Here is an 82,235-nt window from a genome sequence, read left to right on the forward strand (position 1 = left end):
AAGCTGCCCGCCGCGGTGGTGACCGGGCCGCTTCTGGTCAGCGGCGCGGCGCATCTGGCCGGCCTGACCGACGCGGTGCCGCCGCAATGGATGATCGGGCTGACCCAGCTGTTCGTCGGCACCGCGCTCGGGGCGCGTTTCGCCGGCATGGGGCGAAGCATGTTCGGCAGGGCGCTCGTGCTGGCCGCCCTCAACGTCTGCGCGACGCTGCTTCTGGGCCTCGGCACCGCCTATGCCCTGCATTTCTGGGTGACCGAGCCGACCGACGCGATCTTCCTCGCCCTCGCCCCCGGCGGCGTGGCCGAGATGTCGCTGGTCGCCGTGTCGCTGCAGGTGAGCGTGGTCTACGTCAGCGCCCATCACGTGCTGCGGATCGTGCTGTCGGTGACCCTGGCGCGGATCTTCGCACAACGGATCACCGCGGCGACCGAGGCCTTCGCCCACAGTGCGGCGCCGGCCCCGGGGGAATAGCCGCCGGTCGGGGACATCCGGGCGGGGACACCGGGCGGGCGCGTTCGGACGACGAGCGCGCGGAAGCGCGTCGAGGAGCGGCGCCCTCAGATCTCCTCCCTCAGATCTCCTCGACCATCACCACACCTTCGAGCGACTTCAGCGCCGAGCGGATCCGGGGCGAAACGGGCAGTTCCTTGCCCACCTCGATTTCCACCTCCTGCCCGTCCGGGGCCGACAGGCAGAACCGGATCGGCCCGCGCCCGCGCGCGCCCTCACCGCCGCCCATCCGGTCTAGGACCGCCTTGACCGAAACCGCCGCCTCCGGCGCGCCGATATGCACCAGAAGGCCCGCGCCGCCCGCATCCGCGATCGCCGCCTCCATCGGCGCGACCGACCGTCCACGCGGATCGAACTGGCCCTCGTTGAACTGCGCCTCCAGCGTCATGATCACCATGTCCGTCTGGTCGAAGACGCGTCGCGCCGCGTCGAAATCCTCGGGGAACATCACCATCCCCGACACCTGCCCCGTCGGATCGGAAATGTTCAGCCGGAAGAACCGCGTGCCCTTGGCCGATTTCCTTTCCTGCAACCCCGAAACCTTGACGCCCACGCGGCCCACCGCGCCGCCCTTCACCTCGGCATCCGCCTGCAGGGCCGCCAGCGTCGGGTGGCCCTTGCGCTTCAGTGCGCCCGCGAATTCATCCAGCGGGTGGCCCGACAGGTAGAAGCCGATCGCCTGGAATTCCTGCGCCAGCCGATCCTCGGCCATCCAGTCGTCGACCTTGGGCAGGCGCGGTTCCGGCAGGTCCTCGCCCGCCTCGCCGAACAGCGACACCTGATCCGACGCCTTCTGTTCGTGGATCGCCGCCGAATAGGCCATCAGCGCCTCCAGCCCCTCGAACACCCGCCGCCGGTTGCGGTCGAGCTGATCGAAGGCGCCCGCGCGCGCCATCATCTCCAGGGGGCGCTTGCCCACCCGCTTCATGTCCACCCGGCGGGCGAAATCGTAGAGCGTCGAGAACGGCTTTTCCCGCCCGTCCACATTCCGCGCCTCGACGACCATGCGCATCGCGTCGGAGCCCACGTTCTTCAACGCACCCAGCGCATAGACCAGCCTCTGGTCCACCACGTCGAACGACGCGAGCGACCGGTTCACGCAGGGCGGCACGATCTCGATCTTCAGGCCGCGGCGGACCTCCTCGGCATAGATCGCAAGCTTGTCGGTCAGGTGGATATCGCAGTTCATGACGCCTGCCATGAACTCCACCGGATGGTTCGCCTTCAGCCATGCGGTCTGGTAGCTGACCACCGCGTAGGCGGCGGCGTGGGACTTGTTGAAGCCGTAGTTGGCGAACTTCTCCAGAAGGTCGAAGACCTCCTTGGCCTTCTTGTCGTCGACCCCGTTCTTCTTGGCGCCAGCCACGAACTTCGGCCGCTCGGCGTCCATCGCCTCCTTGATCTTCTTGCCCATGGCCCGGCGCAGAAGGTCGGCGCCGCCAAGCGAATACCCCGCCATCACCTGGGCAATCTGCATCACCTGTTCCTGGTAGACGATGATGCCCTGCGTTTCTTCGAGGATGTAGTCGATCGAAGGGTGGATCGAGGTGATTTCCTTCAGCCCGTTCTTGACCTCGCAATAGGTCGGGATGTTCTCCATGGGCCCAGGACGATAAAGCGCCACGAGGGCCACGATATCCTCGATGCAGGTGGGCTTCATGCGCCGGAGCGCATCCATCATGCCCGAGCTTTCGACCTGGAACACCGCGACCGTCTTGGCGCTGGAATAGAGGTCGTAGGTCGGTTCGTCGTCCAAGGGGATCAGGTTGATCTGATCCACCGCGCCCTCGGGCGGCTCGTAAAGCTCGGTCCCGTCCGGCCCGATGTGCAGGTGGCGGCCGTTCTTCAGGATCAGGTCGACGGCGTTCTGGATCACCGTCAGGGTCTTGAGGCCGAGGAAGTCGAACTTCACCAGACCCGCCTGCTCGACCCATTTCATGTTGAACTGCGTGGCTGGCATGTCCGACCGCGGATCCTGGTAGAGCGGCACCAGCCGGTCCAGCGGCCGGTCGCCGATCACCACCCCCGCCGCGTGGGTCGAGGCGTTGCGCAACAGCCCCTCGACCTGCTGGCCGTAATCCAGCAAGCGCTTCACCACCTCCTCGGTTCGGGCGGCCTCGCGCAGGCGCTCCTCCTGCGCCAGCGCCTCGGTGATCGAGACGGGTTTCACCCCCTCGACCGGGATCAGCTTGGACAGCCGGTCCACCTGGCCATAGGGCATCTGCAACACGCGGCCCACGTCGCGCACCGCCGCCTTGGACAGTAGCGCGCCAAAGGTGATGATCTGCCCCACCTTGTCGCGACCGTACTTCTCCTGCACGTAGCGGATCGTTTCCTCGCGCCGGTCCATGCAAAAGTCGATATCGAAGTCCGGCATCGACACCCGTTCGGGGTTGAGGAAGCGTTCGAACAGCAGCGAATAGCGCAGCGGGTCGAGGTCGGTGATGGTCAGCGCATAGGCGACAAGGCTGCCCGCGCCCGAGCCCCGCCCCGGCCCCACGGGGATGTTGTGTTCCTTCGACCACTTGATGAAGTCGGCAACGATCAGGAAATAGCCCGGGAACCCCATCTGCTCGATGATCCCAAGCTCGAACTTCAGCCGTTCCTCGTACTCGGCCACCGGCACGGCATGGGGGATGACCTTGAGGCGCGCCTCCAGCCCCTCCCATGCCTGGCGGCGCAGTTCCTCGACCTCGTCATCGGCGAAGCGCGGCAGGATCGGGTCGCGCTTGGGCACCTTGTAGGCGCAGCGGCGGGCGATCTCGACAGTGTTCTGCACGGCCTCCGGCAGGTCGGCGAAGAGCGCCACCATCTCGGATTCCGACTTCAGGTAATGCTGCGGCGTCAGGCGGCGGCGGGGTTCCTGCTGGTCGACGTAAGCCCCTTCCTTGATGCACAGAAGCGCGTCATGCGCCTCGTAGATCTCGGGCTTGGGGAAGTAGACGTCGTTCGTGGCCACCAGCGGCAGGTTCAGCGCATAGGCCATCTCGACATGGCCCTTCTCGGTCGCGCGCTCGGCCTCCGTGGGCTGGCCGCCCTCGCCGGGGTGGCGCTGCAACTCGATGTAAAGCCGGTCCGGGTAGATCTCCGCCAGTCGCTTCACCAGCGCCTCGGCCTTCGCCTCCTGCCCCGATTGCAACAGCTTGCCGACCGCGCCCTCGGGCCCGCCGGACAGACAGATCAGCCCCTCGGAAAACTCGGCCAGCTCGTCCACCGTCACCTCGGGCAGCGCGCCGTGCTTGTCGAGGTAGAGGCAGGAGTTCAGCCGCATCAGGTTCTCGTAGCCGCGCTCGGTCTGCGCCAGCAGCACGACGGGCGCGGGCAGGCGCGGTTTCTCGCCGGGCTGGGCCGGATCGTAGGCCACGTCGACCTGACAGCCGATGATCGGCTGAAGGCCGGCGCCCGAGGCGATGGTCGAGAATTCCAGCGCACAGAACATGTCGTTCGTGTCGGTCACGGCGACCGCGGGAATTCCCTGATCGCCGCACAGCTTGACGAGTTTCTTCACCGGCACCGCCCCTTCGAGAAGCGAATATTCGGTGTGCACGCGGAGATGGATGAATCGGGGAGAGGTCGTCATCCCCCGATGCTATCCAGCGCGGCGGCGAAGGGAAAGCGGGGATGACCCGAAGAGCGCGTTTCACCGCCCCCACTTCACGGATGCGCGATGCCTCCGTCCGCGCTACGCTGCCACACGGAGGAGACATGACACAGCCCGAGATCCGCGCGCGCGGCCCGACCCGCCGCGCCACACTCCTGATGCTGGGCGCGACGGCGCTGGCCGCCTGCCGCCACGGCAAGCCGTTCCATTCGGTCGACGTGACGGGCGCCCTGCCCGCGCTCGACTTTACCCTGACCCGCGCCTCCGACGGCCGCACGGTCACGCAGGCCGATTACCGCGGCGCCCTTGTCATGCTGTTCTTCGGCTACACCCATTGCCCCGACGTCTGCCCCCTGACCATGGGCAACCTTGCACAGGTCCTCGACCGGATGGGCGACGGCGCGCGCGACATCCGCGTCCTATTCGTCACCGTCGACCCCAACCGCGACACGCCCGGGGTCCTCGCCCGCTACTCCGCCCAGTTCGGCCCCGGGGTCGAGGCGCTGCGCGGCACCGACAACCAGCTTGCCGACGTGACCCGCCGCTACCGCGTCACCTACAAGGTCACCCCGCCCCACGGCAGCCAGCCCTACAGGGTAATCCACGGCCCCTCGGTCTACGTCTTTGGCCCCCGGGGCCGCGCCCGCCTGCTGATCCCGCGGCTCTACGACGCCGGCGCCGACGTCGCCGGCGTGACCGAGGACATGACCCGCCTCGTCAAGGGCGCCTAGTCCTGCCCCGCGCCCTGAACCTGCCCCTCGGCCCGCCGCATGTTCCCCAGAACGACGAGCAGCCCCACCACGCTCATCATCGCCGGCGGGATCCAGATCACGATGCCGCCGATCTGCTGGTCGGTCACCGCGTCGATCCCGGGAAAGTACCGCCCGCAATAGGCGTAATACGGGAACAGGTCGCCCCGCGCGAAGGTGATCAGCGCGCCCAGCAGGATCTGCGGGAACATCACCGCCACCGACAGCACGGCGCGCAGTCCGAAGCTGACCCGGGCCCCGGAACGGGCCCCCGAACTGCCCCCCGAGCCGGCCCGCCCGCGCGGCCTCGTGTCCAGCACCATCGCCCAGAACAGGATCCCGTCCACCGCCATGGTCCAGTTCATCAGCTGGTAGAGCCACGGATCCAGCATCGCGGTGAAATGCACTGACGGGATCAGCCAGAACCAGAACGTGCCCACGAACAGGACGGTGGCAACTCCAGGCCGCTGCACCACCGCCATCACGCGCCGTGCAGCCACGGTCGCCGCCAGCGCGCGCAGCCACGCGGGCCCGCCCGCAAGGATCACCGGCCCGGCCATGCTCAGCCCCAGAAGCACCGGCCCCACGTGATGCAGCCCGACATGCTGCACCCGGTTGAGAAAGAACATCCGCTGGGCGAGATATTCGAACCCGGTCTGGGTGGCGATCCACAGAAGCGCCAGCCCCGCCACGAAAGCCGCCCTCCGCCACAGGGGCGGTGCCTCCCGCCCCAGCCGGGAAAGCCCGCGCAGGTACCATAGCAGCGCCAGCGCGACCGCCGCATAGATCGGCGGCTGGAACGCGTAGGGCCCGACCGCCGGCATCTCGGCCGGCCAGCGCACCGAGACAAGCCACAGCACCGCCCCCACCGCCGCGATCAGGCCATAGACCGACCCGCCCCGCACCAGCGGGCGCCCACCCTCGCCGATCGTCACCGCGTCACGCATCCGGCCCTCCCCGCCGGCGGCCGGGGCTTGCCCCGCCGTCCCGGGAAGCCTAGCCTGCAAACACCCGGCGCGATAGCCCGGCAGGATGGGCGGTGGAACACACGGCCCGGGCCAGGGGTTGCACAGGAACTTCGGGCGCACGATCCTGACGCAGCACCGCCGGGCGGAACCGGTTCCGCCGCCGCCCGCCGCGCCGCGAAACCGCCCCCGCACTGCCCGATTGTTCGGCATCGGGCGAAACAGCTTCTTGCCGAACCTGATGCGGCGCGCTTGCCAACTGGCAAAGTGTCGCGCTTCATGATTGAAAGGACAGGACAAAGGGCGCGCAGGTCGTTCTACGCCGCATCGGACAGCCGCGCATCAGCCCCCGGGACAAGGTACCGCGGCAGGTTTATCGACATGACGGAGATCGCGTTTCTCCTCAACGGAACGCCGGTCCGGGTGGCTGATCAGCCCCCCACCCGCAGCCTGCTGGACTGGCTGCGAGAGACCCGCGGCCTGACCGGCACCAAGGAAGGCTGCAACGAGGGCGATTGCGGCGCCTGCACGGTGATGGTGACCGACGCCGCGGGCAGCCGCGCGCTGAACGCCTGCCTCCTCTTCCTGCCGCAACTCCACGGCAAGGCGGTGCGCACGGTCGAGGGCCTGGCCGCGCCCGATGGTACCCTGCACCCGGTGCAGGAGGCGATGATCGCCCATCATGGAAGCCAGTGCGGCTTCTGCACCCCCGGCATCATGGTGGCGCTCGCCATCGCCCATGCCCAGGGTCGCGCCGATACCGACGACGTGCTGGCCGGCAACCTCTGCCGCTGCACGGGCTACGCCCCGATCCTGCGTGCAGCCAGGGCCGCCGCCGAACTGCCGGCGCCGCCGCAGATGGCGGCCGATGCAAGCGCGCTTTCCTCTTTCATTGTTCCCCAAATACGCCCCCCCGAAACACGCGCCTCCGACGCCGCTGCGGACACCGCGCCCCCGGTCTTCCGCCCCACCAACAGCGACGACCTCGCCGAGTGGTACGCGGCCCATCCGGAGGCCACGCTGATCGCCGGGGCCACCGATGTGGGCCTGTGGGTGACCAAGCAGCTGCGCGACCTCGGGCCGGTCGCCTTCCTGTCGGGCGTCGCGGACCTCACCCATGTCGAGACCCGCGGCAAGGTGATCGGGATCGGCGCCTGCGTCACGATCGAGGCGCTGCGCCGCGCGATGCGCGACGTCCACCCCGCCTTCGCCGCGATGCTGCGACGCTTCGCCTCCGTCCAGGTGCGCGAGGCCGCCACGATCGGTGGCAACATCGCCAATGGCTCTCCCATCGGCGACGGCCCGCCCGCGCTGATCGCGCTCGGCGCCACGCTGCACCTGCGCCAGGGCGACGAGATGCGGGCGATGCCACTGGAGGATTTCTTCCTCGACTACGGCAGCCAGGACCGGAAGCCCGGCGAATTCGTCGCCGCCGTCACCCTGCCCTCCGAGGCCCCCGCGCTGCGCTGCTACAAGCTGTCGAAGCGCTTCGATCAGGACATCTCGGCGGTCTGCGGCTGCTTCAACGTCACGGTCGAGGACGGCCGTGTCACCGATGCGCGCATCGCCTTCGGCGGCATGGCGGGCGTGCCGAAACGCGCCACCGCGGTCGAGGCCGCCCTCGCGGGCGGGCGCTGGGACGAAGAGGCGATCCGCACGGCACTCCCCGCCTTTGCCGAGGATTTCGCGCCGATGAGTGACATGCGCGCCTCCGCCGACTACCGGCTGGACACCGCGCGCAACATGCTCCTGCGCTACTTCCACGACCTTGCGGGCAGGCCTGTCTCGGTGCTGGAGGTGTCGCCGTGAGCGTCGCAAAGCCCCTGCCGCACGATGCCGCGCCGCTCCATGTCACCGGACAGGCGCGCTACATCGACGATATTCCGGTGCCCGCGAACACGCTGCACCTTGCCTTCGGCCTGTCGGAACGGGCGCATGCGAAGGTGACGGTGCTCGACCTCGGCCCGGTGCGCGCGGCGCCGGGCGTCGTTGCCGTGATCGGGCCGGACGATCTGTCGCCGATGCCCGACTGCTCCCCCTCGATCCATGACGAGCCCCTGCTGGCAATGGGAGAGGTGCACTACGCCGGCCACCCGATGTTCATCGTCGTGGCCGAGAGCCACCTTGCCGCGCGCCGCGCCGCCCGGCTGGCCATGGTCACCTACGAGGACCTGCCTGCGCTGATCACCATCGAGCAGGCCCTCGCGGCGAACAGCCATTTCGAGGGCGGCCCGGTCACCTGGCAGATCGGCGACGCGGCGGCCGCGATCGCCGGGGCGCCGCGGGTGCTGAAGGGTTCCATCGAGATCGGCGGGCAGGAACATTTCTACCTCGAGGGCCAGGCGGCCCTCGTGCTGCCGCAGGAGGGCGGCGACATGGTCGTGCATTCCTCGACCCAGCACCCGACCGAGATCCAGCACAAGGTCTCTGAAGCCCTGGGCCTGCCGATGAACGCGGTACGGGTCGAGGTACGGCGCATGGGCGGCGGCTTCGGCGGCAAGGAGAGCCAGGGCAACCACCTGGCCGTGGCCTGCGCGGTGGCGGCCCGGGCCACCGGGCGGCCGTGCAAGATGCGCTACGACCGCGACGACGACATGATGATCACCGGCAAGCGCCATGCCTTCCGGATCGATTACCACGTGGGACACGACGACCGGGGCCGGATCCTGGGGGTGGAGTTCCTGCAGCTGGCGCAATGCGGCTGGTCGGCGGACCTGTCGCTGCCGGTCTGCGACCGGGCGATGCTGCATGCCGACAACGCCTATCTGATCGAGAACATGCGGATCGAGAGCCACCGGCTGCGCACCAACACCCAGTCGGCCACGGCCTACCGGGGCTTTGGCGGACCGCAGGGGATGCTGGGGATCGAGCGGGTTCTCGATCACGTGGCCTTCGCGGTGGGCCGGGAGCCACTGGAAGTGCGGCGCGCGAATTTCTACGGCGAGGCCGGGGGCCAGCCCCCGGACCCCCGGGATATTTCCGCTCAGAAGAAGCAACAGGTCACGCCCTACCGGATGCCGGTGGAGGATTTCATCCTGCACGGGCTGACCGCGCGGCTGGAGGAGAGTTCCGCCTATCTTGCGCGCAAGGCCGAGGTGGCGCGCTGGAACGCGGCGAATGACGTGCTGAAGAAGGGAATCGCGCTGACGCCGGTGAAGTTCGGCATCTCCTTCACGCTGACCTGGCTGAACCAGGCCGGCGCGCTGGTGCATGTCTATCAGGACGGGTCGGTGCATCTGAACCACGGCGGGACCGAGATGGGACAGGGGTTGTTCCAGAAGGTGGCGCAGGTGGCGGCCTCGGGCTTCGGGATCGGGGTGGAGCGGGTGAAGATCACCGCGACCGATACCGGGAAGGTGCCCAACACCTCGGCCACCGCGGCGTCCTCGGGGTCGGATCTGAACGGGATGGCGGTGAAGGCCGCCTGCGACACCCTTCGCGGGCGGTTGGCGGAATTCCTTGCCGAGCGCCACCAGGTGAGCCCGGCGGAGGTTCTGTTCGAGGGCGGACGGGTCGCCGTCGGCGGGGCGGAATATGGCTTCGACGAGGTGATCGCGATGGCCTACCAGGCGCGGATCTCGCTTTCGGCCACGGGATTCTATGCCACACCCAAGATCACCTGGGACCGGGTGAAGGGCCAGGGGCGGCCGTTCTTCTACTTCGCCTATGGCGCGGCGGTGAGCGAGGTCGTGATCGACCGGCTTACCGGCGAGAACCGGATCCTGCGCTGCGACATCCTGCACGATGCCGGGGCCTCGCTGAATCCCGCGATCGACATGGGCCAGATCGAGGGCGGCTACGTGCAAGGCGCGGGCTGGCTGACGACGGAGGAGCTGGTCTGGGACGACAGGGGGCGCCTCAGGACCCATGCGCCTTCGACCTACAAGATCCCGGCCTGTTCGGACCGGCCGCGGGTGTTCAACGTGGCCTTGTGGGAGGGCGCAAACCGGGAGGAGACGGTGTACCGTTCCAAGGCCGTGGGGGAGCCGCCGTTCATGCTGGGGATCTCGGCGCTGATGGCGTTGTCGGATGCCGTGGCGGCCTGCGGCGACGGGACGGTCTATCCCGACCTGCAGGCCCCCGCGACGCCGGAGCGGATCCTGGCGGCGGTGAAGCGGGTGCGCGGTGATTGAGGCGGGCGCCCTTCGGGCCAGGGTGGCCGAGGCGGGGCGCGTGGTGCGTATCGTCGTCGCCGGCACCGAGGGCTCGGCCCCGCGCGAGGCAGGGGCCGCGATGCTGATCTGGGACGGCGGGACCGAGGGCACCATCGGCGGCGGCGCGCTGGAATGGCAGGCGATCGCGCGGGCACGGGCGATGACGGGCGGCGCGGCGATCGACCGGGTGCCGCTGGGCCCCGGGATCGGGCAGTGCTGCGGCGGCGCGGTCGTGCTGGTATCGGAGGTCTGGACCGCGGCGAAGCTGGCCACGCTGGAAGGCGAGGTCAGCGCCCGGCGCATCGACGGGCCGGAGGAGATGCCGCTGGCGGTACGGCGCTTGATCGTCCGGGCGCGGGCGGAGGGCACCCGCCCGGCAACCCGGCTGATCGACGGCTGGCTGGTGGAGCCGGTGGCACGGCCTGCGCGCGATCTGTGGATCTGGGGCGCGGGGCACGTGGGGCGTGCGCTGGTCTCGGTGCTCTCCCCCCTGCCCGAGCTGGCGATCACCTGGGTCGACAGCGGGCGCGACAGGTTTCCGGGGGCGATCCCGGGGGGGATCACGCCGCTATGGGCCGCCAATCCCGCCGACCTCGTGGCGCATGCGCCACGGCGGGCGGAACATCTGGTGCTGACCTATTCCCATGCCCTCGATCTCGAGCTCTGCCATCGTATCCTGTTGCGCGGGCATGGCGGCCTCGGGCTGATCGGTTCGGCCACCAAGGCCGCGCGGTTCCGGTCGCGCCTGGGCACACTGGGGCACGGGGCGGAGGCGATCGCGGGGATCGCCTGCCCGATCGGCGATCCGCGGCTGGGCAAGCACCCGCAGGCGATCGCGGTGGGGGTGGCCGCAGCACTGCTGGCGCCGGGCCGGGTGTCGGGCAGGGTGTCAGATCGGGTGTCGCGCAGCGCGACGGCGAACGAAACGAAGAAGGCGCGCGACAGCGCCGGCTGAGACAGACGAGACGGGGACGGTATTAAGGATGCAGGTATGCTTCTGACCATCGAGGGGCTGACCAAGGCCTATCCGGGGGTGGTGGCCAACGACGACGTATCGTTCAGCGTGGCCGAGGGCGAGGTACACGCCCTTCTGGGCGAGAACGGGGCAGGCAAGTCGACGCTGGTCAAGATGATCTACGGGCTGGTGAAGCCTGACGCCGGGCACATGACGCTGCGCGGTGCGGCCTACGAACCGGCGGAGCCTCGGGCGGCGCGGGCGGCAGGCGTGGCCATGGTGTTCCAGCATTTCAGCCTGTTCGAGGCGCTCGACGTGGCCGAGAACGTGGCGCTGGGGATGGAGAAACCGCCCCGCCCGCGCGAACTGGCCCAGCGCATCCGCGCGGTGAGCGAGGAATACGGACTGCCGCTGGATCCTTCGCGCCTGGTGGGCGACCTCTCCGCCGGGGAACGCCAGCGGGTGGAGATCATCCGCTGCCTGCTGCAGGACCCGAAGCTTCTGATCATGGATGAACCCACCAGCGTGCTGACGCCGCAGGAGGTGGAGATCCTGTTCGAGACGCTGCGCAAGCTGTCGGCCGAGGGCACCGCGATCCTCTACATCTCGCACAAGCTCGAGGAGATACGGGCGCTCTGCGACGGGGCGACGATCCTGCGTCGGGGCAAGGTGGTGGCGACCTGCACCCCGCGCGAGAAATCGGCGCGCGAACTGGCCGAGATGATGGTGGGCCAGACACTGACGCCCCCCGAACGCGGCACGCGGGCGCCGGGCGAGGTGGTTCTCGGCGTCGCCGGCCTGTCGGTAGCCTCGCCCAACCCCTTCGGGACTTCGCTCAAGAACGTCGGGTTCGACGTGCGCGCGGGCGAGGTGCTGGGGATCGCAGGCGTTGCCGGCAACGGGCAGGACGAATTGCTGCTGGCCCTGTCGGGCGAACTCCGCAGCGACGCCGGGGCGGTGGTGCTGAAGGGCAAGCCGGTCGGCACGTTGGGCCCGGAGGGGCGGCGCGCGGCGGGGCTGGTGTCGGGCCCCGAGGAACGGCTTGGCCATGCCGCCGCGCCGGAGATGAGCCTGACCGAGAACGCGCTTCTGTCCGGCCGGGTGCGCCGCGCCCTGGTGAAATCGGGCTTCATCGACTGGAAGAAAACGAAGGGGTTCGCCGAAGAGATCGTGAAGGATTTCGACGTGCGCACGCCGGGTGTCGACGTGGCCGCAAGGGCGCTGTCGGGCGGCAACCTGCAGAAATTCGTCATCGGGCGCGAGATCCTGCAGGATCCGGCGGTGATCGTGGTGAACCAACCGACCTGGGGCGTCGATGCCGCGGCCGCGGCTGCGATCCGGCAGGCGCTGATCGACCTTGCCGCCAAGGGCGCGGCGGTGGTCGTCATAAGCCAGGACCTCGACGAGCTGCTGGAGGTGGCCGACCGCTTCGCCGCGCTGAACGAGGGGCGGCTGAGCGCGCCCCGGCCGGTGCAGGGGCTGACGGTGGAAGAGATCGGCCTGATGATGGGCGGCGCGCACGACATGGAGGTGGCCCATGTTGAGGCTTGAGAAACGGCCCATGCCCTCGCGGTTCTGGACCGCGGTGACCCCGGTGCTGGCGGTGATCCTGACGATGGTGGCGGGCGGCATCCTGTTCGCCCTGCTCGGCAAGCCGCCGGTCGAGGCGATCAGGGTGATCTTCTGGGATCCGCTCTTTGGCGCGAACAACTTCTACACTCTGCCGCAGATGCTGGTGAAGGCCGGGCCGCTGATCCTGATCGCGATCGGGCTCAGCCTCGGGTTCCGGGCGGGGATCTGGAACATCGGCGCCGAGGGACAGTACATCATGGGCGCGATCTGCGGCGCCGCGGTGGCGCTGGCGTTCTACCCGGCGGAACATTGGTACATCTTTCCGCTGATGGTGATCGCCGGGGCGCTGGGGGGCTGGATCTGGGCGATGATCCCCGCCGTGCTGAAGATCAAGTTCGGCACCAACGAGATCCTCGTGTCGCTGATGCTGGTCTACGTGGCCGAGAACATCCTCTCGTGGGTCAGCTTCGGCCCGCTGCGCAACCCGCAGGGCTATGGCTTTCCGGGCAGCCGCAACCTGCAGCAATACCCCTCGGCGCATAATGCCGACCTGATCCCGAACACCGGCCTGCACTGGGGCGTCGTGGCCGCCTTCCTGGCGGTGATCGGGGCCTATGTCCTTCTCAACCGCCATATCCTCGGCTACCAGATCCGGGTCGCAGGCCAGGCACCCAGGGCCGCGCGATTTGCCGGCGTCTCGCCCTCGCGGCTGTTCGCCTTCTGCCTGGGGACCTCCGGCGCGCTGGCCGGGCTGGCCGGCCTGTTCGAGGTGGCGGGCCCCAGCGGCCAGCTCAGCCCCGATTTCAACGTGGGCTACGGCTTCACCGCGATCATCGTGGCCTTCCTCGGACGGCTGCACCCGGTGGGGATCCTGCTGGCGGGTTTCCTGATGGCGCTGACCTACATCGGCGGCGAACTGGCGCAGCTGTCGCTCAACCTGCCGTCGGCGGCGATCCAGGCCTTCCAGGGGATGCTGCTGTTCTTCCTCCTCGCCTTCGACCTGCTTTCGAACTACCGCGTCCGCTGGAAGGAACATGCCGCGAAGGAGATTGCGAAATGATGATTGGCGGCATCGACATCGTCGTCCTGATCGCGACGCTCATGGTGGCCTCGACGCCGATCCTCCTTGCCGCGACGGGGGAGTTGGTGGCCGAGAAATCGGGCGTGCTGAACCTCGGCGTCGAGGGGATGATGATCATGGGCGCGATCTGCGGCTTCATCGCGGCGGTCCATACCGACAGCCCGGCGCTCGGCTTCCTCGCGGCGGCGGCGGGCGGCATCGCCATGTCGCTGATCTTCGCGCTGCTGACACAGCTCCTGCTGTCGAACCAGGTGGCGACCGGGCTGGCGCTGACGCTGTTCGGCCTCGGCCTCTCGTCGCTGGTGGGACAGGGCTACAACGGCGTCAAACCTCCGCCGAGCCCCGACGTGAACCTGGGGCCGCTGGAACAGATTCCGGTGATCGGCGACATCCTTTTTCGTCACGACTGGATGGTCTACGTCTCGCTCGGCCTCGTCGCCGCGACCTGGGCCGTGCTGCGCTATACCCGCGCGGGCCTGATCCTGCGCGCGGTGGGCGAGAACCACGACGCGGCCCACGCGCTGGGATACCGGGTGCGGCTGGTGCGGACGCTGGCGCTGGCCTATGGCGGGGCCTGCGCGGGGCTGGGCGGCGCCTACATCAGCCTCGTGCGGGTGCCGCAATGGTCGGACGGGATGACCGCCGGGTCGGGCTGGATCGCGCTGGCGATCGTCGTCTTCGCCTCGTGGCGGCCGTGGCGGGTGCTGCTGGGCGCCTATATTTTCGGCGGTGTCACCGTGCTGCAACTGCGCCTGCAGGCCGCGGGCATAGCGATCCCGGTGCAACTGTTGTCGATGGCCCCCTATCTGGTAACGATACTCGTGCTCGTCATCATGTCGGCCCGCCGGGGCCGTGCCGCGATGGGGGCGCCGGCGTCGCTGGGCCGTATTTTCCACGCCTCGAGCTGAGGCTCGGGCTATCGTAGCTGCCCCCTGTCGGGGCCAACAAACCCGGGCCGAACGGCCCAACTCTGGGGAGACCACCATGAAACGCAGAACCTTCCTTGCCCAGTCGGCCGCGGCCGGCACGGTGCTTGCCTCGGGCCTTGCGACCCGCGCGATGGCCGCCGACCCGTTCAAGGTGGGCTACATCTACGTCGGCGCGGTCGGCGACGGCGGCTGGAACTACCAGCACGACCAAGCCCGGCTGGCGATGGAAAAGCACTTCGACGGCAAGGTGAAGACCTCGATCATCGAGAACGTCCCCGAAGGCGCGGATGCCGAGCGCGCGCTGACCCAGCTGGCGCTGGCCGGCAACAAGCTGATCTACGCCACCTCCTTCGGCTTCATGGATGCGGTGATCGCCACCGCAAAGAAGTTCCCGCAGGTCAAGTTCGAGCACGCCACCGGCTACAAGCTGGCGCCGAACGTCTCGACCTACTCGGCGCGTTTCTACCAGGGCCGCTATGTCATCGGCACGATCGCCGGGCGCATGACCAAGACCAACAAGATCGGCTACATCGGCGCCTTCCCGATCCCCGAGGTCATCCGCGGCATCAACGCGGCCTACATCGCGGCGAAGAAGGTCAACCCGGATGTCGAGATGAAGATCGTCTGGGCCTACACCTGGGGGGACCCGGGCAAGGAAGCCGACGCCGCGCAGGCGCTGATCGACGCGGGCGTCGACGTTCTGATGCAGCACACCGATTCCACCGCGCCGATGGCCAAGGCCAAGGCTGCCGGCATCGTTGCCTTCGGGCAGGCCTCGGACATGGCGCAGTACAAGCCCACGCCGCGGATCTCGGCGATCATCGACAACTGGACGCCCTACTACATCGACCGCACCAAGGCGGCGATGGACGGAAGCTGGAAATCCGAGGCCGTCTGGTACGGGATCGGCGAGGGCATGGTGAAGATCGGCGAGATCACCGATGCCGTTCCCGCCGACGTCAAGGCCGAGGCGCTGAAGATCAAGGACGAGATCGCGAAGGGCACCCTCAAGCCCTTCACCGGACCGCTGAACAAGCAAGACGGCAGCGTCTGGCTGAAGGACGGCGAAAGCGCCGATGACGGCACGCTGGCGGGCATGAACTTCTACGTCGAAGGCATCAAGAGCGACATCCCGAAGTAAGCCCTGCATCGCACGGACAGGAAGGCCCGGCCCCGCGCCGGGCCTTCTTGTTTTTTCACCCGACTCGGGCATCATCATAGGGGCTGCCGGTATTCTGACAGACAAATAAACATATCTTGTTTTGTTAATTTGTTCATCATATGTGTTACGCCAAGCGATATGCCGAGAGGAGGGTAAGCGGATGGCTCACATCGTCGTGCTCGGGGCCGGGCTGGGAGGCTCCATCATGGCCTACGAGATGAAGGACCAGCTCCGGCCGGAAGACAGGATCACCGTCGTCACGAAGGATCCGAAATATCACTTCGTGCCCTCGAACCCCTGGGTCGCGGTGGGCTGGCGCACGCCGGACGACATCTCCATCGACCTCACCAAGACGCTGCAGCGCAAGGGCATCGCCTTCAAGCCGGTCGCGGCCGAGAAGCTGCACCCCGAGGAGAACCGGCTTGAACTGGTCGATGGCACGTCGATCGACTACGACTATCTGATCATCGCGACGGGGCCGGAACTGGCCTTCGACGAGATCGAGGGCTTCGGCCCGCACGGCGGCTACACCCAGTCGGTGTGCCATGTCGACCACGCCGCCAAGGCCCACGAGGCGTTCGAGGCGTTCTGCAAGACCCCCGGCCCGGTCATCGTCGGGGCAGTCCAGGGCGCCTCATGCTTCGGGCCGGCCTACGAATTCACCTTCATCCTGGAGACCGAGCTGCGGCGCCGCAGGATCCGTGACAAGGTGCCGATGACCTACATCACCTCGGAACCCTATGTCGGCCACCTCGGCCTCGACGGGGTGGGCGATACCAACGGCCTGCTCGAGAGCGAGATGCGCGACCACCACATCAAGTGGATGACCTCGACCCGCGTGAAGAAGGTCGAGAAGGGCAAGATGATCGTCGAACAGATCAACGAGGACGGGACGGTCAAGGCCGAGAAGGAGATGCCCTTCGGCTATGCCATGATGCTGCCGGCGTTCCGGGGCATCAAGCCGCTGATGGGGATCGAGGGGCTGGTGAACCCGCGCGGCTTCGTCATCGTCGACCAGCACCAGCAGAACCCGAAATACCGCAACATCTTCGCCATCGGCGTCTGCATCGCGATTCCCCCGATGGGGCCCACGCCGGTGCCCTGCGGCGTGCCGAAGACCGGGTTCATGATCGAATCGATGGTGACGGCGACCGCGCACAACCTGGGCAACATCCTGCGCGGGAAGGAGCCCGACGAGGTGGGGACATGGAACGCCGTCTGCCTGGCCGATTTCGGCGATTCGGGCGTGGCTTTCGTGGCCCAGCCGCAGCTGCCGCCGCGCAACGTGAATTGGGCCTCGTCGGGCAAATGGGTCCACCTCGCCAAGATCGGGTTCGAGAAATACTTCATGCGCAAGGTGAAAAGGGGCACGTCCGAGCCGTTCTACGAGAAGGCGACGATGAAGATGCTGGGCATCGACAAGCTGAAGAGCGTGCAGAAGGGCTGATCGCCGGAAGGTCACAGGATCGAGAGGAATGGAGGGAGGGAGGCGGCCACTCGCCGTCCCCGGGGATGGCGCGGCTTGGCCCGCGGGGGAGGCGGGGGCGCTGCCCCCTGCACCCCCCGGGATATTTTCGCTCAGAAGAAGGAAGGGCGGCGTTCCGGTGGGAGGATGGGAGAGCGCGGCCGCATCGGGGGCGACGCCTCCCCTTGCGTCCGCCCGCGGTTCTGCCACTCTCCGCGGCATGACACATGACATCCTGATCATCGGCGGCGGCATCGCCGGCATCGCGGCGGCGGCAAGGCTGTCGCCGCTCGGCAAGGTCCTGCTGCTGGAGGCCGAGGGCCAGTTCGCCCACCATGCCTCGGGCCGGTCCGCCGCGCTCTATGAGCCGGGCTATGGCTCTTCCGTCGTCAAGGCGCTGAATGCGGCGAGCGAGCATCACCTCTTCCATGCCGATGGCGGCGTGCTCTCTCCCCGCGGGCTGATGATCGTCGGCGGCCCGGGGGAGGAGGCGGGCTTCGAGGAGGATTGCGCCGACATGGGCCTGACCCCGATCCCGGTCGAGGAGGCGCAGGCCCGCGTGCCGATCCTGAACCCGGAGACCGTGACCCATACCGCCGTCGCGGACCATGGCTGGGACATAGATACCGACCTGCTGATCCAGAACTTCTTGCGCGCGGCGCGGGCGAACGGGGCCGAGACGCTGACCGCCACCCCCGTCACCGCGATCATGCGGCAGGGTGGCGCCTGGCAGGTGACGACGCCGAAGGGGAATTTCGCCGCGCGGATCCTGGTGAATGCTGCCGGCCCCTGGGCCGACACGGTGTCGGCAATGGCGGGCGGGCGCAAGCTGGGGCTGCAGCCCTACCGCCGGTCGATGGCGCGGATCGCGGCGCCCGAAGGCCACGAGGTGGCCAGCTGGCCGATGATCTTCGGCGCGGGCGAGACGTGGTACGCCAAGCCCGATGCCGGGGCGCTGATCGTTTCGCCCTCCGAGGCGCATCCGATGGATCCGCACGACGCCTGGGCCGACGACATGGTCCTGGCCGAGGGGCTTGCGCGCTACGAGGAACGGGTGACGGCGCCGGTCACGCGGATGCTGGCGAACTGGGCTGGCCTGCGGACCTTCGCGCCCGACCGCGCGCTGGTGATCGGGCCGGACAGTGTGCTGCCGGATTTCTTCTGGACCGCGGGACAGGGCGGGTACGGGTTCCAGACATCGGCGGGGGCAGCCGATCTGCTGGCCGCCCATGTCGGGGGCACCGCGCCCGCGCTGGAAACCGACATCGTGGCGGCGCTGCACCCCGCGCGGTTCGACGGATGAGCGCCCTCGTCCTGCCCGACACCGCGGCGCGGGCGCGGCAGCACGGGCCCTGCCGCCTTGCCCCGTCGGCGCTGCGCAACATCGACCCGATCCTCGCGCAAGTCGAGGCGCACGCGCCGAAAACGGGCCGGGCGCTGGAGATCGCCAGCGGCTCGGGCCAGCACGTCGTGCGCTTCGCCGGCGTCAGGCCCTATGTCAGCTGGCAGCCGACGGATCTGTCGTCCGCCAACCTGGCCGCGATCGAGGGCTGGCGCGCGGCCTCGGGCGCCGCGAACATCCTGCCGCCAGTGACACTCGACGCAGGTGCCGCGGGTTGGGGCACGCGGCTGGGGCCGTTCGACCTGATCGTGCTGGCGAACCTTCTGCACCTGATCCCGGACCAGGCCGCCGATACCCTGCTGGGCGAGCTTGGTCCCGCCCTGGCCCCCGGCGGCACGGCGTTGATCTACGGCCCGTTCCTGCGCGACGGCCAGCCCACCAGCCCCGGTGACCGGCGGTTCCACGAAAGCCTGCGTGCGCAGGACTCCCGGCTGGGGTACAAGGACGCGGACCATGTCGCGGCGTGTATCGCCGCCGGCGGGCCGGAGGTTGCCGCCCGCATCGAGATGCCCGCGAACAACCTGATGTTCATCGCCCGGGCGCCGCGACAGACCCCGTAGGGGGCGTTTCAACGCACCCTGCCCTGCCCTCAGATGGCAAGGTATTCTGCACGCAGCTCGGCGTTGTCGAGAACCTCCTTCGCCGTGCCGTCGAACACGACCGACCCGGTGTCGAGGATGACCGCGCGGTCGGCCAGCTTCAGCGCCCGCACCGCGTTCTGTTCCACGATCACCGTGGTGATGCCCTGCTCCTTGATGATGTTCAGCGTCTTCTCGATCTCGTCGACGATCACCGGGGCAAGCCCCTCGTAGGGCTCGTCCAGCAGCAGCACCTTGATGTCGCGTGCCAGCGCCCGGGCAATCGCCAGCATCTGCTGCTCACCGCCCGAAAGGGTCACCCCCTCCTGCCTGCGCCGCTCTCCCAGACGGGGAAAGAGCGTGTAGATCCGGTCCAGCGACCAGCCGATGGGCGGCGCGATCTGCGCGAGCTGCAGGTTCTCCTCAACCGTCAGGCCCGGGATGATCCGCCGGTCCTCGGGCACCAGCGCCATGCCGTGGGCCGAGGCCTGGTGCGCCGCCATCTTGTGCAGGGGCTTGTGATCCAGCCAGACCTCGCCATGGGTCAGACGCGGATTGTCGAGCCGCGCGATGGTGCGCAGGGTCGAGGTCTTGCCCGCCCCGTTACGGCCCAGAAGCGCCAGGATCTCGCCCTCGTGCACGTTGAAGCTGACGCCCTGCACGATGTAGCTTTCGCCGTAATAGGCGTGCAGATCCCAGACCGAGAGGAAGGCGGGCGCCGTCTCGGCATGGTTGGCGTGGCGCGAGAAATCGGGGCGCTCGGGCCGCGACGTCCTGGTTTCTTCGATCATGCTCATCTGCCCTGCTCCCTCATTCCGCGTCCTGGGTTTCGCCGAGGTAGGCCTCGCGCACCTTGGGGTTGCCCTTGATGTTTTCCGGCACGTCCTCGACCAGCGGAGTGCCCTGCGCCAGCACCGTGATCCGGTCGGCGAGAGAAAAGACCACGTGCATGTCGTGCTCGATGATCGCCATGGTGATCGGCCGGGTCGCCTTGATCTCCTTCAGCAGGTCGATCGTGTTGTTGGTGTCGGCCCGCGCCATCCCGGCGGTGGGTTCGTCCAGCAGCAGGAGCTTGGGTTCCTGCACCAGGCACATCGCCATCTCCAGCCGGCGCTTGTCGCCGCGCGAAAGCGTACCCGCGTGAAGATGCGCCTTTTCCAGCATGCGCAGGTCCGAGAGCATCTTTTCGGCCTGTTCGAGGATCCCGGCCTCGGCCTTCACCCTCTCGAACGCATGCATCCGGAAGGCGCCGTCGCGCCGGGCGAAGCAGGGGATCATCACGTTTTCCAGCACCGTCAGGTCACCGAAGATCTCGGGCGTCTGGAACACGCGCGAAATCCCCATCTGGTTGATCTCGTGCGGTTTTCGGCCCAGCACCGACTTGCCGTCGAACAGCACCGACCCGGTGTCGGGGATCAGCTTGCCGACAAGGCAGTTGAGCAGCGTCGACTTGCCCGCCCCGTTCGGCCCGATGATCGCATGCACCGTGTTCTCGGCCACCGAGAGGTTCACCTCGCTCAGCGCCTGGAGACCGCCGAACCGCTTGCCCACGTTCTTGACTTCGAGAATGCCCATCTCTGTCTCCTCACTCGGCCACGTGCGGGGCGCGTTTCGGGTGATGTTCGGGGTCGTCGGTCTTGCGGCGGCGGAACAGCCCGCCGATGCGCTGCCCCCCTTCGACCAGCCCGCCGGGCAGGAAGATCACCACCAGCATGAACAGAACCCCCAGCGTCAGGTGCCAGCCCTCGCCGGTGAAACGCGCGGCCAGCCAGACGAGCGGATCCTGGATCGCGTGCGGCAGCGCGCTGAACCAGCCGTGCAGGACCGTTTCGTTGATCTTCGAGAAGATGTTCTCGAAATACTTGATGAAGCCCGCGCCCAGCACCGGGCCGAGCATGGTGCCCGCGCCGCCGAGGATGGTCATCAAGACGACCTCTCCGCTCGCCGTCCACTGCATCCGCTCGGCCCCCGCCAGCGGGTCCATCGAGGCCATGAGGCCGCCCGCAAGGCCCGCGTACATCCCCGAGATGACGAAGGCCGCAAGGGTGTAGGGACGCGGCGACAGGCCGGTGTAATTCATCCGGTTCTGGTTCGACTTCACCGCGCGCAGCATCATGCCGAAGGGCGACCGGAAGATGCGCAGCGCGACGTAGAACATGAGGACCGAGATGAGGCCGCAGACGTAGTAGCCGACGTTGAACTGGAACACCCTTCCCAGCATCTCGACCTTGGTGGTGGAGTTCATGGCAAGACCGAAGAGCGCGGTATCGGGCAGAGAGCCAGAGTTGTTCGCCGCGTCCAGCACCCGCGGATCGGTCAGCGCCAGCTGCAGCCCGGTCTCGCCGTTTGTCAGGGGCGTCAGCACCGAATAGGCCAGGTTGAAGGACATCTGCGCAAAGGCCAGCGTCAGGATCGAGAAGTAGATCCCCGAGCGGCGCAGGCTGACATAGCCGATCAGCAGCGAGAACAGCCCACCGATCAGCACGCTGAGCACGATCGCGGGGAGGATGTTCATGCTCAGCAGCTTGAACATCCACATCGCGGCGTAGCTGCCGGCCCCCAGAAAGGCCGCGTGCCCGAAGGACAGGTAACCCGTCAGGCCGAAAAGGATGTTGAAGCCCACCGCGAAGATCGCAAAGATCGCGATGCGCTGCATCAGGTCAGGGTAGCCCGCGTTGAACTGCGCCAGCGCGCTGTTTTCCGGGAAGGGGTTCAGGAGGATCGGCGCCGCCAGCGTCAGGGCCAGCACAACGATCAGGAAGACGAAATCCTTGCGTTCCAAACCGAGCATGTCTGCTTACTCCTCCATCACGCCCTTGCGCCCCATCAGGCCGCGCGGACGGGTCAGCAGGACCGCGATGGCGATGAGGTAGATGATGATCTGGTCGATGCCCGGCACCAGATCCTTGACCGCGTTGAGCGAGGCATAGGCCTCGAGGATCCCCAGCAGGAACCCGGCGGCCACCGCGCCCGGCAGGCTGCCCATGCCGCCCACGACGACGACGACGAAGCTGATCACGAGGAAATCCATCCCCATGTGGTAGTTGGGCGAGTTGATCGGCGTGTACATCGCCCCCGCCAGCCCCGCGACCGCGGCGGCGATGCCGAACATCAGGGTGAACCGGCGGTCGATGTTGATGCCCAGAAGGCCCACCGTCTCGCGGTCGGCCATGCCCGCGCGGACGACCATGCCGAAGGTGGTGAATTGCAGGAAGGCGAAGACCGCGCCAATGATGCCCAGCGAGAACAGGAAATAGACCAGCCGCCACAGCGGGTAGACGATGGTGTTCGCCGGAAACCCGATCAGCAGACCGAAATCCAGCGATCCGGCCAGCTGCGAGGGCGCAGGCGTCGGGATCGGGTTGGCGCCGTAGATCTGCTTGATGATCTCCTGCAGCACGATCGCCAGGCCGAAGGTCACCAGGATCTGGTCGGCATGGGGACGCTTGTAGAAATGCTTGATCAGGCCGCGTTCCATCGCGAAGCCGATCAACAACATCACCGGCACCGCCAGCAAGATCGCCAGCGGCACCGACCAGTTGATGATCGCGGCCCCCGCGTCATGGCCGAACCAGTGTTCGACATAGGGCATCTGCACCTTCAGCGGATTGCCAAGGAAATCCTTCTTCGACGGGTCCACCACGGTGTAGGACAGGTTCAGGATCCGCTGCATCGTGACCGCGCAGAAGGCGCCGATCATGAACAGCGCGCCATGGGCGAAGTTCACCACACCCAGCGTCCCGAAGATGAGTGTCAGCCCCAGGGCGATCAGGGCATAGGCGCTGCCCTTGTCCAGCCCGTTCAGCGTTTGCAGGATGATCGCGTCCATCTTGCCCCCTCAGAGCAATCGACCACCCGCCCCGGTCACACCGTGGCCGGGCAGTCCTTGAGAAACGGTAAAGTCCGGTACCGGCCGCGCTGATCCTCCGCGCGCGGCCGGTCCGGTATCAGGCGCGCGTCAGGCGGCGCCGTTGTTGCACTTGCCGAGTTCGCCACCCTTGAAGAACTCGTTGTCCGGCTCGTACATGACCTTGTCGACCGGGGTGATCTCGGCCACGTTCAGCAGGTCATACTCGTTCTCGGGCTTCTCGTTGCCCTGCACCACCAGCACGTCCTTGAAGCACTGGTGGTCGGCGGCGCGGTACAGCGTCGGGCCATTGCCCAGACCGTCAAACTTGAAGCCTTCGAGCTCCTTGCCCACGGCGCAGGGATCGAAGCTTCCCGCCCGTTCCGCCGCATCCGCGTACAGCAGGGTCTGCACATAGCAGGTCTGCGCGGCCTGGCTCGGCGGCACGCCGTACTCGGTGCCGTAGGATTTGACGAAAGCCTTGGTGCCCTCGTCCTGCAACTTCCAGTTCCAGTTCGACGAGCCCAGGATGCCCTGGATGTTCTTGCCGGCGCCCTTGGCCATCAGCTCGGAAATCAGCGGAACGACGATCTCGAACTGCTTGCCGTTCACCTGCTTGTCGCGCATCCCGAACTGCACGGCCTGGGTCAGCGAGTTGACCATGTTGCCGCCGTAGTGGTTCAGGATCAGCACATCGGCGCCCGACGACAGAACCGGCGCGAGGTAGGACGAGAAGTCGGTCGAGGCGAGCGGCGTGCGCACGTCCTGCACCATCTTCCAGCCCTCTTTCTCCATGAAGTCCTTCATCGACGCGGCCTGGGTCCAGCCCCAGGTGTAGTCGGCAGTCAGCATGTAGAACTTGCGGTCCTTGCCGTATTGCTTGGCCAGCACCGGGGCCAGCGCGGCGGCCGACATGTAGGCATCGAAGAAGTGGCGGAAGCCGTTGGCCTTCTTGTCCTTGCCCGTGGTGTCGTTCGAATGGGTCAGACCGGCCATGAAGATGATGCCGGCCTCCTGGCAGAGCGACTGCACCGCCACCGCCACGCCCGAGGACGAGCCGCCCGAGATCATCACGACCCCGTCCTTCTCGATCATCGACTTGGCCGAAGCGCGCGCCGCGTCCGATTTGGTCTGGGTGTCGCCGGTGACGAATTCCACCTTCTTGCCCAGCACGCCGCTGCCCTTCAGCGCCTTGGACGAGAAGGTGCCCAGCATGCCGCCGTCGCCCTCGCCATTCAGGTGCTTCACGGCCAGTTTGAACGCCTTCAGCTCATCCGCGCCCTCGTCGGCATAGGGGCCGGTCTGCGGCACGTTGAACCCGAAGGTGACCGAGCCGCCCTTGGGCTCGTTGACGTAGGCATTGGCGCGCGAGGTAAAGATCGTGGGCATCGCGAGCCCGGCCCCGGCGATCATGCCGGTGCGCAGAAGCCCACGACGCGTAAGGTCGTATCTGGACATCAAAATTCCTCCCGTTGGTGGTGCGGGGGCGCGCCTCCTCAAACGCGGGTCCCCTCCTCCTGCCCTGAAGAACAGGGACGGGATCATCATGTGTCGAGTTGGAAAATTTTGCAACAAGCACTTAAAAATTAATGACTTTTCTGTAAATATGTAGACAGATCGACGGTCAATTTTGTCAATTGCTTTGCGCGGCGGTGCAGCGAAGCGACAGCCTCCACCTTCACGCCTGCGCGAGTTTCCCGTGATAGGCCAAGTGCTTGCCGCAGTGCGGCACACCCCCATCGTCCGCCCGCACTTCATGCCCCCGAGACGGCAGCTGCGGCGGGCACCGCACGGTATGCGACGGTAGACAGGACCGGCAGCCGGGGAATCAGCCCTCGCCGGTGACGCCCAGGGGCTGGAACACCGGGCCGTCGGCGGTGTGGGCGTGATGCGCGCGGACGTGGAACACGGCGGACAGGTTGGCAGGGCTGAGCACCTCTGCCGGCGTCCCGTCCGCGACCACCCGGCCACGATTCATCATCACCAGGCGAGAGCAATGGCGCGCCGCGAGGCCGAGATCGTGGAGCGAGACGATCACGGCATGCCCCTCGCCCGCCAGCGCAGCGAAGACCTCCATCGTGCGGATCTGGCCCGCGGGATCAAGGCCGGCGATCGGCTCGTCCGCCATCAGAAGCGGCGTCTCCTGTGCCAGCGCCCGCGCGATCAGCGCCCGCGCCTGTTCGCCCCCCGACAGCTCGGTCGCGATACGGTCCCGCAAGGGGCCAAGGCCCATCCGGTGCAACGCCCGCTCCACCGCCGCGCGGTCGGCCGCGCCGGGGCCACGCAGCCCGAGGTGCGGCGTGCGCCCCAGCGTCACCAGCGTCTCGACGGTGACCGGCCAGGCCACCTCGCGCGCCTGCGGCATCCAGGCGGCGGCCCTGGCCCGGGCGCGCGGCGTCATCTCGGCCAGCGAGGCCCGCCCCTCGTGCGGCAGGATCCCCAATGCGCCGCGCATGAGAGAGGTCTTGCCCGCCCCGTTCGGGCCGATCAGCCCGACGCATTCGCCCCCCGCCACAGACAGCGTGACCCGGTCGACCACCGGGAGATCCCCGCGCCGCACGCTGAACTCCCGCAGGGCCAGCACCTCCGCGCCCTCGGTCATCGCCCCGCCCTCCGGGTCTGCCAGATCAGCCGCAGGAAGAACGGTGCACCCACCAGCGCCGTCAGCACCCCCAGCTTCAGGTCGCGGTCCGGGGCGATCAGCCGCACGGCCACGTCCGCCGCCAGCACCATCGCAGCCCCCCCCAGCGCCGAGGCCGGCATCAACCGCGAGGGGCGCCCGCCGGTATAGGGCCGCAGGACATGCGGCACCACGAGGCCGACGAAACCGATCGCCCCGGCCACTGCCGTGCCCGCCCCCACCACGGCCGCGGTGCCCAGCACCAGCACCAGCCGGAGGCGCGCCAGGTTCACCCCCATCGCCTCGGCCGCATCCTCGCCCAGCGTCAGCGCGTCGAGGCCCCGCCCCAGCGACAGCAGCATGACGCTTCCCGTCAGCATGAACGGCAGCGCCAGCCAGACCTGCACCATCGACCGGTCGGCAAGCGACCCCATCATCCAGAACACGATATCGGCGGCGGCATAGGGGTTGGGCGAGAGGTTCAGCACCAGCGCCGTCAGCGCGCCTGCAAAGGCCGAGACCGCGATCCCGGCCAGGATCAGCGTCAGCGCCGTGCCCCGCGGCCCCGCCAGCGCCATCAGCACCGCCACCGCGATCACCGCGCCGGCCAGCGCCGCCAGCGGCAACGCCAGCAGAAAGGCCGCCGCAAGCCCGGTCTGCAGCGCGATCACCGCCCCCAGCGCGGCCGAGCCGGAGATCCCGATCAGCCCCGGCTCGGCCAGCGGGTTGCGCAGAAACCCCTGCAGCGCGGCGCCCGACAGCCCCAGCGTCGCCCCGATCATCAGCCCCAGAAGCGCCCGTGGCAGCCGGATCTCGCGCATCACCGCAACGATCGGGCCGCCCTCGCCGGTGAAAAGCGCCCGCATCGACGCCCCGAACCCCTCGCCCGCCGGGCCGATCGCCAGAGACGCCACGAAAAGGACGAGGAGGAGCGCCCCAAGCGCTCCGAGGAGGCGTCTATCGCTCATCTGACCGCCGCCATCTGTGCCACCGCCTTCACCACCTCCGGCGTACCGCAGACCCAGGACGGCCCGGAATAGACGACCTTCGCCGTCTTCTCGACTTCGCGCAGCGCCGGGTGGCGCAGGATCGCCTCGGCCCGCGAAGCGCCGGGATAGGGATGAGAGGTGACGATCACCGACGGAGCCGCCATCACCAGCCGCTCCAGCGGCAGCGTTCCCGCCCCGGTCCGCCCGGTCCGGGCGGCTAGGTTGCGAAACCCGGCGGCGGCAAGGATCGCATTTGCCAGCGTCCCGCCCCCCGGGCTGTAGCCGTTCGGGTAATAAAGCGCCGCCGTCTTCTCCGGCAGGCCCTTCGGCGGTGTGAGGCGGGCCAGCGCCACGTCCATCTTCTCCACTTCCGCCCGGGCCGCGCCCTCGCGGCCCAGCAGCCGCCCCATCCGCAGGACCGCCGCGCGCACGCCCCGAAGCGAGGTGACGGGCGCGAAGGTCTCGACCCTGAGGCCCAGCCGCCGCAGCAACGCCAGCGCGGCAGGGTCCGAGAACGTCCCCGCCAGCACGAGGTCCGGCCGCATCAGGTAGACCTCCTCGGCCTGCCGCCGGTTCAACCGGTAGCGCCCCGCCTCGGCCGCCATGGCCGACGACCTGGGATCCGCCGCCAGCCACGACACCGACAAAAGCTGCCCCGGCGCCGCCAGCCCCATCGCCAGTTGATCGGTGCACAGGTTGATCGACACGACGCGGGCAGGCGCGGGCACACCGCCCCCGGTGTCGGAACGCACCGCTCCGCCTCCCGTGTCGGCAAGCGACACCCTGACCCCAGCGTCGGCAAGCGACACCCTGAGCCCGGCATCGCCAAGCGCCACCCTGCCCGCCGGATCGCCAAGCGCCGCGCCCCCCACCGGGGACAGCGCGGCCAGGACCGCCACGGCGATCAGGTCAGAAGCTCTTGCGAAGCCCCACATACAGCGTCCGCCCCGGTTGCGCGTAATCCTCGACCAGCTGGTAGCTGGTATCGGTCAGGTGCTCCACCCGCAGGTAGGCCTCGGTCCGCGCGTCGATCGCATAACTCAGCCGCGCATCCAGCGTGGCGAAATTCGGCAGCGTCTTGCGGTCGGCCCCGCCGGTCAGCGTCAGCCCCCCGGTCAGCTTGGCCGTGAGCGGCGCGGAAAGATCCAGCGACACCATGTGCCGCGGCGGGATCGCCCAGGATTCCGAGGTGATCGAGCTGTCGGTATAGGTATAGCTGCCCGTCAGCGTGGCGCGACCGATCTCCGCGGCGCCCTCCAGCTCCACCCCCTGGCGCACCGACCGCCCCGGCACCTGCGCGTAGCAGCCATAGCCGCTGCCGCAGGCGGTCGAGCTGTAGTCGTAGCCGATCAGGTTATCCGCGCTCAGGTGGAAATAGGTCGCGCGGAGATAGCTCTTGCCGGCGAACCGCTTCTCGATGCCCAGGTCGAGGCTGCGGCTCTTTTCGGGCTGCAGCCCGGTGTTGCCGTAGGGCGAGAACAGCTCGTAATTCGACGGCGCCCGGTAGCCGGTGCCGAGGGAGGCGCGCACCGTCACGTCCGACCGCGGGTTCCAGGCCGCCGACAGCCGCCAGGTGTTCTCGCCACCGAAGCGCGAATCGTGGTCGCGCCGGGCCGCGCCGGTCACCGTCAGCTCGTCGGTCAGGGCATAGGCCAGATCGGCATAGACCCCGCTGATCCGGCGGTTCGAATGCTGGGCGCCGTAGCTGCCCTTCTGGTCGTAGGTCTCAAGCGTCGTATCCGCGCCGAACACGAGCCGCGCCTTGTCGCCCAGCGTCGCCTCGCCCTTGTAGGCCAGCTTGTTGCGCTTGCCGGTATAGGTGTAGTCGGCGCCCACGCCGGCAGGGGTGACCACGTAGTGCCGCTGGATCCGGAAGGTCTGCGCAGAAAGCGTGTTCTTCAGTGCGCCGGTCTCGAATTCGCCGTAGACCCGCAGACCGCCGGTATCAGACTTGTAGCTCGCCTCCGCATTCGGCGCGTACATCACGGTGTAGGTGCCCGGGTAATAGGTGCCGTGATCGGCCTGCGCGAAGGCGGCGAAGCCAAGCTTCACCCCGTTGGCGAAGGTATGCGCGGCATTGGCCGAAATCCGGTTGGCGTAATAGCCGTTGTCCTTGCCGGTGGCGTAATCGCCGACCCAGACCGGGTAGCCAGAGGTGCCCATGTGGCTCAGCGTCAGGGCATAATCGGTGGCGTCGTCCTTGTAGGTCAGCGTGTAGGAGCCGTTCAGCGTCTTGCGCGTGCCGGCCTCGATCCAGCTGTATTGATGCAGGCCCGGCTCGGTCGCGTGGCGGGTCTGGATGGCGACCACGCCGCCCACCGCGGAGGAGCCGTAGAGCGCGGATTGAGAGCCCTTGAGCACCTCGATCCGGCTGACGCTCGCGGTGCCGAGGTGGCCGAAATCGTAGGCCACCTGGGTGCCCGAGGGATCGGTCACGTCGATGCCGTCGACCAGCACGTCGACATAGTTCTGGCTGGCGCCCCGGATCGAGAAGCTGGCCTGCTGCCCCATTCCCCCGCGGGAGCGAAGCGAGAAGCCCGGCACCGAGCGCAGCGCCGCCGCGACCGTGGAATTCGCCGCATCGGCCAGCTGGCGGCTGTCGATCACGTCGACGGTGGCGCCGACTTTGGTGGCATCCGTCGGCACGGTGTCGGCCGAGACCACGATGGTGCCCAGGGCAAACGGTTCGGCCCCGGCGGACTGGCCGCTCAGTGCGGATCCGGTGGCGGCAAGGCCGGCGGCGGCAAGGGTGAGGAAGCGTCGGGTCATGGATGTCTGGCCTTCAGGGGCGCCCCCGGATCGGCGGGGAGGCGGGGATCGCAACGGATGTCCTTGCAAAGGCCGCGGGCCCCTCGCAGACGGTGAAACGTCACCTCTGCGGTCTGGCCGCTTCCCGGACGCGCCCCGCGCCCCGGAGAGGGTGATCCCTTCGGCAGGTCTCCTGACTTGCGGGTCACCGCTCCGGCCGGCCTTCCCGGGGCGCGCGCCCCAGTGGCATCCTCGTCCGTCGCTCGCCGCCTACAGTTGCGGGGGCAGTCGCGGCATTGGTCCACCCGGAGACACCGGAAAGAACCGCACCGCATTCCCTTTTCACCCGGGAGATCCCCGGGAACCGAAGCTGCCCCCTCTTGCGCATCGCGGGGGCGCGAGTCAAGCGCCGCCATGCCCCGCGCCCCCACCCACCCCGCGACACCGGACCTGACGCAGGAGATTTGCGTATTTGGAGAACAATGAAAGCAGGGTCTGACCTTTCATTGTTCTCCAAATACGCACGCGACCCTAGGGCCCGTGCCACGCCGCCCGCGGAGTGCGCAATTTCCGGGCGCCGGGCACGGTTCTTCAGGCTGCGGCTTGCCCCGGCCGGAAACACCCGGCAACACTGCGCCGGACCGCAGACGAAGGAACCGCGCATGACCGACCTCACCGACCTTGGCGCCAGCGCGCTGGCCCGCATGATCGCGGCGGGAGAGACCTCCGCCGCCGAGGTGATGCAGGCCCATCTCGACCGCATCGGGGCAGTGAACGGGCAGGTCAACGCGATCGTATCGCTGGGCGACCCCGACACGTTGATGGCCGAGGCGCGGGCCGCCGACCAAGCGCCGCGCAAGGGCTGGCTGCACGGCCTTCCGCTGGCGGTGAAGGACCTGCAGCTGACCGCAGGGATCCGTTCGACCATGGGTTCGCCGATCTTCGCCGACCACGTGCCGGAGAAGGACGGCATGCTGTCGCACCGGCTGCGGGCCGAGGGGGCGATCCTGATCGGCAAGACCAACGTGCCGGAGTACGGCCTCGGGTCGCAATCCTCGAACCCGGTGTTCGGCGCGACCGCCACGCCCTACGACCTGTCGCGCACCTCGGGCGGCTCCTCCGGCGGGGCGGCCTCGGCGCTGGCCGCGCGGATGCTGCCGGTCGCCGACGGCTCGGACATGATGGGGTCACTGCGCAACCCCGCCGCCTTCTGCAACGTCTACGGCATGCGGCCGAGCTACGGCCTCGTCCCCAAGGATCCCGAGGGCGACAGCTTCCTTCACCAGCTGTCGACCGACGGGCCGATGGCGCGCAATGTCGAGGATCTGGCCCGGCTGCTGGAAACCCTCGCCCGGCCCGATCCGCGTCTGCCCCACGGCCGCGCATGGGAGCCTTTCGCAGAGGATCTCGACCGCGACCCTCGGGGGCTGCGCATCGGCTGGCTGGGCGACTGGGGCGGGGCCTTCCCGATGGAGCCGGGCATCCTGGAAACCTGCCGGTCGGCGCTGGAGATCATGGCCGACCTGGGCTGCATCGTCGAGGAGGTGGCGCCCCCCTTCGACGCCTCCGCGCTGTGGCAGAGCTGGATCACGCTGCGCAGCTGGGCCGTCGCCACGAACCTGTCGGTGCACCATGCCGATCCCCGCCGCCGCGACCTCCTCAAGCCCGAGGCGGTGTGGGAGACAGAGCGCGGCCTCGCCCTCTCGGCGATGGAGGTGCACCGCGCCAGCGTCACCCGCTCGGCCTGGTTTTCCCGCGCGGCGGAGCTGTTCGGCAGCTACGACGTGCTGGTGCTGCCCACGGCACAGATCTGGCCGTTCGACAAGAATGTGCTCTGGCCGAAGGCGATCGGCGCGGCGGAGATGGACACCTACCACCGCTGGATGGAGGTGGTGGTGCCGGCGAGCCTGATCGGCCTGCCCGCGATCTCGGTCCCCGCCGGCTTCGGGACCGATGGCCCCGGGGCGGGCCTGCCGATGGGGATGCAGCTTATCGGGCCGCGCGGGGCCGATCGGGCGCTTCTGCGCCTCGCCCAGGCCTGGCACCACGCCACCGACTGGCCGGCGGTCCGCCCGCCCGCGCTCTGACTCCCCGGAGGGAGGAAGTCGACGGGAGAGGGACGCCTAGCCTTTCATCTCGTTCACCACCGGGGTCACCCGGCGGCGCTTGATCACCGCCTCGCGCCAGGTGATGAAGCTGACCGCCGTGATGATGATGCCGCCGCCGAGGATCACCCAGCCGTCGACCGGCTCGGCGAAGAACAGCGCGCCGGTCGCCGTGGCCCAGACCAGTTGCAAGAAGGTCACCGGCTGGGTCACAGTCACCGGCGCCAGCTTGAAGGCATGGGTCATCATCAGGTGCCCGGCAGTGGCGAACCCGGCGGTGAGGAACAGCCAGAACACCTCGTGCAGCGTGGGCGTGACCCAGACGGCAGCGGCGAAGGGGGCCAGGGCGATCGTCACCCCGATCGACAGCATGGCGACGATCACCGCGGGCGAGGCCTCGTCCGACAGCCGCTTTGCGATGAGGTAGGAGGCCGCGAAGAACACCGCCACCGCCAGCATCGCCATCTGCCCGTGCGAGATCTCCTGCACCCCCGGCCGCAGGATCACCACGACGCCGAAGAGCGCGGCGAAGACCGCAATGAGGCGCCTCAGAGCCAGCGTCTCGCCAAGGAAAAGCGCCGCCCCGATGGTGACATAGACCGGCGAGAGGTAGTTCATCGCCGTGACCTCGGCCATCGGGATCCGCGCCATGGCATAGAACCACAGCATCACCCCCAGCGCATGCACGAGGCCGCGCACCGCAAACAGGCCCACGCCCCGCGGCGTGTAGCGGTTGCGCAGGATGGGCCCCAGCATCGGGATCAGGAAGACGAGGCCGAGCGCGTAGCGCAGGAACGCTGCCTCGGTCGAGGGCAGCGACTGGCCCAGGCACTTGACGATCGCATTGACCCCGACGAAGGCAAAGCCCGATCCGAGCATCCACAGGATCCCGGCGGTCGGCCGGTGCACGGCCATGCCGTTAACAGGTGAAGCAGTTGTCGCCATGGCCGGACCTCACCCGAAAGTGTGCGCGATGGCAAGGGCCCGCGTACCAGGATCGCGCGGGATCGGGGAGCAGCGGCCAGGGGCGGAACGTGGCCGTCCAGGGCCGAACGGGGTGTCGGCACGGGCCGGAGGACCGGCCGCCCCTCAGTTCCGCCCCTCTCAGTTCCGCCCCTCTCAGCTCCGGTCGTCCTCCGCCCCGCGGGCCAGAGCCATCGTGCGGCTGACGGCCTCGGCGATCGCGGCGTTGGGATCGGCCGGCCCGGGCCGCGCCTGCGCGCCCGTCTCCGGCTCCACCTGCACCGAACCGTCGGGGAGGCCCGCATCGCCCCACGCAGCGGTCGGCATCTCACCCTTCGCCCCGGCGGGTGCGGGCACCATGCCCTCCGGTTCGGCAACGGTCGCGGGGGGCACGTAGCCTTGCCAGCGGCGGGCGCGCTTGTCCATCATCCGGTGCCAGAGCGGCGGGTAAAGCGCGATCGCCCCCATCACCGGCAGCGAATGGGGAAGGATCGGCGCGGAGCCCCCCGCGGGCATCGCCAGCGCCGGATAGGGCGTCGCGGGCCGGGCATGATGCGCCGAATGCCGTGGCGCGTTCAGCATCAGCGCCGCCGAATACCAGTGCCCGGCGTTCCACGAATGCGCCGCCCCCACCGGCTCCGACCGCCCCCCGGGCAGCACCCGCCGCTCCAGCCCGTAGTGCTGCACGTAATCCGACACCAGAAGCTGCATCTGCGCATAGGCCGCCAGCAGCAGGTAGGCCAGCACCCCACCCGCCCCGAACAGCAGCGCGGCCACCGCCAGGCAGGCCAGCGATCCGCCGGCATAGGTGACGTAGGGATGCCAGCCCTTCGCCTTGCGCGCCCGCCCACGCATGGCCGTCTCGATCTCGGCCCCGGCGCGAAAGCTGCCCCACCAGGCGCGCGGCGCAAAGGCCCAGAAGCCCTCACCCAGCTCGGCGGTATTGGGATCCTCCGCCGTGGCCACGTAACGGTGATGGATATGCCGGTGCGCCGAGGTGTGGTGCCCGAAGAGCAGGCTGATGTAGACCCACATCCCCAGCCGGAACAGGCTGCGGTCCGCGCGGTGGATCAGTTCGTGCGCGTTGGAATTGCTCACCTGCCCGAAGAACAGCCCGAAGCCCAGGAACAGCGCGATGCGCGCGCCCCAGCCCAGCCCCGTCGCGCCCGAGACCGCCGCAACCGCCAGCAGCAGAAGCCAGAAATGCGCCCCGGCCAGCACGACCGACAGGCGATCCGCGGCGGGAAACTCGGTCCCCTCCGGCGCCTCCGACGCGGCCCGCGCGACAACTTCGTCCAGAAGAAAGACGAACAGCGTGACATAGGCGAATGCGGCCAGCGCCCAGGGCCCGCCCAGGACGCTCCCCATCACGAGAAGCGGCAGGGGGATCAACGTGGCAATCGTGAAAAGCAACATGGCGGTCTTTCGGTCCGGTCCGGAACGGGTCTAAAGGGGCGGGGCCGAGCGAAGCAGCAAATGATGGCGCGAGCAAGGCGCATGCGTGCCCCGGATATGCCGCCCGGACCGGACCGAAAGACCGCCCGCCGGCGCGCCCCTCGCGCCACCGGGCGCGCCGCAACCAAAGGAGCCCTGCGATGCACGACCAGACCCTTGCCGGCAACCTCGTGACGGCGCTCCTGTCGCTGGGGGTCGGCTTCGCGGCGGTGTACCTGCTGCAATGGTGCACCCGTCCCGTCTCGTGGCCCCGCAGCGGGGTCAAGACGCTGGCCACGCTGTGCCTCGCAGGCGCCGCCGCCACGCTGGGCGCGCCGTTGCTGGTGACCCTCGGGCTGGCCCTGGGCGCGGCGGGCGATTTCGCGCTGTCCCGGCCCGGGCGGCGCGCCTTTCTCGCCGGGATGGCGCTTTTCGCGCTGGGGCACCTCGCCTATGCCGCGGCCTTCCTGCGGGCCGGGCTGGGCGACATCTTGCTGCTGCCCGCCGTCGCGGTGGCAGCGCTCGCGCTGTCCACCGAGATCTGGCTGCGCCCCCGCACCGGCGCGCTGAAATGGCCGGTGCGCGGCTATGTCGTGGCGATCACGGCGATGATGCTGGCGGCCCTCACCCTGCCCGACCGCGCCCTTGCCGTGATCCTCGGCGCCGCGCTGTTCCTCGGCTCCGACCTGTTGCTGTCGACCGTCCTCTTCCCGCGCCCGGGGGCGTCCCGCGCGCCCTCCACCCGGCTCTCGCGCCTGGCGTCGCGCATGGCATGGGTCGGCTACTGGGCCGGCCAGGCGCTGATCGCGCTCGGCGCGGCCGCCGCGCTGGGGATGCGGCCCTAGGCGGCCAACCCCCTTCCCCTCGGGCCGCCAAGGGATTAGGTCAGGAAGACCCCACGCAAAGACGGACCGCCGCATGTCGTTCTTCAAGAAACTCAAGGACCGGATGTTCAAGTCCTCCTCGAAACTCGGGGACGGGCTGGAAAGCCTCGTCGAGGACGGCGCGAGCGAGGAGGTGGCCGAGGCCGAGCTGGCCGAGGAACGGCGCGACGAACGTCACTCCGACGGGAGCACCGCCGAAACGGCTGCCCCGCCGGCCAAGGATTCCCCCGTCCCAAAGCCTGAGGGCAGCGCGCCCCGAACCGCGCCCCGAACTGCCTCCCCGGCCGCGCCCCCACCCACGCCGGCCGCTCCGGCTCAGGTTGCCCCCACTCCCGCGCCCCCCACTCCGGCGCCCCCCGCTCCGAAACCTCCGGCCCCGGCCGCGCCCACCCCGGTCTCCGAGGCCACGCCCCAGAAGCCCGGCTTCATCGGCCGCGCCCTCGGCCGGACCGAGGCGCGCCGCGTCCTCGACGACGAGATGCTGGAAAGCCTCGAGGAGCTGCTGATCCAGTCCGACATGGGCGTCGACACGGCGGTCCGCGTCACCGCCAACCTCGCCGAGGGTCGCTACGGCCGCCGCCTATCGGTCCCCGAGATCAAGCGCGCCCTGGCGGACGAGATTGCCCGGATCATGGACCCGGTGGCGAAACCGCTCCCGCTCTACCCCTCCAAGCCGCAGGTGGTGCTGGTCGTGGGCGTCAACGGCTCGGGCAAGACCACGACGATCGGCAAGCTCGCCGCGCAATTCCGCGCCGCGGGCAAGAAGGTGGTAATCGCCGCGGGCGACACCTTCCGCGCCGCCGCGGTCGAACAGCTCCAGGTCTGGGGCGAACGCGCGGGCGTCCCGGTGATGACCGCGCCCGAGGGCTCCGATCCCGCCAGCCTCGCCTTCGAGGCGATGACGAAGGCCCAGGCCGAGGGCGCCGACCTTCTGATGATCGACACCGCGGGGCGGCTTCAGAACCGCGCCGACCTGATGGAGGAGCTGGCCAAGATCGTCCGCGTGATCCGCAAGAAGGATCCGGACGCGCCGCACAACACGCTCCTCGTACTCGATGCCACCACCGGCCAGAACGCGCTGAGCCAGGTCGAGACGTTCCGCAAGCTCGCCGACGTCTCCGGCCTCGTGATGACGAAACTCGACGGCACCGCCCGCGGCGGCGTCCTCGTGGCGCTGGCCGATCGCTTCGGCCTGCCGATCCACGCGATCGGCGTGGGCGAGCAGATCGACGACCTCGCCCCCTTCGACCCCGAGGATTTCGCCCGCGCCCTGACCGGGGCCGAGGGATGATCCGGTCCGGTCCGCCCCGCGAGACCTCCCTTCCCCGTCTTCTGAGCGGAAATATCCTCGGGGGGCGTGGGGGGCAGACGGCCCCCCACCGTCGCAAGGCTTGAGCCAGCTCATCACCTCGATCGAGGGCACCGAGACCGGCCACCACGTGGCGCTCGCCCTCGCCCTTCTCGCCGCCGTCCTGCACGCCTGCTTCGGCGCTCTCCAGAAAGGCCGGCACGACCCCTGGCTCAGCCGCGCTTCCATCGACGGGTGCTATGGCCTGATGGCGGCGCCCGTCGCGCTTCTCGTCGTGCCCTGGCCCGCGCCGCAGATGTGGCCGATCTTCGCGACCGCGATCGTGATCCAGACCTGCTACAAGCTGTTGCAGGCCTCCGCCTACCAGCGCGGCGCCTATACCGTGGTCTACCCGGTGGTGCGCGGCACCGCCCCGCTCTTCGCAGTGATCGGCGCGACGATCTTCTTCGCCGAGCATTTCACCATGGGCCAGTGGGCAGGCGTCGCGCTGCTGGTCTCGGGGATCTTCGGCCTCGCGCTCTACAACCTGCGCCACGTGGACGTCGGGCGCGAGACGCTGGTGCCCGCGCTCGGCCTCGCGGTGGCGACGGGTGCCTTCGTCGCGCTCTACACCACCTACGACGCCTACGGCATCCGCACCGCCGCCGATCCGTTCACCTTCCTCGCCTGGTTCTTCATGTTCGACGGCATCTTCATGCCGCTCTACACCCGGCGCCGCTGGGCCGCGCTGCCCTCGTCCGACCTCTTGCCGCTCCTGCGGCGCGGGGTGGTCGGCGGCCTTGTCGCCTTCGCCAGCTTCGGCTCGATCATGATGGCCACCCGTCTCGACAAGGTCGGCGAGGCCGCCGTGCTGCGCGAGACATCGACGGTCTTCGCCGCCCTCATCGGCTGGCTTTTCCTGCGCGAGACGGTGGGACCGCGGCGCACCCTGCTGATGGCGCTGATCGCCACCGGCGCCGTGGTGGTCGAACTCGCCGGCTGACGTCCTTCCCCTGAGCCCCCCGCCCAGCCCGCGCCACCCGACCCGCGCCGTCAGATCTGCGCCCCCAGACCCGCTCCGCCGGTCGCCCGCCTTCAGTCGCCGGAGCCCGCCCCCTCCGCCACCGGCCAGGGCGATCCGTCGATCCCGCGCGCCGCGAGTTCGCCTTCGAAATCGCGGGCGACGGCCTCCACGGTAACCGCCTCGAACTCGGCGATGAGGCGCGCCTCGGCCTCGCGCAGGGTCGCCGCGATCCGGGCATCCACCGCCTGCTCGACCAGGCACTCCGCCGACTCTGCCCCCGGCCCGATGTTGAACAGCGGCAGGCGCCCCATCGTATCGTAGACGTCGCCGAGGGTGATCCGGTCCAGCGGCCGCGCCAGTTGCCAGCCGCCGCCATACCCCTTCTCGCGCGGCGCGCCACCCTCCGCCGCCCCATGACCACGCTGGCCGCGGCGGGCGTCATGGCGGGGGGCGTCATGGCGGGGGGCGATGTACAGGTCGCTGATCTTCGACCCTGCCCCGGCGCCCGAACCCGACTGATCCCGAACCTGCCCGGCACACCGCGCGCCAGTGCGGCAACCCTGTGGCTTCCCCAGGCCGCAGCGATCGGCTACGGCTGGCGGCATGGAGCTTCGCGTCACCGATCTTGCCTGCGCCCGTGGCGGCCTTCCCGTGCTGGAAGGTGTCAGCTTTGCGTTGACCGGGGGCCGGGCACTGGTTCTTCGCGGGCCGAACGGCATCGGCAAGACCACGCTTCTGCGCACCCTCGCGGGGCTGCAACCGGCCGCGGCGGGCAGCGTTTCGGTCCCCGCCGAGGCGATGGCCTACGCCGCCCATGCCGACGGGTTGAAGGCGACGCTGAGCGTGACCGAGAACCTTGCCTTCTGGGCCCGGGTCTTCGGCACCGGCGGGATCGCGGCCGCGCTGGCGCGGATGAACCTTGCCCATCTTGCCGACCGGCCGGCGCAGAACCTTTCGGCCGGGCAGAAGCGGCGGCTTGGGCTGGCGCGGCTTCTGGTCACCGGGCGGCCGATCTGGGTGCTGGACGAACCGACCGTGTCGCTCGACACCGCCTCGGTCGCGCTTTTCGCCGATGTGGTGCGCGATCACCTCGCCGGCGGCGGCATGGCACTGATCGCGACCCATATCGACCTTGGCCTCGACGAGGCGGAGGTCCTCGACCTCGGGCCGTTCCGTGCCGACCCGGCGCGCGCCGCCGATGCCTTCGACCGCGATTTCGAAAGCGCCGGAGACGACGATGCGGAGGCCTTCCTGTGATCGGCCTCCTGCTGCGTGACCTCAAGCTCGCCATCCGCGCGGGCGGCGGATTCGGCCTGGGCCTTGCCTTCTTCCTGATCGTCGTGGTGCTGGTGCCCCTCGGCGTCGGGCCCAAGACCGAACTGCTGGCCGCAATCGCGCCGGGTATCCTGTGGGTCGCGGCGCTGCTGGCGTGCCTCCTGTCGCTCGACCGGATCTTCGCGCTGGATTACGAGGACGGCTCGCTCGACCTGCTGGCCACCGCGCCGATGCCGCTGGAAGGGGCCGTCGCGATGAAATCGCTGGCGCACTGGCTGACCACCGGGCTGCCGCTGACGCTGGCCTCGCCGCTGTTCGGTCTGCTGATGCAGCTGCCCGACGCGGCCTATGGCTGGCTGATGCTGTCGCTGGCGCTGGGGACGCCCGCGCTTTCCGTGATCGGCACCTTCGGCGCGGCGCTGACCGTGGGGCTGAAGCGCGGCGGCCTTCTGCTGTCGCTTCTGGTGCTGCCGCTCTACGTGCCGACGCTGATCTTCGGGGCCGAGGCGGTGCGGCGCGGCGCCGAGGGAATGGACAACGCCACCCCGATGATCCTGGTCGCCGCGATCACCCTGGGGTCGGTCGCGCTCCTGCCCTTCGCATCGGCTGCCGCGATCCGGATCAACCTTCGCTGAGGTGCGGCGAGAGGACCCGCCCCACCCGGCGTTCTTGAGTTGAGAAATCCCGCACGAGGACCTAAGAGCTAAGGCCATGGCCACCTTCTCGATGAACCTGATCTGGCAATACGCCAACCCCAAGAAGTTCATGCAGACTTCGGGGATGGTGCTGCCATGGGTGATCGGGCTGGCCGCGATCGGGATGGTCGGCGGGCTGATCTGGGGCTTCTTCTTCACGCCGAACGACTACAAACAAGGCTCGACCGTCAAGATCATCTACCTGCACGTCCCCTCGGCCATGATCGCGATCAACGGATGGGCGGTGATGCTGATCGCCTCGCTGATCTGGCTGATCCGGCGCCACCACGTCAGCGCGCTGGTCGCCAGGGCGGCGGCGCCGGTGGGCATGACCATGACGCTGATCGCGCTGATCACCGGCGCGATCTGGGGCGAGCCGATGTGGGGCACCTGGTGGGCCTGGGATCCGCGCCTCACCTCGTTCCTGATCCTGTTCCTGTTCTACCTCGGCTATATCGCGCTCTGGGAGGCGATCGAGGACCCGGACACCGCGGCAGACCTGACTTCTGTCCTGTGCCTCGTGGGATCGGTCTTCGCTTTCCTTTCGCGCTTTGCCGTCGACTTCTGGCACCAGGGCCTGCACCAGGGCGCCAGCCTGTCGCTCGACGGGCGCGACGAGGTGGCAGACATCTTTCTCTTTCCGCTGCTCACCTGCATGGGCGGCTTCATCCTGTTCTTCATCGCCATGGTGCTGCTGCGGACCCGGACCGAGATCCGCGCGCGCCGCCTCAAGGCGCTGATCGCGCGCGAGAGGATGGGCTGAGATGCCGAACCTCGGGAAATACGAAATCACCGTCCTGTCGGCTTACGGCGCCGGCATCGTGCTGATCCTGGCGCTGATCGCCTGGACCCTTTGGCGCGGCGCCCGGGTGCGCCGCCAGTTGCGCGAGGCCGAGGAGAGGAGAACACGCACCCATGGCTAGGATCTCCCCCCTCGCGATCCTGCCGCCCGTCATCTTTGCCGGGCTGGCCGTGATGTTCTACATCTCGATGCACCACGATCAGGAAACCCTGCCCTCGATGATGGTCGGCAAGGAGGCGCCGCCGGTCGTCCTTACCCAGCTGGGCGACGGACAGCCCTTCACCGACGCCACGCTGCGCGATGGCAAGGTCAAGCTTGTGAACTACTGGGCAAGCTGGTGCGCCCCCTGCCGGGTCGAGGCGCCCACCCTCGACAAGATCGCCGCCTCGGGCGTGTCGATCTACGGCGTCAACTACAAGGACAAGGCGCAGGACGCGCTGGGATTCCTCGCCAAGGTGGGTGATCCCTACAAGGCGCTCGGCGCCGACACGCAGGGGCAGATGGCGCTCAACTGGGGGGTCTACGGCGTGCCGGAGACCTACGTGATCGACGGCGCGGGCAAGGTGCTCCTGCGCTTCCCCGGGCCGGTGACCAACAGCATCTGGCAAAACACCATCAAGCCGGCGCTGGCCAGGGCCGCGGCGGACGACGCGGCGAAAACCCCGACGAACTGACCCTCCGCGACGGTCCGCACAGGCTTGCGGCGGGCGCGCGGCCGCACACCACTCCCGGCACCGTCAGGCGCGGCGCAACCGGGCGCTTGCGAAATAGGCCAGCGACAGGAGCGGCACGACGATGCCGATCGCCGCCACGCGGGGCCAGCCGCCCGTCGCCCAGGCCCAGCCCCCCACACCCGAGGCAAGCGCCCCGGCCATGAAGAACGTCGCCATGAAGATTCCGTTGATCCGCGCCCGAAGCTCCGGGTGCAGGAGGAACAGCGCGCGCTGGCCGAACAGCAGGTTGGCCGAGGTGCAGAAGTCGACCAGGATCGCCACCACCACCAACAGCCCGACCCCCAGCGCGCTGTGCGCAGGCGCGGCAAGGCTGGCTACGAAGGCAAGGCTTGCGAACAGCATCGCCAGAACGGTGCCAAGGTCGCCATGCCCGCGGTCGGCCAGCCGCCCGGCGATCGGGGCCGACACCGCCCCCGCCGCGCCCGCCAGCGCGAAAAGCGCGATCTGCCCCTGCCCGAGGCCATAGGCCGGCGACAGAAGCAGCAGCGGCACGCAGGTCCAGAACAGCGAGAACACCCCGAACAGCGCAGATTGATAAAGCGCGCGGCGGCGCAGCACCGGCTCGGTCACGAACAACCGGGCCATGGAGGCCAGAAGCTCGCCGTAGCGCGGGTTCGATGTGGGCTGGCGCGGCGGCAGCTTGACCCGCAGGACCGCGCCGAGTGCGACCATCAGGATCGCCGACAGCACGAAGATCGCGTGCCACGACAGGACCTCGGTGACGAAGCTGGCCAGCGGCCGGGCCAGCATGATGCCGAACATCAGCCCGCTCATCACGTTGCCGACCACCCGGCCCCGCACCGCCTCGGGCGCCATGTGCGAGGCATAGGGTACCAGCACCTGCACCGCGACCGACCCCAGCCCCACCGCCAGCGCGGCAGGCAGGAACACCGCGGCACTCGGCGCCAGCGCCGAGACGATCAGCCCCAGCGTGGCCAGAACCACAAGCCCCAGCACCAGCCTGCGGTTCTCCACCTTGTCGGCCAGCGGCACGACCAGCAGAAGCCCCAGCCCATAGCCCACCTGGGTCAGTGTGACCACCAGACCCGCCGCCCCGGGCGAGATCCCCAGCGCCTGCCGGATCGGCTGAATCAGCGGCTGCGCATAGTAAAGGTTCGCCGCGATGGCACCGCAGGCGAAGGCGATCAGCAGGGTCAGCCCCGGGCTTATGCCGTGCGGATGCGCCCCCCCGGACGATGTGGGGCGCGCATCTCGCGGCATGCCGCCGGACTGGCTGGCAGACGTGTCTTTGGGCATTCGGCGCTCCTGTCGGTCGGGCGCCGTATCGCGCCGCCGCCTAGAATAGTGCTGCATCGCAGCAAGACCAGCCTCCGCCCGATATGGGCCCGATACGGGAAGGAGCCTTGCGCTGTACGCAAGGCTCCCCGCTCCGTTCAAAGGTCATCTGGCCAGAGGCCATTTGGCCAGAACTGGTCCGGCCAAACGTTGTCCGGCCAAACGTTGTCCGGCCGGTCAGCCCAGGAAGCCGTTTTCCTTGGCCCAGGCCTCGGCGCGGTCGATGATGACGCCCATCAGGCGCACGATCTCGTCCACGTCGGCCTCGGTCACGATCAGCGGCGGGCAGACGGCGATAGAATCGCCGAGGTTGCGGAAGATGATGCCCTCTTCGTGGCCGAAGGCGAAGGCCGCACCGCCGACCTTGCCGACCGGATCGAAGGGCTTCTTCGTCGCCTTGTCCGCGACCAGTTCCACCGCCGCGATCAGGCCGGTGCCGCGCACCTCGCCCACCAGCGGGTGGCTTTCGAGCTTTTTCAGACCGGCCTGCAGACGCTCGCCCATCCGGGCGGCGTTGCCCATCAGGTCCTGCTCCTCGATGATGGCGAGGTTTTCCAGACCCACGGCACAGGCCACCGGGTGGCCGGTCGCGGTATAACCATGACCGAAGCCGCCCAGCTTGTGGGTATGGTCGGCCACCACGTCATAGATCGCCTCGGAGAAGACGAGCGCCGCAAGCGGCATGTAGGACGAGGTCAGCTGCTTCGAGGTGACGAGGATGTCCGGCGTGAAGCCCATCTTCTCGCAGCCCCAGCGCGCGCCGGTGCGGCCGAACCCGTTGATCACCTCGTCCGAGACCAGCAGGATGTCGTATTTCTTGCACAGCGCCTCGATGCCCGGCCAGTAGCCCTCGGGCGGGACCATGACGCCGCCCGCGCCCATCACCGGCTCGCCGATGAAGGCCGCGATGGTCTCGGGGCCCTCGGCGAGGATGGTGTCCTCGGCCTCCTTCAGAAGACGCGCGCAGAAATCGGCCTCGGTCTCCCCCTCGGCGCCGAAGCGGTAGAAATGCGGCGTCGTCAGGTGCACCACGGGGATCGCCGGAAGGTCGAAATCCTTGTGGTTGCCCGGCAGGCCCGTCAGGCTTCCCGATGCGATGGTGATGCCGTGATAGGCCTTGTTGCGGGCAAGGAACTTCTTCTTCTGCGGCCGACCCAGGGCGTTGTTGTAGTACCAGACCAGCTTGATCACCGTATCGTTCGCCTCGGACCCCGACGAGGTGTAGAACACCCGGGTCAGGTTCTCGGGCGTCATCTCGACCAGCTTCTCGGCAAGCCGCACCGACGGCTCGTGCGATTTCGACGCGAAGGTGTGGTAGTAGGGCAGCTTCTCCATCTGCTTCGCCGCGGCTTTAACCAGACGGTCCTGCGAAAAGCCGACGGCGACCGACCAGAGGCCGGCCATCGCCTCCAGATACTTCTTGCCGGTCTGGTCGACGACATGCACGCCCTCGCCCCGGTCGATGACGATCGGGCCCTTCTGTTCGTGCACGCGGGCATCGGTGTAGGGATGCAGGATCGTGGTGATGTCGCCATGGGCGACCGAATTCGACAGCTCGTTCATCGTTTCATCCTTCGCTTCTGGACCGGCCGGGCCGCCCGCGGGGACGGGGCCGAGTCGCCTTCGGGTTGGTCACGGGGCCGGTATCGCGGGGGCCAGTACTGGTACGGTGTCGCCGATCAGGCCGCCGGCTTCCAGCAGAAGATCCTCGCGGAACTGGTCTGCGACGATCTGCACGCCGACCGGGCTGGGGCCCAGCGGCGTCTCCACTCGGCCGGTTGTCACGGTCAGCCCGGGCAGCCCCATGAAAGGCAGGCTGATCATCGGCATCTGCGCTTCGACCACGGCGTCGAAATCGGCCTCGGAGGCGACATCGCGCTGGTCGGCGAAGGGAAGCTCTCCCGACACCGGCAGAAGGGCCACAGGGAACCGCTCGAAGAACGCCCGCCAGGCGCGCACCGCGCCGGCGCGGGTCTGGAGAATGTCCATGAAGGCGTTCAGATCCCCCGCCGGCACGCGGCGGCACAGGTTGTCGTAGACGAAGGTCGCATCCGGATCGTCTTCGGCCCGGATCGCCGCGCCGCCGGTGCGGCGGAAATCGGCAAGCCAGAGCGCGATCTGCAGGTCCATCACCTCGCGCAGCGGCGGCAGCGCGGTTTCCTCCACTTCCCAGCCCGCGTCGGCCAGCCGGGCAGCGGCGGCTTTCAGCGCGTCGCGGATCTCGGGTGCCACGGCCATTCCGTCGGGCGCGAGGCAGAGTGCCGCACGCTTCGGCACCGCGGGGCCGGTCAGGGGCGCGGGCATCCACCAGGGATCGCGCATGTCACGCCCCGACATGACCTCCAGCGCCAGCCTCAGATCGTCGATCGAGCGGGCCAGCGGCCCCTGCACCGACATCAGCTGCGCCCCGATATGACGGTCGCCGGCGCTTGCGTTGAAGCTCGACACCCGGCCCATCGAGGGGCGCAACCCGTGCAGGCCGCAGGCATAGGCCGGGTAGCGCACCGATCCTGCGATGTCGTTGCCATGGGCGATAGGCGCCATCCCGGCCGCCACCGAAGACGCCGCCCCGCCCGACGACCCGCCCGGGGTCAGCGCGGGGTTGAACGGGTTTCTGGTGTGGCCGTGCAGCGAATTGCGGGTGAACCAGCGCATCGAGAAGGCGGGCGTGTTCGTCCGCCCGACGATCACAGCGCCTGCCTTGCGGAAGTTCGCGACCACCGGGTTGTCCTCGGTCGCGATCATCCCGGACTGGATCCGGAGGCCGTTGGTGTTGGCCTGGCCCTTCTGGTCGATGTTGACCTTGATCGTCACCGGCACGCCCGCCATCGGCCCGGGATCCTCGCCCCGTGCCAGCGCCGCGTCGACCGCATCCGCCGCCGCCAGTGCCTCGGCATCGAAGCGCTGCACCACGGCGGTCAGATCGGGGTTGGTGGCGTCGATCCGGGCCAGTGCCGCCTCGGCCAGCGCCCGGGCCGTCACCGTGCCGGCCCTGATCCCGGCCACCATCTCGCCCGCCGTCAGCTTCCAAAGATCCGCCATGCGCATGCCCTTTCCACTTTGGGCCGAGCTTCCCTCTCGGCACCGAGGAAGGCCAGAGCCCGCCCCCGGGCGATCACGCCCTTGTGACAGACGCTCGGGCGGCCCCGATGCGCGCCGGTCAGCGTCGCGCCTCCGCGCCCCCGGCCGGGCGGGCGCCTTGCCAGCCGCCATCGGCCACCATGTCGCGCATCACCTCGCGGCAGAGTTCGGCCACCGCGGTCACCTCGCGCGGCAGGGGGCGGTCGGTCTGGCGCACGAGGTGGACCTCGCGCTCGGCCACCGGGTTGGCGATCTGCCAGCGGTTCAGGCGGCCTGCCGCGACCTCCTCGGCGATCGCGTGCAGGGGCAGGATGGAATAGCCCAGCCCCCGCGCCACGAGGTCCTTGATCGCGGCGTAGCTGTCGACGTCGAACCCGGTGTTCAGCGCCACCCGCCGCTTCGCCGCCAGCCGCTCCAGCATCTCGCGCAGGCCATGTGCCGCGCCGGGCAGGATCAGCGGCAGCCGCGCGACTTCGGCAAACGCCACGGCCCCGTCGGATGACCGCACCGGGGGCCCCGCCACCCCTTCGACCCCGCCGGACGGGCCGAAAAGGGTGAGTTCCTCGGTGAACAGGTGCTCCGACGCCAGCCCCCGGTCGGGCGCGGGCAGGTAGAGGATCGCCAGATCCACCCGGCCCCCGCGCAGCCAGTCGAGGACGAAACCGCTCATCGCCTCGGCAAGGCGCAGCCGCACCCCGGGATAGCGCGCCCGGACCGCAAGGATCAGCGGCACCGCAAGCTTGAGACTGATCGTGCCGGGAATGCCGATCCTGACCTCGCCCGAGATCACCGCCGCATGGCCGCGCACCTCGGCCTCGGCCTCGGCCAGCTGACCCAGGATGATCCGGGCGTTGCGCAGCAGCGTGGTGCCCGCCTCGGTCGCCTGCACCCCCTGCGGCGAGCGGTGCAGCAGCTCCGCGCCAAGGTCGGCCTCCATGTTTCGGACATGGGCGCTCAGCGCCGGCTGGGCGACGTTCAGCACCTGCGCGGCGCGCGAGAAGGAGCCCTGCTCGGCGATCGCCACGAAATAGCGAAGCTGCCTCAGATCCATTCGCTTTCCCTCCCCCGGTGGCGTTGCCCGCAGAAGGTAGGGCGAAGCAGGGCCATAGGAAAGCGCTCTGGCGGGGGTCGCAATTCGCTATTTCCCTTATGGCCGCGGGATCGCGATGCTGCGCGCCGACGCACACAGCGCGAGGAGGCGGGCGGAGAGGACCATGACCGAGAGCACCGAAATCACGATCGCCGAGAGCCGAGGCCCCGAAACCCGGACCGCCGAAACTCGGACCGCCGAAACCCGAACCGTCGAAACGATGTGCCTGCCCCTGTTCGTGCCCGGCGACCGGCCGGACCGCTTTGTCAAGGCAGCGGCGGCGGGGGCCGACGCGGTGATCGTCGACCTCGAGGATGCGGTTGCCCCGGCGGCCAAGGACGCGGCGCGCGACGGGCTGGCCACGGCGTTGGCAGGCTGGAACGGGGGGCTTCTCCTTCTGCGGGTCAACGCGGTCGGCACCCCCTGGCATGCGGCCGACCTTGCCGCCGCCGCCGCGCTGCCGCTGGCCGCCGTGGTGCTTCCCAAGGCCGAAAGCGCCGATGAGGTCCGCGCGGTCGCCCATGCCACCGGCCACAAGGTGATCGCGCTGGTGGAAAGTGCGCTCGGCATCGCCCGCGCGCCCGAGATCGCCGCAGCCGCCGCGCGGATGGCCTTCGGTTCGATCGACTATGCCGCCGACATCGCCGCCGATCACCGCCGCGAGACGCTGCTCTACCCGCGCTCGGCCCTCGTCGTCGCCGCCCGCGTGGCGGGGCGGCCCGCGCCGCTCGACGGGGTCACCCCCTCCATCGCCGACCTCGCGGCGGTCGAGGCCGACGGGCGCCTCGCCCTTGCGCTGGGGCTGAGTGGCAAGCTCCTGATCCACCCCGCGCAGGTCGACCCGGCGCGCCGCGGCTTCCTGCCCACCCGGGACGAGGTCGACTGGGCCACCCGCGTGACCGAGGCGGCGGGCACGGGCGCGGCGGTGCAGGTCGACGGCAAGATGGTCGACGCGCCGGTGGTGGAGCGCGCCGCGCAGATCCTGCGCCGCGCCCGAGCCGGTGCCGAACGGGCGGCGTGAGGCCCGCGAGGCCATAACATTTCCAGATACCCAAACCAGGGGATCTGTATTTCAAACTATAGCCCCGCCGCCCTAGAGTGGCAGCGACATCCGGGGCCGCCACGGTCCCGCTCTGTGAACTGGAGAAAGCCGTGAAGGATCTGAAGGACCTCAGCGGGGAGGACTACCCCGAGATCCGCGACGAGATCGCCAAGCTCTGCGCCGAGTTCCCCGGCACCTATTGGCAGAAGCTCGACCGCACGATGGAATACCCGGCCGAATTCGTCTCGGCCCTTACCGAGGCGGGCTATCTCGCCGCGCTGATCCCCGAGGAATATGGCGGCGTCGGCCTGCCGCTCTCGGGCGCGGCCGCGATCCTCGAGGAGATCCAGCGCGCCGGCGGCAACGGCGGCGCCTGTCACGCGCAGATGTACATCATGGGCGCGATCCTGCGCCACGGATCGGAGGCGCAGAAGGCCGCGTACCTACCCAAGATCGCCACCGGCGAACTGCGCCTGCAGGCCTTCGGTGTGACCGAACCCACCAGCGGCACCGATACGACGTCGCTGCGCACCACGGCAAGGCGCGAGGGCGACCATTACGTCGTCAACGGCCAGAAGATCTGGACCTCGCGCGCGGAATATTCCGATCTGATGCTGCTTCTGGCGCGCACCACCCCGCGCGACCAGGTGGCGAAGAAGACCGATGGCCTGTCGGTCTTCATCCTCGACATGAACGAGGCAAAGCAGGCGGGGATGTCGATCCGCCCGATCCGCACCATGATGAACCACTCGACGACCGAGATCTTTTTCGACAACGTGAAGGTCCCGGCCGAGAACCTGGTGGGCGAGGAAGGCAAGGGCTTTCGCTACATCCTCTCGGGCATGAACGCCGAACGCATCCTGATCGCCGCGGAATGCATCGGCGACGCCAAGTGGTTCATCGAGAAGGCCGCCCGCTATGCCGGCGACCGCAGCGTCTTCGGTCGCCCGATCGGCCAGAACCAGGGCATCCAGTTCCCGATCGCCCGGGCCTATGCCCAGATGCGCGCGGCGGAACTGATGGTGAAGGAGGCCTGCCGCCTGTACGAGCAGGGCGAGAATTGCGGCGAGCAGGCGAACATCGCCAAGATGCTGGCGGCCGAGGCCAGCTGGGCCGCGGCGGAGGCCTGCGTCCAGACCCATGGCGGCTTTGGCTTCGCCGAGGAATACGACGTGGAACGCAAGTTTCGCGAGACCCGGCTCTACCAAGTGGCGCCGATCTCGACCAACCTGATCCTGAGCTACATCGCCGAGCACGTGCTGGGCATGCCCCGGTCCTACTAGAACCACGGGCAGCGGCACGGCCACGCCACCACTTGGGGGGAAAGACATGAGCGACATCGACATCGACCACCTGCGCGGCTGGATCGGGCAGGACCGCGCGGTTTCCGACGTGATCACCCCGCGCCTGGCCGCCAGCCTTGCCGCGATCCTCGACCAGGATCCTGACATCGGCGAAGGCGCGCCGGCGCCCACCGCGATCCACTGGTGCCTCGCGCCCGACATCGCGCCCATGTCGGGCCTCGGGCCCGACGGCCACCCGGCGCGGGGCGGTTTCCTGCCGCCGGTGCCGTTCCCCCGGCGGATGTGGGCGGGGGGCGAGTTGCGCCACCTCGACACGCTCCGGGTCGGCGACGCGGTGACACGGCATTCGACGATCCGCGATGTCCAGTTGAAGGAGGGGCGCACCGGCCGGCTGTGCTTCGTCACCGTCGACCACAGCTACCGTACCCCGCGCGGCGTGGCGATCGAGGAACGCCAGGACATCGTCTACCGAGAGCTTGAGGGCAGCGGCGGCGGCGCCCGCCCCGCCCCGGCCGCGCCCGAGGCACCCGCGGCCGAGGAAAGCCGGAGCATCGACGCGACCCCGGTCCTGCTTGCGCGCTATTCCGCGGTCACATTCAACGGCCATCGCATCCACTACGACAACCCCTATTGCCGGAGCGAAGAGGGGTACCCCGGCCTGATCGTCCACGGTCCGCTGCAGGCGACCTACATGCTCGACATGGCCCGGCGGCGCGCTGGCGGGACGCTGCCGGACGTCTTCTCGTTCCGGGGCGTGTCGCCGCTCTTCGACGGCGCGGCCTTCACGGTGAACGCGGCCGGCACGGATCTGTGGATCGCCAATGCCGAGGGCCGCAAGACCATGGCGGCCGAGGTCAGCTGACCCCCTGACGCCATCCTGGCGACCGGTCCCGCGCCCCTTTCGCCGACACCGAGGGAGCGGGGCCAAAGGCGTGCCGAACGGTACGGGCGCGCACATCAGGGACGAGACAAGAGGCGGAAACGCGACGGCAGCGGCATGGGTTCCATCTGAACCGTATTTTTACTTGACCCATGGCAGGATTTCGGGCGACCTCAGAACCTCATCCACGAAACGCCTGATCTTACAGATATGCTTGCCGATACCTATCCCTCGCAAACCCTGTTCCTGTCCTTTGCCGCCGGCATCCTGACCTTTGGCCTTCTGCTTGACGTGCTGCGCCTGCCGGTGCGCGCCGGTGCGTCCGAACGCACCGCACCGTCGCTGATGTCCGATCTTCGCGTGCTCGAGGTCTCGGTCCTGTCGATCGCGCTGAGCTGGTTCTGGACCGGCCAGGTGATCCAGTCTGTGGGGGCGGGGTCGCTGGCGGGGCCGGGCGTCGCACCGGGCGCGGTGGCGCTTCTGCTGCTGATTACGCTGGCGGCGACCGCGGGGCTTGGTGGCGTCGCCATGCAGGTGCTTCACATGGCGCAGCTTGCGGGCCCCGACCTGCGCCGCGACATCGCCCGGATCGAAGGCGCGGCGATGCAGGACGCACGCGCCTGGCCCGGGGTCTTCCTTGCCATGTTCCCCTACGGCGCCGCGACTGTCGCCATGCTGGCACCGGTCGCTCTGATGCTCTCGTCCCACGTCTGAAGGCCACGTCTGAAGGCCACGCCTGAGGCCAACGGCCCACCGGGCCCTCGCCCCCCTCAGATGTGGATCTTCGCCCCCGTCACCGCCTGCACGGCCTCCAGCGTGTTGCCCGGCGCCAGTTCCACCAGCCGGAACCCTTCGGGCGCCACGTCCAGCACGCACAGATCGGTATAGACCCGGCTGACGACGCCCAGCCCGGTCAGCGGATAGGTGCAGCGCTCCATCAGCTTGACCGCGTCGTCTCGCCCGGTGTGGCGCATGATCACGTAGATCGTGGGCACCCCGACCACCAGATCCATCGCCCCGCCCACCGCGGGCGGGTGCTTCTCGTCCAGCGTGGCCCAGTTCGCGAGATCGCCGTTCTCGGCCACCTGGTAGGCACCCAGTACCGCGATGTCGATATGCCCGCCGCGCATCATCGCGAAGCTCATGGAATGTTCGAAGAACGAGGCCCCGGGGATCGTCGTCACCAGCTGCTTCGAGGCGTCGATCAGCTCCGGGTCCTCGGTGCCCGGCGCAGGCGTCGGCCCAACGCCGAGAAGGCCGTTCTCCGTCTGATACATCACCTCGCGCCCTGCGGGAACAAAGCCCGCCACCTTGTTCGGCATCCCGATCCCGAGGTTGACATAGGCGCCGTCGGGAATGTCCTGCGCCAGCCTGCGGGCAAGATCGTTGTCAGACAGGCGGTGAAGCGCACTCATCTTCTGGCTCATGGCCGCACCCCGTATTCGGTGACCGATCCGACGAAGATCCCCGGGCAGACCACCGCGCCGGGATCCATCGGACCCTCCAGCACGTGGCGCGCCTCGACGATCGTGTGTTTCGCGGCCATCGCCATCACCGGGTTGAAGTTGCGCGCCGTGGCGTGGAACGACAGGTTGCCCCAGCGGTCGGCCTCTTCCGCCCGGATCAGCGCGATGTCGGCATGCAGCGCCATCTCCAGCACCTGACCCCGGCCGTCGATCTGCCGCGTCTCCTTGCCCTCGGCCAGCCTGGTGCCATAGCCGGTGGGGGTGAAGAAGCCGCCAAGCCCCGCCCCCGCCGCGCGGATGCGTTCGGCCAGCGTGCCCTGCGGCACCACCTCAAGCTCCACCTCGCCTGCCTCGTAGCGGCGCTCGAACCAGATCGAGCCGGGGGTGCGGGGGTAGGAGCAGATCACCCGCGCCACCTGCCCGTTCCTGAGAAGGATCGAGATCCCCTCCTCTCCCGCGCCCGCGTTGTTCGAGACGATGGTCAGGCCGCCCACCCCGCTTTTGGCCAGCGCGTCGATCAGGCCGAAGGGAATGCCGGACGTGCCGAACCCCCCGATCATCACCACGGCGCCTTCCCTGACCGGGGCGATCGCCTCGGCCAGTGTCGCCACCCTCTTGTCGATCATGCGCGGGCCCCCTCCCGGCCGGTTTCCCGCAAGGCATAGGCGATGGCGGCCACTGCGACCATCAGCACGAACCCCGCGATATCGGTGTAGCCCCCGGGCACGAGGACCATCAAGCCCGCCACCCCCATCAGCACCCGTAACACTGGCGTGAGCTTGCCCACACCGTAAAGCCAGCCCTCCATCGCCGTGGTCATCGCCCAGATCGCCAGCGCGCTGAGGATCAGCCGCGTCAGGATCTCGCCCCAGCCGCCGACCATGATCAGCGCCGGGTCGTAGACGAAGATGAACGGCAGGATGAAGAGGATGCCGCCAAGCCGCATGGCATAGACCCCGGTCTTCATCGGCGGCGACTTGGCGATCGACGAGGCGGTGATCGCGGCAAGCGCCACCGGCGGGGTGATGTAGCTCAGCATCCCCCAGTAGAGGATGAAGAGGTGGCTTGCGAGAGGGTTGAGCCCCGCCTGGATCAGCGCAGGCGCCAGCAGGATCGACAGGAAGATGTAGCACGCGCTCACCGTCATCCCCATGCCGAGGACGAAGCTGGTGATCGCGCCGGCGATCAGCATCAGGGGTACGCTGCCGTCGGCATAAAGCAGCAGCTCGCGCGAGAAGGCGCCGGCGACGCCGGAATAGCTCAATCCCCCCACGATCAGCCCGATCCCCGCCAGCACGGCGACCAGACCCGCGATGTTCTTGACGATGTCGAACAGCAGCGCGACCGCCTTCCACGGCGTGATCCGGGTGTCGCTGCGGAAGGCCGTGGCGACCAGCAGCACGGCCGAGGCGGCATAGGGCGAATAGGTCTCCTGCCGGAGGCCCATCAGCACGTAGACCAGCACGAGGAGGCCCAGAAGATAGGGCCAGCCGCGGATCAGCGTGGGCAGCAGCGGCGGGATCTCCTCGGGCGGGGATCCCTTGAGGCCGCGGCGCGCGGCGAACATGTCGACCTGAAAAAGGAGCGCGGCATAGAACAGCACGGCCGGGATGAAGGCCGCGGCGGCCACATCGGCATAGGGCACGCCCAGGAACGAGGCCATGATGAAGGCGACCGTCCCCATCACCGGCGGCATCAGGGTGGCCCCGGTCGAGGCGCAGCTTTCAATCGCACCGGCATAGACCGCCGGGTAGCCGATCTTCTTCATCGTCGGAATCGAGAACGGCCCGATCGTCAGGATGTTCGAGATCACCGACCCGGACAGAGAGCCCAGGATGCCGCTGCCCAGCACCGCCACCTTGGCCGGCCCGCCGCGCGAGCGGCCCAGAAGGGCGGCGGCGAGGTCCATGAAGAACTCGGCCCCCTTGGTCACGGTCAGGACCGAGCCGAAGATGACGAAGCCGATGACCAGCTCGGCCACCACCTGCATCGGGATGCCGATGATGCTCTCCACCCCCAGCACATGGGCCTGGATCGCCTCGAGCGGGCCATAGGCCGTGCCCCACAGGAACCCGGGCATGTGGTCGGCGAAAAGCGGGTAGGACCCGAAGAAGAGCGCGGTCGCCAGCAGGATCCAGCCCGCCGCGCGCCGCACCCCCTCCAGCGCCGCGACGATGACGACGCCCGAGGCCAGCTGCGCCGGCAGGGGCGCCGCATATTCCCAGCCCTGCTGGATGATGTCGAGGCCATGCGCGCCCAGATAGGCGACCGAGACCAGCAACGCCGCGCTCAGCGCCCAGTCGTACCAGCGCGGGCCGTCCACGTCGGCGCGGCGCGCGGGCACCGACAGGAAGGCGCAGCTGAGGAAGATACCGATCAGGTAATAGAGGTAGCTGTTGCCCAGTGGCTGGAACCCGAACAGGTTCAGCAGGAACACCTGGTTCAGCGCCAGCACGACGCCGAAGCCGCCCAGTACCAGCACCACGATCCGGGTGAGGCCGGCGGGCCGGACATTGGGTGGCGGCATCAGCTCGGTCATGCCAGCATGACTGGAACCCTTGGCCACGGCGCCTTCCGCGGCGGAGGGTGCATCGGGCGGGGTCACGGGATCGCTCATCGCAAGACTCCTGCGGATAGGTGAGACGCGGGACGCAGGCGGGGGTGCCGCCTGCGTCCGCAAGATCGGGGGCCCCGGAGGGCGCGGATCAGGTCAGTCGCCGAGACCGGCGACGACCTCCTGCCGCTTCGCCATCCAGGCCTTCTCGAAGTCTTCCTTCGAATCGCCCTTGTGCGCCGGGGCGAATTCCTTCCACGCGGCCATCAGCGCATCGAGACGCTTGATACGCTTGTTGTTCCAGGCGTCGTCCTCGGCGGTCCAGACGCCCTTTTCCTTCAGGTAGCGGATCGCACCCGGGTGGAACGGCACGTCGATCGGCGGCTCGCCCGCCTCCTGGATCTTCCACCGCTTCATCGTGGCGGTGCCGTCCTTGTACATGTCGTAGGTCTCGTCCAGCGCCTTGATGAAGGCGTAGACCTCGTCATCCGACTTGTCGGCGGTCGTGGCGATCACCGGGTAGCGGTAGGCGGCCATCGGCACGCTCTCGCCCTTCTTCAGGCCCGCGGCGATGTCCTCGTTGAAGGGCTTCATGATCGGCAGCACCTTCTCGAGCGCGGCCCAGCCCTTCTTGTTGTCCGCCGGCAGCGGCACCCAGTAGATTCCGCGCGGGCTTTCGGCCAGTTCGTAAAGCTGGCTGGTGGTCGGCGTGGTGCAGGTGAAATCGGCCTGGTTCTTGGTCATCGACGACATCGCCGCCGAATAGGTCGGGAAGGTGATCGGGTCGACATCCTTCACGGTCAGGCCGCCAAAGGCGAGGATGGCCTCGCATTTCACGTTGACCGAAGGGTTGCCCGCGACCAGCGCCATGCGCTTGCCCTTGGCATCGGCGACGGTGCGGATGTTGGCATCCTTCGCCGTGACCATCGAGATCGAGGCCGGACGTCCCAGCACCGCGCGCAGGTTCTTGGGCCCCCATTGCGGCGCGGCGAAATCATAGGCCCCGTCCGAGATGAAGAAGGTCTCGGTCGCGAGATAGCCGTAATCGGCCTTGCCCATCAGCAGGGGCTGCAACCGCCCGATACCGCTGCCCGAGGGCAGGATCCGCACCTTGGTGCCGAACTTCTGGCCAAGCGCGTCGGCGATGGCCGAGGCTTCGGCATAGCCGGCGGAGCCGACGTCATAGCTGGTCCAGATCATCGTCTTGGGCAGCTCCTGCGCCACCGCAGCCCCGGCCAGCAACGCAAGCGCGCCGGCCATCGCCGCCGGACGCACCAGTTTCGTGATCGTGAAGTGCATGTCTCTCCTCCCTGGATTCCCTGCCGCCCCTGTGCGCCCGTGGCTTTTTGAGCACAGGCCACGTTCCTCCTCGCGGCCTCGTGCGCCTCCGTGCGCGCGCAGCTTCTTGACACAGGCTGTCGCCCCGGAACTCATGTTGCAAGAGCATTGTAGGGCATATCAGCCATAAGGATACGGCATCTTGGATTTCCGCCAGTTGCGCAGCTTCGTTCAGATCGTCGAACTTGGCAGCATCACCGCCGCGGCCGAGCGCCTGCAGATCGCGCAGCCCGCGCTTTCGCGCCAGATCCAAGCGCTGGAAGAGGAGCTTGGCGTGACACTGCTGCGCCGCCACGGCCGCGGCGTCGTGCCGACCGATGAGGGGCGCACGCTGGCCGACCGGGCGCGTCAGGTGCTGGACGACGTCGCCAGCATGGCGCGCGACGTCGCGGCCCGCGACCACCGGCTGCGCGGCACTGTCACGCTGGGCCTGCCGCCGACGGTCGCCGAGGTGCTGGCGACGCCACTGGTGGCCGAGACGCTGCGCCTGCATCCCGAAGTGAAGCTGCGCATCGTATCGGGGTTCTCGGGGCATGTGCAGGACTGGCTGCAGCGCGGCACGATCGACATCGGGGTCACCTACCAGACCGGGAAGGTGCCGCTGGTACGCAGCCATCCGCTTCTTCTGGAACGGCTTTTCCTGATCGAGCCGGCGGGATCGCCGGAAGGGCCGGTGACCCTTGCCGAGGCGCTGGGACGCAACCTGATCCTGCCCAGTCCCGACCACGGGCTGCGCCGCCTCGTCGACCGTGCCGCACGCGAGCAGGGCGTGACACCGCATGTTGGCCTGGAGATCGACATCCTGCCGACGCTGGTGGCCTTCGTGCTGCGCGGTGCGGGCAGCACCATCCTGCCGCTGGTCAGCGTCTTCTCGCAGGTCAACGAGGGCAAGCTGGTCGCCCGCCCGATCCGCAGCCCTGCGCTTGACCGCACGCTGGTGATCTGGACCCCGCTGACCCGCCAGGCCACCCGCCTCACCGGCCCGTTCATGGAGATGCTGAACGCAACCGTGAGGCGCCTCGTGACCGGCGGAGAGTGGCCCGGAACCGAGCTTTGAGAGCGATCGGAGGGGGAGCGGGCGGGGCCCGGACAGGCGCCCGAACAGGGGTATCGGCCCGCCCTGCACCCCGGGCATGCCCCGAGCAGTGAAATGCATTTGCGGCATTCCTGAAATTCGTAATCGGCTTTTGTCCGTCCCGGGCGGCCGCGCTAGGCTCCCCCGCATGGTGAGCGGAGGAGGCCCGGATGGTTGATGCACCCCTCGAGGGCCTTCTGGTCGTGTCGATAGAACAGGCCGTCGCAGCGCCGTTCTGCACCGCGCGGTTGGCCGATGCCGGCGCAAGGGTGATCAAGGTCGAGCGCCCGGAAGGCGATTTTGCCCGCGGCTACGACGCCGCGGCGCAGGGGCTGTCGAGCTATTTCGTCTGGCTCAACCGCGGCAAGGAATCGCTCGCGCTCGACCTCAAGACCCCGGCCGACCGTGCGCTCTTCGAACGGATCGTCGCCGGGGCGGACGTGCTGGTGCAGAACCTCAAGCCCGGCGCCTTGGACCGGATGGGCCTTGGCCCGGCAGAGCTTCGGGCGCGCCACCCGCGGCTGATCACCTGCTCGATCAGCGGCTACGGCGACACCGGCCCCTATGCCACGCGCAAGGCCTACGACCTGTTGATCCAGGCCGACAGCGGGCTGTGTTCCATCACCGGCGGGCCGGGCGAACCCGCCCGCGTCGGCATCTCCATCGTCGACATCGCGACCGGCGCCACCGCGCATGCCGCGATCCTCGAGGCACTGATCGGCCGCAGCATCCACGGCCGCGGCGCCGACATCCGGATCTCGATGTTCGATGTCATCGCGGACTGGCTCGCAGTGCCCTATTTCCACGCCAAGTCGGGCAAGCCGCCGAAGCGGATCGGCCTCGCCCATCCGTCGATCTGCCCCTACGGCGTGTTCACCACGCGCGACGGCGCCGACCTGCTGATCGCGGTGCAGAACGAACGTGAATTCAAGATCTTCGCCGATCAGGTCATGGGGCAGCCCGGGCTGGCGGCCGATCCGGTCTTCGGCACCAACAACGCCCGCGTCGCCAACCGCGAGGCAGTGGATGCCGCCATCGCCGCACGGCTGGCCACGATGGACCGGACCGAGGTGGTGGACGCACTGCTGAAGGCCGACATCGCCTTTGCCGACGTGAACGAGCTTCAGGGGCTGATCGACCACCCGCACCTGACACTTGCCCGGGTCGAGACGGGCGTGGGCACGCAATCCCTCCCCGCCCCGGCCGCCACGGTGGACGGCGTGCGCCGGATCGGCGCACGGGTGCCCGATCTCGGTGCGGACACGGCAGCCATCCGGGTGGAGTTCGGCGGGGGCTGACCCCCGCCGCCCGGCGCCCGGATCAGACCGGATCCCAGCTGAAGACGTCGCCCGAGCGTTCCATCGGAACGAAGCTTCCCCTGAAGGCGGGCATCGCGCGCTCGGCGATCAGCTCGGGCGTCCAGCCCTCGGCCGCCTGGACCGAGCGGATCGGGCGGGTCTGGCTGAACAGGAACACCTCGTTCATCCGCGCGGCAAAGATCTGGCCGCTCACCCCTTCCGCCGCGGGCGAGGCAAGGAAGACGACGATCGGCGCGTTGGTCTCGGGCGTCATCTTCTTCATGCGCTCGACGCGCGCCTGCTCCTCGGGTGTCTTGGCGGGGATGGAATCCGTCATCCGGCTCCAGGCAAAGGGCGCCACGCAGTTCGACCGCACCCCGAACCGCGCCATGTCCAGCGCGATCGACTTCGACAGCCCGACGATCCCCAGCTTGGCCGCGGAATAGTTCGCCTGGCCGAAGTTGCCGATCAGCCCCGAGGTGGAGGTCATGTGCACGTAGGCGCCGGAGTTCTGCAGCCGGAACACCTCGGCCACTGCGCGGCTCATGTAGAAGCTGCCGTTCAGGTGAACGCCGATCACGGCTTCCCAGTCGGCGGGGTCCATCTTGTGAAAGATCACGTCGCGCAGGATGCCTGCGTTGTTCACCAGCGCGTCGATCTGGCCCCATGTGTCCATCGCGATCTCGACCGTGCGTTTCGCGCCGGCCCAGTCCGAGACGCTCTCGGACGAGATCACCGCCTCGCCTCCCAGCGCCTCGATCATCGCCTTGGTCTCTTCCGCCGGGGCGGAGGAGCGTTCGCCCGTGCCGCCCAGCGAGACGCCGATGTCGTTGATCACCACCCGTGCGCCCGCCTTGGCAAACTCCAGCGCGATGCCGCGCCCGATGCCGCCACCGGCACCGGTGACGACCGCAACCTTGCCCTGAAGGCCCAGATCAATGGCCATGTCTTTCTCCTTTTCCGTTTGGTCACTTGCCCTTGAAGGCAGGCTTGCGTTTCTCGAAGAAGGCCGCGCGCCCCTCGGCCGCGTCCTCGCTGAACATCAGGAAGGGCTGCAATTCGCGCTCGTAATCCAGCGCGCGGTCGATCTCGGCGGCGAACCAGTCCTTCACCAGCATCCGCGGCAGGGGCGCCACGGCGGCCGCCTCGCGCGCGACCTGCGTCGCGCGGGACAGCGCCCCGCCCGGTGGCGCGATCTCGTCGATCGCGCCGAGGCGCAGCGCCTCGGCCGCGTCCAGTCGACCGGAGGACAGAAAGATCCGCTGCGCCCGCCCCGCCCCGATCCGCGCCGAGAGCGTGGCCAGAAGCCCCATGTCCGGGATCAGCCCGACCCCGCCGAAGCTGGCGGCGAAGCGTGCGTCCTCGGCCGCCACCACCGTCTCGCAGACCGCGGCGAGCGAAAAGCCGCCCCCCGCCGCCCAGCCTTCGACCGCCGCCACCAGCGGCTTGGAGAACCGCGCCATCCGTCCCATCAGCTCGCGCGCGACGGTAAAGCGTTCGCGCGCAATGTGGATGTCGGTCACCCCCTGCTGGTCGCGGATATCGCCCCCTGCCGAGAATTGCCCCCCTGCCCCGGTGATCACCACGCCGGCGACGCCCGGGTCGCGCTCGGCCTCGGCCAGCGCGTCGCGCAGCGCCAGGCGCACGCCATGCCCCGCCGGATTGCGCCGGGCCGGCTCGTCCAGCGTCAGGATGCGGATACCATCGTCGTTCGTGATCGTCAGTCCCATGCCATTCCCCCTCAGCCGACCGCCGCCAGCCCGTTGCCGATCACCACGCGTCCGCTCTCCGCCTCGACGGTGCGGAAGGATCCGTCGTGCCAGACCTGGGTGCGCAGCCGCTCCCCCGGCGTGACGGTGGCGGTAAAGCGCGCCTGAAGCCCCCGGAACCGCGCCGGATCGCCCTCGCAGAGCGTCCGCACCAGCCCGTGCGCCGCGATCCCCAGCGTGCAGAGCCCGTGAAGGACCGGACGTGCGAACCCCGCCTTGGCCGCCACCTCGGGCGACAGGTGCAGCGGGTTCTGATCGCCGTTCCAGCGGTACCACAGCGCCTGTTCGGGCCGGGTCTGCGTCTCGAATTCGGCATCGGGCGCGCGCTCGGGCAGGGTATGGGCTTTGGTCGTGGGCGTCTCGCCGAAGCGCGACCCCGGGGCGCCGCTGAACCCGCCGTCGCCGCGCAGGAAGATCGTCGCCTGGGTGGTGGCGTAAAGCGTGCCGGTCCCCGCGTCGCGCAGCTCCTTTTCCGAATAGAGCAGCGCGCCCTTGCCCTCGCCCTTGTCGACGAGGCCGATGACGCGGGTCTTGCCGATCACCTCGCCCTCGGGCGGAAGGGGGGCGTGGATCGCGATCCCCTGCTCGCCATGCACCAGCCGCACCGCATCCACCCCGGTATCGGCATTGCCCAGCCAGAAGCCGGGATGGCCCAGCACCAGCGGCAGCGTCGGAAAGGGCTCCGGCGTGCCGGCCCCGACGAAGCGCAGGTCGCCCGCATCCATCGGGTCGTGCCCTACGCCGATGGACAGCGCATAGAACGCGGTGTCGCGCGGGCCATAGACCTGGCGCACCTCGGGGATGTCGTAGCTCAGCAGGTGGTCGGGGTCGATCATGTGTCCGCCTCCGGGTCGATGTCGATGACAGCGTCAAGCGCATAGGCCCCCTCGGGCAGCGCCAGCACCGGGTTCAGGTCGATTGCGCGCAGCCTCGGGCCGGCGGCCAGCGCAAAGGCCGAAAGACGAGAGAGCATCTCCGCCAGCGCCTCCAGATCCGCAGGCGGGCGGCCCCGCGCGCCCTGCAGGATCGCCGCGCCGCCGATCGACAGGATCATCTCGCGCGCCTCGGCCTCGGACACCGGACAAGGCCGGATCGCCACGTCCTTGAGGATCTCGACGAAGATCCCGCCAAGACCGAAGACCACGACCGGCCCGAACACGGGATCGCGCGAGATGCCCATCAGGCACTCCGTCCCGCCGGAGAGCTGCTTGGCGACCAGCAGCCCCTCGACCTTCGCCTCGGGGGCGTTGGCCGCGACCGCCGAAAGGATCTGCGCATGCGCCGCCTCTGCCGCCTCGGGTGTGTCGATGTTCAGGACCACGCCGCCAATGTCGGACTTGTGGGTGATGTCGGCCGAGACGACCTTCATCACCACCGGGAACCCCAGCGCCTTCGCCGCGGCGGCGGCCTCCGCCGGGGTGCGCACGACATGCTCGGGCGCGGCATGGATCCCGGCCTCGGCCAACAGGCGCTTGGCCCCGGCCTCGTCGGGCGTCGTGGCGGGCAGCGTCACCTCGGGCAGCGGCGGGCGGATCGGCGCGGGGGCGGCAAGGTGATCGCCCACCCGCCCCATCGCCGCCAGCGCCCGGACCGCGCGCGACGGGTCCGAGAAGACGAGGAACCCGGCCTCCTCGTAGGCGCGCACGATGTCCTCTCCCGCGATGATGCAGAGCGCAAGCAGACGGTCGGGATAATCGGCCCGGATCGCCTTCAACGCCGCGATCAGCTTCGGCGCCAGCGTGGCGCCCCCCGCGACATAGGTCAGGAAGCACAGGATCGAGCGGTAGCCGCCATCCTTCAGCGCCGAACGGGTGAAGGCGTCGAACAGGGCCAGATCGTTGAGCGCCTGCGCCGTGCAGTCGAGCGGGTTGGCCGGCGCGCCGTAGGGCAGCAGCTCGCGCAGGTGCGCCTGCGCCGCCTCGGGCATCGGCGGCATCGGCAGGTGCTGCGCCTCGGCCTCGTCGGTGGCGATGATGCCCGCACCGCCCGAGACGGTGATGACCCCCAGCGAATTCGCCGCCGGGTAGATGCCGAACTGCGCCGCATAGGCGAAATCGAGCATCTGTTCCGTATCGGCGCAACGGATCACACCATGCTCGGCCAGCACCGCCTCGGCGACCGCGTCGTCGCCGGTGAGCGAGGCGGTATGCGAGGCCGCGGCCGAAGACCCCAGCGCCGAGCGCCCCGATTTCAGCAGGAAGACGGGCTTGCCCGCCGCCCGCGCGGCATCGAGGGCGGCCAGCATCTTCGGCCCGTCGCGGAACCCCTCCTGATAGGCCAGGATCACGCGCACCGCGTCGGCCCCCGCCATCCAGCCGATGGCGTCGGCCACCGTCACGTCGGCCTCGTTGCCCGTCGTCACCAGCACCGAGGCCCCCAGCGCCCGCGCCCGCGCCATCGCCGACAGGTGCGCCCCGAAAGCGCCCGACTGACTGGCGATCCCGATCGGCCCGGGCAGCGGCAGCGCCATCTCCAGCGACGAGGAGAAGGTGCCGTAATAGCCGATCCCCTCGTTGTAGACGCCAAGGGTGTTCGGCCCCAGCACCCGCATCCCGTGGCCCCGGGCGATCTTCAGCAATGCCTCCTGCGCCGCGGCGCCGTCCTCGCCGGTCTCGGCGAAGCCGGCCGAGAACAGCGTGACCGACTTGCAGCCCTTCTTGCCCAGCTCGTCCACCACCTGCGGTGCAAGCCTTGCCGCCACCGCGACGATCCCGGCGTCGGGCGCCTCGGGCAGGTCGGCGACGGTGGCATAACACGGCAGCCCCTGCACCTCGTCCCGGCCCGGGTTCACCGGCAGGATCCGGCCCTGGTAGCCCGCCTGCAACATCGCCGCGATCGGCCGCCCGCCAATCCGGCTCGGGTCGCCCGAGGCGCCGACGATGGCGACCGAGCGCGGCGACAGAAGCGCACCGAGCGCCGCGAAATCATAGCCTCCGGGGCAGCCATCGGCGTTCATAGCGCGGCCTCCGATCCAAGGACGGCGGTGACCTGGCTCGACAGCGTGCCCCCGTTGCCGTTGAGCAGCGCGATGTCGGCGCGGTCAAGCTGCCGCTCGCCCGCCTCGCGGCGGATCTGCGCCACGGATTCGGCGATCAGGAACATGCCGTACATGCCCGGATGCACGCAGGACAGGCCGCCGCCATTGGTGTTCACCGCCAGTTCGCCCCCCGGGGCGATGCGGCCATCCCGGACGAAGCGCCCGCCCTCGCCCTTGGGGCAGAAGCCGAGATCCTCGAGGAACAGGATCGTGTTGATGGTGAAGGCGTCGTAGAGCATCACGAGGTCGATGTCGGAATGGGTGATCCCTGCCATCTCGAACGCCCGCGGCCCGCTGTCGGAGGCCGCCGTCACGGTGAGGTCCGGCATCGCCTGGATCGACCGGTGCCAGTTCGCCCCCGCCGCGCCAAGGAAGTAGACGGGCGCCTTGGGGAAGTTCTTGGCCCGGTCGGCCCGCGTCAGGATGCAGGCGGCGGCGCCGTCGGTGACGAGGCAGCAATCCCCCGCGGTCAACGGATCCGACACCATGCGCCGGCCCAGCACGTCCTCGCGCGTCAACGGGCCGCGGGCAAAGGCCTCGGGGTTCAGGTTGGCCCAGCCGCGCGCGGCCACCGCCACGTCGGCCAGATCCTCGCGCGTGGTGCCGTACTGGTGCATGTGCCGGGCAGTCGCCAGCGCGTAGGCGGTGATCGGGTGGCGCGGATGATAGGGCGTCTCGTGCCACTGGGGTTCGGACATCGACACCAGCCGCCCGCCGGCCGTGCGCTGGTTCGAGCCGTAGCAGATCAGCGCCGTGTCGCAGAGCCCGGCCTCCAGCGCCAACGTCGCCTGAAGCAGGTGCATCTCGAACGACGAGCCGCCCACGTTGGTGCTGTCGAAGAACTTCGGCTTCAGCCCGAGGTATTCGACGACGCTCATCGAGGCGAAGGCGTGGCTCGACGTGGCGGCAAAGACCGCGTCGATGTCACCGAGCTTCAGCCCGCAATCGTCGAGCGCCGCGTGCACCGAGAGGCCCAGAAGCTCCATCGCCGAGAAACCGGGCGCCTCGCCCATGCCCGCCGTGCCCATGCCGACGATGGCGGTCTTGCCGCGCAGGGAATGTGCCATGCTCAGGCCTCCTCGATGGGGTCGAAGACGATGCGGGGGATGCCGCCGTCGCCGGGCGCGGCCTCGATCCGGGCGCGGACGCGGGTGCCGATCGGCACCGTCTCTGGGCCGGCGACGGTGGCCATCATGCGCACCCCCTCGTCCAGATCCACCAGCGCGACATTGTACGATCCCTCGCGCCTGCGGTTCACGGTGATGGAATAGACCGTGCCGGTGCCCGCCGCCTCGACCCACTCCAGGTCGATCGCGCCCGAGGGGGCCATCACCTTGGGATAGAACACATATTCGCCGGACGAACGGGATTTCTGCAGCATGAAGCGGCCCTGGCCGAGCCAGGCCTCGTAGGCCTGCTGGGGGCCCAGCATGGCGGGATCGTCGGTCATCGTGATGTCTCCTCGTCTTTCAGGCGGACTGACCCGCGCGTGTCGTGACCAGCACGTCGCTGCGGCCCTGCTGGACCACCTCGCCCGCGCTGTCGATCAGTTCGAACCTGCGGCCCACGCGGCCGGTGCGGCCGGTTCTGCCCGGCGCGACCTCGATCACGCTCAGCCGCAGGCGCAGGGTCATGCCGATCAGGATCGGCTTGTCGAAGGTCCAGTCGGTGATCCCCAGCATCGCCACTGCCGTGCCCTCGAAGATACCGAGGCCGTGCATCATCCCGATGGCCAGCCCGATGCCGAAGCTGCCGTGCACCAGCCGCTGGCCATAGCGGGTGGAGGCCGCGAAATCCGCATCGCAATGGATCGCGTTCCAGTCGCCGGTGAGCATCGAGAACATCTGCAGGTCGGTTTCGGTGATCGTCCGACCGGCGGTGACAAAGCTCTGCCCCGGTGCGAAATCCTCGTAATACATCGCCCCGGGATGGCCCGGGCGCGGTGGCTGGCCGGTCATGGCGCCTCCTCCTTCAGGCGCGCCTCGGCCATGTCGCGCAGGCGCGCGCGCTGCACCTTGAGGCCGTTTGCGCTGTCGGTGGTGGGAAAGCTTTCCACCGGCCAGACCCGGAACGGCACCTTGAAGGCGGCCAGCCGGCCGCGCGCATGGCTCAGCACCGTCTCCGCATCGAACCCATCCGCCGGAATGACGAAGGCCACCGGCCGGTTCTGCCCGCCCTGCACCACCGCCACCACCTGCGCGTCGCCCACGCCGGGGGCGGTCTTGAGCACTTCCTCGATCTCGGCCGGATCGGTCAGGAAGCCCGACAGCCGGATCGCGTCGCCCATCCGCGCGAGATATACGAAGCTTCCGTCGCCGCGGGTGTAGCCCATGTCGCCCGAGCGGAAGAACCCGTCGCCGTCCACCGCCTCCCGCGTCGCCCCGGGGTTGCGGAAATAGCCGGTGAACTGGCTCGGGCTGCGGAATTCCAGCGCGCCCGGGGCGCCATGCGGCAGGAGCGCGCCGCTCTCGGGATCGCGCACCCTGACCACGCTTTGCCCCGCGGCGGGGCGGCCACCGCCCTTCACCCGTTCCTCCGCGGCAAGCCCCGCGTCCTGCACCGCGAACAGCGCGCAGACCTCGGACGAGCCGTAGACCCCCCGCAACGGCACGCCCCGGGCTGCCGCAGCCTCCATCAGCGGGCCAAGCCCGGGGGTGAAGCTCGCGAAGCCACAGCAGACCATCGCGTCGAGGAGGCCCGGGTCGATCTCCATCAGCCGGCGGAACATCTCGTCCGAACCGAAGAGATGGGTGACTCCGTTGTCGCGGATCAGCGCCGCCGTCCGCTCGGCCTCGAACATTGGCAGGATGTGGCTGGGCGCCCCGCCGGCAAGCGCCGCAAGCTGGGCGTTCAGGCCGTAGACCCCGCAATAGGGCATGGTCGCGGCAAACCCCGCCCCCGGCGCGTCGAAGCCGAAGGCCGCGACGCAGGCGCGGGCGTGGAAGGCCAGCGATTGCTGGCAATGGGTCACCAGCTTCGGCGCCGAGGTCGTGCCCGAGGTGGTGAAGAAGACGAGCGGCGCGCCGGCATCGCTGGTGCCGTCCGCACCCGAAGGCGCCATGACCCCGATCCGCGCCGCCTGCACCGGGCGCCCGATCAGGCGGTCGGGAACTGCCCCGGAAACCGTATCGGCATCCAGCAGCGCGATCCGCGAGAGCTCAGGCAGATCGGCGCCGTCGAGACCGGCCAGGATGTCGAGAAAGTCGATCTTGCCGAAGCCCGGCGCCAGGATCAGCAGCCCCGCGCCCGAGGCCCGCAGGATGTGGCCCAGCTCCGCCGTGCGGTACCGCGTGTTGACCACCGCGACCGCCGCCCCGATCCGGGCACAGGCGAACAGGATGGCCAGCCAGTCGAGCCGGTTGACGTGCCACAGCGCGATCCTGTCCCCCGGCCCCACGCCCTGCGCCCGCAGGAAACCAACCGCCCCCGCGACCAGCGCCTCGAACCCCGACGCGTCGATCCCAGCCCCCTCCTCGGTGAAGAACACCGGGCCCGGGCGCCCGCGGGCCGCCGTCAGCAGATCGTCGAGGCGGAGGGGTGCGGTCCCCGCCGCGGCGGTGGCCGGACCAGCGCCGCTACCGGCGGCCGAAGGCATCACCGGCGCGTGCATACCAGGCCCTCCGCCGCGCCTTCGGTCTCCCCCCGGACGCTGCGAAACGCCGTCGCGCCAGGCGCCGCGGCCCCTTTCGCTTTCAGCATCGTCTCCTCCCTCTCCGGCGCGAGTCAGCGCCTCAGGTTTTTCTATATTGCGAATATCATTCTTCCAAGAGAAAATTAACGCGCGAAGCACTGCCTTGCCGACATGTCGTCCCGGCGGCGTTGAGCGGGGCGGCGCACCCGCCTATTGTGGCGCCGGGGATGGCAGGAGAACCGATGGAAAAGCCCAGGAAAATCGACAACGGAGAGACCACACCCGACGGAGGCCTGCCCGAGAAAAGCGCCCCGAAATTCGTGGGCGCGGTAGAGAACGCGGTGGCGATCCTGCGCTTTCTGAGCCATCACCACGGCCCCGCAGGTGTCGCCCGGATCGCGCGCGACTGCGGGCTGAACGTCTCGACCACCTTCAACATTCTGCGCACGCTGGCGAAGGAGGGCCTCGTTTCCTTCGACCAGGACAGCAAGGAATACCGCCCCGGGCTTGGGCTGCTGGAATTCTCGGTGCCGCTTCTCGGTACCAGCCAGATCGACCTCATCCGTCCGCGGCTGGAGCGGCTGTCGCAGACCCACCGGGCGCTGATCGGCCTGTGGAAGGTCACGCCCAGTGACCGGATCGTGCTGGTCGACCGGGTGGTCGAGGGGCGGGTGGTCCGGGTCGACATGTCGCTGGGCGCGCGGCTGCCGGCCTTCGTCGGCGCCATCGGCCGCTGTGTCGCGGCGACACGCGACCTGTCCGACGCCGATCTGCGCCGCGCCTTCGACGACCTGCGCTGGCAGAAAGCCCCCGCCTTCGCCGACTATGCCGCCGACGTGGCCAGGGCGCGGGCCGAGGGCTATGCCCTCGATCGCGGCAACCTGTTTCAGGGGGTCGACATCGCCGCCTCGTCGGTGCGCGATACCGGGGGCGCGGCGCGGCTGGGGCTGTCGGGCATCGCCATCGCCGGGCAGCTGGACGAGGCGGAGCTTCAGGCCCTCGCCCACGACCTGCACGAGGTTGCAGGCGCACTTTCGGCGCTGCTGTACGGGCGCGGGGCCGGTGCGGGCACTGGCATGGAGGCTGGCACGGGCACGGGGGCCTAGCGCCCGCCGCACAGCCGCGTCAGCGCCTCGTCGCGCTCGGATGCGAGCCGTGCCACGATCTGGGCCACCGGCTCGATCCGGTCGATCTGGCCCACGCCCTGCCCGGCCCCGAAGATCTCCTTCCACGCCTTCGGCTTCGACGCGCCTTCCGCGAACGCCATTCGCCGCGGCTGGGCCAGCGCGGCCTCGGCGGGGTCGAGGCCGGCGGCACGGATCGACCCCGCAAGGTAGTTGCCGTGGGTCCCGGTGAAGAGCGGCGAATAGATGATCTCGGACGCATCCGAGGCCACCGCCATCTCCTTGTGGGCAACGGCCGCCATCGATTCCGCGGCGGTCAGGAACAGCGTGCCGATATAGGCGAAGGTGCAGCCCAGTGCTTCGGCCGCGACCACCGCGCGCCCGTCGGAGATCGCACCAGACAGGATCAGCGCGCCGTCGAAGAACCGCCGCGCCTCCCCCGCAAGCGCCAGCGGCGACATCCGCCCGCCATGCCCCCCCGCCCCGGCGGACACCAGAATAAGACCATCCACCCCGGCCCCGGCGGCCTTGCGGGCGTGACGCATGTTGATGACGTCGTGAAATACCAGCCCGCCGTAGCCGTGCACCGCCTCGACCACCGGGCCGGGCTGCGACAGCGAGGTGATGACCAGCGGCACCTTGTGCGCCACCACGGTGTCGAGGTCGGCCTGAAGCCGCGGGTTCGATTCATGCACGATCAGGTTGACGCCATAGGGCGCCGAGGGCAGGCCGCTGGCCGCCTCGGCGGCGGCGCGGCCAGCCTCGATCTCGGTCAGCCAGCGCGACAGCTCCTCCTGCGGTCGGGCATTCAGCGCGGGGAAAGTGCCAATCACCCCCGCGGCGCATTGCGCGACCACCAGATCCACCCCCGAGGCCAGGAACATCGGCGCGCCGATGATTGGCAGGCGCGCCGCCGCCCGCAGGCTTTCCACTGTCCACATCTCAGCTCTCCCCGCCGCCGTTCCAGTCGATCACAAGCTGGGTCTGTGTCACCACGGCGGCAAGCTTGCCGTCGCCGCGTGTGACCCTGACCTCCCACACCATGGTGGTGCGGCCGCGGTGATAGGGCGTCGCCACCCCGGTCGCGACATCCCCCACCTTGATCGCGCGCAGGAAATTGGTCTTGGTCTCGACCGTCACCGTGCTGCGCCCCTCGGGCAGGTTCAGGAAGGTTCCGGTGGCGGAAAGATTGTCGGCCAGGCTCATCAGCGCGCCGCCGTGCAGCACGCCGTTGCGGTTCGCCATCCAGGGCTTCACCTCCATCCGCCCCTCGACGCGTTCGGGCGCCCAATTCGTGGTGTGGATGCCCAGCGCCCCGCTGAACGGCGACTGGTGCCCGGCGATCCGCGCGTGGCGCGCCGCCTCGTCGCTGACCTCACCATGCCTGGTGCCGTCCTGATTGGAACTGCGGCCGGGGGCCCCGTCGCTGTCGTTCATCCTGCGCCTCCTCCTCGGCCAGCCGCGCCCCTCCCGGCGCCGGTTGGGGGCGAGCGTAGGCAGCCCCCGGCCCGGCGGCAACGCATTTCAGCCATAGAAAACCGGCATGACAGGTCGCGCCCAAATCCGAACCGGCATGTCACGCGGACAACGGCCACCCTGCCCGCCGGCCACCGGCGCCACGATGCGATGCTTGCGATACGCAGGCTGGCGGGCTATGCGCGAAAGAGGCGCGTGTTTGCCATCGAGAGGGGAGATTTGCATGACGGCGAGGATTCATGGAGCTGCGCTTGCCGCGGCGGTTGCGGCGACACTCGCGATGGGCGCGATGCCCGCCGCCGCGCAGCAGGGCAACGCGCTTCCGGGCGGCGCCAACGCGCTGAACGAGACCCACGGCGACTGGAACGTCGCCTGCCGCGTGACCACCAAGGACGACAAGCAGGTCAAGAGCTGCGCGATGTCGCAGCAACAGGTGAACAAGCAAAAGCAGCGCGCGCTCGAGATCAGCCTCGTGGCGCAGCAGGACGGCAGCGCCAAGGGTGTCATCGTCCTGCCGTTCGGCCTGGCGGTGACCAAGCCGGTGTCGCTCGACCTCGATGACGCGGCACTGGGCAAGCCGATGGCGTTCTCGACCTGCGTGCCGGTCGGCTGCCTCGTCCCGCTCGACCTCGACGCCGGCATGGTGAAGAAGATCGGCAAGGGCAAGAAGCTGACCATCTCGGCCACCTCGACCTCGGGGCAGGACATCAAGCTCGACATGCCGCTGGGCGGTTTCACCAGCGCCTTCGACCGTGTCGCCGAACTGCTGAAGTAGACCCGCGGGCTGTCAGCCCGCCGAGGGCGGCGGCGTGATCTGACGGTCGCGCCCCGCCTTGTCCTTCTGGACGCGATCCTTGCGGACCATCCCGCGCGCCCCGCCCGAAATCAGCAGCGTCACGTCGCGCAGCGCCCGCAGCGGCGGCAGCGCCCCGGGCACAGCGAAGTAGCGGGGCCGCCACTCCGGCGCGAACTTCTGCTTGAAGCCGCGCAGACCCGCGAAATTGTAAAATGCCCCGCCGTAGCGGAACAGGACCGAGCCGAAGCGGTTCCACATCCGCGCACCATGCTTGGCGGTGATCCCCGCAAGCGGCGCCATCCCAAGGCTGAACGTGCGGATCCCGTCCTCGCGGCAGGCCTCGATCAGCGAGACGAACAGGAATTCCATCACCCCGCCCGGCGCCTCCGGGCCATAACGCATCAGGTCGACCGAGGCCCCCTCGCGCGTCGGCGTCTCCATCAGCGAGGCGAAGGCGACGATCCGGCCGCCCTTGCGCGCCACGCCGATGCGGAAATGCTGCAGGTAGGCGCTGTCGAACCGCCCCACCGAGAACCGCTTTTCCCGCCCCCGCTTCGACGTCAGCCACTGGTCCGAGACAAAGCGCAGCTCGGCGATGCGGGCAGGCGAATGCGGCGGTCGCAACAGCTCGAACGAGACCCCGTCGCGTTCCATCTGGTTACGGGCCGAGCGCATGTTCTTGAACTTCCGCCCACCGAGGGAGAACGCCCCGAGGTCGACCATGGCCTCTTCGCCGATCTTGTTGACGCTCATCCCCATCTCGACCCAAACCGGCAGGTGCGCCTCGGACACTTCGTAGAACACCGGCCGGCAGCCCGCGGCATAGGCCGCATCGAAGAACGCCCAGGCAAGATCGCGGACCGCCGCAGGGTTCCCCACCGGGTCGGAATAGGCGATCCACGACTTGCCCTGCACGCCATACATGATGAAGGCGTCGTTGTTTTCCGAAAAGAAGAAGGTCTTGTCGCCCGACAGCGCCAGCATCGCCTCGGGGGCGTCCTGCGTTGCGATGATCTGCTCGGCCAGCGCCAGCCCCGCGGCGTCGGGCTTGGCCGAGCGGGCGCGGGCCGGCTGCATCGCGAGGTAGATCAGCGCGAAGGTCATCAGCGCCGTCGCCGCCAGCCCCGCGCGCAGCGCCCGGGGCGCGTTCGCATCGGTGGCGAAGCGCAGAAGGATCTCATGCGAATAGGGCTCGTTCCGGTCCATGAGGTAGAGGAACCCCGCACCCGACATCAGGATCGCCACGATCAGCACGAACCAGCCGGGCGACAGGATGTTCTGCGTCAGCCGCGCGGCGCGGTAGAACTCGCCCTTTGTCGGCGCCAGGATCGCGGCGGCGGCAAGCAGCAGAAGCGCGCTCCGCAAGTCGATGCCGTTCGCGACGGAGGCGACGGCCCCGGCCATAAGCGCCAGCTCGGTCAGCCAGTAGGCGGCCGAGATCCGCCGCATCAGCCCCTGCGCGAGCAGGATCATCAGCACCCCCAGCACCGCCGAGGCCATCGCGCCGCCTTCCAGCACCAGCGTGGCAAGGATGTCGTGGGCATAGGCGGTGTGCGGCCGGACCGAGGGCATCAGCGCCATCATGATCAGATAGACGCCGAGGCCCAGCACCATCGTGCCCATGGCGGCGGGCGCGACCCCGGTCATGGCGCGGCTGACCGGCACCATCGTCTCGCTCACCTCGCCGAAATGCCGCCGCATGAAGCGCGCGATCGGCCCGGAGGCCAGCCGCGCCTCGTTCACGGAGATTGCCAGCATCGCAACGCCGAAGGGCACGAGGTAGTAGATCAGGCGAAACAGCAAGAGCGCGGTCGCCGCCTGCTCGATGCTGACGGTGTGGGGCATCGCGGCGATCACCACGCTTTCGAACACCCCGATGCCGCCGGGCACGTGGCTGAGGACCCCCACCATCACCGCGGTGGCGTAGATCACCAGGAAGGTCAGGAAATCCGGGCTTCCATGCGGCATCAGCACATAGAGCGCGAGCGCGGCGAAGCCGGTGTCGGCGGCGGTGAACAGAAGCTGGCCCAGCAGGATCCCCGGCGAGGGCGCGCGCAGTTCGAACCGCCAGATCCTGAGTGTCCGCCCCGAGACCGAGACCCAGCCCATCACCGCCACGGTGACGACCAGCGCCGCGATGGCGATCAGCCGCAGCTGTTCCAGCGGCAGGTGCACCACGCCGGCCAGGGCATCGGGCCGGATCGCCAGCGCGGCCAGGCCGATCACGCTGATGCCCAGCCCGAAGGCCATGGCGACGAAGGTGGAGATCGCAGCGACCTCCAGCGCGTTGATCCCGAAGGCGGAATAGATCCGGTAGCGCACCGCGCCGCCCGACAGGATCGACACCCCGATCGTGTTGCCCAGCGAATAGCCGAGGAACCCGCCCATCGCGACCACCGGGAACGGCAGCTTGCGGCCAATGTGTCGCAGCGCCGACCAGTCGTAGCCGATCAGCGCGGCATAGCCCATCGCGGTGGCCCCCAGCGCAGCCAGCAGGGATTGCACCGGCATGTGGCGTGCGTCGGCCATCACGTCGCGGATGTGAATCGGCCCCAGAAGCCGCACCAGCGCATAGATCCCGGCGGCAAACAGCGCGAGCCCGACCAGCACCGGCGCGGCGTGACGCAGCCGCTCGAGCGCGGGCGGCAACCGCCGCTGCCCCGCCCCGGCTTCCTCGATGCCGTCGCTGGTGTTGCTCTCGTCCTGCATGCCGCGTCTGGCTCCGTCTCCTCCGCCGGTCCCACCGTACCCCGGGGGCCGGCGCGGGCTGGCCCTCTCATGCGGCGGCGGAGGGCCCAAATCAAGCCCCGGCAGCGGCTTTCCGCCCCCGGCCCACGGGGTGAAACGTCGCGAAGGAGGAAATGGTGCCCCGCCTCCGGCGCGCAGCCGCCCCCCGGCGGCAAGCGCGGAAGGCACGGGTTCCGGAAGTCACGGGCCCCGCAGGGCATGGCCCTGCAAGATAGTGACGCCGTATGACGTCAGCCGACCTGCGGGGGCGGCGGTGCGTCTTGCCGTTCGTCGCCCTCGGCGCCAAGCGCCTCCGACAGGGCGGCCCGGGTCGCGCGCCAGAGATCGCCGAGGGTGCGCCGCATGGCCCCGGCCCCGGCGGGCGCAACGGCGTCGGTCCCGGGCGCGACCTCTTCCTCGGCCCGGGCAAGCCCGGCCTGCAGGGCCGCCGCGCCGAAGACCGAGGCGGAGCCCGCAAGGCGGTGCAGCGCCTCCGGCGAAGGCGCCTTGTCCGCCGCATCGGGCCCCAGGAGCGCCTCGCCCTCCTCGATGAACCGCGCGAGAAGGTCGCCGAAGCTCTCTCCCAGTTCCTCGCTCATCTCGGCAAGGTGGCCCAGGTTGATCAGCGGCGGCGCCTCTGCGCCCGCTCCCTCCCCATCCTCTCGCCCCCCGCCTGCTCCGCCCCCGGCCTGATCCGGCCCCTCCCCGCGGAGGATGCGCGCCAGCACCGCCGCCAGCCCGGTGCGGGTGATCGGCTTGGTCAGGCTCTCGGTCATTCCGGCGGCGCGGAAGCGGGCGTGTTCGGCCGGCTGGGCATGGGCGGTCAGCGCGATGATCGGGCTGTCGCAGGAGCCGTCCGTCGCGGCACGGATCGCACGCGCGGCCTCGACCCCGTCCATCCGCGGCATCGAGATGTCCATCAGGATCGCGTCGAAGCACCAGGCCCGGGCCAATGCCGCCCCCTCGCGCCCGTCCGAGGCCTCGGTCACCTTGTGCCCCATGCCGACAAGCATCTCGCGCACCACGAAACGGTTCACCTGATTGTCCTCGACCACCAGCAGGTCGAGCGGGCGCAGCGCCGGCAGCACCGCCTCGCCATCCTCCGCCGGCCCCGGGCACCTGCCCGCGGGCGCCGGACCGAGCGGCAGGCGCACCCAGAAGCTGCTGCCGCGGCCCTTCTCACTCTCCACCCCGATCTCGCCGTCCATCGCCTGCACCATCCGCCGCGCGATCCCGAGGCCAAGACCGGTGCCCTCGACATTGCGCCGGTAAGAGGCGTCGAGCGTCACGAAATCGGCGAACACCCGTTCAAGGTCTTCCGCCGCGATGCCGGTGCCGGTGTCGGTCACCCGAAGCTCGACCCCCGCCATTCTTTCGGTTGCCGGCCTCTCCTCTGCCAGCGTTTCCCCTACCGGCCGCTCCGCCGGCCCGCCACCCTCCAGGCGCCGCGCGGCAAGTGTGATCACGCCGTTCTCGGTGAACTTCACCGCGTTGCCGACGAGGTTGAGCAGCACCTGCCGCAGCCGCGCCGGATCGCCCTCGAGCAGCGGAAGCGGTGGGTCCGGCAGGTCAATCTCGAGCCGGTTGCCCCCGGCCTCGGCCAGGCCACGCTGTCCGGCCGCCACCTCGTCGATCAGCTCGGCAAGGTCGAAGGGTTCGGGCTGCGCCGCCGCCTGCCCCGCCTCGGCCCGCGCGATGTCGAGCACGTCGTTCACATGCCGCAGCAGGTGCCGACCCGAACGCTGCATGATCGCCAGGTACTCGGCCTGCCGCGGCTCCAGCGGGTCGCGCGCCAGCAGGTCGATGGTGCCGAGCAGACCGTTCAGCGGCGTACGCATCTCGTGGCTCATCACGGCGAGGAACTCGGCCTTGGTGCGCTCGCCCGCCAGCGCCAGGTCGCGCGCCGCGCGCAGCTCCGCGTCGGCGGCATCCTGGTCCGACAGGTCGCGCACGACGGCGATGGCAAGCGGCCCTTCCGCACCATGGGCATCCGCCAGCGCCAGCTCGATCGGAAAGGCGCGCCCGTCGGCACGCCTGCCCTGCATCCGCCGACGCCCCCGCCCGATTGACAGCGGCGCCCCATCGCGCAGGTAGGCGGCAAGGCCGGGATCGGTCTCCGCCTCGTCCCCGGCCGGCACGATCATCGCATTCAACGCGCGGCCCCGGGCGGTTTCGGCCCGCAGGCCGAACATCTCCTCCGCGGCGTGGTTCATTTCCATCAGCCGCCCCGCCGCGTCGGTCACCAGGACCGCGTCCAGCGCCGTCGCCAGGATCGTCTCGAGCCGCGCTCGGGTGCGGGCGATCTCGGCCATCCGGGCGCGGTTCACCCGGTTCAGCCGGGCCAGCGCGGCGGCAAGCCCCGCCAGCACTGCGATCAGGATGAAGGTCAGTACCGCCAGCCGCATCAGCGTCTGCCCCAGCGCCACGCGCCGGGCGTCCGAGATCTGGGCGAAGACCGCAAGGCCCTCGACCGTCAGCAGGCGCACGTCGGGCCGCAGCGCCATCATGCGCGCGCTGATCGCGCCAAGCCCTTCATTCAGATGCCCGGGCGGCGCGTCGACCTCGGCCAGCATGCGCGTCGTGAAAGCCCCGATCCGGTCGAGCGCAGCGCCCCCCTCGGGGTCGGCCCGCACCGGCAGGAAATGCGGGCTGGTCTGGACCGCGTGCAGTCGGGAATAGAAGATGTCGAACCGCTTGCGCACCGCGTCCAGCTCCGGCGCCCGGCGAGGTTCGGGCGTCATCTTGGCGACGGTCACCGCATCCTCGAGCAGCAGGAACTCCACCTCCACCTGGCTCAGCGCCCATTGCAGGTTGTCGGCCTCGGCCGTCTGCAGCGTGTCCATCCGCGCCACCACCTCGGCCATCAGCACCGCGATCGCCACGAGGATCGCGCAGATCGCCAGCACGAGTCCCGCGCGACGCGGCCAGTAGGCGCGGTCGCGCCGGTCGGCGGCGGAACCACCGGCGGCGGCGGTCGCGAGCCGCCGCGAACGGGAACTGGGATGGGCCTCGGACACGGCACCTCGGATCTGGGCACCGGGCCGCGGCCGGGGCGCCCCGGCGCGTGCCGCGGCACGGGCTGCGCGAACGACCGACCGGTCCGGCGCCGGCTAGTTCGCCGTCGGGCCCGCCACGATCGTCATGTGATCAAGCTGCCAGATACTGTGGGCATACACCACCTCGGTCTGCCACCGCGGGTCGGCATCGTAGGGATAGACCAGCCACAGCGGCCCGTTGTCGCGCAACCGCATTGGCGCGCCGTTGCGCCTGTAGGCGATGATCGGGCCCGGGTCGCTGGCCTCGGACACCGGGATCCGCGTCTCGTAATCGTTCGTGCCATGCGCCACGATCACCGCCCCCTGCGGCACCCCCAGCCAGCGCAGCAGATCGCCCAGCAGGACCCCCTGGAATACCTGCGGCCCGTTGGTCCAGATCGTCGTGGTGACGACCCGCCGCTGCGGCAGCGCCCGAAGCATCGCAAGGTCGAGCCGCTCTGCCCTTCCGACATTGTGCCGCGCGATCGCCCCGTCGACCGTCAGCAGCACCTTTCCCCGTGGCATCTGCGCGCCCGGCCCCGCCTCTCCTGCCGCCACCTCTCCGGGTCCCGCCGCCGCCCGTGTCGCCAGCGTGCCGGCCGCCAGCCCCGCGACGAGCGCAAGCACGGCCAGTGTCGGCGCGCCCGGCCCGTGGACACGGTCGTGCGCGCCCTCCGCCCGGCCGCGGGCCTCGGCAGGGATGGGCGGACGGCTGGGATCGACAGGTCCAGTGCGGTGGCATGGGCGTGACATCGACGCGGCTCCCCGGTTGGCTGCCCACGGTGGCGGTCTTCTGCAGCAGTCATCTGCGGCGGTCTCGGCCTGGATGCCACGGACGGGACAGGCCACGCACGGCACGCGAAGCACGGCACGCGAAGCACGGCGGGCCACGGGTGGTGGCCCCGACCGACACCCCCGCATCCTGCCATTGTAGCAAGCGGGTTTCCGCCGCCCCCGCGCGAATCGGGATAGGGGGCTGTGCCTTCGTATAGCCCGCTCCGGCGGCAAAGCGCCCCCCGCCGCGCAACCCTTGCGCGCAACCCCCGCTCCTGACGCCAGGACGGGCCGGTTCAAATTGCCCGGCGCCGCGGTTCCGTGCTATCCAGAAGCATAGGCACCGTCCGCCGGGCAGGGGCGAGGCATGGAACAACGGCAGCCCCGGGGGCGCCGATGGAAGTTCTGCTCCGGGGATGCGCATGCCGGGGATACGTATGAAGGTCTTGCTTGCCGACGATCACGCGCTGATCCGCGATACCCTCCTCGCCTATCTCGAGAAGGAAGAGGATCTTGAGGTCGTGACCGCCGAGGATCTTCCCGCCGCCGTCGTCCAGCTGGCCCGCAGCGGCCCGTTCGACGTGATCCTCCTCGACTATGCGATGCCGGGGATGAACGGGCTCGAGGGGCTGACAAGGATGCGCGCGCTGACCGACGCCCCGGTGGCAATCATGTCCGGCTCGGCCACCCGCCGGATCGCCGACGAGGCGCTGGCGCAGGGCGCCGCAGGGTTCGTCCCCAAGACGATCGGCGCCAAGGCCCTGATCCACGCCGTGCGCTACATGGGGGCGGGCGAGGTCTTCGCCCCGGTGCAAATGCTCGACACCCAGGTTCCCGGTGCCCCCGACGCGCTGGCCGAAAAGCTGACCGAACGCGAGCGTGAGGTGCTGGAGGGCCTGTGCCGCGGCCTTGCGAACAAGGAGATCGCCCGCGACCTTGGCCTTCAGGAGGTGACGGTGAAGCTGCACGTCAAGAACCTATGCCGCAAGCTTGACGCCAAGAACCGCACCCAGGCGGCGCTGCTGGCCCGTGACGCCGGGATGTTCTGAGCGCGGCTCCGGCCCCCTTCTCCTTTCCGTCTCGCCGATTTCCTCTTGCCGGAAGCACCTCACGGCGGATGTCGCCATACCCCTCCGCCTTGCCGTGACGCCTTCTTCGCCCCTAATCTCACGCCATGACCGACTCGCTTCTTCTTCGTCCCGCCACCCCGGCCGATGCCCGCGGGATGAGTGCGATCCTCGTTCCGATCCTCGCCGGCTGGCACAGCAGCAGGAACGGCGACCCGGCGACGGTAGAGGCGCATTACATAGCGCATCCCGACCGGATCGCCTGCACACTGGCAGAAGCCGAAGGCCGGATCCTCGGCTTCCAGTCGCTCAAGCTGGCGCGGCCGGGCAATGCCTACGGCGTCACCCCCGGCTGGGGCATCATCGGCACCTATGTCGCGCCGGACGCCGGCCGGGGCGGCATCGGGCGGGGGCTTTTCGCGGAAACGGCCCGCGCGGCACGCGGGGCGGGTCTGCCGTGGATCGACGCGACCATCGGCGCAGGCAATCCCGCCGGACAGGCCTATTACGCCGCGATGGGGTTCGCGGATTATGCAGGCGGCAGCGCCACCGCCGTCTGCAAGCGCTACCGGGTCGCCTGAGAAGCGCGCCGCGTCAGTTCTGGAGGTGCCGCAGCCCCTGCGTCACGTCGGCCCGCACCGCCAATCGCAACCCCGGCTCGTCGCCCGCCTTCAGCGCCGCGATGATCAGGCGGTGGTGCGACGGCGGCTCGTTCCGCCTGAGCCGCCCATAGAGCGCGCGCATTGTCGGGCCGAGCTGCAGCCAGACGGTTTCCGCGATCGCCAGCATCGCCGGCGCCTGCGCCCGCAGGTAGAGCGTACGGTGGAATTCGAGGTTGGTGCGGATGTAGGCCACGGCATCGTGCTTGGCAACGGCCTCGGCATTGGCGGTGTTGATCGCCTGCAACCGCTCGATCAGCGCGAAATGCACACGCGGCAGCGCCCGCGACGAAAGCTCCGGCTCCAGGAGCGCGCGCAGCGCCGCCAGTTCCTCGATCCGCTCGTTCGAAAGTTCCGGCGTCGTCACCCGGCCCGAGGCCGACATCGACAGCGCCCCCTCCGCCACCAGCCGCCGCATCGCCTCGCGCACCGGGGTCATCGACACGCCGTAGCGCTTGGCCACGCCGCGCAGGGTCAACGCCTCGCCCGGGGCCAGCTCGCCATGCATGACCTGCGTGCGCAAGCTGCGGTAGAGCCGGTCATGCGCGGCGCTGACGGAGTCGGAGGGACGGGTCTGCAACAACATGACCCCCGGTGTGATCACAAACCCCGCGGCGGTCAATCCCCCAAAGATCACGGCTGCGACGACTGCGCGGCGGCAGCGCACGGGCTATTGTGCGAAACGATAGCCGTGCAGGTCCTGACCCTGCCGCTTGAGCCAGCGCCGGGGCGCCTCATACCCCGGCATCAACCGCGCCACGGTGGCCCAGAAGGCCGGGGAATGATCCATCCGCGCCAGATGCGCCACCTCGTGGGCGGCGACATAATCCAGCACCTCGGGCGGAGCGAGGATCAGCCGCCACGAATACATCAGGTTGCCGTCCGCAGTGCACGAGCCCCAACGCGAGCGCGTGTCGCGCAGGGTCAGCCGGTGATAGCGCCGGCCCAGGGCCGCCGCGTGGCGATCCGACGCCTCCGCCAGCCGATCGCGCGCCAGCGCCTTGAGAAAGGCCTGCGCCCTGACCGCCGCCCGCGCCGGATCTCCGGGCACGACAAGGCGGTCGCCCTCGATCCGCGGCGCGCCGCGCGACCCGGCGGCGACCAGTCGCAGCGCCCGCCCCTCCACCGGGATCAGGCAGTCGGGCCGGACGACCTGCATCATCGGCATCTCGGCCAGCGCATCGCGGATCCAGCCCGCGCGCTCGGCCGCGAAGGCCAGCGCCGGCCCCTCCGCCGCGCGCACCGGCAGCGTCAGCGTCACCCGCCCGTCCAGCCGCGAGACGCGCAGGCTCAGCCGCCGCGCCCGGGCCGAGCGGCGCAGCGTCAGGGTAACCGGCGGATCGCCGGGCAGGATGCGGATGTCATCGGATTGCCCCATGCCGCCACCATATCCATCCCGGCCCGGCTTGAAAGCTTGAATCGGGCGCGATCCGGCCCATCTTGCACAGCGCGACACGGGGAAGCCCCCCGGTCACGGCAGATGTGCGGGAAACGGCGGACAAAGCCTTTGACACGCCCCCTGCGATGTGGCACGTCGCGTCGACTTTAGCCGAGAATCGCGGGGATACATCCATGCCCAACGAAGAATGGGGCGTGAAGCGGATTTGCCCGACAACCGGGAAACGTTTCTACGACCTTAACAAGACACCGATCGTCAGCCCCTACACGGGCGAAGTGGTCGAGATTGAAGACTCGTTCCGCAAGGGCGTAGGCTCCGCAGGAGCGCGCGCCACATCGGAGAAGACCGAGAAGCTCAAGGCCAAGACGTCGTCGGATGACGACGATCTGCTGGACGACGACGATACGCCGGACGATTCGGATATCGACGACGATCTGCTTGAGGACGATGACGACGATACCGTCTCGCTCGACGACCTGGCTGACGTGGGCGGCGAGGACGACGAGAGCTGATACAAGGGCTTGCGGGCAGCCCGGGGGGCGCGCACGCGAGAAGTTTCGAGAGGCGTTTTTTTCGCTTGCAGAGCTTCCCGCGCTCCCCTACACAGCCCGAGCGATCCGCAGGGATCGCACCTCCGGTGGGGCCATAGCTCAGTTGGGAGAGCGCTTGAATGGCATTCAAGAGGTCAGGGGTTCGACTCCCCTTGGCTCCACCAATCAAAACAAAGACTTACGAAGCATCAAACCCCGCCCACGTGGCGGGGTTTTGCTTTGGGGTAACGATCAGGGTAACGCGGCAGAGGAACCGATATGCTTCTGCACTTCAACCGCCTGCAATATGTTCCCGGGAACATCATCCAACCCAACTATGGCAGAGTGATGTGGGAGCGGGGGCCAAGTCACCCTGAATGGAAGCGCGAGCAGATCCTCGAAGGTGTGCGGGCCGCAGAATTTCCGAATCGCCCCTCGCGCTGGGAGTGCGTCTTCTTCTTTTCGACGCCTGAGGAAGCTAGGCTCTATGCCCAATGCGGCTTCGCCCCCAGGCCCGCCCATCTCTACGATGTCGAGTTGGTCGAGCCGATGGCACCGCGTCACAATGCAGATTGGAAGGGAACAGGCCCCTACGACCACGAGGCCGATTGGGCGAGGCGCTACTGGCGCGGCGATCTGTTGAGGTTCGATGGGAGCGGCACATTCTATCGGGAGGAACTGTCGCTTAGCCCGCTGAGGGTGTTGCGCGAACTACCAGCGATCGAATGAAGCCCCAGCAAGATCCTGCAGAGCGCTTCTCCGGGCCGCCGGGAGCCCTCAGGGGCCTGCGACTTGCCCTAACCGGCCGGTGCAGACACAGTGCCACCCTGTCGATCGACGCCGTTGCAGATCGGTACGGACCCGGAACGCCTATGCGCGAGGTGCTGCAGCGCGCATGCTGCAAAGCGTGCGGCCGCCGTGACGCGGCTCCGAACGAGTGCCGGGTCTACTACTCGATCCCGAGAGCCACCGCTGGGCGGCCGCATGATCATTTGAGTTATAGATTTCACCGACCCACTAGAGAGCGGAAGTTAATATGGCTGAATACCCAAAACTCCGTGCTGACGAACTTCCCGGGTGGAGCGACCTCGGAAAATATCTCGAGGACGCAAGATTAAACCTCGGCGGACCTATCCCACTCTGCGTCAATGGCGCCGACAAGGCGCTTGGAACGCTGGTCCGAAATCTCGGTCAGGGCGATGCGCTGCGAGTAGTCGGGTTGGTGAACTATGCCTATAGCAACTGGCGTGCAGCCGCGCTCCTGGGTCAGACCGGTAATGCGCACCAGGTTCCTTTGGTGCTACGGGCTGCCCTTGAGGGGATGCTTTACGCAAATCTGTTCTTGAGAGACGAAAACTGGAAGAAGCGATGGGAGGCGCGACATTCCAGCAAGACAGCGGCAGATCGGTTTCGAAAGGAAGGTCCGGCTGCCGCCCGTGCAGCGCTCAAGAAGGTCGACCATGAGCTTGAGAAATCGATCAAGCACATAATCCAGTACCTGATCGACTTCGGTGGCCACGCAAATATCGGAGCTATCGAAGCGTCGAGCACCTATTTTGCGAATGCCGAGGACGCCGATAGTGGGTTTGTAGTTTTCACCCAACTCGCCGGGGAGCGCCGTCGCTACGAAGCGACGGTAAGCATCTTGGAAAGCGCTGGGGCGATACTCAAAATTCTTCGGCACATGTGGCCCGATCGGTACATGCTACTCGGAATTGAAAACTTGGAACGTGAGTACCGCCTTCTTGCAAGGATTTTCATCGAGTTGGATAAGGCATCTCGCCCAGCGGAACCTGATGATCTGACCGGGAAAGCCTGAACGCTCTGGTTACGCAAGTGGCGATCCACGAAGCAGCATAACTGGCATCAGCCATCCGTAGCGTCCGCTTCGATATCATCAGCGAACTCCGTGGCCGTCTCGCCCAGCTCGGCGATCAGGCGCTCCGACCAGCCCATGGTCCGCAGGCGGGCCCGCACCGCCGCCGTGTCGGCGCGGCCGGTCCCACCTTCGATCAAGTCACGAGCCATGCGCTCGGCCATCGTGAGGCGCGCCCAGGTGGCAACGGCTGGCGAGGCAACGTCAAAGGCAATCCGGCTGGTCATCTTGGGCATCCTTCAATCATGTTTTGACGCCACAAGCATACGATATTGCAGGATTTTCCGCAAAACGGATGTTTTCCAACTTCCCTATTGGGAAAGTTGGAAACGTCCCCTGAAATCGGGCGAAAAGGTTGGAAACCGGGATGCGTGGTCGGAATAGATCCGATCGACTATTTCGCGCCGTCGTCCTGTGCGCGAATCGAATGCTTCACGTGCTTCTCTACAATGTCGCGAAGCTGAAGGAGGCCACCGGCTGCACGTTCAATCGCAGCTCGGAGTTTCTGATCATGGCCGGGCAGAAAATCCCCGCCAGCGGTGGTTCCGCCGCAACCGCATTCGCAAACCGGCATCATAGACCTCGCATCTCAATCTGCACCCATCGGCGTCGGGATTGTTCACCGAGCCATGCAGGTCGCGCAAGGGCAGACAACGTGGGCCAGCTGCATCGCCCGCTCGCTACCAGCTAGACAACCGGCACGCCACCAGCGTCAAGGCGCTGTGCGATCACCGATAGGGCGCGGTCACGAAGGCGGTAGGCGTGGCCGCGGGCCATGGTGCTGCCGCGACGCTGCAGCTGCTTCTCGAAGCTGATCTTGTAGACCCGGCAGCAGAGCCAGAGATTGAGCACCCGGGCGAGGCCGGCATGGTCGCCGACAAGGTGGTCGGCGGTCCAGTGAAGCGCCGCGAGGTGCGCGTCGACCTGGGCAGGGGTGGGACGGATCCGCACCACCCGCTCGGAGGGCCGGTCATCCCCGGCAATCTCGGGCAGGCCCCAGCCTTCGGAAAGGTGATCGTCCAGCGTGGCCACGAATGCCGGGATCGCACTTCCGAAGCCACGGGGCCCGACCCTGCCACCGGCGTAGCGTGCCCAGCGCAGCGCCTCGAGCATCCGGTCGCGAACCAGCTCTGGTGTCCATGTCTCGGCTTCGATTGCCTCGATCGCCGCCGCCTTGCGCTGCCCCATTCCCTGCCCCCTGATGACCGTGTGCTAGCATCGAAGGTCAGGTCAGGGCGTCCGTCAAGGATCGCGTCATCTGGCGGCAGAGCTGGCCGCATAGGCGGCCCCGATCGCATTGCCCGGGATCAGTCGGGATCTTCGCCCGTGCGGGCGAAACCGGCGGCATCGGCCAGCGACTTGGCGATGCGGCTCTTCACC

At 69.0% G+C, this 82,235-nt stretch carries 73 protein-coding genes, 1 tRNA gene and 1 riboswitch (1 of these 75 running past the window's edge); of the genes, 35 read left to right on the top strand and 39 right to left on the bottom strand.

The annotated features are described in order from the left end of the window. Window positions 1-471: the 3' end of an AbrB family transcriptional regulator gene (locus tag CVV76_RS13215; RefSeq protein WP_146010292.1), read on the top strand. The gene continues 663 nt to the left of window position 1, outside the view; 471 of the gene's 1,134 nt are visible here — the last part of the coding sequence; the start codon falls outside the window, past its left edge; the stop codon is at window positions 469-471. Window positions 472-571: 100 nt separating this feature from the next. Here CVV76_RS13215 and dnaE read toward each other — a convergent pair whose 3' ends face one another. Further along, window positions 572-4,090 carry a DNA polymerase III subunit alpha gene (gene dnaE / locus CVV76_RS13220; RefSeq protein WP_102225127.1) on the bottom strand — a complete coding sequence of 1,173 codons (3,519 nt, stop codon included), beginning with the start codon at window positions 4,088-4,090 and terminating at the stop codon, window positions 572-574. 125 nt (window positions 4,091-4,215) lie between these two features. On the opposite strand from dnaE, the gene CVV76_RS13225 reads away from it, so the two are divergent. Beyond that, entirely contained in the window at window positions 4,216-4,842 is a 627-nt protein-coding gene (locus CVV76_RS13225; protein WP_158243151.1) for an SCO family protein, read from the top strand. Here CVV76_RS13225 and CVV76_RS13230 read toward each other — a convergent pair. Continuing rightward, window positions 4,839-5,807 carry a cytochrome c oxidase assembly protein gene (locus tag CVV76_RS13230; protein ID WP_158243152.1) on the bottom strand — a complete coding sequence of 323 codons (969 nt, stop codon included), beginning with the start codon at window positions 5,805-5,807 and terminating at the stop codon, window positions 4,839-4,841. The two genes, CVV76_RS13225 and CVV76_RS13230, sit on opposite strands and share 4 nt — an antisense overlap. Window positions 5,808-6,206: 399 nt before the next feature. On the opposite strand from CVV76_RS13230, the gene xdhA reads away from it, so the two are divergent. The 10 genes from xdhA to CVV76_RS13280 all read left to right on the top strand — a co-directional run bounded on the left by xdhA (window position 6,207) and on the right by CVV76_RS13280 (window position 19,105). Continuing rightward, the gene (xdhA, locus tag CVV76_RS13235) at window positions 6,207-7,634 is read left to right on the top strand and encodes a xanthine dehydrogenase small subunit (RefSeq protein ID WP_102225130.1); all 1,428 of its coding nucleotides are present in this window, start codon (window positions 6,207-6,209) and stop codon (window positions 7,632-7,634) included. Further along, window positions 7,631-9,958 carry a xanthine dehydrogenase molybdopterin binding subunit gene (gene xdhB, locus CVV76_RS13240; RefSeq protein WP_102225131.1) on the top strand — a complete coding sequence of 776 codons (2,328 nt, stop codon included), beginning with the start codon at window positions 7,631-7,633 and terminating at the stop codon, window positions 9,956-9,958. The genes xdhA and xdhB overlap by 4 nt, the downstream gene beginning before the upstream one ends. 40 nt (window positions 9,959-9,998) lie before the next feature. After that, window positions 9,999-10,934, top strand: a complete 936-nt coding sequence (gene xdhC / locus CVV76_RS13245; RefSeq protein ID WP_233192865.1) for a xanthine dehydrogenase accessory protein XdhC — start codon at window positions 9,999-10,001, stop codon at window positions 10,932-10,934. 36 nt (window positions 10,935-10,970) lie between these two features. Further along, window positions 10,971-12,485, top strand: a complete 1,515-nt coding sequence (locus tag CVV76_RS13250; RefSeq protein WP_102225133.1) for an ABC transporter ATP-binding protein — start codon at window positions 10,971-10,973, stop codon at window positions 12,483-12,485. Next, the gene (locus CVV76_RS13255; protein WP_102225134.1) at window positions 12,472-13,566 is read left to right on the top strand and encodes an ABC transporter permease; all 1,095 of its coding nucleotides are present in this window, start codon (window positions 12,472-12,474) and stop codon (window positions 13,564-13,566) included. The genes CVV76_RS13250 and CVV76_RS13255 overlap by 14 nt, the downstream gene beginning before the upstream one ends. Then, a complete protein-coding gene (locus CVV76_RS13260) occupies window positions 13,563-14,495 on the top strand; it encodes an ABC transporter permease (protein ID WP_102225135.1) in 933 nt (310 codons plus the stop codon). Before CVV76_RS13255 ends, CVV76_RS13260 begins: the two co-directional genes overlap by 4 nt. Before the next feature lie 76 nt (window positions 14,496-14,571). After that, entirely contained in the window at window positions 14,572-15,657 is a 1,086-nt protein-coding gene (locus CVV76_RS13265) for a BMP family ABC transporter substrate-binding protein (protein ID WP_102225136.1), read from the top strand. A 181-nt stretch (window positions 15,658-15,838) separates the two neighbouring features. Continuing rightward, entirely contained in the window at window positions 15,839-17,125 is a 1,287-nt protein-coding gene (locus CVV76_RS13270) for an NAD(P)/FAD-dependent oxidoreductase (protein WP_102225137.1), read from the top strand. Window positions 17,126-17,363: 238 nt separating this feature from the next. Next, a complete protein-coding gene (locus tag CVV76_RS13275) occupies window positions 17,364-18,446 on the top strand; it encodes an NAD(P)/FAD-dependent oxidoreductase (RefSeq protein ID WP_102225138.1) in 1,083 nt (360 codons plus the stop codon). Further along, window positions 18,443-19,105: a DUF938 domain-containing protein gene (locus tag CVV76_RS13280; protein WP_102225139.1), complete on the top strand. Its 663-nt coding sequence runs from the start codon at window positions 18,443-18,445 to the stop codon at window positions 19,103-19,105. The genes CVV76_RS13275 and CVV76_RS13280 overlap by 4 nt, the downstream gene beginning before the upstream one ends. A gap of 29 nt (window positions 19,106-19,134) precedes the next feature. Here the strand turns inward: CVV76_RS13280 and CVV76_RS13285 are convergent, their stop codons facing one another. From CVV76_RS13285 to CVV76_RS13325, 9 genes are all read right to left on the bottom strand, one after another. Continuing rightward, window positions 19,135-19,914, bottom strand: coding sequence for an ABC transporter ATP-binding protein (locus CVV76_RS13285; protein ID WP_102225206.1), 780 nt, complete (start codon window positions 19,912-19,914; stop codon window positions 19,135-19,137). Between the two features lie 19 nt (window positions 19,915-19,933). Further along, window positions 19,934-20,698 (bottom strand): ABC transporter ATP-binding protein, encoded by a 765-nt coding sequence (locus tag CVV76_RS13290; RefSeq protein WP_102225140.1) that lies wholly within the window; start codon window positions 20,696-20,698, stop codon window positions 19,934-19,936. A gap of 10 nt (window positions 20,699-20,708) precedes the next feature. Continuing rightward, window positions 20,709-21,914 (bottom strand): branched-chain amino acid ABC transporter permease, encoded by a 1,206-nt coding sequence (locus tag CVV76_RS13295; RefSeq protein ID WP_102225141.1) that lies wholly within the window; start codon window positions 21,912-21,914, stop codon window positions 20,709-20,711. A 6-nt stretch (window positions 21,915-21,920) separates the two neighbouring features. Further along, the gene (locus CVV76_RS13300) at window positions 21,921-22,952 is read right to left on the bottom strand and encodes a branched-chain amino acid ABC transporter permease (RefSeq protein WP_102225142.1); all 1,032 of its coding nucleotides are present in this window, start codon (window positions 22,950-22,952) and stop codon (window positions 21,921-21,923) included. Between the two features lie 129 nt (window positions 22,953-23,081). Then, window positions 23,082-24,428 carry a substrate-binding protein gene (locus CVV76_RS13305; protein WP_102225143.1) on the bottom strand — a complete coding sequence of 449 codons (1,347 nt, stop codon included), beginning with the start codon at window positions 24,426-24,428 and terminating at the stop codon, window positions 23,082-23,084. A gap of 370 nt (window positions 24,429-24,798) precedes the next feature. Further along, on the bottom strand, window positions 24,799-25,572 hold the full coding sequence (locus CVV76_RS13310) for an ABC transporter ATP-binding protein (RefSeq protein ID WP_102225144.1): 774 nt from the start codon (window positions 25,570-25,572) through the stop codon (window positions 24,799-24,801). Then, on the bottom strand, window positions 25,569-26,558 hold the full coding sequence (locus tag CVV76_RS13315) for a FecCD family ABC transporter permease (protein WP_102225145.1): 990 nt from the start codon (window positions 26,556-26,558) through the stop codon (window positions 25,569-25,571). Before CVV76_RS13315 ends, CVV76_RS13310 begins: the two co-directional genes overlap by 4 nt. Next, a complete protein-coding gene (locus CVV76_RS13320) occupies window positions 26,555-27,514 on the bottom strand; it encodes an ABC transporter substrate-binding protein (protein ID WP_102225146.1) in 960 nt (319 codons plus the stop codon). Before CVV76_RS13320 ends, CVV76_RS13315 begins: the two co-directional genes overlap by 4 nt. Next, window positions 27,489-29,348: a TonB-dependent receptor plug domain-containing protein gene (locus CVV76_RS13325; RefSeq protein WP_102225147.1), complete on the bottom strand. Its 1,860-nt coding sequence runs from the start codon at window positions 29,346-29,348 to the stop codon at window positions 27,489-27,491. The genes CVV76_RS13320 and CVV76_RS13325 overlap by 26 nt, the downstream gene beginning before the upstream one ends. Before the next feature lie 145 nt (window positions 29,349-29,493). Then, window positions 29,494-29,711: riboswitch (cobalamin riboswitch) on the bottom strand. A 278-nt stretch (window positions 29,712-29,989) separates the two neighbouring features. Between CVV76_RS13325 and CVV76_RS13330 the strand changes: the two genes are divergently transcribed. Beyond that, the gene (locus CVV76_RS13330) at window positions 29,990-31,414 is read left to right on the top strand and encodes an amidase (RefSeq protein WP_102225148.1); all 1,425 of its coding nucleotides are present in this window, start codon (window positions 29,990-29,992) and stop codon (window positions 31,412-31,414) included. A 36-nt stretch (window positions 31,415-31,450) separates the two neighbouring features. Here the strand turns inward: CVV76_RS13330 and CVV76_RS13335 are convergent, their stop codons facing one another. Together CVV76_RS13335 and CVV76_RS13340 are read right to left on the bottom strand one after the other, a co-directional pair. Then, window positions 31,451-32,377 (bottom strand): DMT family transporter, encoded by a 927-nt coding sequence (locus tag CVV76_RS13335; protein WP_233192867.1) that lies wholly within the window; start codon window positions 32,375-32,377, stop codon window positions 31,451-31,453. 174 nt (window positions 32,378-32,551) lie between these two features. Then, window positions 32,552-33,811, bottom strand: coding sequence for a fatty acid desaturase (locus CVV76_RS13340; protein WP_102225149.1), 1,260 nt, complete (start codon window positions 33,809-33,811; stop codon window positions 32,552-32,554). A 179-nt stretch (window positions 33,812-33,990) separates the two neighbouring features. Here CVV76_RS13340 and CVV76_RS13345 point away from each other — a divergent pair, with 179 nt between their 5' ends. The 3 genes from CVV76_RS13345 (at window position 33,991) to CVV76_RS13355 (ending at window position 37,004) form a co-directional block, all read left to right on the top strand. Then, on the top strand, window positions 33,991-34,674 hold the full coding sequence (locus CVV76_RS13345; protein WP_102225150.1) for a lysoplasmalogenase: 684 nt from the start codon (window positions 33,991-33,993) through the stop codon (window positions 34,672-34,674). Window positions 34,675-34,747: 73 nt separating this feature from the next. Next, complete coding sequence (gene ftsY / locus CVV76_RS13350; RefSeq protein WP_102225151.1) at window positions 34,748-36,004, top strand: signal recognition particle-docking protein FtsY; 1,257 nt, start codon at window positions 34,748-34,750, stop codon at window positions 36,002-36,004. A 100-nt stretch (window positions 36,005-36,104) separates the two neighbouring features. Further along, window positions 36,105-37,004 carry an EamA family transporter gene (locus tag CVV76_RS13355; RefSeq protein WP_102225152.1) on the top strand — a complete coding sequence of 300 codons (900 nt, stop codon included), beginning with the start codon at window positions 36,105-36,107 and terminating at the stop codon, window positions 37,002-37,004. Between the two features lie 92 nt (window positions 37,005-37,096). On the opposite strand, the gene CVV76_RS25195 is transcribed toward CVV76_RS13355, so the two are convergent. Next, complete coding sequence (locus CVV76_RS25195) at window positions 37,097-37,630, bottom strand: Rrf2 family transcriptional regulator (protein ID WP_199178597.1); 534 nt, start codon at window positions 37,628-37,630, stop codon at window positions 37,097-37,099. On the opposite strand from CVV76_RS25195, the gene ccmA reads away from it, so the two are divergent. The 5 genes from ccmA (at window position 37,629) to CVV76_RS13385 (ending at window position 40,471) form a co-directional block, all read left to right on the top strand. Continuing rightward, on the top strand, window positions 37,629-38,282 hold the full coding sequence (gene ccmA / locus CVV76_RS13365) for a heme ABC exporter ATP-binding protein CcmA (RefSeq protein WP_102225153.1): 654 nt from the start codon (window positions 37,629-37,631) through the stop codon (window positions 38,280-38,282). The genes CVV76_RS25195 and ccmA overlap by 2 nt on opposite strands. Beyond that, window positions 38,279-38,935, top strand: a complete 657-nt coding sequence (gene ccmB / locus CVV76_RS13370; protein WP_102225154.1) for a heme exporter protein CcmB — start codon at window positions 38,279-38,281, stop codon at window positions 38,933-38,935. The genes ccmA and ccmB overlap by 4 nt, the downstream gene beginning before the upstream one ends. 76 nt (window positions 38,936-39,011) lie before the next feature. Further along, the gene (locus tag CVV76_RS13375) at window positions 39,012-39,758 is read left to right on the top strand and encodes a heme ABC transporter permease (protein WP_233192877.1); all 747 of its coding nucleotides are present in this window, start codon (window positions 39,012-39,014) and stop codon (window positions 39,756-39,758) included. Window position 39,759: 1 nt separating this feature from the next. Continuing rightward, entirely contained in the window at window positions 39,760-39,918 is a 159-nt protein-coding gene (gene ccmD / locus CVV76_RS13380; RefSeq protein ID WP_102225155.1) for a heme exporter protein CcmD, read from the top strand. Further along, the gene (locus CVV76_RS13385) at window positions 39,911-40,471 is read left to right on the top strand and encodes a DsbE family thiol:disulfide interchange protein (RefSeq protein WP_102225156.1); all 561 of its coding nucleotides are present in this window, start codon (window positions 39,911-39,913) and stop codon (window positions 40,469-40,471) included. Before ccmD ends, CVV76_RS13385 begins: the two co-directional genes overlap by 8 nt. 63 nt (window positions 40,472-40,534) lie before the next feature. Here the strand turns inward: CVV76_RS13385 and CVV76_RS13390 are convergent, their stop codons facing one another. The 4 genes from CVV76_RS13390 to CVV76_RS13405 form a co-directional block, all read right to left on the bottom strand. Then, the gene (locus CVV76_RS13390; RefSeq protein WP_233192879.1) at window positions 40,535-41,788 is read right to left on the bottom strand and encodes an MFS transporter; all 1,254 of its coding nucleotides are present in this window, start codon (window positions 41,786-41,788) and stop codon (window positions 40,535-40,537) included. A gap of 216 nt (window positions 41,789-42,004) precedes the next feature. Next, a complete protein-coding gene (locus CVV76_RS13395) occupies window positions 42,005-43,390 on the bottom strand; it encodes an aspartate aminotransferase family protein (protein WP_102225157.1) in 1,386 nt (461 codons plus the stop codon). A gap of 69 nt (window positions 43,391-43,459) precedes the next feature. Next, window positions 43,460-44,869: an amidase gene (locus CVV76_RS13400; protein WP_102225158.1), complete on the bottom strand. Its 1,410-nt coding sequence runs from the start codon at window positions 44,867-44,869 to the stop codon at window positions 43,460-43,462. A 118-nt stretch (window positions 44,870-44,987) separates the two neighbouring features. Continuing rightward, window positions 44,988-45,959: a LysR family transcriptional regulator gene (locus CVV76_RS13405; RefSeq protein WP_102225159.1), complete on the bottom strand. Its 972-nt coding sequence runs from the start codon at window positions 45,957-45,959 to the stop codon at window positions 44,988-44,990. Between the two features lie 163 nt (window positions 45,960-46,122). Here CVV76_RS13405 and CVV76_RS13410 point away from each other — a divergent pair, with 163 nt between their 5' ends. The 4 genes from CVV76_RS13410 to CVV76_RS13425 all read left to right on the top strand — a co-directional run bounded on the left by CVV76_RS13410 (window position 46,123) and on the right by CVV76_RS13425 (window position 49,938). Further along, on the top strand, window positions 46,123-47,019 hold the full coding sequence (locus tag CVV76_RS13410) for an HpcH/HpaI aldolase/citrate lyase family protein (protein ID WP_233192893.1): 897 nt from the start codon (window positions 46,123-46,125) through the stop codon (window positions 47,017-47,019). A 140-nt stretch (window positions 47,020-47,159) separates the two neighbouring features. Continuing rightward, window positions 47,160-48,323 carry an acyl-CoA dehydrogenase family protein gene (locus tag CVV76_RS13415; RefSeq protein ID WP_102225211.1) on the top strand — a complete coding sequence of 388 codons (1,164 nt, stop codon included), beginning with the start codon at window positions 47,160-47,162 and terminating at the stop codon, window positions 48,321-48,323. A gap of 46 nt (window positions 48,324-48,369) precedes the next feature. Beyond that, on the top strand, window positions 48,370-49,206 hold the full coding sequence (locus CVV76_RS13420; RefSeq protein WP_102225160.1) for an FAS1-like dehydratase domain-containing protein: 837 nt from the start codon (window positions 48,370-48,372) through the stop codon (window positions 49,204-49,206). Between the two features lie 228 nt (window positions 49,207-49,434). Next, window positions 49,435-49,938: a hypothetical protein gene (locus CVV76_RS13425; RefSeq protein ID WP_102225161.1), complete on the top strand. Its 504-nt coding sequence runs from the start codon at window positions 49,435-49,437 to the stop codon at window positions 49,936-49,938. A gap of 56 nt (window positions 49,939-49,994) precedes the next feature. On the opposite strand, the gene CVV76_RS13430 is transcribed toward CVV76_RS13425, so the two are convergent. From CVV76_RS13430 to CVV76_RS13445, 4 genes are all read right to left on the bottom strand, one after another. After that, window positions 49,995-50,639 (bottom strand): 3-oxoacid CoA-transferase subunit B, encoded by a 645-nt coding sequence (locus tag CVV76_RS13430; protein ID WP_102225212.1) that lies wholly within the window; start codon window positions 50,637-50,639, stop codon window positions 49,995-49,997. 8 nt (window positions 50,640-50,647) lie between these two features. Next, a complete protein-coding gene (locus tag CVV76_RS13435) occupies window positions 50,648-51,316 on the bottom strand; it encodes a 3-oxoacid CoA-transferase subunit A (protein WP_102225162.1) in 669 nt (222 codons plus the stop codon). Next, complete coding sequence (locus tag CVV76_RS13440; protein WP_233192895.1) at window positions 51,313-53,307, bottom strand: TRAP transporter permease; 1,995 nt, start codon at window positions 53,305-53,307, stop codon at window positions 51,313-51,315. The genes CVV76_RS13435 and CVV76_RS13440 overlap by 4 nt, the downstream gene beginning before the upstream one ends. A 93-nt stretch (window positions 53,308-53,400) precedes the next feature. Continuing rightward, entirely contained in the window at window positions 53,401-54,543 is a 1,143-nt protein-coding gene (locus tag CVV76_RS13445; protein ID WP_102225163.1) for a TAXI family TRAP transporter solute-binding subunit, read from the bottom strand. Window positions 54,544-54,724: 181 nt separating this feature from the next. Here CVV76_RS13445 and CVV76_RS13450 point away from each other — a divergent pair, with 181 nt between their 5' ends. Together CVV76_RS13450 and CVV76_RS13455 are read left to right on the top strand one after the other, a co-directional pair. After that, window positions 54,725-55,639 (top strand): LysR family transcriptional regulator, encoded by a 915-nt coding sequence (locus CVV76_RS13450; RefSeq protein WP_102225164.1) that lies wholly within the window; start codon window positions 54,725-54,727, stop codon window positions 55,637-55,639. 188 nt (window positions 55,640-55,827) lie between these two features. Beyond that, entirely contained in the window at window positions 55,828-56,955 is a 1,128-nt protein-coding gene (locus tag CVV76_RS13455) for a CaiB/BaiF CoA transferase family protein (RefSeq protein WP_102225165.1), read from the top strand. Window positions 56,956-56,977: 22 nt separating this feature from the next. Here the strand turns inward: CVV76_RS13455 and CVV76_RS13460 are convergent, their stop codons facing one another. Genes CVV76_RS13460 through CVV76_RS13495 form a run of 8 tightly spaced genes read right to left on the bottom strand, consistent with a single transcriptional unit; the run spans window position 56,978 to window position 65,371 of the window. Continuing rightward, window positions 56,978-57,901 (bottom strand): SDR family NAD(P)-dependent oxidoreductase, encoded by a 924-nt coding sequence (locus CVV76_RS13460; RefSeq protein ID WP_102225166.1) that lies wholly within the window; start codon window positions 57,899-57,901, stop codon window positions 56,978-56,980. A 22-nt stretch (window positions 57,902-57,923) separates the two neighbouring features. Further along, complete coding sequence (locus tag CVV76_RS13465) at window positions 57,924-58,685, bottom strand: enoyl-CoA hydratase/isomerase family protein (RefSeq protein WP_102225167.1); 762 nt, start codon at window positions 58,683-58,685, stop codon at window positions 57,924-57,926. An 11-nt stretch (window positions 58,686-58,696) separates the two neighbouring features. Beyond that, a complete protein-coding gene (locus CVV76_RS13470) occupies window positions 58,697-59,560 on the bottom strand; it encodes a MaoC/PaaZ C-terminal domain-containing protein (protein ID WP_102225168.1) in 864 nt (287 codons plus the stop codon). Then, on the bottom strand, window positions 59,557-61,680 hold the full coding sequence (locus CVV76_RS13475) for an acetate--CoA ligase family protein (protein WP_102225169.1): 2,124 nt from the start codon (window positions 61,678-61,680) through the stop codon (window positions 59,557-59,559). Before CVV76_RS13475 ends, CVV76_RS13470 begins: the two co-directional genes overlap by 4 nt. Next, a complete protein-coding gene (locus tag CVV76_RS13480) occupies window positions 61,677-62,828 on the bottom strand; it encodes a thiolase (RefSeq protein ID WP_102225170.1) in 1,152 nt (383 codons plus the stop codon). The genes CVV76_RS13475 and CVV76_RS13480 overlap by 4 nt, the downstream gene beginning before the upstream one ends. Before the next feature lie 2 nt (window positions 62,829-62,830). Beyond that, complete coding sequence (locus CVV76_RS13485) at window positions 62,831-63,211, bottom strand: Zn-ribbon domain-containing OB-fold protein (protein ID WP_102225171.1); 381 nt, start codon at window positions 63,209-63,211, stop codon at window positions 62,831-62,833. A 19-nt stretch (window positions 63,212-63,230) separates the two neighbouring features. Next, window positions 63,231-63,719 carry a MaoC/PaaZ C-terminal domain-containing protein gene (locus CVV76_RS13490; protein WP_102225172.1) on the bottom strand — a complete coding sequence of 163 codons (489 nt, stop codon included), beginning with the start codon at window positions 63,717-63,719 and terminating at the stop codon, window positions 63,231-63,233. Then, complete coding sequence (locus tag CVV76_RS13495; RefSeq protein ID WP_102225173.1) at window positions 63,716-65,371, bottom strand: AMP-binding protein; 1,656 nt, start codon at window positions 65,369-65,371, stop codon at window positions 63,716-63,718. Before CVV76_RS13495 ends, CVV76_RS13490 begins: the two co-directional genes overlap by 4 nt. Before the next feature lie 263 nt (window positions 65,372-65,634). Between CVV76_RS13495 and CVV76_RS13500 the strand changes: the two genes are divergently transcribed. Then, window positions 65,635-66,498 carry an IclR family transcriptional regulator gene (locus tag CVV76_RS13500; RefSeq protein WP_158243153.1) on the top strand — a complete coding sequence of 288 codons (864 nt, stop codon included), beginning with the start codon at window positions 65,635-65,637 and terminating at the stop codon, window positions 66,496-66,498. Here the strand turns inward: CVV76_RS13500 and CVV76_RS13505 are convergent. Further along, window positions 66,495-67,457 carry an NAD(P)H-dependent flavin oxidoreductase gene (locus CVV76_RS13505; protein WP_102225175.1) on the bottom strand — a complete coding sequence of 321 codons (963 nt, stop codon included), beginning with the start codon at window positions 67,455-67,457 and terminating at the stop codon, window positions 66,495-66,497. The two genes, CVV76_RS13500 and CVV76_RS13505, sit on opposite strands and share 4 nt — an antisense overlap. A gap of 1 nt (window position 67,458) precedes the next feature. Next, a complete protein-coding gene (locus CVV76_RS13510; protein WP_102225176.1) occupies window positions 67,459-67,953 on the bottom strand; it encodes a PaaI family thioesterase in 495 nt (164 codons plus the stop codon). 262 nt (window positions 67,954-68,215) lie between these two features. Here CVV76_RS13510 and CVV76_RS13515 point away from each other — a divergent pair, with 262 nt between their 5' ends. Then, complete coding sequence (locus tag CVV76_RS13515) at window positions 68,216-68,767, top strand: invasion associated locus B family protein (RefSeq protein WP_158243154.1); 552 nt, start codon at window positions 68,216-68,218, stop codon at window positions 68,765-68,767. Between the two features lie 12 nt (window positions 68,768-68,779). On the opposite strand, the gene mprF is transcribed toward CVV76_RS13515, so the two are convergent. From mprF to CVV76_RS13530, 3 genes are all read right to left on the bottom strand, one after another. Further along, window positions 68,780-71,497: a bifunctional lysylphosphatidylglycerol flippase/synthetase MprF gene (gene mprF / locus CVV76_RS13520; RefSeq protein WP_102225178.1), complete on the bottom strand. Its 2,718-nt coding sequence runs from the start codon at window positions 71,495-71,497 to the stop codon at window positions 68,780-68,782. Window positions 71,498-71,766: 269 nt separating this feature from the next. Next, window positions 71,767-74,532: an ATP-binding protein gene (locus CVV76_RS13525; RefSeq protein ID WP_102225179.1), complete on the bottom strand. Its 2,766-nt coding sequence runs from the start codon at window positions 74,530-74,532 to the stop codon at window positions 71,767-71,769. A gap of 93 nt (window positions 74,533-74,625) precedes the next feature. After that, a complete protein-coding gene (locus CVV76_RS13530) occupies window positions 74,626-75,303 on the bottom strand; it encodes a molybdopterin-dependent oxidoreductase (RefSeq protein WP_233192898.1) in 678 nt (225 codons plus the stop codon). 458 nt (window positions 75,304-75,761) lie between these two features. On the opposite strand from CVV76_RS13530, the gene CVV76_RS13535 reads away from it, so the two are divergent. Together CVV76_RS13535 and CVV76_RS13540 are read left to right on the top strand one after the other, a co-directional pair. Beyond that, window positions 75,762-76,373 carry a response regulator transcription factor gene (locus tag CVV76_RS13535; RefSeq protein WP_102225181.1) on the top strand — a complete coding sequence of 204 codons (612 nt, stop codon included), beginning with the start codon at window positions 75,762-75,764 and terminating at the stop codon, window positions 76,371-76,373. 125 nt (window positions 76,374-76,498) lie between these two features. Then, window positions 76,499-76,972, top strand: a complete 474-nt coding sequence (locus CVV76_RS13540; protein ID WP_102225182.1) for a GNAT family N-acetyltransferase — start codon at window positions 76,499-76,501, stop codon at window positions 76,970-76,972. Between the two features lie 13 nt (window positions 76,973-76,985). Here CVV76_RS13540 and CVV76_RS13545 read toward each other — a convergent pair whose 3' ends face one another. Further along, window positions 76,986-77,636, bottom strand: a complete 651-nt coding sequence (locus CVV76_RS13545) for a GntR family transcriptional regulator (RefSeq protein WP_102225214.1) — start codon at window positions 77,634-77,636, stop codon at window positions 76,986-76,988. Between the two features lie 84 nt (window positions 77,637-77,720). Beyond that, complete coding sequence (locus CVV76_RS13550) at window positions 77,721-78,410, bottom strand: M48 family metallopeptidase (RefSeq protein WP_199178601.1); 690 nt, start codon at window positions 78,408-78,410, stop codon at window positions 77,721-77,723. Window positions 78,411-78,622: 212 nt separating this feature from the next. On the opposite strand from CVV76_RS13550, the gene CVV76_RS13555 reads away from it, so the two are divergent. The 4 genes from CVV76_RS13555 (at window position 78,623) to CVV76_RS24680 (ending at window position 80,798) form a co-directional block, all read left to right on the top strand. After that, window positions 78,623-78,961: a TIGR02300 family protein gene (locus CVV76_RS13555; protein ID WP_102225184.1), complete on the top strand. Its 339-nt coding sequence runs from the start codon at window positions 78,623-78,625 to the stop codon at window positions 78,959-78,961. Window positions 78,962-79,088: 127 nt separating this feature from the next. Next, window positions 79,089-79,164, top strand: a tRNA-Ala gene (locus CVV76_RS13560). Between the two features lie 94 nt (window positions 79,165-79,258). After that, entirely contained in the window at window positions 79,259-79,708 is a 450-nt protein-coding gene (locus CVV76_RS13565; RefSeq protein WP_102225185.1) for a hypothetical protein, read from the top strand. Between the two features lie 307 nt (window positions 79,709-80,015). Continuing rightward, entirely contained in the window at window positions 80,016-80,798 is a 783-nt protein-coding gene (locus CVV76_RS24680) for a hypothetical protein (protein WP_146010293.1), read from the top strand. Between the two features lie 47 nt (window positions 80,799-80,845). On the opposite strand, the gene CVV76_RS13575 is transcribed toward CVV76_RS24680, so the two are convergent. Both CVV76_RS13575 and CVV76_RS13580 read right to left on the bottom strand, forming a co-directional pair. Next, window positions 80,846-81,082: a hypothetical protein gene (locus CVV76_RS13575; RefSeq protein WP_102225187.1), complete on the bottom strand. Its 237-nt coding sequence runs from the start codon at window positions 81,080-81,082 to the stop codon at window positions 80,846-80,848. Window positions 81,083-81,542: 460 nt separating this feature from the next. Next, a complete protein-coding gene (locus CVV76_RS13580; RefSeq protein ID WP_102225188.1) occupies window positions 81,543-82,043 on the bottom strand; it encodes a hypothetical protein in 501 nt (166 codons plus the stop codon). Window positions 82,044-82,235: the final 192 nt, after the last annotated feature.

The organism is Acidimangrovimonas sediminis, from assembly GCF_002871005.1.
Classification (GTDB): Bacteria; Pseudomonadota; Alphaproteobacteria; order Rhodobacterales; family Rhodobacteraceae; genus Acidimangrovimonas; species Acidimangrovimonas sediminis.

Bases quoted from the DNA above. Each gene is read 5' to 3' on its own strand.
- CVV76_RS13260 (WP_102225135.1), top strand. From the start codon at position 13,563: ATGATGATTGGCGGCATCGACATCGTCGTCCTGATCGCGACGCTCATG.
- CVV76_RS13315 (WP_102225145.1), bottom strand. From the start codon at position 26,558: ATGAGCGATAGACGCCTCCTCGGAGCGCTTGGGGCGCTCCTCCTCGTC.
- CVV76_RS13540 (WP_102225182.1), top strand. From the start codon at position 76,499: ATGACCGACTCGCTTCTTCTTCGTCCCGCCACCCCGGCCGATGCCCGC.
- CVV76_RS13495 (WP_102225173.1), bottom strand. From the start codon at position 65,371: ATGCACGCGCCGGTGATGCCTTCGGCCGCCGGTAGCGGCGCTGGTCCG.
- CVV76_RS13280 (WP_102225139.1), top strand. From the start codon at position 18,443: ATGAGCGCCCTCGTCCTGCCCGACACCGCGGCGCGGGCGCGGCAGCAC.
- CVV76_RS13230 (WP_158243152.1), bottom strand. From the start codon at position 5,807: ATGCGTGACGCGGTGACGATCGGCGAGGGTGGGCGCCCGCTGGTGCGG.
- CVV76_RS13320 (WP_102225146.1), bottom strand. From the start codon at position 27,514: ATGTGGGGCTTCGCAAGAGCTTCTGACCTGATCGCCGTGGCGGTCCTG.
- CVV76_RS13470 (WP_102225168.1), bottom strand. From the start codon at position 59,560: ATGATCGACCCCGACCACCTGCTGAGCTACGACATCCCCGAGGTGCGC.
- CVV76_RS13465 (WP_102225167.1), bottom strand. From the start codon at position 58,685: ATGGGACTGACGATCACGAACGACGATGGTATCCGCATCCTGACGCTG.
- CVV76_RS13305 (WP_102225143.1), bottom strand. From the start codon at position 24,428: ATGTCCAGATACGACCTTACGCGTCGTGGGCTTCTGCGCACCGGCATG.
- CVV76_RS13405 (WP_102225159.1), bottom strand. From the start codon at position 45,959: ATGGATCTGAGGCAGCTTCGCTATTTCGTGGCGATCGCCGAGCAGGGC.
- CVV76_RS13250 (WP_102225133.1), top strand. From the start codon at position 10,971: ATGCTTCTGACCATCGAGGGGCTGACCAAGGCCTATCCGGGGGTGGTG.
- CVV76_RS13295 (WP_102225141.1), bottom strand. From the start codon at position 21,914: ATGCTCGGTTTGGAACGCAAGGATTTCGTCTTCCTGATCGTTGTGCTG.
- CVV76_RS13330 (WP_102225148.1), top strand. From the start codon at position 29,990: ATGACCGACCTCACCGACCTTGGCGCCAGCGCGCTGGCCCGCATGATC.
- CVV76_RS25195 (WP_199178597.1), bottom strand. From the start codon at position 37,630: ATGCCGCCAGCCGTAGCCGATCGCTGCGGCCTGGGGAAGCCACAGGGT.
- CVV76_RS13225 (WP_158243151.1), top strand. From the start codon at position 4,216: ATGACACAGCCCGAGATCCGCGCGCGCGGCCCGACCCGCCGCGCCACA.
- CVV76_RS13500 (WP_158243153.1), top strand. From the start codon at position 65,635: ATGGAAAAGCCCAGGAAAATCGACAACGGAGAGACCACACCCGACGGA.
- CVV76_RS13410 (WP_233192893.1), top strand. From the start codon at position 46,123: ATGACCGAGAGCACCGAAATCACGATCGCCGAGAGCCGAGGCCCCGAA.
- dnaE (WP_102225127.1), bottom strand. From the start codon at position 4,090: ATGACGACCTCTCCCCGATTCATCCATCTCCGCGTGCACACCGAATAT.
- CVV76_RS13345 (WP_102225150.1), top strand. From the start codon at position 33,991: ATGCACGACCAGACCCTTGCCGGCAACCTCGTGACGGCGCTCCTGTCG.
- CVV76_RS13395 (WP_102225157.1), bottom strand. From the start codon at position 43,390: ATGAACGAGCTGTCGAATTCGGTCGCCCATGGCGACATCACCACGATC.
- CVV76_RS13480 (WP_102225170.1), bottom strand. From the start codon at position 62,828: ATGGCACATTCCCTGCGCGGCAAGACCGCCATCGTCGGCATGGGCACG.
- CVV76_RS13290 (WP_102225140.1), bottom strand. From the start codon at position 20,698: ATGGGCATTCTCGAAGTCAAGAACGTGGGCAAGCGGTTCGGCGGTCTC.
- ccmA (WP_102225153.1), top strand. From the start codon at position 37,629: ATGGAGCTTCGCGTCACCGATCTTGCCTGCGCCCGTGGCGGCCTTCCC.
- CVV76_RS13445 (WP_102225163.1), bottom strand. From the start codon at position 54,543: ATGCACTTCACGATCACGAAACTGGTGCGTCCGGCGGCGATGGCCGGC.
- CVV76_RS13285 (WP_102225206.1), bottom strand. From the start codon at position 19,914: ATGATCGAAGAAACCAGGACGTCGCGGCCCGAGCGCCCCGATTTCTCG.
- mprF (WP_102225178.1), bottom strand. From the start codon at position 71,497: ATGCAGGACGAGAGCAACACCAGCGACGGCATCGAGGAAGCCGGGGCG.
- CVV76_RS13485 (WP_102225171.1), bottom strand. From the start codon at position 63,211: ATGACCGACGATCCCGCCATGCTGGGCCCCCAGCAGGCCTACGAGGCC.
- CVV76_RS13270 (WP_102225137.1), top strand. From the start codon at position 15,839: ATGGCTCACATCGTCGTGCTCGGGGCCGGGCTGGGAGGCTCCATCATG.
- CVV76_RS13555 (WP_102225184.1), top strand. From the start codon at position 78,623: ATGCCCAACGAAGAATGGGGCGTGAAGCGGATTTGCCCGACAACCGGG.
- CVV76_RS13435 (WP_102225162.1), bottom strand. From the start codon at position 51,316: ATGATCGACAAGAGGGTGGCGACACTGGCCGAGGCGATCGCCCCGGTC.
- CVV76_RS13565 (WP_102225185.1), top strand. From the start codon at position 79,259: ATGCTTCTGCACTTCAACCGCCTGCAATATGTTCCCGGGAACATCATC.
- CVV76_RS13575 (WP_102225187.1), bottom strand. From the start codon at position 81,082: ATGACCAGCCGGATTGCCTTTGACGTTGCCTCGCCAGCCGTTGCCACC.
- CVV76_RS13300 (WP_102225142.1), bottom strand. From the start codon at position 22,952: ATGGACGCGATCATCCTGCAAACGCTGAACGGGCTGGACAAGGGCAGC.
- CVV76_RS13265 (WP_102225136.1), top strand. From the start codon at position 14,572: ATGAAACGCAGAACCTTCCTTGCCCAGTCGGCCGCGGCCGGCACGGTG.
- CVV76_RS13440 (WP_233192895.1), bottom strand. From the start codon at position 53,307: ATGAGCGATCCCGTGACCCCGCCCGATGCACCCTCCGCCGCGGAAGGC.
- CVV76_RS13400 (WP_102225158.1), bottom strand. From the start codon at position 44,869: ATGGCGGATCTTTGGAAGCTGACGGCGGGCGAGATGGTGGCCGGGATC.
- CVV76_RS13455 (WP_102225165.1), top strand. From the start codon at position 55,828: ATGGTTGATGCACCCCTCGAGGGCCTTCTGGTCGTGTCGATAGAACAG.
- CVV76_RS13475 (WP_102225169.1), bottom strand. From the start codon at position 61,680: ATGAACGCCGATGGCTGCCCCGGAGGCTATGATTTCGCGGCGCTCGGT.
- CVV76_RS13335 (WP_233192867.1), bottom strand. From the start codon at position 32,377: ATGGCGACAACTGCTTCACCTGTTAACGGCATGGCCGTGCACCGGCCG.
- CVV76_RS13275 (WP_102225138.1), top strand. From the start codon at position 17,364: ATGACACATGACATCCTGATCATCGGCGGCGGCATCGCCGGCATCGCG.
- CVV76_RS13535 (WP_102225181.1), top strand. From the start codon at position 75,762: ATGAAGGTCTTGCTTGCCGACGATCACGCGCTGATCCGCGATACCCTC.
- CVV76_RS13430 (WP_102225212.1), bottom strand. From the start codon at position 50,639: ATGAGTGCGCTTCACCGCCTGTCTGACAACGATCTTGCCCGCAGGCTG.
- CVV76_RS13425 (WP_102225161.1), top strand. From the start codon at position 49,435: ATGCTTGCCGATACCTATCCCTCGCAAACCCTGTTCCTGTCCTTTGCC.
- CVV76_RS13515 (WP_158243154.1), top strand. From the start codon at position 68,216: ATGACGGCGAGGATTCATGGAGCTGCGCTTGCCGCGGCGGTTGCGGCG.
- CVV76_RS13310 (WP_102225144.1), bottom strand. From the start codon at position 25,572: ATGACCGAGGGCGCGGAGGTGCTGGCCCTGCGGGAGTTCAGCGTGCGG.
- CVV76_RS13340 (WP_102225149.1), bottom strand. From the start codon at position 33,811: ATGTTGCTTTTCACGATTGCCACGTTGATCCCCCTGCCGCTTCTCGTG.
- CVV76_RS13505 (WP_102225175.1), bottom strand. From the start codon at position 67,457: ATGTGGACAGTGGAAAGCCTGCGGGCGGCGGCGCGCCTGCCAATCATC.
- CVV76_RS24680 (WP_146010293.1), top strand. From the start codon at position 80,016: ATGGCTGAATACCCAAAACTCCGTGCTGACGAACTTCCCGGGTGGAGC.
- CVV76_RS13580 (WP_102225188.1), bottom strand. From the start codon at position 82,043: ATGGGGCAGCGCAAGGCGGCGGCGATCGAGGCAATCGAAGCCGAGACA.
- CVV76_RS13490 (WP_102225172.1), bottom strand. From the start codon at position 63,719: ATGACCGGCCAGCCACCGCGCCCGGGCCATCCCGGGGCGATGTATTAC.
- ccmD (WP_102225155.1), top strand. From the start codon at position 39,760: ATGCCGAACCTCGGGAAATACGAAATCACCGTCCTGTCGGCTTACGGC.
- ftsY (WP_102225151.1), top strand. From the start codon at position 34,748: ATGTCGTTCTTCAAGAAACTCAAGGACCGGATGTTCAAGTCCTCCTCG.
- CVV76_RS13390 (WP_233192879.1), bottom strand. From the start codon at position 41,788: ATGCCCAAAGACACGTCTGCCAGCCAGTCCGGCGGCATGCCGCGAGAT.
- CVV76_RS13460 (WP_102225166.1), bottom strand. From the start codon at position 57,901: ATGGCCATTGATCTGGGCCTTCAGGGCAAGGTTGCGGTCGTCACCGGT.
- CVV76_RS13530 (WP_233192898.1), bottom strand. From the start codon at position 75,303: ATGTCACGCCCATGCCACCGCACTGGACCTGTCGATCCCAGCCGTCCG.
- CVV76_RS13545 (WP_102225214.1), bottom strand. From the start codon at position 77,636: ATGTTGTTGCAGACCCGTCCCTCCGACTCCGTCAGCGCCGCGCATGAC.
- CVV76_RS13255 (WP_102225134.1), top strand. From the start codon at position 12,472: ATGTTGAGGCTTGAGAAACGGCCCATGCCCTCGCGGTTCTGGACCGCG.
- CVV76_RS13385 (WP_102225156.1), top strand. From the start codon at position 39,911: ATGGCTAGGATCTCCCCCCTCGCGATCCTGCCGCCCGTCATCTTTGCC.
- CVV76_RS13375 (WP_233192877.1), top strand. From the start codon at position 39,012: ATGGCCACCTTCTCGATGAACCTGATCTGGCAATACGCCAACCCCAAG.
- xdhA (WP_102225130.1), top strand. From the start codon at position 6,207: ATGACGGAGATCGCGTTTCTCCTCAACGGAACGCCGGTCCGGGTGGCT.
- CVV76_RS13510 (WP_102225176.1), bottom strand. From the start codon at position 67,953: ATGAACGACAGCGACGGGGCCCCCGGCCGCAGTTCCAATCAGGACGGC.
- CVV76_RS13325 (WP_102225147.1), bottom strand. From the start codon at position 29,348: ATGACCCGACGCTTCCTCACCCTTGCCGCCGCCGGCCTTGCCGCCACC.
- CVV76_RS13420 (WP_102225160.1), top strand. From the start codon at position 48,370: ATGAGCGACATCGACATCGACCACCTGCGCGGCTGGATCGGGCAGGAC.